The sequence below is a fragment of the Vagococcus sp. WN89Y genome, from assembly GCF_052220145.1.
Taxonomy (GTDB): Bacteria; Pseudomonadota; Gammaproteobacteria; order Enterobacterales; family Enterobacteriaceae; genus Kosakonia.
The window spans coordinates 57,672-172,774 of record NZ_JBQPOM010000011.1; the positions used below are offsets into that span (position 1 = coordinate 57,672).

108 protein-coding genes, 3 tRNA genes, 1 pseudogene, 1 riboswitch and 1 other annotated feature (2 of these 114 cut by a window edge) are annotated in these 115,103 nt (G+C 54.4%); of the genes and pseudogenes, 64 read left to right on the forward strand and 48 right to left on the reverse strand.

The genetic code is table 11. From position 1 onward, the window contains the following. The 8 genes from opgB to ACTU3N_RS02120 form a co-directional block, all read right to left on the reverse strand. A protein-coding gene (gene opgB / locus ACTU3N_RS02085) for a phosphatidylglycerol--membrane-oligosaccharide glycerophosphotransferase (RefSeq protein WP_443084475.1) crosses the window boundary here: on the reverse strand, nt 1-145 show its beginning. It extends 2,147 nt beyond the left edge of the window; the window shows 145 of its 2,292 coding nt (coding positions 1-145); it begins with the start codon at nt 143-145; its stop codon lies off the left edge, out of view. A 207-nt stretch (nt 146-352) separates the two neighbouring features. Continuing rightward, the gene (locus ACTU3N_RS02090; RefSeq protein ID WP_443084476.1) at nt 353-841 is read right to left on the reverse strand and encodes a DUF2501 domain-containing protein; all 489 of its coding nucleotides are present in this window, start codon (nt 839-841) and stop codon (nt 353-355) included. Between the two features lie 73 nt (nt 842-914). Then, on the reverse strand, nt 915-1,652 hold the full coding sequence (gene dnaC, locus ACTU3N_RS02095) for a DNA replication protein DnaC (RefSeq protein ID WP_443084477.1): 738 nt from the start codon (nt 1,650-1,652) through the stop codon (nt 915-917). A 2-nt stretch (nt 1,653-1,654) separates the two neighbouring features. After that, a complete protein-coding gene (dnaT, locus tag ACTU3N_RS02100) occupies nt 1,655-2,194 on the reverse strand; it encodes a primosomal protein DnaT (RefSeq protein ID WP_443084478.1) in 540 nt (179 codons plus the stop codon). Nucleotides 2,195-2,301: 107 nt separating this feature from the next. Further along, nucleotides 2,302-2,730, reverse strand: a complete 429-nt coding sequence (locus ACTU3N_RS02105; protein ID WP_443084479.1) for an organic hydroperoxide resistance protein — start codon at nt 2,728-2,730, stop codon at nt 2,302-2,304. 80 nt (nt 2,731-2,810) lie between these two features. Next, nucleotides 2,811-3,269: a MarR family winged helix-turn-helix transcriptional regulator gene (locus tag ACTU3N_RS02110; protein ID WP_443084480.1), complete on the reverse strand. Its 459-nt coding sequence runs from the start codon at nt 3,267-3,269 to the stop codon at nt 2,811-2,813. Between the two features lie 49 nt (nt 3,270-3,318). After that, complete coding sequence (locus ACTU3N_RS02115) at nt 3,319-3,792, reverse strand: threonine/serine exporter (protein ID WP_443084481.1); 474 nt, start codon at nt 3,790-3,792, stop codon at nt 3,319-3,321. Next, nucleotides 3,783-4,559 (reverse strand): threonine/serine ThrE exporter family protein, encoded by a 777-nt coding sequence (locus ACTU3N_RS02120; protein WP_443084482.1) that lies wholly within the window; start codon nt 4,557-4,559, stop codon nt 3,783-3,785. The genes ACTU3N_RS02115 and ACTU3N_RS02120 overlap by 10 nt, the downstream gene beginning before the upstream one ends. A 543-nt stretch (nt 4,560-5,102) precedes the next feature. On the opposite strand from ACTU3N_RS02120, the gene ACTU3N_RS02125 reads away from it, so the two are divergent. Both ACTU3N_RS02125 and bglJ read left to right on the forward strand, forming a co-directional pair. Then, complete coding sequence (locus ACTU3N_RS02125; protein ID WP_443084483.1) at nt 5,103-5,825, forward strand: helix-turn-helix transcriptional regulator; 723 nt, start codon at nt 5,103-5,105, stop codon at nt 5,823-5,825. A gap of 11 nt (nt 5,826-5,836) precedes the next feature. After that, complete coding sequence (gene bglJ, locus ACTU3N_RS02130; RefSeq protein ID WP_443084614.1) at nt 5,837-6,451, forward strand: DNA-binding transcriptional activator BglJ; 615 nt, start codon at nt 5,837-5,839, stop codon at nt 6,449-6,451. 42 nt (nt 6,452-6,493) lie between these two features. Here bglJ and ACTU3N_RS02135 read toward each other — a convergent pair whose 3' ends face one another. Beyond that, nucleotides 6,494-6,952, reverse strand: a complete 459-nt coding sequence (locus ACTU3N_RS02135) for a YbaK/EbsC family protein (RefSeq protein ID WP_443084484.1) — start codon at nt 6,950-6,952, stop codon at nt 6,494-6,496. 339 nt (nt 6,953-7,291) lie between these two features. On the opposite strand from ACTU3N_RS02135, the gene ACTU3N_RS02140 reads away from it, so the two are divergent. Beyond that, the gene (locus ACTU3N_RS02140; protein WP_443084485.1) at nt 7,292-8,632 is read left to right on the forward strand and encodes a PTS sugar transporter subunit IIC; all 1,341 of its coding nucleotides are present in this window, start codon (nt 7,292-7,294) and stop codon (nt 8,630-8,632) included. Between the two features lie 27 nt (nt 8,633-8,659). Here the strand turns inward: ACTU3N_RS02140 and fhuF are convergent, their stop codons facing one another. Together fhuF and ACTU3N_RS02150 are read right to left on the reverse strand one after the other, a co-directional pair. Then, nucleotides 8,660-9,448 carry a siderophore-iron reductase FhuF gene (gene fhuF, locus ACTU3N_RS02145; RefSeq protein ID WP_443084486.1) on the reverse strand — a complete coding sequence of 263 codons (789 nt, stop codon included), beginning with the start codon at nt 9,446-9,448 and terminating at the stop codon, nt 8,660-8,662. A 74-nt stretch (nt 9,449-9,522) separates the two neighbouring features. Next, entirely contained in the window at nt 9,523-10,569 is a 1,047-nt protein-coding gene (locus ACTU3N_RS02150; protein ID WP_443084487.1) for a GGDEF domain-containing protein, read from the reverse strand. Nucleotides 10,570-10,829: 260 nt separating this feature from the next. Between ACTU3N_RS02150 and ACTU3N_RS02155 the strand changes: the two genes are divergently transcribed. Beyond that, nucleotides 10,830-11,099, forward strand: a complete 270-nt coding sequence (locus ACTU3N_RS02155; protein WP_443084488.1) for a DUF1435 domain-containing protein — start codon at nt 10,830-10,832, stop codon at nt 11,097-11,099. Nucleotides 11,100-11,139: 40 nt separating this feature from the next. On the opposite strand, the gene ACTU3N_RS02160 is transcribed toward ACTU3N_RS02155, so the two are convergent. From ACTU3N_RS02160 to rsmC, 4 genes are all read right to left on the reverse strand, one after another. Continuing rightward, nucleotides 11,140-11,226 (reverse strand) — tRNA-Leu (locus ACTU3N_RS02160). 32 nt (nt 11,227-11,258) lie between these two features. Beyond that, nucleotides 11,259-11,345 (reverse strand) — tRNA-Leu (locus ACTU3N_RS02165). Nucleotides 11,346-11,373: 28 nt separating this feature from the next. After that, a tRNA-Leu gene (locus tag ACTU3N_RS02170) sits at nt 11,374-11,460 on the reverse strand. A gap of 167 nt (nt 11,461-11,627) precedes the next feature. Beyond that, the gene (rsmC, locus tag ACTU3N_RS02175) at nt 11,628-12,656 is read right to left on the reverse strand and encodes a 16S rRNA (guanine(1207)-N(2))-methyltransferase RsmC (RefSeq protein ID WP_443084489.1); all 1,029 of its coding nucleotides are present in this window, start codon (nt 12,654-12,656) and stop codon (nt 11,628-11,630) included. Between the two features lie 335 nt (nt 12,657-12,991). Between rsmC and ACTU3N_RS02180 the strand changes: the two genes are divergently transcribed. From ACTU3N_RS02180 to deoD, 12 genes are all read left to right on the forward strand, one after another. After that, entirely contained in the window at nt 12,992-13,405 is a 414-nt protein-coding gene (locus tag ACTU3N_RS02180) for a DNA polymerase III subunit psi (RefSeq protein WP_443084490.1), read from the forward strand. After that, complete coding sequence (rimI, locus tag ACTU3N_RS02185; protein WP_443084491.1) at nt 13,374-13,814, forward strand: ribosomal protein S18-alanine N-acetyltransferase; 441 nt, start codon at nt 13,374-13,376, stop codon at nt 13,812-13,814. Before ACTU3N_RS02180 ends, rimI begins: the two co-directional genes overlap by 32 nt. A gap of 29 nt (nt 13,815-13,843) precedes the next feature. After that, nucleotides 13,844-14,542, forward strand: coding sequence for a pyrimidine 5'-nucleotidase (gene yjjG, locus ACTU3N_RS02190; RefSeq protein ID WP_443084492.1), 699 nt, complete (start codon nt 13,844-13,846; stop codon nt 14,540-14,542). A 92-nt stretch (nt 14,543-14,634) separates the two neighbouring features. After that, nucleotides 14,635-16,224: a peptide chain release factor 3 gene (gene prfC / locus ACTU3N_RS02195; protein ID WP_443084493.1), complete on the forward strand. Its 1,590-nt coding sequence runs from the start codon at nt 14,635-14,637 to the stop codon at nt 16,222-16,224. A gap of 384 nt (nt 16,225-16,608) precedes the next feature. Then, nucleotides 16,609-17,226 (forward strand): molecular chaperone OsmY, encoded by a 618-nt coding sequence (osmY, locus tag ACTU3N_RS02200; protein ID WP_443084494.1) that lies wholly within the window; start codon nt 16,609-16,611, stop codon nt 17,224-17,226. A 128-nt stretch (nt 17,227-17,354) separates the two neighbouring features. Further along, the gene (locus tag ACTU3N_RS02205) at nt 17,355-17,516 is read left to right on the forward strand and encodes a DUF1328 domain-containing protein (RefSeq protein WP_007373037.1); all 162 of its coding nucleotides are present in this window, start codon (nt 17,355-17,357) and stop codon (nt 17,514-17,516) included. 117 nt (nt 17,517-17,633) lie between these two features. Continuing rightward, on the forward strand, nt 17,634-18,704 hold the full coding sequence (locus tag ACTU3N_RS02210) for a patatin-like phospholipase family protein (protein WP_443084495.1): 1,071 nt from the start codon (nt 17,634-17,636) through the stop codon (nt 18,702-18,704). Continuing rightward, nucleotides 18,701-19,486 carry a metal-dependent hydrolase gene (locus ACTU3N_RS02215; RefSeq protein ID WP_443084496.1) on the forward strand — a complete coding sequence of 262 codons (786 nt, stop codon included), beginning with the start codon at nt 18,701-18,703 and terminating at the stop codon, nt 19,484-19,486. Before ACTU3N_RS02210 ends, ACTU3N_RS02215 begins: the two co-directional genes overlap by 4 nt. A gap of 189 nt (nt 19,487-19,675) precedes the next feature. Further along, on the forward strand, nt 19,676-20,455 hold the full coding sequence (gene deoC / locus ACTU3N_RS02220; protein ID WP_443084497.1) for a deoxyribose-phosphate aldolase: 780 nt from the start codon (nt 19,676-19,678) through the stop codon (nt 20,453-20,455). 71 nt (nt 20,456-20,526) lie between these two features. Continuing rightward, a complete protein-coding gene (gene deoA, locus ACTU3N_RS02225) occupies nt 20,527-21,849 on the forward strand; it encodes a thymidine phosphorylase (RefSeq protein WP_443084498.1) in 1,323 nt (440 codons plus the stop codon). Between the two features lie 53 nt (nt 21,850-21,902). Next, a complete protein-coding gene (gene deoB / locus ACTU3N_RS02230) occupies nt 21,903-23,126 on the forward strand; it encodes a phosphopentomutase (protein ID WP_443084499.1) in 1,224 nt (407 codons plus the stop codon). A 102-nt stretch (nt 23,127-23,228) separates the two neighbouring features. Continuing rightward, the gene (deoD, locus tag ACTU3N_RS02235) at nt 23,229-23,948 is read left to right on the forward strand and encodes a purine-nucleoside phosphorylase (RefSeq protein WP_443084500.1); all 720 of its coding nucleotides are present in this window, start codon (nt 23,229-23,231) and stop codon (nt 23,946-23,948) included. Between the two features lie 89 nt (nt 23,949-24,037). Here the strand turns inward: deoD and lplA are convergent, their stop codons facing one another. Further along, entirely contained in the window at nt 24,038-25,054 is a 1,017-nt protein-coding gene (gene lplA / locus ACTU3N_RS02240) for a lipoate--protein ligase LplA (protein ID WP_443084501.1), read from the reverse strand. Between the two features lie 51 nt (nt 25,055-25,105). Then, nucleotides 25,106-25,750 (reverse strand): YtjB family periplasmic protein, encoded by a 645-nt coding sequence (locus ACTU3N_RS02245; RefSeq protein WP_443084502.1) that lies wholly within the window; start codon nt 25,748-25,750, stop codon nt 25,106-25,108. A 117-nt stretch (nt 25,751-25,867) separates the two neighbouring features. Between ACTU3N_RS02245 and serB the strand changes: the two genes are divergently transcribed. Genes serB through nadR form a run of 3 tightly spaced genes read left to right on the forward strand, consistent with a single transcriptional unit; the run spans nt 25,868 to nt 29,486 of the window. After that, complete coding sequence (gene serB, locus ACTU3N_RS02250) at nt 25,868-26,839, forward strand: phosphoserine phosphatase (RefSeq protein WP_443084503.1); 972 nt, start codon at nt 25,868-25,870, stop codon at nt 26,837-26,839. An 8-nt stretch (nt 26,840-26,847) separates the two neighbouring features. Further along, a complete protein-coding gene (gene radA / locus ACTU3N_RS02255) occupies nt 26,848-28,230 on the forward strand; it encodes a DNA repair protein RadA (RefSeq protein ID WP_443084504.1) in 1,383 nt (460 codons plus the stop codon). A 29-nt stretch (nt 28,231-28,259) separates the two neighbouring features. After that, the gene (gene nadR, locus ACTU3N_RS02260) at nt 28,260-29,486 is read left to right on the forward strand and encodes a multifunctional transcriptional regulator/nicotinamide-nucleotide adenylyltransferase/ribosylnicotinamide kinase NadR (protein ID WP_443084505.1); all 1,227 of its coding nucleotides are present in this window, start codon (nt 28,260-28,262) and stop codon (nt 29,484-29,486) included. A gap of 28 nt (nt 29,487-29,514) precedes the next feature. Here the strand turns inward: nadR and ACTU3N_RS02265 are convergent, their stop codons facing one another. The 3 genes from ACTU3N_RS02265 to ettA all read right to left on the reverse strand — a co-directional run bounded on the left by ACTU3N_RS02265 (nt 29,515) and on the right by ettA (nt 32,892). Further along, nucleotides 29,515-30,009: a hypothetical protein gene (locus tag ACTU3N_RS02265; protein WP_443084506.1), complete on the reverse strand. Its 495-nt coding sequence runs from the start codon at nt 30,007-30,009 to the stop codon at nt 29,515-29,517. Nucleotides 30,010-30,582: 573 nt separating this feature from the next. Further along, nucleotides 30,583-31,041 carry an IS200/IS605 family transposase gene (gene tnpA / locus ACTU3N_RS02270; RefSeq protein ID WP_443084507.1) on the reverse strand — a complete coding sequence of 153 codons (459 nt, stop codon included), beginning with the start codon at nt 31,039-31,041 and terminating at the stop codon, nt 30,583-30,585. Nucleotides 31,042-31,224: 183 nt separating this feature from the next. Further along, a complete protein-coding gene (gene ettA / locus ACTU3N_RS02275; protein WP_443084508.1) occupies nt 31,225-32,892 on the reverse strand; it encodes an energy-dependent translational throttle protein EttA in 1,668 nt (555 codons plus the stop codon). Nucleotides 32,893-33,104: 212 nt separating this feature from the next. Here ettA and sltY point away from each other — a divergent pair, with 212 nt between their 5' ends. Continuing rightward, entirely contained in the window at nt 33,105-35,045 is a 1,941-nt protein-coding gene (gene sltY, locus ACTU3N_RS02280) for a murein transglycosylase (RefSeq protein ID WP_443084509.1), read from the forward strand. Nucleotides 35,046-35,122: 77 nt separating this feature from the next. Beyond that, nucleotides 35,123-35,452 (forward strand): trp operon repressor, encoded by a 330-nt coding sequence (gene trpR, locus ACTU3N_RS02285; protein WP_443084510.1) that lies wholly within the window; start codon nt 35,123-35,125, stop codon nt 35,450-35,452. Here the strand turns inward: trpR and yjjX are convergent. Continuing rightward, nucleotides 35,443-35,958, reverse strand: a complete 516-nt coding sequence (gene yjjX, locus ACTU3N_RS02290) for an inosine/xanthosine triphosphatase (protein WP_443084511.1) — start codon at nt 35,956-35,958, stop codon at nt 35,443-35,445. The genes trpR and yjjX overlap by 10 nt on opposite strands. Nucleotides 35,959-36,057: 99 nt before the next feature. On the opposite strand from yjjX, the gene gpmB reads away from it, so the two are divergent. Beyond that, entirely contained in the window at nt 36,058-36,705 is a 648-nt protein-coding gene (gene gpmB, locus ACTU3N_RS02295; protein WP_443084512.1) for a 2,3-diphosphoglycerate-dependent phosphoglycerate mutase GpmB, read from the forward strand. Here the strand turns inward: gpmB and robA are convergent. Further along, the gene (robA, locus tag ACTU3N_RS02300) at nt 36,702-37,571 is read right to left on the reverse strand and encodes an MDR efflux pump AcrAB transcriptional activator RobA (protein WP_443084513.1); all 870 of its coding nucleotides are present in this window, start codon (nt 37,569-37,571) and stop codon (nt 36,702-36,704) included. The two genes, gpmB and robA, sit on opposite strands and share 4 nt — an antisense overlap. Before the next feature lie 215 nt (nt 37,572-37,786). On the opposite strand from robA, the gene creA reads away from it, so the two are divergent. Further along, the gene (creA, locus tag ACTU3N_RS02305; RefSeq protein WP_443084514.1) at nt 37,787-38,260 is read left to right on the forward strand and encodes a protein CreA; all 474 of its coding nucleotides are present in this window, start codon (nt 37,787-37,789) and stop codon (nt 38,258-38,260) included. Between the two features lie 39 nt (nt 38,261-38,299). Here the strand turns inward: creA and arcA are convergent, their stop codons facing one another. Continuing rightward, entirely contained in the window at nt 38,300-39,016 is a 717-nt protein-coding gene (gene arcA / locus ACTU3N_RS02310; protein ID WP_003856501.1) for a two-component system response regulator ArcA, read from the reverse strand. A 94-nt stretch (nt 39,017-39,110) separates the two neighbouring features. Here arcA and yjjY point away from each other — a divergent pair. The 7 genes and pseudogenes from yjjY (at nt 39,111) to ACTU3N_RS02345 (ending at nt 45,854) form a co-directional block, all read left to right on the forward strand. Beyond that, nucleotides 39,111-39,250: pseudogene (gene yjjY, locus ACTU3N_RS02315) on the forward strand (protein YjjY). Between the two features lie 400 nt (nt 39,251-39,650). Beyond that, nucleotides 39,651-40,337 carry a tRNA/rRNA methyltransferase gene (locus tag ACTU3N_RS02320; protein WP_443084515.1) on the forward strand — a complete coding sequence of 229 codons (687 nt, stop codon included), beginning with the start codon at nt 39,651-39,653 and terminating at the stop codon, nt 40,335-40,337. A gap of 208 nt (nt 40,338-40,545) precedes the next feature. Continuing rightward, nucleotides 40,546-40,614: a thr operon leader peptide gene (thrL, locus tag ACTU3N_RS02325; protein ID WP_443084615.1), complete on the forward strand. Its 69-nt coding sequence runs from the start codon at nt 40,546-40,548 to the stop codon at nt 40,612-40,614. Then, nucleotides 40,553-40,670, forward strand: a sequence feature (Thr leader region). It overlaps the preceding gene by 62 nt. Nucleotides 40,671-40,694: 24 nt before the next feature. After that, nucleotides 40,695-43,157 carry a bifunctional aspartate kinase/homoserine dehydrogenase I gene (gene thrA / locus ACTU3N_RS02330; RefSeq protein WP_443084516.1) on the forward strand — a complete coding sequence of 821 codons (2,463 nt, stop codon included), beginning with the start codon at nt 40,695-40,697 and terminating at the stop codon, nt 43,155-43,157. Between the two features lies 1 nt (nt 43,158). After that, a complete protein-coding gene (gene thrB / locus ACTU3N_RS02335; protein WP_443084517.1) occupies nt 43,159-44,088 on the forward strand; it encodes a homoserine kinase in 930 nt (309 codons plus the stop codon). Between the two features lie 3 nt (nt 44,089-44,091). Beyond that, entirely contained in the window at nt 44,092-45,378 is a 1,287-nt protein-coding gene (gene thrC / locus ACTU3N_RS02340) for a threonine synthase (protein WP_443084518.1), read from the forward strand. A gap of 194 nt (nt 45,379-45,572) precedes the next feature. After that, a complete protein-coding gene (locus tag ACTU3N_RS02345; protein ID WP_443084519.1) occupies nt 45,573-45,854 on the forward strand; it encodes a DUF2502 domain-containing protein in 282 nt (93 codons plus the stop codon). A gap of 29 nt (nt 45,855-45,883) precedes the next feature. Here ACTU3N_RS02345 and yaaA read toward each other — a convergent pair whose 3' ends face one another. Then, nucleotides 45,884-46,657 (reverse strand): peroxide stress protein YaaA, encoded by a 774-nt coding sequence (yaaA, locus tag ACTU3N_RS02350; protein WP_443084520.1) that lies wholly within the window; start codon nt 46,655-46,657, stop codon nt 45,884-45,886. Between the two features lie 80 nt (nt 46,658-46,737). Then, nucleotides 46,738-48,168, reverse strand: coding sequence for an alanine/glycine:cation symporter family protein (locus ACTU3N_RS02355; RefSeq protein ID WP_443084521.1), 1,431 nt, complete (start codon nt 48,166-48,168; stop codon nt 46,738-46,740). A 247-nt stretch (nt 48,169-48,415) separates the two neighbouring features. On the opposite strand from ACTU3N_RS02355, the gene tal reads away from it, so the two are divergent. The 3 genes from tal (at nt 48,416) to ACTU3N_RS02370 (ending at nt 51,489) form a co-directional block, all read left to right on the forward strand. Then, nucleotides 48,416-49,369, forward strand: a complete 954-nt coding sequence (tal, locus tag ACTU3N_RS02360) for a transaldolase (RefSeq protein WP_443084522.1) — start codon at nt 48,416-48,418, stop codon at nt 49,367-49,369. Nucleotides 49,370-49,480: 111 nt separating this feature from the next. Further along, the gene (gene mog / locus ACTU3N_RS02365; protein ID WP_443084523.1) at nt 49,481-50,068 is read left to right on the forward strand and encodes a molybdopterin adenylyltransferase; all 588 of its coding nucleotides are present in this window, start codon (nt 49,481-49,483) and stop codon (nt 50,066-50,068) included. Nucleotides 50,069-50,190: 122 nt separating this feature from the next. Further along, a complete protein-coding gene (locus ACTU3N_RS02370; protein WP_443084524.1) occupies nt 50,191-51,489 on the forward strand; it encodes an MFS transporter in 1,299 nt (432 codons plus the stop codon). A gap of 79 nt (nt 51,490-51,568) precedes the next feature. Here ACTU3N_RS02370 and satP read toward each other — a convergent pair whose 3' ends face one another. Next, the gene (satP, locus tag ACTU3N_RS02375) at nt 51,569-52,135 is read right to left on the reverse strand and encodes an acetate uptake transporter (RefSeq protein ID WP_443084525.1); all 567 of its coding nucleotides are present in this window, start codon (nt 52,133-52,135) and stop codon (nt 51,569-51,571) included. A 293-nt stretch (nt 52,136-52,428) separates the two neighbouring features. On the opposite strand from satP, the gene dnaK reads away from it, so the two are divergent. The 4 genes from dnaK to nhaR all read left to right on the forward strand — a co-directional run bounded on the left by dnaK (nt 52,429) and on the right by nhaR (nt 57,827). Then, entirely contained in the window at nt 52,429-54,342 is a 1,914-nt protein-coding gene (dnaK, locus tag ACTU3N_RS02380; protein WP_443084526.1) for a molecular chaperone DnaK, read from the forward strand. 86 nt (nt 54,343-54,428) lie between these two features. Further along, complete coding sequence (dnaJ, locus tag ACTU3N_RS02385) at nt 54,429-55,574, forward strand: molecular chaperone DnaJ (RefSeq protein WP_443084527.1); 1,146 nt, start codon at nt 54,429-54,431, stop codon at nt 55,572-55,574. A 158-nt stretch (nt 55,575-55,732) separates the two neighbouring features. Beyond that, a complete protein-coding gene (gene nhaA / locus ACTU3N_RS02390) occupies nt 55,733-56,896 on the forward strand; it encodes a Na+/H+ antiporter NhaA (protein ID WP_443084528.1) in 1,164 nt (387 codons plus the stop codon). 31 nt (nt 56,897-56,927) lie between these two features. Next, complete coding sequence (gene nhaR / locus ACTU3N_RS02395; RefSeq protein ID WP_443084529.1) at nt 56,928-57,827, forward strand: transcriptional activator NhaR; 900 nt, start codon at nt 56,928-56,930, stop codon at nt 57,825-57,827. 47 nt (nt 57,828-57,874) lie between these two features. Here the strand turns inward: nhaR and rpsT are convergent, their stop codons facing one another. Continuing rightward, the gene (gene rpsT, locus ACTU3N_RS02400) at nt 57,875-58,138 is read right to left on the reverse strand and encodes a 30S ribosomal protein S20 (protein WP_054192231.1); all 264 of its coding nucleotides are present in this window, start codon (nt 58,136-58,138) and stop codon (nt 57,875-57,877) included. Between the two features lie 326 nt (nt 58,139-58,464). Between rpsT and ribF the strand changes: the two genes are divergently transcribed. The 13 genes from ribF (at nt 58,465) to folA (ending at nt 74,559) form a co-directional block, all read left to right on the forward strand. Continuing rightward, nucleotides 58,465-59,406, forward strand: a complete 942-nt coding sequence (gene ribF / locus ACTU3N_RS02405; RefSeq protein WP_443084530.1) for a bifunctional riboflavin kinase/FAD synthetase — start codon at nt 58,465-58,467, stop codon at nt 59,404-59,406. A 45-nt stretch (nt 59,407-59,451) separates the two neighbouring features. Then, on the forward strand, nt 59,452-62,268 hold the full coding sequence (gene ileS / locus ACTU3N_RS02410; RefSeq protein ID WP_443084531.1) for an isoleucine--tRNA ligase: 2,817 nt from the start codon (nt 59,452-59,454) through the stop codon (nt 62,266-62,268). Beyond that, nucleotides 62,268-62,768, forward strand: coding sequence for a signal peptidase II (gene lspA / locus ACTU3N_RS02415; RefSeq protein WP_443084532.1), 501 nt, complete (start codon nt 62,268-62,270; stop codon nt 62,766-62,768). The genes ileS and lspA overlap by 1 nt, the downstream gene beginning before the upstream one ends. A 77-nt stretch (nt 62,769-62,845) precedes the next feature. Next, entirely contained in the window at nt 62,846-63,316 is a 471-nt protein-coding gene (fkpB, locus tag ACTU3N_RS02420) for an FKBP-type peptidyl-prolyl cis-trans isomerase (RefSeq protein ID WP_443084533.1), read from the forward strand. Further along, nucleotides 63,297-64,247 carry a 4-hydroxy-3-methylbut-2-enyl diphosphate reductase gene (gene ispH / locus ACTU3N_RS02425; RefSeq protein WP_443084534.1) on the forward strand — a complete coding sequence of 317 codons (951 nt, stop codon included), beginning with the start codon at nt 63,297-63,299 and terminating at the stop codon, nt 64,245-64,247. Before fkpB ends, ispH begins: the two co-directional genes overlap by 20 nt. A gap of 65 nt (nt 64,248-64,312) precedes the next feature. Beyond that, nucleotides 64,313-65,314 carry a ribonucleoside hydrolase RihC gene (gene rihC, locus ACTU3N_RS02430; protein WP_443084535.1) on the forward strand — a complete coding sequence of 334 codons (1,002 nt, stop codon included), beginning with the start codon at nt 64,313-64,315 and terminating at the stop codon, nt 65,312-65,314. A 43-nt stretch (nt 65,315-65,357) separates the two neighbouring features. Next, entirely contained in the window at nt 65,358-66,179 is an 822-nt protein-coding gene (gene dapB / locus ACTU3N_RS02435; RefSeq protein WP_443084536.1) for a 4-hydroxy-tetrahydrodipicolinate reductase, read from the forward strand. A 454-nt stretch (nt 66,180-66,633) separates the two neighbouring features. Further along, nucleotides 66,634-67,779: a glutamine-hydrolyzing carbamoyl-phosphate synthase small subunit gene (gene carA, locus ACTU3N_RS02440; RefSeq protein WP_443084537.1), complete on the forward strand. Its 1,146-nt coding sequence runs from the start codon at nt 66,634-66,636 to the stop codon at nt 67,777-67,779. Nucleotides 67,780-67,796: 17 nt separating this feature from the next. After that, the gene (gene carB, locus ACTU3N_RS02445) at nt 67,797-71,021 is read left to right on the forward strand and encodes a carbamoyl-phosphate synthase large subunit (RefSeq protein ID WP_443084538.1); all 3,225 of its coding nucleotides are present in this window, start codon (nt 67,797-67,799) and stop codon (nt 71,019-71,021) included. A gap of 139 nt (nt 71,022-71,160) precedes the next feature. After that, complete coding sequence (locus ACTU3N_RS02450; RefSeq protein ID WP_443084539.1) at nt 71,161-71,394, forward strand: YgdI/YgdR family lipoprotein; 234 nt, start codon at nt 71,161-71,163, stop codon at nt 71,392-71,394. A gap of 142 nt (nt 71,395-71,536) precedes the next feature. Then, nucleotides 71,537-72,067 (forward strand): glutathione-regulated potassium-efflux system oxidoreductase KefF, encoded by a 531-nt coding sequence (gene kefF, locus ACTU3N_RS02455; protein ID WP_443084540.1) that lies wholly within the window; start codon nt 71,537-71,539, stop codon nt 72,065-72,067. Beyond that, complete coding sequence (kefC, locus tag ACTU3N_RS02460) at nt 72,060-73,919, forward strand: glutathione-regulated potassium-efflux system protein KefC (protein WP_443084541.1); 1,860 nt, start codon at nt 72,060-72,062, stop codon at nt 73,917-73,919. Before kefF ends, kefC begins: the two co-directional genes overlap by 8 nt. A 160-nt stretch (nt 73,920-74,079) precedes the next feature. Next, the gene (gene folA, locus ACTU3N_RS02465; protein WP_443084542.1) at nt 74,080-74,559 is read left to right on the forward strand and encodes a type 3 dihydrofolate reductase; all 480 of its coding nucleotides are present in this window, start codon (nt 74,080-74,082) and stop codon (nt 74,557-74,559) included. A gap of 38 nt (nt 74,560-74,597) precedes the next feature. Here the strand turns inward: folA and apaH are convergent, their stop codons facing one another. From apaH to lptD, 6 genes are read right to left on the reverse strand one after another with little or no spacing between them, the layout of a single operon-like run. Then, the gene (apaH, locus tag ACTU3N_RS02470; RefSeq protein ID WP_443084543.1) at nt 74,598-75,443 is read right to left on the reverse strand and encodes a bis(5'-nucleosyl)-tetraphosphatase (symmetrical) ApaH; all 846 of its coding nucleotides are present in this window, start codon (nt 75,441-75,443) and stop codon (nt 74,598-74,600) included. A gap of 3 nt (nt 75,444-75,446) precedes the next feature. Then, nucleotides 75,447-75,824 carry a Co2+/Mg2+ efflux protein ApaG gene (gene apaG, locus ACTU3N_RS02475; RefSeq protein ID WP_443084544.1) on the reverse strand — a complete coding sequence of 126 codons (378 nt, stop codon included), beginning with the start codon at nt 75,822-75,824 and terminating at the stop codon, nt 75,447-75,449. Between the two features lie 3 nt (nt 75,825-75,827). Then, nucleotides 75,828-76,649, reverse strand: coding sequence for a 16S rRNA (adenine(1518)-N(6)/adenine(1519)-N(6))-dimethyltransferase RsmA (rsmA, locus tag ACTU3N_RS02480; RefSeq protein WP_443084545.1), 822 nt, complete (start codon nt 76,647-76,649; stop codon nt 75,828-75,830). Then, complete coding sequence (gene pdxA / locus ACTU3N_RS02485) at nt 76,646-77,632, reverse strand: 4-hydroxythreonine-4-phosphate dehydrogenase PdxA (protein ID WP_443084546.1); 987 nt, start codon at nt 77,630-77,632, stop codon at nt 76,646-76,648. Before pdxA ends, rsmA begins: the two co-directional genes overlap by 4 nt. Further along, nucleotides 77,632-78,918 (reverse strand): peptidylprolyl isomerase SurA, encoded by a 1,287-nt coding sequence (gene surA / locus ACTU3N_RS02490; protein ID WP_443084547.1) that lies wholly within the window; start codon nt 78,916-78,918, stop codon nt 77,632-77,634. Before surA ends, pdxA begins: the two co-directional genes overlap by 1 nt. Before the next feature lie 53 nt (nt 78,919-78,971). Further along, nucleotides 78,972-81,344 carry an LPS assembly protein LptD gene (gene lptD / locus ACTU3N_RS02495; RefSeq protein WP_443084548.1) on the reverse strand — a complete coding sequence of 791 codons (2,373 nt, stop codon included), beginning with the start codon at nt 81,342-81,344 and terminating at the stop codon, nt 78,972-78,974. A 195-nt stretch (nt 81,345-81,539) separates the two neighbouring features. Between lptD and djlA the strand changes: the two genes are divergently transcribed. Continuing rightward, nucleotides 81,540-82,355: a co-chaperone DjlA gene (gene djlA / locus ACTU3N_RS02500; protein WP_443084549.1), complete on the forward strand. Its 816-nt coding sequence runs from the start codon at nt 81,540-81,542 to the stop codon at nt 82,353-82,355. A 37-nt stretch (nt 82,356-82,392) separates the two neighbouring features. Here the strand turns inward: djlA and rluA are convergent, their stop codons facing one another. The 6 genes from rluA to araB form a co-directional block, all read right to left on the reverse strand. Then, nucleotides 82,393-83,049, reverse strand: a complete 657-nt coding sequence (gene rluA, locus ACTU3N_RS02505) for a bifunctional tRNA pseudouridine(32) synthase/23S rRNA pseudouridine(746) synthase RluA (RefSeq protein ID WP_443084550.1) — start codon at nt 83,047-83,049, stop codon at nt 82,393-82,395. A gap of 14 nt (nt 83,050-83,063) precedes the next feature. Then, nucleotides 83,064-85,970 (reverse strand): RNA polymerase-associated protein RapA, encoded by a 2,907-nt coding sequence (gene rapA / locus ACTU3N_RS02510; RefSeq protein ID WP_443084551.1) that lies wholly within the window; start codon nt 85,968-85,970, stop codon nt 83,064-83,066. Nucleotides 85,971-86,264: 294 nt separating this feature from the next. Further along, nucleotides 86,265-88,622, reverse strand: coding sequence for a DNA polymerase II (gene polB / locus ACTU3N_RS02515; RefSeq protein ID WP_443084552.1), 2,358 nt, complete (start codon nt 88,620-88,622; stop codon nt 86,265-86,267). Nucleotides 88,623-88,695: 73 nt separating this feature from the next. Next, nucleotides 88,696-89,391, reverse strand: coding sequence for an L-ribulose-5-phosphate 4-epimerase (gene araD, locus ACTU3N_RS02520; protein WP_443084553.1), 696 nt, complete (start codon nt 89,389-89,391; stop codon nt 88,696-88,698). 48 nt (nt 89,392-89,439) lie between these two features. Beyond that, the gene (araA, locus tag ACTU3N_RS02525) at nt 89,440-90,942 is read right to left on the reverse strand and encodes an L-arabinose isomerase (protein WP_443084554.1); all 1,503 of its coding nucleotides are present in this window, start codon (nt 90,940-90,942) and stop codon (nt 89,440-89,442) included. 10 nt (nt 90,943-90,952) lie between these two features. After that, the gene (araB, locus tag ACTU3N_RS02530) at nt 90,953-92,644 is read right to left on the reverse strand and encodes a ribulokinase (protein WP_443084555.1); all 1,692 of its coding nucleotides are present in this window, start codon (nt 92,642-92,644) and stop codon (nt 90,953-90,955) included. Nucleotides 92,645-92,981: 337 nt separating this feature from the next. Here araB and araC point away from each other — a divergent pair, with 337 nt between their 5' ends. Beyond that, nucleotides 92,982-93,827 carry an arabinose operon transcriptional regulator AraC gene (araC, locus tag ACTU3N_RS02535; RefSeq protein ID WP_443084556.1) on the forward strand — a complete coding sequence of 282 codons (846 nt, stop codon included), beginning with the start codon at nt 92,982-92,984 and terminating at the stop codon, nt 93,825-93,827. A 144-nt stretch (nt 93,828-93,971) separates the two neighbouring features. Continuing rightward, nucleotides 93,972-94,745, forward strand: a complete 774-nt coding sequence (locus tag ACTU3N_RS02540; protein ID WP_443084557.1) for a DedA family protein — start codon at nt 93,972-93,974, stop codon at nt 94,743-94,745. On the opposite strand, the gene thiQ is transcribed toward ACTU3N_RS02540, so the two are convergent. The 4 genes from thiQ to sgrR all read right to left on the reverse strand — a co-directional run bounded on the left by thiQ (nt 94,739) and on the right by sgrR (nt 99,816). Next, nucleotides 94,739-95,440 (reverse strand): thiamine ABC transporter ATP-binding protein ThiQ, encoded by a 702-nt coding sequence (gene thiQ, locus ACTU3N_RS02545; protein WP_443084558.1) that lies wholly within the window; start codon nt 95,438-95,440, stop codon nt 94,739-94,741. The genes ACTU3N_RS02540 and thiQ overlap by 7 nt on opposite strands. Then, entirely contained in the window at nt 95,424-97,034 is a 1,611-nt protein-coding gene (gene thiP, locus ACTU3N_RS02550) for a thiamine/thiamine pyrophosphate ABC transporter permease ThiP (protein WP_443084559.1), read from the reverse strand. Before thiP ends, thiQ begins: the two co-directional genes overlap by 17 nt. Then, nucleotides 97,010-97,993 (reverse strand): thiamine ABC transporter substrate binding subunit, encoded by a 984-nt coding sequence (thiB, locus tag ACTU3N_RS02555; protein WP_443084560.1) that lies wholly within the window; start codon nt 97,991-97,993, stop codon nt 97,010-97,012. The genes thiP and thiB overlap by 25 nt, the downstream gene beginning before the upstream one ends. Nucleotides 97,994-98,022: 29 nt before the next feature. Next, nucleotides 98,023-98,125: riboswitch (TPP riboswitch) on the reverse strand. A 35-nt stretch (nt 98,126-98,160) separates the two neighbouring features. Next, nucleotides 98,161-99,816, reverse strand: coding sequence for an HTH-type transcriptional regulator SgrR (gene sgrR / locus ACTU3N_RS02560; RefSeq protein ID WP_443084561.1), 1,656 nt, complete (start codon nt 99,814-99,816; stop codon nt 98,161-98,163). Between the two features lie 87 nt (nt 99,817-99,903). Here sgrR and sgrT point away from each other — a divergent pair, with 87 nt between their 5' ends. Both sgrT and ACTU3N_RS02570 read left to right on the forward strand, forming a co-directional pair. After that, nucleotides 99,904-100,059: a glucose uptake inhibitor SgrT gene (gene sgrT / locus ACTU3N_RS02565; RefSeq protein WP_443084562.1), complete on the forward strand. Its 156-nt coding sequence runs from the start codon at nt 99,904-99,906 to the stop codon at nt 100,057-100,059. A gap of 122 nt (nt 100,060-100,181) precedes the next feature. Continuing rightward, a complete protein-coding gene (locus ACTU3N_RS02570) occupies nt 100,182-101,360 on the forward strand; it encodes a sugar efflux transporter (RefSeq protein ID WP_443084563.1) in 1,179 nt (392 codons plus the stop codon). Between the two features lie 32 nt (nt 101,361-101,392). Here ACTU3N_RS02570 and leuD read toward each other — a convergent pair whose 3' ends face one another. The 5 genes from leuD to leuL all read right to left on the reverse strand — a co-directional run bounded on the left by leuD (nt 101,393) and on the right by leuL (nt 106,251). Next, complete coding sequence (leuD, locus tag ACTU3N_RS02575; RefSeq protein WP_443084564.1) at nt 101,393-101,998, reverse strand: 3-isopropylmalate dehydratase small subunit; 606 nt, start codon at nt 101,996-101,998, stop codon at nt 101,393-101,395. 10 nt (nt 101,999-102,008) lie between these two features. Continuing rightward, complete coding sequence (gene leuC, locus ACTU3N_RS02580; protein WP_443084565.1) at nt 102,009-103,409, reverse strand: 3-isopropylmalate dehydratase large subunit; 1,401 nt, start codon at nt 103,407-103,409, stop codon at nt 102,009-102,011. A gap of 2 nt (nt 103,410-103,411) precedes the next feature. Continuing rightward, entirely contained in the window at nt 103,412-104,503 is a 1,092-nt protein-coding gene (gene leuB / locus ACTU3N_RS02585) for a 3-isopropylmalate dehydrogenase (protein ID WP_443084566.1), read from the reverse strand. After that, nucleotides 104,503-106,074 carry a 2-isopropylmalate synthase gene (gene leuA / locus ACTU3N_RS02590; protein WP_443084567.1) on the reverse strand — a complete coding sequence of 524 codons (1,572 nt, stop codon included), beginning with the start codon at nt 106,072-106,074 and terminating at the stop codon, nt 104,503-104,505. Before leuA ends, leuB begins: the two co-directional genes overlap by 1 nt. A gap of 90 nt (nt 106,075-106,164) precedes the next feature. Then, the gene (leuL, locus tag ACTU3N_RS02595) at nt 106,165-106,251 is read right to left on the reverse strand and encodes a leu operon leader peptide (protein WP_443084616.1); all 87 of its coding nucleotides are present in this window, start codon (nt 106,249-106,251) and stop codon (nt 106,165-106,167) included. 545 nt (nt 106,252-106,796) lie between these two features. Here leuL and leuO point away from each other — a divergent pair. The 9 genes from leuO to ACTU3N_RS02640 form a co-directional block, all read left to right on the forward strand. After that, a complete protein-coding gene (leuO, locus tag ACTU3N_RS02600; protein WP_443084568.1) occupies nt 106,797-107,759 on the forward strand; it encodes a transcriptional regulator LeuO in 963 nt (320 codons plus the stop codon). A 113-nt stretch (nt 107,760-107,872) separates the two neighbouring features. Beyond that, nucleotides 107,873-108,019, forward strand: coding sequence for a hypothetical protein (locus tag ACTU3N_RS02605; protein WP_443084569.1), 147 nt, complete (start codon nt 107,873-107,875; stop codon nt 108,017-108,019). Between the two features lie 79 nt (nt 108,020-108,098). Next, nucleotides 108,099-109,823: an acetolactate synthase 3 large subunit gene (ilvI, locus tag ACTU3N_RS02610; RefSeq protein ID WP_443084570.1), complete on the forward strand. Its 1,725-nt coding sequence runs from the start codon at nt 108,099-108,101 to the stop codon at nt 109,821-109,823. Nucleotides 109,824-109,825: 2 nt separating this feature from the next. Continuing rightward, nucleotides 109,826-110,317: an acetolactate synthase small subunit gene (gene ilvN / locus ACTU3N_RS02615; protein WP_443084571.1), complete on the forward strand. Its 492-nt coding sequence runs from the start codon at nt 109,826-109,828 to the stop codon at nt 110,315-110,317. 178 nt (nt 110,318-110,495) lie between these two features. Next, nucleotides 110,496-111,500 carry a catabolite repressor/activator gene (cra, locus tag ACTU3N_RS02620; RefSeq protein WP_443084572.1) on the forward strand — a complete coding sequence of 335 codons (1,005 nt, stop codon included), beginning with the start codon at nt 110,496-110,498 and terminating at the stop codon, nt 111,498-111,500. A 631-nt stretch (nt 111,501-112,131) separates the two neighbouring features. Then, nucleotides 112,132-112,590, forward strand: a complete 459-nt coding sequence (gene mraZ / locus ACTU3N_RS02625) for a division/cell wall cluster transcriptional repressor MraZ (RefSeq protein ID WP_443084573.1) — start codon at nt 112,132-112,134, stop codon at nt 112,588-112,590. 2 nt (nt 112,591-112,592) lie between these two features. Beyond that, a complete protein-coding gene (gene rsmH / locus ACTU3N_RS02630; RefSeq protein ID WP_443084574.1) occupies nt 112,593-113,534 on the forward strand; it encodes a 16S rRNA (cytosine(1402)-N(4))-methyltransferase RsmH in 942 nt (313 codons plus the stop codon). After that, nucleotides 113,531-113,896 carry a cell division protein FtsL gene (gene ftsL, locus ACTU3N_RS02635; RefSeq protein WP_443084575.1) on the forward strand — a complete coding sequence of 122 codons (366 nt, stop codon included), beginning with the start codon at nt 113,531-113,533 and terminating at the stop codon, nt 113,894-113,896. Before rsmH ends, ftsL begins: the two co-directional genes overlap by 4 nt. Before the next feature lie 23 nt (nt 113,897-113,919). After that, a protein-coding gene (locus ACTU3N_RS02640) for a peptidoglycan glycosyltransferase FtsI (RefSeq protein ID WP_443084576.1) crosses the window boundary here: on the forward strand, nt 113,920-115,103 show its 5' portion. It continues 583 nt past the right edge of the window; 1,184 of the gene's 1,767 nt are visible here — the first part of the coding sequence; it begins with the start codon at nt 113,920-113,922; the stop codon falls past the right edge of the window.

Sequence of the window (115,103 nt, forward strand, 5' to 3'; positions counted from 1 at the left end):
TGCTGGCGTAAAGCGTGATGTTTAAAACAATAAACAGGCCAAGAACGACCAGGATAGCGGTAAACCACCAGGTATTTCGCCCCGCTTTCCAGGCATAAATGACCACGGAGGCGAGAAACAGTGCGACAGAAAGCAACTCGGACAACCGTTAATCCTCAGCAATGCCAGGGATATGACTGGCGATAGAAATAGGTAATCGGGGATATAATTTAAAGGCAATGTCACATAGCTGCAATTGTAGTGTCACTTTGTTGTGAGTTTATTCAGAATTGGTTTAGAAAAGGATAATAGTGATCGCTGTCGCATAGGGCCATGCGCAGGAAAACGCCGCGCGAAACGCGGCGCCAGGGCATCAGGAGAGGAAATTAACGCCTTGCTTGAGCACAATATCACAGGCTTTAGATTTCACTTTTTCCGCCAGCGGCGTGCTGCCGATATTACTGAGGTTGAGCTGCTCGCCGTTTTTGGTATTCAGCAAGCCCTGTAGGCCCTGCAGATAATTGGTATCCTGCGTCTGTTCTTTGGTACTGAGTCCCAGCTTATCCATCACCTGGCTTTTTATATTTTCAGTACTGGTTAACGAGGAGAGTTTATTTTTAGCGCACCAACTCATCACGCCCGCCGCGTTATTCATGGTGTCCGCGCTAAGCGCCTGGTTGCCGCCGTTTAACAAACCGGTCAGGGAAGAGAGCGACAAACCGCCCTGTTGCGCGGTGTTGTTCTGGCTAAGTTGCCCGGCAGCGCTGGAGAGCTGATCCTGCCATGAGGCAGCATGAGCGGCCGGGGTAAGCATGACGCTGCCAAAAACAGCGACGCAAAGCAAGCGTGTGGTGATTTTCATGGCGTGATCCTGATAGTCAATGAACGCGCCCAGTATATACCCGGGCGCAGGGGCGCGATGGAGGGGAAAATTCTCAATACTCTTTGCCGGTCACGCGGCTGCGATAGCTTTCCCAGTTGAAGATCACCCACAGACTATTACCGAGGCGCATCCTGTCCATCACCCTCTCGCCGAGCAACTTATTCATTTCATCCAGATTACTGTTGGTCAGCATGCCGGTCGGGCGTTTGGATGACGAGCGGCGATCCACTATCTGGTTGATGATCACTTTTTCATAGCGCGATTCGGTCTGCATACCGATCTCATCGATCACCAGCAGATCAACGGTGCTGAGATCGTTAAGCAACTGCTCCTCGCTGCTTTCCCGGTTACCAAATGTCTCCTTCATGGCAGACATAATGTCGGCAACGGTAATGATAAGTACCGATTTCCCGCGCAGGAGCAGCTCATTACAGATGGCCGCCGCGAGGTGATTTTTGCCGGTTCCAGGCTTACCCGAGAAGATAAAACTGGCGATATTGCCATCGAACTCTTCGACATATTGCCGCGCCTGGCTCAGGGCGCGCATCTGGCCTTCGGTTTCGACCCGGTAATTATCAAAGGAGCAGTTCTGATGCAACGGACGAATGCCGGAGCGGTTAAACGTGCGCTGCATTTTCATGGCGCGGTTTTCACGCTCCAGCGCCGCCGAACGGATTTCGCCCTGTTCCTTCTGCCAGGCCATTAGCTCTTCACCTGTTTTAAAGGCAGGTTGCGTGTTGGCAGGCATCATTTTTTGCAGACGCTTCATCAATTCGCCGACGTTTTTCATCTTTATCCTCTAAAGCCTGGTGGGATTTGATTGTCAGGTTCTGAAAGCGCGTTGATATCGCGCTTCGCTATGCTGTTCTGGCTGGCGCGCCCGATTTGCAGGCTGCGCGCCAGTTTTTGCTGCCACTGAACATGGTGAAAAACTTTACCTTCTGCCTGCCAGTAAGCCACAAAAGAGGCCAGCTCTTCGGGGGTGACGGGCTGCGACAAGGCGATGCCCCAAAGTGCAGCCAGGCGCTGGAAATCCGTATCCGGTTGCCAGCCTGGGTACATGGCGAATTTACCCATCGGTACATTCACCGGCGCGGCGGTCGGTTCTTCATAAAATTGCGCATCAAGCGCGATATCGCTCGCCGGACGTGCCAGTTGCGCTTCAAGCGCCAGTAACTGCTCAAGACGCTCAGGCGTAATAGCGTAAAAAGCAGGCGTATTGTTAGCAAAAACGGCCACGGCGCCGCCTTCCGTACGCGCCAGTACGTTGGCGTGATCGCGCATAAATTCATCAATGCCGATAACATTCGACGTCAGGATTCTGGAAGACATAACGCATTCTCAAACAGGATAACTACGAAGGTACAGTGGCATATAGTACCACAGGCAAAGAAGGGGGCAGTAGAGGATGAAAAAGCCGGGTTTCCCCGGCTTGAGTGTTACGCGATGATATTCAGCGTTACGTCAATGTTGCCGCGCGTAGCGTTGGAGTAAGGGCAGACGATATGCGCCGCGTCGACCAGCTTTTTCGCTTCTTCTGCGTCCATCCCCGGCAGGTGAATGTTCAGTTTGGCTTCAATACCAAAACCGGTCGGTAGGGGGCCGATGCCAATTTCGCCTTCAATAAATGCATCTTTCGGCATGGTGAACTTGTCACGACCGGCGACAAACTTCATCGCGCCGAGGAAGCAGGCAGAATATCCTGCGGCGAACAGCTGCTCCGGGTTGGTGACTTCACCACCTGCGCCGCCCATCTCTTTCGGCACGCCGAGTTTGACGTCCAGCACGCCATCGGAAGAGGTTGCACGGCCATCACGGCCACCGGTGGCTTTCGCTTTTGCGGTATAGACTACTTTTTCTAATGACATGACAGGTTCCTTATTATCTTAGGTGTTTGCTATAAAATAGCGTGCGATTTAATTGTCGGCAAAAACGCCTGATAACGCGTTTAAGCCTGCTGAAACTGGTTGCGAAGCTGCTCAAGCTGCTGCTTGATCTCGCGTATGGCGTCATTATCACAGGACATTGCGCAACTGATGGCCTCAGGTATTTTGGTGGCCTGCAGCTGTAACGCCCGCCCGCTTTCAGTTAGCGTAATCACCACCTGGCGTTCATCCTGGCGGGAGCGCTGGCGAGAGATCATACCGGCACTTTCCAGCCGCTTTAACAGTGGTGTCAGCGTGGCGGAATCCAGAAACAGACGCTCGCCAATGTCGGAAACGGTGATATCGTCTTTTTCCCACAGCACAAGCATTACCAGGTACTGCGGATAGGTCAAATTCATCGGCGCCAGTAACTGCCGGTAAAGTTTGTGCAGCGCCAGGTTTGTTGAATACAGCGCAAAACAAAACTGGTTGTCTAATGCGAGCTGCGTATTCGCCGCTGGGTTCGATTTCGTATTCATCATTAAAATATAGATAGTGCACGATTTAATTGCAAGTTATTTTTTGCGCGTTTTATACCCGGGGGCGTTTGCGATAAATCCACAATCCTGGAATCGACAAGCCGATAGAGAGCGCGCCAACAATTGACGAGGCTTTAAGAAAGTTGGTCAGGAGCAAAATCATCAGCGATTCGCTATAGCCGAAGTGCCCTATCTTTACGGCGGAAATCATCGCTGTATAGGCGGAAATGCCGGGAAACATGGGGATTACTGCTGCCACGGTGAACACTTTTGGGTGCGCCAGATACCAGCGTGACCAGTGAATACCAATACTGCCTACCAGCATTGATGCTGCGAATGTAGACCATTCAATATTAAAGCCCCAGTGCATCATGACAAAACGAAAACCATGACCTATCGCACCGAGTAATGCACACCAGCGCAGGGCGCGATGAGGGACGTTAAACACCAGCGCAAAGCCCACGGCAGGGATGGCGGCCAGCACCATATCCTGCACCAGCGCCAGCATAAAATAAATTATATCCATCCGCGCAGCCCCCATAGTGTCATCGCCATCACCACGCCAATGCAGGTGGCAAGGGTTAATAAGCTGGCGATCGCCCAGCGCGCCAGCCCGGTATTAATGTGCCCTTTAAACATATCAGCGACAGCATTGATCAGCGGAAATCCCGGTACCAGCAGCAACACGCTGGCAGCCATCGCGACCGTTGATGAGTGCACAAATGCAGGCAGCGTTAACATCAACCCTGAAACGGTCGTGGCCACAAAAGCGGTAATGCAGAAATTAATTTGCGGGTGCATGTGTCGACTCGCCAGAACTAAACGCACATACATCGCGACGCTGCTGGCGCAAAAAGCAACAAACGCACCGTCCCAGCCGCCCTGGTTTAGTTTGCAGAAGCAGGCGCAGGATAGCCCGACCATGAATGTGACCAGCCAGCGCGGGTAGCGCAGAGGTTTTATCTGAGCAAAACGCTTTTCAACATCTTTGAAGTCCAGCAGCTTATGTTCAGTGAGGATCACGATATGCTGCACTTCCGTTACTACATGCATGTTAATGCCACGGTCCTGGTTTTTCCGGGTGGACGTCAGGCATTGTCCCTCTTTAATCGTGGTTAAAACGATAGCATTGGAAGAGATGGAGCTTTCAACGCTATCCATGCCCAGCGCCAAACCCAGGCGCGTTGAAAGCTCTTCTACCAGCGCGCTCTCAGCGCCGTGCTGGAGTAAAAAAAGGCCACATTGAATGCACAGACGTGTAATTGCTCGCTGTGTTGTCTGGTCTGTTTGCATATTTATCCTGACCGTGCTGCAACGATTCTTGTAAAGAATGAGACGCAAAAGTTACTTGTAGCACAACCAGGCTACAAAGTGACGCTGAAGCAGATCAAAAACTGTGCAAAACGGCAAAGATAAACTTTTTCTGCGCGATCTTATCGATATTTAAGGTGACATTTCAAATTTTATAACGGTGATAAAAGCAGCGCCCGGAATGAAGAGCAGTGAAGGATAATGATTAAGTTAACCGCTTTTTAATCTTAATTATTTATTAAACAAATTGATTTAATCTTAAATATACACGGGTTGATTATTTTTAATTTCTTATTTTATTTTCAATAATGCATTGAGAATTTGAAAGGTCGTTGTGTTATGTTGACACGAGTCCCGGCAATACTATAATTTTCGCAGGTTATATTTGCTTTTTTTAATCATACATATTACCAATTTTTCGACGGTTTATTTGGGCACGGCGTAGCGATTTTTACGTTACCTGCTTTATCGGGTAAATAGTCTTACCGAGAATTGATAGAACTCGCAAAAGGGAGCGGAGGTTTCATGCTATCACGTGGAAGTAAACATGGGATTATTATAAGTAAAACACCTGTGCTGAGGGCCGGGATCGGCGGAATAGTTGAACGTCATTTTCCCGAGTATGAATTATCCTTTTATTCAAGTATAGAGGAGATAACGCTTCATCAATTAAAGTGTGCGAAGCTGATTATCACCGATTTATCTGGAGATCAGCGTTATGCGCGCAGATGCTGTCAGCAATATTATTCGCTGCTTTCACAGTGCGAAAACACGCATTGGATCTTCTTTGTCTCACGCCACCTTTACCCGGTTGCCGTGGAGCTTCTGATGCGCCCACAAACGTCGCTGCTGTCTGATGTGGAACCGGTCGAAGGTGTCATTAATGCCATTCGTGGCGGGCAGGAAGATGCAGACAGAATTAGCCAGACGCTTTTGACGGCGGGAAGCTATGAAGCCGATAAAAATCTGATTGATAGTGAAAAACTAACACTCTCTGAAAGGAAAGTGTTACGGCTTCTTGGGAAAGGGTGGGGAATAAACCAAATTGCTATGTTGCTTAAAAAAAGCAACAAAACAATAAGTGCGCAAAAAAATAGTGCTATGCGGCGTTTAGCTCTGCGCACCAATGCAGATTTGTACTTATGGATTAATAGTGCGCAGGGGCTGAACGAGCTGAATTTAGGCTCAGCATTTGGGGAGCAGAGCGAATGGAAAATAATGGCAAGAAAAGAAATGTTGCCATCATAGTAAAATGTATGATGAGTGAGGTTGGATTACGACACTTATTTAATGAATCCACTATAAGCCAATATTCTTTTCATTTTTTTAAAGAATACTCAGCTTTTCGGATGGCTCTAAAACAAACACCATTTTTTTCAGTTATTTATTCACTTTCCGGGCAACGGGATGAGAGGCGTGAATGCCTGAAGTGTATGTATCTGCTTTCTTTATCTCATCCTGGCGTTCAGCGTATCGTATTGGTGGAAGATGATCGGGAGGCGCGGCTGGTGGGGCTGCTTTCCCCCTCGCGCCCTCATGGCATCCTGAGCAAAACGTCGTCCTTGTCCGTGCTGCTGGAGCAGCTTGTGGCGCAGTTTGGCGATACCCGTCGTCTGCATGAGAATATGTTAAACCACTGGTATGTAAGCCAGTGCCGTATGCTCAGCCCAACGGAGCGGCAGATTCTCAGTTTTATGACGCGCGGTTTTTCGGTGGCTGAAATCGCTTCGCAGCTGGATCGTAATGTCAAAACAATTCGCGCGCATAAATTTAACGTGATGGCAAAACTTGGCGTGACATCAGATGTCGGTTTGCTGGATGCTGCGGATATTTTGACCTGGATCCCTCCGGAGTGTGGGTTACGTGCAAATTAAAAGCAGTTTAACGGCGCCAGAGAAGCTGTCTGGCGCAGGTCATTACAGGCAGACATCCACCCATTTCGCATGGGTGAGCTGTGCCATTCTCTCTGGTGAAATACGCACGGCGCTATGGGTTGCTCCCGCTGCTGGTAACACTTCCTGATATTGTTTCAGCGACACATCACAATAAACAGCCAGCGGGTTTTCCAGCCCAAACGGGCACACGCCGCCCACCGGATGACCGGTAATCGTTACGACTTCATCACTGCTCAGCATGCGCGCTTTTGCGCCAAAGGTATTTTTGAGCTTTTTATTATCCAGGCGCGCATCGCCTTTCGCCACGACCAGGATAATGTCATTTTTCACTTTCAGTGACAGCGTTTTGGCAATTTGCCCAGGTTCTACGTTATGCGCGGCGGCAGCCAGCGCGACGGTGGCGGTACTTTGGTTCAGTTCAATAATATCGATGTCGGGGGCATTGTCGGCAAAAAATTGCCGCACGGACTGCAAACTCATGATGTTCTCCTGCTTAAGGCCGACATTAATCTGTCACAAGCCTGTCATCCCTGTAAATATCCCGACATAACAAAGCCCTTACTATCAGAATCTGGATCGCCTTCACAATCACGGAAACCGGTTACCGTAACCGGTTGCAGGGATAACTGCGCGGGTTAATACTGAACTCGTCACTTCCTTCTGACCCGATAACTAAAAAAGAGCCGTCTATGAAACGTTCCCTACAAAGCAGTAATGCAGGTGCAAACACCCGCATGGTTTTATCGTTAAAAAACGGATTGCCGCACGGCAGAACATTCGCTGTTGCGCTGACTTTGCTTGCCTGACAGGAGAGCCGCTATGTCTGCTAACCATGCTGCGTTTAACCTGATCTTTCGGTTTATCGAAAACTATGTCAGCCCGATAGCCGGGCGTATCTCATCCCAGCGTCATGTGATGGCCATCCGCGATGGTTTTATTTCAGCGATGCCATTTATGATAGTTGGGTCTTTCTTACTGGTTTTTGCTTATCCCCCCTTTTCGCCGGATACCACCTGGGGCTTCGCGCGGGCCTGGCTGGATCTTGCAAAGGAATATGAAGGGCGCATTCTCACGCCTTTTGATATGACGATGGGCATCATGTCTATCTATATCTGTGCGGCTATTGCTTACAATCTCGGCAAGCACTACATGAAGTCGCATCAGCTGGATCCGTTTATGTGTGCAATGCTGGCGCTGATGGCTTTTTTCCTTGTAGCGGCACCGAAAACTAACGGTACGCTTCCAGTGGACAGCCTCGGCGGTACCGGGATTTTTACGGCAATTATCGTCGCGATTTATTGTGTGGAAATGATGCGTTTTTTGAAAACGCACAATATCGGTATTCGCCTGCCCGATCAGGTGCCGCCGATGATCAAGAACTCGTTTGATTTATTGATCCCGGTGCTGGTGGTCGTGCTGACGCTTTATCCATTGAGCCTGCTGATTCAGTCGCAGTTCGGCATGCTGATCCCGCAGGCGATTATGGCGCTGTTCAAACCACTGGTGGCGGCGGCGGATTCATTGCCGGCAATTTTGCTGGCGGTGATTATCGGTCATTTGCTGTGGTTTGCCGGTATTCATGGCGCGGCCATTGTCTCCGGTATGTTGCAAATGTTCTGGCTAACCAACCTCGGCGTCAATCAGGGCGCTTTGGCTCAGGGCGCTCCGCTGCCGCATATCTTTATGGAAGCGTTCTGGACGTTCTTTATCGTGGTAGGCGGTTCCGGCGCGACGATGGGGCTGGTGTTTTGCTACTTGCGTAGCCGTTCGGTACATCTGCGATCGATTGGGCGGCTAAGCGTGGTGCCGAGCATTTTTAACATCAATGAGCCGGTGATTTTTGGCACGCCCATCGTTATGAACCCGGTGTTCTTTATCCCGTTCCTGCTGGCTCCCACTATCAACGCAATTATCGCCTGGGCAGCAATGAAAATGGATTTGATTGGCCGGGTCATCTCTGTTGTGCCCTGGACAGCTCCCGCACCGATTGGTGGCGCATGGGCGCTTGGCTGGGATTTCCGGGCTGCTATCCTGGTAGTATTGCTTGCGTGTATATCTGCAGTTATCTATTACCCGTTCTTTAAGGTGTATGAAAAACAGCTACTGGAACAGGAAGCCGATGAACTTCAGCGCGCGGAAGAAGAGAAACAGATAGCCTGAACAGAAAAAGGGCGCGCTTTTCGCCCTTTATTTCAGCGTGCAGTCACCGCACTGCTGCACGTCCGGCAGGCGATAACGCTGGCAGCAGGTGCGCCGTACCAGCGCGCCGTCACGCAATACGACGGTGCGCCATAATGGATTATCGCTACCATCAGGCAGCTGTTTTTCAAAAAAGCAGCTCTGACGCAGCGCAGCAACGCGCGCTTCACCCAGCAAGGGCAGCATTTCTCCCAAATACCAGTTGATTAAATAACCGGTATTGCTCCAGATTAGCTTGCCGTTGATATCGCCCGTGGCTTCCAGCGCCTGCACAACGGGGAGCATAGCCTGCGTGGTGAGCGCCGCCATGCGCGAAGCATCGTTTTGCCTGCTTAACTGCTCATCCTCATGAACATCCAGCCAAAAACAGGCGGCGCGGCCCGTTTCATGAAACTCGACGTGGAAATGCTCAGGAGAAAGGTCGATGGCTCTTTTTTGGCTAAGCAGCGCCAACATCAGCGGGGGCACCAGCAAACCGAGATACCACTGCGCCCATAACGATAACAGCGGCTTGTTCTCGCGCGGTTGTGTCGGCTGATTGCGGTAAATATGATCAGAGTAGATTGCAAGCAAGGACTGCAGCGATGCCGGTTGTGACCATTGCGCCAGCGGTAAAGCCTGCCAGGGCGCGGGTTCGTTCAGACGTATAAAATCAAGCAGATGTTCACGGGTGCTGGCAATGGTTTCGCGCACGGTATTAGCCAGCGAGTCGCTCTCATTGATGAGGCTGCTCCGCCAGATAATTTTCTCAGCGATTGACGCGGTACGGTATGCCATAGGCTCAGCGAATTAGAAATCTAAATGATAATGATTGCCAATCCTAGCCAGAGGTAAAAACGATAGCAAGATTTTTATCGTAAAGTTAGTGCGCAGGGAGTTGTTGCAGGTCGTTCTTCTTCACTTACGAGGATGTTATTGCGCCCCAAATGTTTGGCTTCATACAACGCTTTGTCGGCCCGGGCGAGTGCGCTATCAATATCGCCTTCTACCAGTTGGGCAATACCAATGCTGACCGTCACATTAGTGGCGACGCGTTCATTAAACATATGCGGGATCTTCAGGTTATAAACCTGCTGGCGGATGTGCTCAGCGGCAAGGCGGGCATATTCCTTATCACTATTATTTATCAGGATCATAAATTCTTCGCCGCCAAAACGCGCGACAATATCCCGTGAGTGCACCGCATCGCGCAGCGCTGCTGAAACACGGATCAGCGCCTGATCGCCCATCATATGCCCGTAGTGATCGTTATAAGCTTTGAAATGATCGATATCGAGCAGCAATATATATCGCGGGCAACCATCCAGCGCCAGCACAGTATCCAGCTTATTCTGCATCCCGCGGCGGTTATACAATCCGGTAAGGGGATCGAGCATACTCAGATCATTGAGCGCCTTTTGCTCCTGCATCAGCTGGTGCATGAGATCGCGGGCAAAATTGTCGTTACGCTTTTGGATAGCATGTTGGATGGCGATCCCTAATACGGGCAGGGCGAAGGTATAAACCAGTCTCAAGGCGTGCTCAGCGCCATTCAACCACAGGCAAATGATGAATACCGGCAGAGCGTGAAACAGAAAGGCGAGGATATTATTCGAAAAGGCGATCGCGCCGATAAACAGCACCGTCAACAGCGCAACTAACAGATAAACAGAGATATTGTCGTGTATTGCTCTGGCTTTTAGCAGCACATGCCACGCCCACAGGCAGCCAAAGAGCAGTGAGATCAGCGTGAGTTTAAGTTTTTTATGTGGATACCGCCGGTGCCATATCGGTAGCAGTACGCCCATCGCAAAAATAATAGAGATGGGAAGCGTGAAAGCAAGTTGGGTGTATAAGGGAAATGCCAGGGTAAACAGAGCCGAAATTGCGTTGAGCAGGAGAAATAGTCGCAACGACAAACGATATTTCTTGTCACATAGGGATTGCCATGTTTGTAGTGTCATAACGAAAAATGGTTATTTATCCATATGAAATCAATGCATTAACTGCAAAAAATAAAAGTAACGCGAGAAAATTACTTACTACATAATTTAGCGTTTTTTGATTGTTATTTAAGTGTCGCTTAATTTATCACCTTAATGAATTCATGTCATCAGAAGATGAGTTATCTCAATAGCTAACTGTTTTACCTGTGCTGACAAATGATAATCAATGTCATATGATATTGGTTATCATTATCGATATGAGAGACAAAATCATGTTGCAGCGGGCGCTGGGAAGTGTATGGGGGATGGTTTTACCAGGCATTATCGGTGTGATGCTAGTGCTGGCAGGGCTGTCTGAAAATGCTTTGCGAACCGTTATCGTGCTCGGATTACTGCTAACGCCAGCAATGCTTTACCATAAACGTTTACGGCACTTTATTTTATTGCCGTCAGGCGTCGCGCTGATTGGTGGAATGCTTTTGCTGTTGCTGAATTTAAAATAATGATGTGACAGGGAAGTTTTGAAGAAGTGGTTAAGATATCTGGTGCGAGGGGGGGGACTTGAACCCCCACGTCCGTAAGGACACTAACACCTGAAGCTAGCGCGTCTACCAATTCCGCCACCTTCGCACAGTCATCTTACTTTTTTGATATCGCCTCGTTGGTGCGAGGGGGGGGACTTGAACCCCCACGTCCGTAAGAACACTAACACCTGAAGCTAGCGCGTCTACCAATTCCGCCACCTTCGCCCAGTGCGAGCAATATCAACGTGGATTATGGTGCGAGGGGGGGGACTTGAACCCCCACGTCCGTAAGGACACTAACACCTGAAGCTAGCGCGTCTACCAATTCCGCCACCTTCGCATACCATCGATACTATGAAGTATCGTTACCACGGAGGCGCATTCTAGATGTTTTCAGCTGTTCGTCAATAGTTAATTGCGCAGGCTTTAGCTAATTGCTGTAAAAATGGGCGCTGTGCCACGAGAGAAATAACGTCCCGGCGGGCAGGGGTTGCCGGGACGGGAAAATTATTTCAGCGCCTGGCGGGTCATCACCGTACGATAGACTTTAAACCGGCCGGTTTGCGCAATGACTTCGTGAAAACCGAAGGTTTGATCCAGCACGTCAGGGTAGGGCAGGAAGGCGTTAGCAACAATACGCAGCTCTCCACCGCTGTTGAGGTGCCGCACCGCGCCACGAATCAGCGTCTGGGCTGCTTCAAGACTGGTTTGCATACCGTCATGAAACGGCGGGTTGGAGATTATCATATCGAAGCGCCCGGTTACTTCCGAGAAGACATTGCTGGCAAAAACGTCGCCTTCGAAGCCATTGGCGGCGAGCGTCGCACGACTGGCCTCTACCGCTGGCGCGGAGACATCACACAGCGTCAGGCGTACTTTCGGCGAGTGGCTTGCCAGTACCGCAGCCAGCACGCCCGCACCGCAGCCAACATCCAGCACTTTACCTTTCGTATGGGGTGTCAGGGTTGAAAGCAACAGCTGACTCCCCACATCCAGACCGTCGCGGCTGAACACGCCAGGCAGGGTTTTTATCGTTAATGCATCCAGCTTGTATTCGCCCCAGAAGTTTTCGGCGTCGAATGCCGGTATTTTTTCCAGGCGGCCATGATACAAACCGCAGCGACGCGCGCTATCTACTTTATTTAAAGGGCAATACTCAGCCAGCATCTGTTCTGCGCTACGTACGCCGCTACGGTTCTCGCCAACGACAAAAACATCGCAGCCGACAGGCAGCAAAGAGAGTAAATTAAGCAGCTGGAACTGCGCTTCCGGTTTATTTTTTGGCCAGTAATAGACAAGCGTATCGCAATCGCCCACGGTGGCGCTGTCCGCCACGAGGCTATAATGCGCACGTTCACCCATCAGGGAATTTAAGGTCTGCCACTGGTGAAACTGCTGCGTCCAGGCACGGCTCTCGGCGGTGTCCAGACGCGCGGGTAAATCATCTTGCAAATCACCGGCGAACAGAATGCGGCTCGGTTCGAAATCGTCACTGTGGCGCAGCAAGACTTCACTTGCCGGGGTAAAAGCAGACATGGTGTGGTTCCTTATTTTACTCAGGCGGCGATTATACACATTATCCTTCGCGCTGCCTCTTTGTTGGCGTCGTCTTCGCACCCCGGTCACTTACTGATGTAAGCTCCCGGGGATACTCATCCTTGCCGCCGCGATGCAACGCAAATGATTTCGTGTATTGGCGCATTATCCTCCGCGCTGCCTCTTTGTTGGCATCGTCTTCTACTGATGTAACTCCCGGAGATATCCATCCTTGCCAGCACCTGAAAGGGCGCGGCGTTCGCTTGTTGCTTCCAATGGCGCATAATCGCTGAGTTTGTTATATTTGCCCGCTTGACTCACAGGAGTGTTTCGCTATGACTTCCCGACGCGACTGGCAACTACAGCAACTGGGCATTACCCAGTGGACTCTGCGCCGCCCGGCGGCGTTGCAGGGCGAAATCGCCATTTCGTTACCCGCGCATATCCGCCTGGTCATGGTCTCCTCCACGCTGCCTGCGCTGAACGACCCGCTGGTTAGCGATGTGCTGCGAGCGCTAACTGTCCCACCAGAGCAGGTGCTGCAACTGACGCCGGATCGCGTTGCAATGCTGCCTGCAGGGAGTCGCTGCAATAGCTGGTGGCTCGGCGTCAAGGAACCGCAACCGCTGGCCGGCGCGCAGGTGATGACGCCGGACTGTGATGAACTGCGCACTAATCCTGCGGCCCGCGCCGCGTTATGGCAACAGATCTGCGAACATGAACACGATTTCTATCCTCGAAGCGACTGATTTACCCCGCGCATGGCAAATCGAAACACGCGCCCACGCTTTTCCGTGGAGCGAAAAAACCTTTGCCAGCAACCAGGGCGATCGCTACCTCAATTACCGCCTGTCGGTTGATGATGAAATGGTGGCCTTTGCCATTACGCAAGTGGTACTGGATGAAGCCACGCTGTTCAACATCGCGGTCGATCCCGCCTGTCAGCGTCGCGGCTTTGGCCGCCAGTTACTGGAGCATTTGATTCGCGAGCTGGAAACGCGCGGCGTACTGACGCTCTGGCTGGAAGTGCGGGCATCCAACAAAGGGGCTATCGCGCTGTATGAAAGCTTAGGTTTTAATGAGGCAACCATCCGGCGCAATTATTACCCCACAGCTGAGGGGCGCGAAGACGCCATCATTATGGCCCTGCCGCTGTAGCATGGCGTCGTAAAAGGCCAGACGAAAATATGAATAAAGAAGGTGATGTAATGAAATGGGACTGGATATTCTTTGATGCTGACGAAACGCTGTTTACTTTTGACGCTTTCGGCGGCTTACAACGGATGTTTCTCGACTATAGCGTGACATTCACCGATCAGGATTTTGTTGAGTATCAGGCGGTGAATAAACCCTTATGGGTGGATTACCAGAACGGGGCAATCACCGCGTTGCAATTGCAACACCAGCGCTTTCAAAGCTGGGCGGAGCGCTTAAACGTGCATGCTGGTTCTCTTAACGACGCCTTTCTTAACGCAATGGCCGAAATCTGTGCGCCGCTGCCAGGCGCTGCATCATTACTGGAAAGCCTGAAAGGGAAGGTGAAACTGGGCATTATCACCAACGGGTTTACCGCATTGCAGCAAATTCGCCTGGAGCGCACGGGCTTTCGCGACTATTTCGATTTGCTGGTTATCTCCGAAGAGGTTGGCGTAGCAAAACCCGACCCGAAAATTTTCGATTATGCTTTAGCGCAAGCCGGTAACCCGGAACGCTCTCGTGTATTAATGGTGGGGGATACGGCTGAGTCCGATATTCTGGGCGGCATCAACGCGGGGCTGTCGACCTGCTGGCTAAACGCACACCATCGCCCGCAGCCGGACGGCATCAACCCGACCTGGACCGTGGCGTCCCTGAACGAACTGGAGCAACTCCTGTGTAAACATTGATTGTCTGCATTCAGCCGTTGAGTACAATAGCCGCATTTTTCGTATTCCATCGCGAGGCCTGAGGCCGCGCATTTACACAGAAGACTATCATTATGACGTTGTCTCCTTATTTACAAGAGGTCGCGAAGCGCCGTACGTTCGCTATCATCTCGCACCCCGATGCCGGTAAAACCACCATCACTGAAAAAGTGTTGCTGTTCGGACAGGCTATCCAGACCGCCGGTACGGTTAAAGGCCGCGGCTCCAGCCAGCATGCCAAATCTGACTGGATGGAGATGGAAAAGCAGCGTGGCATCTCCATTACTACCTCCGTAATGCAGTTCCCGTACCAGAATTGCCTGGTAAACCTGCTGGACACCCCGGGGCACGAAGACTTCTCCGAAGATACTTACCGTACCCTGACGGCCGTTGACTGCTGCCTGATGGTGATTGATGCGGCAAAAGGTGTCGAAGACCGGACCCGTAAGCTGATGGAAGTCACCCGTCTGCGCGACACGCCGATTTTGACTTTTATGAACAAACTCGACCGTGATATCCGCGATCCGATGGAACTGCTGGATGAGGTGGAAAACGAGTTAAAAATCGCCTGTGCGCCCATCACCTGGCCGATTGGCTGCGGTAAATTGTTCAAGGGTGTTTATCACCTTTATAAAGACGAAACCTATCTTTACCAGACCGGCCAGGGCCACACCATTCAGGAAGTGCGCATCGTGAAGGGGCTGGATAACCCGGAGCTGGACAGCGCCGTGGGTGAAGACCTGGCGCAGCAGCTGCGCGATGAGCTGGAGCTAGTGCAGGGCGCGTCTAACGAGTTTGATAAAGAGCTGTTTCTGAGCGGCGAAATCACGCCCGTCTTCTTTGGTACTGCGCTGGGTAACTTTGGCGTCGACCATATGCTTGACGGCCTGGTTGAGTGGGCGCCTGCGCCGATGCCGCGCAAAACCGATACCCGCGAAGTGAAGGCCGAAGAGGAGAAATTCACCGGTTTCGTCTTTAAGATTCAGGCCAATATGGACCCGAAACACCGCGACCGCGTTGCGTTTATGCGTGTGGTTTCCGGGCGTTATGAGAAAGGGATGAAGCTGCGCCAGGTGCGTACCGGGAAAGACGTGGTTATCTCCGACGCGCTGACCTTTATGGCGGGCGACCGTTCGCACGTTGAGGAAGCCTACCCTGGCGATATCATCGGCCTGCACAACCACGGCACGATTCAGATTGGTGATACTTTCACGCAGGGTGAAATGATGAAGTTCACCGGTATCCCGAACTTTGCGCCGGAACTGTTCCGTCGTATTCGTCTGCGCGATCCGCTCAAGCAGAAGCAATTGCTTAAAGGCCTGGTGCAGCTTTCCGAAGAGGGCGCCGTGCAGGTGTTCCGCCCGATTTCCAATAACGATCTGATCGTTGGTGCGGTCGGTGTGCTGCAGTTTGATGTGGTGGTTGCACGCCTGAAGAGTGAATACAACGTGGAAGCGGTGTATGAATCGGTCAACGTCGCGACTGCGCGCTGGGTAGAAAGTACGGATGTGAAGAAGTTCGAAGAGTTCAAGCGTAAGAACGAAGTCCAGCTGGCGCTTGATGGTGGTGATAATTTGACCTATATCGCCCCAACCATGGTAAACCTGAATCTGACGCAGGAACGTTATCCGGAAATCAGTTTCCATAAAACCCGCGAGCATTAATCCCCGCCAGGAACACGGCAGACGCCGTGTTCCGCCACTTTTCCTGTCTTATTAACTCCTTGCGGAAAGTTCTTAAATCCCGCCCTTTTCTGCTTTGTTGGTCGCTTTTTATCCTTCCGGCCAGGATTTTTGTCGATAGTGATCTATATTTAACAAAGTGATGACAAATTGCGTGGATAAAAGTCCTGTTCAATGCGTGTTCAGTGGTCGTTTATTCACGAATGTCATCACAAGTTGAAATTAATAACTGCACCAGAGCGATGAATCACAGGTTTGTAACCCGGCGTATCGCGACTGGATTCGGTGATTTTCACCACGGCAGTTCAGCAGTCCCCAGGACTGCAAATGGCTCAAATAGTGAGCAAACTAACAGGAATGACATCGATGACTACGACAAGACTGAAGATTTCTAAAACTCTGATGGCTGTAATGCTCGGTTCGGTGCTGGCAAGTGGTTCCGCATTCGCGGCAGAAACCACTACCGATAAAGCACATAACACCGCATCCAGCGCAGGGGATAAAATCGATAGCTCTATGAATAAAGTCGGTGGTTTCATGGACGACAGCACCATCACAGCAAAAGTGAAAGCGGCGCTGGTTGACGATGAGAGCATCAAGAGCACCGATATTTCCGTCAAAACAGACAACAAAGTGGTGACGCTGAGTGGCTTTGTGGAAAGCCAGGCGCAGGCTGAGAAAGCCGTTTCCATTGCCAAAGGCGTGGAAGGTGTCTCCTCTGTAAGCGACAAGCTGCATGTCCGTGACGGGAAATCCCAGTCAGTGAAAGGTTATGCAGGCGATGCCGCGACAACCAGTGAAATCAAAGCCAAGTTGCTGGCCGATGACATCGTTCCTTCCCGTATGGTGAAAGTTGAAACCACCGACGGTGTTGTGCAGTTGTCGGGCACTGTAGATTCACAGGCTCAAAGTGAACGCGCTGAAAGTATTGCCAAAGCAGTTGATGGCGTGAAAAGCGTGAAAAATGATCTTAAAACGAAGTAACAATTCCTGAAAACGTCAGCATCCGGCATTGTCGGGCGTGACAAACACGTACCAGGAAAACATCGCAGGTGAGTGACCTGAGCGCTCACCTCATGCGGTCGACATTAACTATGGTAAAGGAGAGTTTTATGTTTCGTTGGGGCATTATATTTCTGGTTATCGCGTTAATTGCCGCCGCTCTGGGTTTTGGTGGTCTGGCAGGTACGGCAGCGGGTGCAGCTAAAATCGTCTTTATCGTCGGTATTATCCTGTTCCTGGTCAGCCTGTTTATGGGCCGTCGGCGCCCATAGCGCAATAGATTTAAACACCGGTTACATTAAAGCCAGTCCTTGTGACTGGCTTTGCTGTTTATGGATCGGGAAAATTGCGCTACCTTGTCATGCATACGACAACGTAAAGGAAAGCAGGTGGGGCAATATATTCCCGTCACGCTCGGCAATATCACGCCGCTGGCGTTAAAACCATTTCAACCGGGTCGCCTTGCACTGGTATGCGAGGGGGGAGGGCAGCGCGGTATTTTCACCGCTGGCGTGCTTGATGAGTTTATGCGGGCCGAATTCGACCCGTTCGATCTCTACTTTGGCACCTCCGCCGGTGCGCAAAATCTCTCTGCTTATGTGTGTAACCAGCCAGAATATGCCCGAAAAGTGATAATGCGTTACACCACCCGGCGTGAATTCTTTGATCCGGTGCGCTTTGTGCGCGGCGGAAATCTTATCGATCTTGACTGGCTGGTCGACGCCACGGCAAGCCAGATGCCGCTGGCGATGGATTTCGCGGCGCGCTCCTTTGATGCGGGCAAAGCGTTTTATATGTGCGCCTGCCGTCAGGATGATTACACCGCCGAGTATTTCGCGCCTACGGATCAGACGTGGCTCGATTTGATCCGCGCGTCGAGCGCGATTCCTGGTTTTTACCGCACCGGCGTTTCGCTCAACGGCGTGAACTATCTTGATGGCGGCGTCAGTGATGCGATACCGGTACGGGAAGCGGCAAAACGCGGCGCAAGAACGATTGTGGTGATCCGTACTGTCCCCTCGCAGATGTACTACACGCCGCAGTGGTTTAAGCGTATGGAACGCTGGCTGGGCGAGAGCAGCTTACGGCCATTAATCAATCTGGTGCAGCATCACGAAAAAAGCTATTCAGAAATCCAGAAATTCATCGAAGCACCGCCGGGCAAGTTGCGCATTTTTGAGATTTACCCGCCGAAATTGCTAAGCAGCATGGCGCTGGGCAGCCGGATACCGGCGCTTCGCGACGATTACAAGCTTGGCCGGTTGTGCGGGCGTTATTTCCTGGCAACGGTAGGGAAACTGCTGGCGCACACGCCGCCGCTCGTTCGCCACAATCCGCTTATTACGCCAGCGACTGTGGTGGTGCCGCCTGCCGCAGTGGCAAACGACGCGCTGGATACGCCTCTTATCGACGCGCCACAGGCCAACGATCCGCCCGTTAATAGCGAGGGGACGGCGTGAGCTACCGTTTTGTTGATACGCACTGCCATTTTGATTTTCCGCCCTTTTCAGGTGACGAGCAGGCCAGCATCGAGCGCGCCGCTGGCGCAGGCGTGGAGCGCATTATTGTTCCGGCGATTGGCGCGCGCTATTTTGACCGCGTCTGCGATTTAGCTCACCAGTACCCGGCGCTCTATGCTGCGCTCGGCCTGCACCCGATAGTGATTGAGGAGCACAGCGAAGAGAGCCTGGCGATGCTTGAGCAGCGGCTGGCCGCGAAACCAGAAAAGGTGGTGGCGGTGGGCGAAATCGGCCTTGATCTCTACCGTGACGATCCGCAGTTTGACAAGCAACAGCAGTTTCTCGACGCCCAGCTTCGCCTGGCGAAACGCTTTGATTTACCGGTTATTCTGCACTCGCGCCGCACCCACGATAAACTGGCGATGCATTTAAAAAAGCATGATTTGCCGCGTACAGGCGTGGTGCATGGTTTTGCCGGCAGCCTGCAACAGGCACAGCGGTTTATCAGCCTGGGTTATTATATCGGCGTCGGTGGAACCATTACTTATCCGCGCGCCAGTAAAACCCGCGATGTCATGGCGCGCTTACCGCTCTCTGCGTTATTACTGGAAACCGATGCCCCGGACATGCCGCTGAACGGTTACCAGGGGCAACCCAACCGGCCAGAGCAGGCTGCGCGAGTGTTCTCTACGCTTTGCGAGCTGCGCGACGAATCGCCTGACACTCTCGCTGACGCATTATTGCGCAATACCCGCACGCTCTTCTCCACTATACTGTGTTAGAATTCTAACATCTGATTGCACCCGGCAATCGGCTGGCTCGACGCTCAAACTTGATCTATATCTCATTTCATCAATGTAAGCGTGTATTTCGTTTTCATTAATTGTGATGGGCGTCGAAGAGTAATCGCAGAGGAATGTTAGAATACTAACAGACCCGTACAGAGACCGGCATCTGCCGTCGGAGAAATTATGACTGATTTAACTGCAAGCAGCCTGCGTGCGCTGAAACTGATGGATCTGACCACCCTCAACGACGATGACACTAACGAGAAAGTCATTGCGCTGTGCCATCAGGCGAAAACGCCGGTGGGCAACACCGCCGCGGTGTGCATCTACCCACGCTTTATTCCGATTGCGCGTAAAACGCTGAATGAGCAAGGCACGCCAGATGTGAGAATCGCAACAGTAACTAACTTCCCGCACGGTAACGACGATATCGACATCGCGCTGGCTGAAACCCGCGCAGCGATTGCCTACGGTGCTGACGAAGTGGACGTGGTTTTCCCGTATCGCGCGCTGATGGCCGGTAACGAGCAGGTGGGGTTTGACCTGGTCAAAGCCTGTAAAGAAGCCTGCGCGGCGGCCAACGTACTGCTGAAAGTGATCATCGAAACCGGTGAGCTGAAAGAAGAAGCGCTGATCCGTAAAGCGTCTGAAATTGCTATCAAAGCCGGTGCTGATTTTATCAAAACCTCCACCGGTAAAGTGCCGGTGAATGCGACGCCGGAAAGCGCGCGCATCATGCTCGAAGTGATCCGCGATATGGGCGTTGAGAAAACCGTAGGATTTAAACCTGCTGGCGGCGTGCGCAGTGCAGAAGATGCGCAGCAATACCTGGCGATCGCTGACGAGTTATTCGGTGCTGACTGGGCCGATGCCCGCCACTATCGTTTTGGCGCATCCAGCCTGCTGGCAAGCCTGCTTAAAGCGCTCGGTCATGGCGACGGCAAGAGCGCCAGCAGCTACTAACGGCTTTGCCGGGTCAGCACGCGTTGGCCCGGCAACAACGGTTTTTCGACTTTATTCCTCAGGGGGTGACCTTGTTTCTCGCACAAGAAATTATTCGTAAAAAACGTGATGGCCTCGCGCTGAGTGATGAAGAGATCCGTTTCTTTATCAATGGCATTCGCGATAACACTGTTTCCGAAGGGCAGATTGCCGCACTGGCGATGACCATTTTCTTCCATGATATGACGATGCCGGAACGCGTTTCGCTGACCATGGCGATGCGTGACTCAGGCACTGTTCTGGACTGGAAACAACTCGCACTCAACGGCCCGGTTGTGGATAAGCACTCTACCGGCGGCGTGGGCGATGTGACCTCGCTGATGCTTGGCCCTATGGTGGCGGCCTGCGGGGGCTATATCCCGATGATTTCCGGGCGCGGCCTGGGTCATACCGGCGGCACGCTCGATAAGCTGGAAGCCATTCCCGGGTTTGATATTTTCCCGGATGACGCACGCTTTCGCGAAATAATTAAAGATGTGGGTGTCGCGATAATTGGCCAGACCAACTCGCTCGCACCGGCAGATAAACGTTTTTATGCCACCCGCGATATCACCGCGACGGTGGATTCTATCCCGCTGATTACCGGGTCTATTCTTGCAAAAAAACTGGCGGAAGGGCTGGATGCGCTGGTGATGGACGTGAAAGTCGGCAGCGGGGCATTTATGCCAACGTATGCGCTTTCTGAAGAGCTGGCGGAGGCCATTGTTGGCGTTGCCAACGGCGCGGGCGTGCGCACCACCGCGCTACTGACCGATATGAACCAGGTGCTGGCCTCCAGTGCTGGTAATGCGGTAGAAGTGCGCGAAGCGGTACAGTTCCTGACCGGTGAATACCGCAACCCGCGTCTGTTCGAGGTGACGATGGCGCTGTGCGTGGAAATGCTCCGCTCCGGCAATCTTGCCAAAACCGACGCCGAGGCGCGTGAGAAATTACAGGCGGTACTGGATAACGGCAAAGCGGCAGACGTGTTTGGCCGCATGGTTGCCGCGCAAAAAGGCCCCAGTGATTTTGTTGAAAATTATGCGAAATACCTGCCAACTGCAACACTGAGTAAAGCGGTGTATGCAGATGATGAAGGTTTTATCACCGCTATGGATACCCGCGCGCTGGGGATGGCGGTGGTGTCGATGGGCGGCGGTCGTCGCCAGGCAACAGACAGCATCGACTACAGCGTTGGCTTTACCGATATGGCGCGTCTTGGCGAGCGCATAGACGGTCAGCGCCCGCTGGCGGTTATCCACGCGAAAGATGAAGCAAGCTGGCAGGATGCGGCGCAAGCGGTAAAAGCCGCCATTACTATTGGCGACAGCGCGCCAAAAGAGACACCAACGGTCTATCGCCGCATCAGTGAATAGCGATATACTGTTCTGATCGCTCATTTTTACAGAGCACAAGGTACGGAGAATATATGAAACGTGCATTTATTATGGTGCTTGACTCTTTCGGCATCGGCGCGACTGAAGACGCAGAGCGCTTCGGCGACGCGGGTTCCGACACCCTGGGCCATATCGCGCAAGCCTGTGCGAAAGGGGAAGCGGATACCGGGCGTAAAGGCCCGCTGCATTTACCAAACCTGACCCGCCTAGGGCTGGCGAAAGCGCACGAAGGCGCAACAGGTTCGATCCCGGCGGGTATGGATGCTAACGCAGAAATCACCGGCGCTTATGCGTGGGCGCACGAACTCTCTTCGGGTAAAGATACCCCGTCGGGTCACTGGGAAATCGCCGGTGTGCCGGTGCTGTTTGACTGGGGCTATTTTACCGATACGGAGAACAGTTTCCCGCAGGAACTGCTGGATAAACTGGTTAAACGCGCTAATCTGCCGGGCTATCTTGGCAACTGCCACTCTTCCGGCACCGTTATTCTCGACAAGCTTGGCGAAGAGCATATGAAAACCGGCAAGCCGATTTTTTATACCTCGGCAGATTCCGTGTTTCAGATTGCCTGCCACGAAGAGACGTTCGGTCTTGATAAGCTGTACGAGCTGTGCGAAATCGCGCGCGAAGAGCTTACCGAAGGCGGTTACAACATTGGCCGCGTGATTGCGCGCCCGTTTGTTGGCGATAAAGCTGGCCATTTCGAGCGTACCGGTAACCGTCACGACCTCGCGGTTGAGCCGCCGTCAGCGACGGTTTTGCAAAAGCTGGTGGACGAAAAAGGTGGCCATGTGGTGTCTGTCGGGAAAATCGCCGACATCTACGCCAACTGTGGTATCACCAAAAAAGTGAAAGCAACCGGTCTGGATGCGCTGTTTGACGCGACCGTCAAAGAGATGAAAGAAGCGGGCGATAAGACCATTGTTTTCACGAACTTCGTCGATTTCGACTCCTCCTGGGGCCATCGCCGTGATGTAGCGGGTTATGCAGCAGGTCTGGAACTGTTTGACCGCCGTCTGCCGGAGCTGATGGAACTGGTGGGCGAAGATGATATCCTGATCCTTACCGCTGACCACGGTTGCGACCCGACCTGGAAAGGGACCGACCACACCCGCGAGCATATTCCGGTGCTGATTTACGGCCCGAAAGTGAAGCCGGGTTCGCTGGGCCATCGCGAGACGTTTGCCGACATTGGCCAGACGCTGGCAACGTATTTCGCGACCTCTCCGATGGAATACGGCAAAAATATGCTGTGATGTGTTTGCCCGACGGCTTAGGTTCGCCGGGCTTTTTACTTTGAGCGCCGGGTAAGCGCAGCAACTCCCGGCACAGGCAACGAATATAAAAGGGAACAGAAGATGGCTACCCCACATATTAATGCAGAAATGGGTGATTTCGCAGATGTCGTGCTGATGCCGGGCGATCCGCTGCGTGCAAAACACATTGCTGAGACTTTCCTTGAAGATTACCGCGAAGTGAACAACGTGCGCGGCATGCTTGGTTATACCGGCACCTATAAAGGCCGTAAAATCTCCGTGATGGGTCACGGCATGGGCATCCCGTCCTGCTCGATTTACACTAAAGAGCTGATCACGGATTTCGGCGTGAAAAAAATCATTCGCGTCGGCTCGTGCGGCGCTGTACGCATGGACGTCAAGCTGCGCGATATCGTTATCGGTATGGGCGCGTGCACGGACTCAAAAGTGAACCGCATTCGCTTCAAAGATCATGATTTTGCAGCCATTGCTGACTTCGATATGGTGCGTAACGCCGTCGATGCCGCAAAAACGCTGGGCGTAGAGGCTCGCGTGGGTAACCTCTTCTCTGCCGATCTGTTCTACTCCCCGGACGGCGAAATGTTCGATGTGATGGAGAAGTACGGCATCCTCGGCGTGGAAATGGAAGCGGCCGGTATTTACGGCGTGGCGGCGGAGTTCGGCGCAAAAGCCCTGACCATCTGCACCGTTTCTGACCATATTCGCACCCACGAGCAGACCACTTCTGCTGAACGTCAGACAACGTTCAACGATATGATCAAAATCGCGCTGGAATCTGTCCTGCTGGGCGATAAAGCGTAATTGCCCGTCAAAAAGGGCAGGTTCTCTGCCCTTTTATCTATTCACCTTTCACACCCTTTTCACGCTCCAGGCCACCGGAGGCGAAGGCGTCAACGCACCGCGTGCGCAATCCACGCGGAAAGCTCGTGCAGCTCATTCTCCTGGTCGGGAAACTCACCCAGTAACGCATCGCATGCCTGCGCCAGCATATCGGCCCGGTACAGGCACCCCTGCAAACGCGCGGCTAACGCTTCCAGCGGGGCCGGGTTCAGGCTATCGGTAAACACCTGGGTGCGCGTGATGTGGCCTTTTTCCACGTCAAAATGCAGCTCCACGCCGCCCCAGGTAAAACGCTCATCCAGCAAATGGCTGAACGCCGGAGCCTGACCAAAGTTCCATTCCCAGCTACTCTGGCGGGCAAAGGTTTCGGCAAAATTCGGCAAATCTGGCGTCTTATCCGGCGAAATAACTTCCGCTTCGACACGCTCGCCATAATGGGCAAAAAAGGACTCCGTCATGGCTGCGCAGATTTGTTCATGGGTAATACCCGGCAGCAGTTCCACCAGATTCGCCACCCGCCCGCGCACCGACGTAATCCCTTTGGCCTGTAGCTTTTTCTTGTCCGGGTTCAGGTAATTCGCCAGGCGGCTGAGGTCTGCATTGAGCAATAACGTGCCGTGATGGAACCCGCGATCTTTTGTTTCACGGTAGGCCGAACCCGATACTTTGCGATCGCCCTGCGGCGTTTTCACCACCAGATCATTACGCCCCGATGCCTCGGCCGTGACGCCCAGTGAGTTCAGTGCATTGAGCACAATCGCGGTGGAGATGGTTTTATCATATTCCGGTTTACCGGCCATAAAGGTAAAACAGGTATTGCCGAGGTCGTGGAACACCGCGCCGCCGCCGCTGCTGCGCCTGGCGAGCCGCACGTTATCCTCCTCCATGCGCCGGGTATTGCACTCTTTCCACGGATTTTGCGCACGGCCAATCACCACCGTGTCGGCATTGCGCCATAAAAACAGCACGCGCTGCGTTGCGGGCATCTGGCGAAAGATGCACTCTTCCACCGCCAGGTTAAACCAGGGATCGTAAGAATCAGAGATAAGCAGACGAAGCGATTGCATTGCAGATTTCCTTTCCGGGATTTTTCATTATCTTACCGTTTGCGCCAGGGGCTACTCTTTCTTTTCGTGCTCTTCTTCTTCCGGCACGGACTTGTTAGCGGTCAGTAAAAATGGCGACTGCTGCCAGCGGGTGCGTTTGCCCTGCAACAAGGTACGTGTCAGTACCACACCGATAGCGAGCGAAAGCAACAGCATCAGGCGCAGAATATTGGTTGTGTTATCGACTTGCCGGGCTTCTGTCGCCAGCGTGTGCGTATCCAGCGTCAGGCGCAGGTAGCCCAGCGGGCCGCTTTTTCCCTGGATGGGTTCAACAATCTGCTGACTAAAATAGCCGCCGGCTTTTTTGCCATCCAGCGCCAGCCTGTCGCGAACATCCACCTGTTCGCCGGAGCGAACAATCAAATCGCCCTGCGCGTCGTACACGCCCGCGTCAAGAATGCGGCTCTGGTCGGTAAGCTGTTGCAGCACGCTACTGATACGTTTCTCGTCCGGCGTTTCCGTGCGCATCAGCGGCGCGAGATTGAGCGTTACCTGGCGCGCCAGCGTTCTTGCCAGCTCTTCAAGCTGCGGATTGCGCTGGCGTTGATGGTTCTGGCTAAACCAGGACGCGCCCTGCATAAGCGCAACGAGCAGGGCCAGACATATGAGGACGATCACAGCGCGATGCAGCCGAAATTTAAGTTTTGCGCGAGCCATATTCCACCTGTTGAAAATTTAAGGCTTAATGTTGCCAGAAGCGCTGGTTACAAGGTAGCCTCATGCGTTATTTTCCCTTCAAGCTTTCTGGCGCGGATGTTTTTTACAGGAGCCTCAATGCCTAACAGTCTGACCTGGTGCGATTTGCCCGATGATGTTTCTCAGTGGCCGGGATTGCCGCTTTCTTTAAGTGGCGATGAGGTTATGCCTCTTGACTACCATGCCGGTCGCAGCGGCTGGCTGCTGTACGGGCGTAAACTTGATAAGCAACGCCTGACGGATTATCAACGAAAACTGGGCGCGGCGATGGTGATTGTCGCGGCCTGGTGCGTTGAAGATTATCAGGTTATTCGCCTTGCCGGGTCGTTAACACCCCGGGCGACACGCCTTGCGCACGATAATGGCATGGACGTTGCGCCGCTGGGTAAAATTCCTCATCTGCGCTCGCCTGGCCTGCTGGTGATGGATATGGACTCGACGGCTATCCAGATCGAGTGTATCGACGAAATAGCCAAACTTGCCGGCACTGGCGAAATGGTGGCAGAAGTGACCGAGCGCGCCATGCGCGGCGAGCTGGATTTTACCGCCAGCCTGCGTAGCCGCGTGGCGACGCTTAAAGGCGCTGACGCTAGCATTCTCGCCCAGGTGCGTGAAAAGCTGCCGTTAATGCCAGGGCTGGTGCAACTGGTGCTGAAGCTGGAGACGTTAGGCTGGAAAGTGGCTATCGCCTCCGGCGGGTTCACCTTTTTTGCCGATTATTTACGTGAAAAGCTGCACCTGACGGCGGCGGTGGCGAACCAGCTGGAAATCGTGGACGGCAAATTCACCGGCCTTGTATTTGGCGATATCGTCGATGCGCAATATAAAGCCCGCACCCTGAAACAGCTGGCGCAGCAGTATGAGATCCCGGCAGCGCAGACGGTAGCCATTGGCGATGGCGCAAACGATCTGCCGATGCTGAAAGCGGCGGCGCTGGGCATCGCGTATCATGCAAAACCGAAGGTGAATGAGAAAGCCGAAGTCACCATTCGTCACGCGGATTTAATGGGCGTGTTCTGTATTCTTTCTGGCAGTATCAATAAGAAGTAGAGGTCATTGTGGCGAAAGCTCCAAAACGTGCGTTTGTCTGTAATGAATGCGGCGCGGATTATCCGCGCTGGCAGGGGCAGTGCAGCGCCTGTCATGCATGGAACACCATTACTGAAGTGCGCGTCGCCGCATCGCCCACCGTGGCGCGTAATGAACGTCTGTCGGGTTATGCGGGCAGCGCCGGGGTGTCGAAAGTACAAAAACTTTCCGATATCAGTCTGGAAGCGCTGCCGCGTTTCTCCACCGGTTTTAAAGAGTTCGACCGCGTGCTCGGCGGTGGTGTGGTGCCGGGGAGCGCTATCCTGATTGGCGGAAACCCTGGTGCGGGCAAATCGACGCTGCTGCTGCAAACGTTGTGTAAGCTCGCCGAGCAGATGAAAACACTGTATGTCACCGGGGAAGAGTCGTTGCAGCAAGTTGCCATGCGCGCGCACCGGCTTGGCTTGCCGACGGCGAATCTGAATATGTTGTCGGAAACCAGCATCGAGCAGATTTGCCTGATAGCCGAAGAAGAGCAGCCGAAGCTGATGGTCATCGACTCTATTCAGGTGATGCATATGGCGGATATCCAGTCATCTCCCGGTAGTGTGGCGCAGGTACGCGAAACGGCGGCGTATTTGACGCGCTTTGCCAAAACGCGCGGCGTGGCTATTGTGATGGTCGGCCACGTAACAAAAGATGGCTCGCTGGCCGGGCCGAAAGTGCTGGAACACTGTATCGACTGCTCGGTGCTGCTCGATGGCGATGCCGACTCGCGTTTTCGCACGTTACGTAGCCATAAAAACCGTTTCGGCGCGGTGAATGAGCTGGGCGTCTTCGCCATGACCGAGCAGGGGCTGCGTGAAGTCAGCAACCCGTCGGCGATTTTTCTGAGCCGTGGTGATGAAGTCACCTCCGGCAGTTCGGTGATGGTAGTGTGGGAAGGGACGCGCCCGCTGCTGGTTGAAATTCAGGCGCTGGTCGATCACTCAATGATGGCCAATCCTCGCCGGGTTGCCGTTGGGCTGGAGCAAAACCGTCTGGCGATTTTGCTGGCGGTGCTGCATCGCCACGGCGGCTTGCAGATGGCGGATCAGGATGTTTTTGTTAACGTGGTCGGCGGAGTAAAGGTCACGGAAACCAGCGCGGATCTGGCATTACTGCTGGCGATGGTCTCCAGCCTGCGCGACAGACCGCTGCCGCAGGATTTGGTGGTGTTCGGCGAGGTCGGGCTGGCAGGCGAGATCCGCCCGGTACCGAGTGGGCAGGAGCGTATTTCGGAAGCGGCCAAGCACGGTTTTCGTCGCGCTATCGTCCCGGCGGCGAATGTGCCGAAGAAAGTACCGGAAGGGATGCAGATTTTTGGCGTTAAAAAGCTCTCAGATGCGCTAAACGTCTTTGACGACTTATAATTGGGTAATGTTTTTTGCAGGAGGCAGTAATGTCGTCATTTGACTATTTAAAAACCGCTATTCGTCAGAAAGGTTGTACGCTGCAACAAATCGCTGACGCCAGCGGTATGACTAAAGGTTATTTAAGCCAACTGCTGAATGCCAAGATTAAAAGCCCGAGCGCGCAAAAGCTGGAGGCTTTACACCGCTTCCTTGATCTGGAGTTTCCGCGTCGGGAGAAGAATATTGGCGTAGTATTCGGTAAGTTTTACCCGCTGCATACCGGGCATATTTACCTTATTCAGCGCGCCTGTAGCCAGGTCGATGAGCTGCATATCATTCTTGGGTTTGATGAGACGCGCGATCGCGAGCTGTTTGAAAAGAGCGCCATGTCGCAACAGCCGACGGTAAGCGATCGTCTGCGTTGGTTGTTGCAGACCTTTAAATACCAGAAAAACATCCGTATCCATGCTTTCAACGAGGAAGGGATGGAGCCTTATCCGTATGGCTGGGATGTGTGGAGTGAAGGCATCAAAGCCTTTATGACGGAAAAAGGCATCACGCCTAACTGGATCTACACCTCTGAAGCAGCAGATGCGCCGCAATATCGTGAGCATTTAGGTATTGAAGCGGTGCTGGTCGATCCGCAGCGTACGTTTATGAACATCAGCGGTTCGCAAATTCGTGAAAATCCGTTCCGCTACTGGGAATATATTCCCACCGAAGTAAAACCTTTTTTTGTGCGTACGGTCGCAATACTTGGCGGCGAGTCGAGCGGTAAATCGACGCTGGTCAATAAACTTGCCAATATTTTTAATACCACCAGCGCCTGGGAATATGGTCGTGATTATGTCTTCTCACATTTGGGGGGAGACGAAATGGCATTGCAATATTCCGATTATGATAAAATCGCGCTCGGGCATGCGCAGTATATTGATTTCGCGGTCAAGTATGCGAATAAAATAGCGTTTATTGATACTGATTTTGTAACTACCCAGGCATTTTGCAAAAAATATGAGGGGCGTGAGCATCCGTTTGTTCAGGCGCTGATTCAGGAATATCGCTTCGATCTGGTCATACTGCTGGAAAATAACACACCGTGGATAAATGACGGTTTGCGAAGCCTCGGCAGTTCAGTAGACAGAAAAGAGTTTCAGGATTTATTAGTATCGATGCTACAGGAAAACAATATTGATTTCGTACGCGTCGAAGAAGCGGACTATGATGCCCGCTTTTTGCACTGCGTCGAACTGGTAAAAAAATTGATGGGGCCTTAAGCACGGCTGGCAGCGTGCGGTGCAAAGCTCAGTGCATAAGCCGTTTAAGGTAACTTTCCCAGCGGTTATGCACCTGGGCCAGCATGGCGATAGAGGGAATATTCATTTTCCGCAGAATATTATATTTATGTGTTCTGAAAGTATTACTGTCACAGACTCCGTTAGAAAACATATCTGAGTGCCTGCCTGCATTGAGTATACAGGCAAAAATAGCGCGCTCTTTGCGCGTCAGCGGTGATTTAAACTCTTCCGGATAACGCGTATTCCACGATTTATAGTTTAATTTCTTACTTAATTCCTTTAATGACAGATTCTTTTTTATTTTCAGACATGGGTGTAACAAAAAACGCTCAAAAGAGTGTTCGCTCTTTTTTATTTCACTCAGCGTAAGCGAGTTGGTGAGAATAATAAAGTTGTGATCAAAGTCAAATATAACCTCGTTGTCATTAAGAGCGATTTTTTTCTGCTGAACGAGAAAGCGCAGGCCATATTGAAGAAAAAGGTCTTCCGTAATGATATTCATTATATATATCCATATTTCGTCAGGATAACCCTGGAACATATTTATACTGCTGTGTCGATAAGGTTGGCTGATGAATATTCCTTAGCTGGCCAGGTTCATGTAATTAAATGTAAGAATATCTTTTAAATTCTGCCGTTTGACACTGGCAAATAGCTATACTCATTCTTTACGCATTCGAGGGGGAATATTAACTTCTCAGTGTGGTGTTAAGCAATATGTAACGCGGCAAGCAAACAATAAAAACAATAATCTTGAAAACAATATTTTGGCAGCTTTAATAGCTATATATAATATATTTTATAGATCGTTGTTTTTTTATTTTGTTAATTAATAATTTCCGCAACGGCAATGAACGCAAAAAATACTATGCAAGAAAATACGCTTTTTTAGGCCGCGTATAAAGAATATTTGACTGTGAATGCGGGTTTTAAACTGAGAAATGATAAGAGCGGAAGGGGAGAGGAAATAAATATCCTCCGGCATAGCCGGAGGTTTTTCAGATGCGCCTATAAGGCTCTATTACCAGCCGCGCCCTAACAGGCGCATACGATCTGACATTTGCATCAAACTTCGTTACTTACGGCCCGTAAACGGGCTACCCGGATAAGGGATCGACAACTGCTCACCCATTTTATCCTCTTCAAGCTGGTGCTTTATGTATTCCTGTATCTTCGCTGTGTTCTTCCCTACCGTATCTACGTAATATCCCCGGCACCAGAACTCCCTGTTCCTGTATTTGAATTTCAGATCTCCAAACTGCTCATAAAGCATCAGACTGCTTTTCCCTTTCAGATACCCCATAAAGCCGGATACGCTCATTTTAGGCGGGATTTCCACAAGCATATGGATATGATCTGCGCAGCATTCAGCTTCCACGATCCGTACGTTTTTCCACTCACACAGCTTTCTTAAAATGCTGCCTGTCGCCAGGCGTTTCTCTCCATAGAACGCCTGTCTTCGGTATTTTGGCGCAAAAACTATGTGATATTTACAGTTCCATCGGGTGTGCGCTAAGCTCTTTTCGTCCCCCATTGGGACCCCCTTTTGATTTCTTGTTGAACTTTTGCAGTTGCCAGACCGCAAGGTGTTTTAACAAATCAAAAGGGGTTTTAATAACTGGCTTAAAGCTGAAAGCTTTCCGGAACCCCCAGCCTAGCTGGGGGTTTTCTATAGACAAATAAAGCGAATGGGTTTCCCCACTCGCTTTTGGTCAGGTTACTTAGCGATACGCTTGTACTTCATACGTTTCGGCTCCAGCGCATCTGCGCCCAGCGTACGTTTCTTGTACTCTTCGTATTCCGTAAAGTTACCTTCGAAGAACTCCACTTTTCCTTCATCCTGGTAGTCCAGAATATGGGTCGCAATACGGTCAAGGAACCAGCGGTCATGCGAGATAACCATGGCGCAGCCGGGGAATTCCAGCAGGGCGTTTTCCAGCGCGCGCAGGGTTTCGATATCCAGGTCGTTCGTCGGTTCATCGAGCAGCAGCATGTTGCCGCCAACCTGTAGCAGCTTCGCCAGATGCAAGCGACCGCGCTCACCCCCGGACAACTCGCCAACGCGTTTGCCCTGATCGGTGCCTTTAAAGTTAAAGCGGCCAACATAGGCGCGGCTCGGCATCTCGGTATTTCCGATACGCATAATATCCAGCCCGCCTGACACCTCTTCCCACACCGTTTTGTTGTTATCCATCGCATCACGGAACTGATCAACAGAGGCCAGTTTTACCGTTTCGCCAAGGGTAATGGTGCCACTATCTGGCTGTTCCTGCCCGGACAGCATACGGAACAGCGTCGATTTACCCGCGCCGTTCGGCCCGATAATACCAACGATAGCCCCTTTCGGCACAGAGAAGGACAGACCTTCAATCAGCTGGCGATCGCCATAGGACTTGCTGAGGTTGTTCACCTCCACCACTTTGTCGCCCAGGCGAGGTCCCGGTGGAATAAACAGCTCGTTGGTTTCGTTACGTTTCTGGTATTCAGTGCTGTTAAGCTCTTCAAAACGTGCCAGACGTGCTTTGCCTTTGGACTGACGGCCTTTCGCTCCCTGGCGCACCCATTCCAGTTCTTTCTCAATGGATTTGCGGCGAGCAGCCTCCTGTGAGGCCTCCTGCGCCAGGCGCTGATCTTTCTGCTCCAGCCAGGAAGAGTAGTTACCTTCCCACGGAATGCCTTCGCCACGGTCAAGCTCCAGAATCCAGCCCGCAACGTTGTCGAGGAAGTAACGGTCGTGGGTAATGGCCACAACAGTGCCTTCGAAGTCGTGCAGGAAGCGTTCCAGCCAGGCCACGGACTCTGCATCCAGGTGGTTGGTCGGTTCGTCGAGCAGCAGCATGTCTGGCTTTTCCAGCAACAGGCGGCACAGCGCAACGCGGCGGCGTTCACCCCCGGAGAGATTGGCGATTTTCGCATCCCAGTCCGGCAGGCGCAGGGCGTCGGCGGCGCGTTCAAGCTGCATATTCAGGTTATGACCATCATGTGCCTGAATGATTTCTTCCAGCTTGCCCTGTTCTGCGGCCAGCTTGTCAAAATCGGCTTCCGGATCGGCGTACAGGGCGTACACTTCATCCAGACGCTTCAGAGCGTTAACCACTTCTGAAACCGCTTCTTCAACCGATTCGCGTACCGTTTGCTCCGGATTCAGCTGGGGTTCCTGCGGCAGGTAACCTATCTTGATGCCTGGCTGCGCGCGGGCTTCACCTTCGATGTCTGTATCGATGCCGGCCATGATGCGCAGCAGGGTAGACTTACCGGCACCGTTAAGACCCAGCACACCGATTTTTGCGCCAGGGAAGAAACTTAGCGAAATATTTTTCAATATATGTCGTTTCGGCGGAACAACTTTGCCGACACGATGCATGGTATATACGAATTGAGCCACGGGGACGTCGCCTCTTTTTAATGAGAGAAATATTCAACAGCGGAGTGTAGCCGTTTTCGACGCTTAATCCCAGCAAGCCGCATTCACGGTGTTAAATCACACGAGAAAAGTAAAAAAGTGTTCTGAACGTGGCGAGTTGCCGCCTGCCCGGTTAGCATTAAGTCATTACGCGGCATGATGCTGTAAATTGAGACATAAAAGAGGAAAGAGCAGTGCAGAAAGCTAAAAATGTCGCCTGGCGCTTTGCGGCGGCCTGCGTGTGTTTGTTGTCCTTAAACCAGGTGGCGCAAGCAGATTCACTGGAAGATCAACGCAGTCGCTATGCGCAAATCAAAACCGCCTGGGATAACAGACAGATGGATGTCGTCCAGCAACTGATGCCCACTTTGCAAGATTATCCACTGTATCCTTACCTGCAATACCGACAAATCACTGATGATTTGATGAATCAACCGGCGCTTACGGTAAGCAACTTTGTACGGGAAAACCCGACGCTGCCGCCTGCGCGTACGCTGCAATCACGCTTTGTTAATGAGCTGGCGCGGCGCGAAGACTGGCGCGGCCTGCTGGCGTTTAGCCCGGACAAACCGGCCACTACCGAAGCGCAATGTAACTATTACTATGCCAAATGGAACACCGGGCAGGCGGATGAAGCCTGGGCAGGCGCAAAAGCGCTGTGGCTGAGTGGGAAAAGCCAGCCAAACGCCTGCGATCGTCTGTTTGGCGTCTGGCGCTCTTCCGGCAAGCAGGATCCGCTGGCATTTCTTGAACGCATTCGCCTGGCGATGAAAGCCAGTAATACCAAACTGGTCACGCTGCTGGCCGGGCAGATGCCGTCTGAATATCAAACCATTTCTGAAGCAATCATCACTCTTGCCAATAATCCGGACAGCGTGTTGACCTTTGCCCGAACCACCGGCGCGACAGATTTTACCCGACAAATGGCGGCGGAAGCGTTTGAGAGCGTGGCGCGCAAAGATGTGGAAAACGCCCGGCTGATGATCCCGTCGCTGGTGCAGGCGCAGCAGCTTAATGAAGAACAGACGCAAACCCTGCGCGATATCGTGGCCTGGCGCCTGATGGGCAACGATGTCACCAGCGAGCAGGCGCGCTGGCGTGATGACGCGATAATGCGTAGCGGCTCGACTTTTCTGCTGGAGCGGCGCGTACGTATGGCTATCGGCAACGGCGATCGTCGCGGCCTTAACACCTGGCTTGCCCGTTTGCCGATGGAGGCGAAAGCGAAGGATGAGTGGCGCTACTGGCAGGCTGACCTGCTGCTGGAGCGAGGGCGTGAAAACGAAGCGAAAGAGATTTTGCATGCATTAATGCAACAGCGCGGCTTTTACCCGATGGCGGCGGCCCAGCGGCTTGGCGAGGATTATCAGCTCAGAATCGACAAGGCCGAAGGGAATGTCGCACCGGCACTGACGCAGAGCGCGGAAATGGCGCGTGTGCGCGAGCTGATGTACTGGGGGCTTGATAACACGGCCCGCAGCGAATGGGCCAACCTGGTGACCAGCCGCAGCAAAGCGGAGCAGGCGCAGCTGGCGCGTTATGCGTTCAACCAACGCTGGTGGGATCTCAGCGTGCAGGCGACCATTGCCGGGAAGCTCTGGGATCATCTGGAGGAGCGTTTCCCGCTGGCCTACAACGATTTGTACGCGCGTTATACCAACGGCAAGGCGATTTCACAAAGCTACGCGATGGCCATCTCCCGGCAGGAGAGCGCCTGGAACCCGAAAGCGCGTTCTCCGGTCGGCGCCAGCGGGCTGATGCAAATCATGCCTGCGACCGCCAGCCATACGGTGAAGATGTTCAGTATTCCAGGTTACAGCAGCGCCGGGCAACTGTTTGATCCTGAAACAAATATCAATATCGGCACCAGCTACCTGCAATATGTTTTCAACCAGTTTGGGAATAACCGAATCTTTTCTTCGGCGGCCTATAACGCCGGGCCGGGCAGGGTGCGTACCTGGCAGAGAAACAGCGGCGGGCGGCTGGATGCGGTCGCGTTTATTGAGAGCATCCCGTTCTCCGAAACGCGCGGTTATGTGAAAAACGTTCTCGCCTACGATGCCTACTACCGTTACTTTATGGGGGAAAACAAACCCACCATACTGAGTGACGATGAATGGCAACGCCGTTACTGATTGTGCTGGTTTATGCTATGCTGCGTACTCGTAAAAGAGTACGCAGTATCAGTACACCACGAGAACGGCGGTAAATTATGACTCAGCAATCACCTTATTCCGCAGCAATGGCCGAACAGCGCAACCAGGAATGGCTGCGTTTTGTTGAACTGGTCCGGCAGTCTTACGAGAAGGATTTGCATATTCCGTTGCTCAACCTGATGCTCACGCCGGATGAACGTGAAGCACTGGGGACACGCGTGCGTATTATTGAAGAGCTATTGCGCGGCGAAATGAGCCAGCGCGAGCTGAAAAGCGAACTCGGCGCGGGCATTGCGACCATCACCCGCGGTTCAAATAGCCTTAAATCCGCGCCCGTTGATTTACGCATGTGGCTTGAGGAGTCGCTGCTTAACACTCAGCGGTAAATCGCGTTGTGAAAAGGGCTGAGGGCCAGCAGTACCGCCTGCTGATAAACGCTGGTACGTGTAAGCTTACCGGCGGTGAACACGCCAATTGCGCCCTCTTTTCGCCCCACCTCATCAACCCCGGTGTAGCGCGAGATCACCGGGCCAAGCGCTTCACCAGCGCGCACCTCTTGCAAAATACTCTCCGGCAGCGGTAGCGTTGCTGAACGCGCCTCACCGCGCTGCTGATGGCTATCGATAACCACCCAACTAAATGTGCTGCCGTCGTCGATTCCCGCTTCGATAGCGACCCAAAAGTCGGCGTCAGGGCGGATTTTCCGTGCATTAGCCACTCGATTACGTGCGCCAGCCCGCGTTTCTTGACAACCAAAGGGCTGTTCCGGCACGCCGCTCTCGACGGATATAGCGTCAATATGGCAGGATCCTTCGCCGAAAATCTCGCTAAATGCATGCAGAATAGCCTTAATTTTCGCGGGATTTGTGGTAGCTGAGACAACATGGTACATAATCAATAACAGGCATGTTCGAAAAAAGATGTGTTCTTTATCCCGGACAGCGGCCTTCCTCAGAAAATAAATACATCGTAGTATAATGGATAAAAAAGCATGTTACAGGTATACCTTGTTCGCCACGGTGAAACGCAGTGGAACGCCGAGCGTCGTATTCAAGGGCAGTCAGACAGTCCGTTGACCGAAAAAGGGGAGAAGCAGGCATGGCAGGTGGCCGCGCGCGCAAAAGCGCTGGGCATTACCCATCTCATCGCCAGCGACCTGGGGCGTACGCGCCGGACGGCGGAAATCATCGCCGGGGTATGTGGTTGTGACATCATCCTTGAGCCGCGTCTGCGCGAGCTGGATATGGGGGTACTTGAACGCCGCCATATCGACTCCCTGAGCGCAGAAGAAGAGGCGTGGCGTCGTCAGCTGGTAAATGGTACCGCTGATGGACGCATCCCTGACGGTGAATCGATGCAGGAGCTTGCCGGGCGTATGCATGAGGCGCTGGCAACCTGCCTGACCCTGCCGGAGGGCAGCCGGCCAATGCTGGTCAGCCACGGCATGGCGCTGGGTTGCCTGGTCAGCACCATTCTTGGGCTTCCGGCCTGGGCCGAGCGCCGCCTGCGTTTGCGTAACTGTTCCATTTCCCGTATCGATTATCAGCAAAGCCCGTGGCTTGCATCGGGTTGGGTGGTGGAAACGGCAGGCGACGTCTCGCATCTGGACGCCCCTGCGCTGGATGAGCTGCAGCGTTAACGGCGGATCGGCACCATATATTCGCAGCGCAACTGAAACGGTTGTTCGGGGTTGTCTGACTCCTGCTGCGGGTAAAAGTGCTCAATATCCTGGCCTTTGCGGCGCGTAAGATTGAGCATTGGCATACAGGTTCCGTAAACCGTCAGGATAAAGTCCTGTAGCTCGTGGCCCGGCCCGTCATACGAGAAGACGACATAATCACCGCCTTCCAGCAGCACCGGCTGCGCGTTATTCAGATAACCGTTAGCCATTTCCGGGCGCAGGGCGGTGGTATAAAACACTTCCTGCTCATCGTCTTTCTCCAGACTCGGACGCGGCTCGTGCAGGCCGTACATTTCCGCAGGTATTGCCGGTGCGTTGCTGAGAAACTCCCGCCAGAACTGAACCCGCATTTGATTACGAAAATCCGAGATCTCCTCCAGCGCACAGGTATAGCTCTGTGTGCAGCCTATCAGGTGCATCGGCGGGAGCGTAACAAACTCATGCTTCGGCATGGTAAAATCACTCAGACGCAGCGGCGGGCGAATGCCAAAAGAACTCCAGTCCGGTGAGCGTCGATAAAGCGCCGGCGTGACGGCAAACTGCTTTTTGAAAGCACGCGTGAAGGTTTGCTGCGAGTCAAAACGATATTGCAGGGCGATATCCAGAATGGGGCGGGCGGTGAGACGCAGTGCGACAGCCGATTTCGACAAACGGCGGGCGCGGATATAAGCACCGATAGCATGACCAGTCACGTCCTTGAACATCCTTTGCAGATGCCACTTGGAATAGCCCGCTTTCGCTGCCACATTATCCAAAGACAAGGGCTGATCCAGGTGGCTTTCCAGCCAGGCAAGTAAGTCGCGAATGATCCCAGCCTGATCCATATACTATCCTCTCCCTAAAAACAGCAGTTAACGCCTGATATCAGGAGACGGATAATAGCGGGTTTTTAGTGCTTTAGCATTCGGTGTTTTTTTTGTGCAGTAATCAGCATTGTGACTGATTTTCATCACAAATTTCGTAAATTAGTGATCTGCAAACGTTTTCTTATCTTAAACATGAATAGTTACTTACCGTAATATTCAAAAATGGTAACAATATGAAATACACAAAGTTTATGATTCCCGCACTCATTTTCACGTCGCTGGGGAGCGCGCACGCGGAGCAAATCGGCTCGGTCGATACGGTGTTTAAAATGTTTGGCCCCGATCACAAAATTGTCGTGGAAGCATTTGATGACCCGGACGTGAAAAACGTCACTTGCTATATCAGCCGGGCGAAAACGGGCGGCATCAAAGGTGGGCTGGGGCTGGCTGAAGATACTTCTGATGCGGCGATTTCCTGCCAGCAGGTCGGGCCGGTTGAACTTAGCGATAAAATTAAGAACGGCAAAGCGCAGGGAGAAGTAGTGTTTCAAAAACGCACATCGCTGGTCTTCAAGAAATTACAGGTTGTGCGGTTTTACGATGCGAAACGTAACACGCTGGCGTATCTGGCCTATTCCGACAAAGTGGTAGAGGGATCGCCGAAAAATGCCCTGAGCGCGGTGCCGATCATGCCCTGGAGCAAATAAAAAAGCGGCGCATCGCGCCGCTTTTTAGTGTGCGTTCGCTTATTCCTGCAAATCACCGCAGAAGCGGTAACCTTCGCCGTGGATGGTGGCGATGATTTCCGGCGTATCCGGCGTAGATTCGAAATGTTTGCGAATGCGACGAATGGTCACGTCCACGGTACGGTCATGCGGCTTGAGCTCACGACCGGTCATTTTCTTCAGCAGTTCAGCACGAGACTGAATTTTGCCCGGATTCTCGCAGAAGTGCAGCATCGCGCGAAATTCACTGCGCGGCAGCTTATACTGCTCACCGTTAGGGCTAATCAGCGAGCGGCTATTGATATCCAGTTCCCAGCCATTGAACTTGTAACTGTCGACGCTGCGGCGTTCTTCGCTAACCGTGCCAAGATTCATGGTACGGGACAGCAGATTACGCGCGCGGATGGTCAGTTCACGTGGGTTAAACGGCTTGGTGATATAGTCATCCGCGCCAATTTCGAGGCCCAGAATTTTATCGACTTCGTTGTCGCGACCTGTCAGAAACATCAGCGCTACATTCGCCTGTTCGCGTAATTCACGCGCCAGCAAAAGGCCGTTTTTACCGGGCAGGTTGATATCCATAATCACCAGATTGATATCATTTTCAGAGAGAATCTGATGCATCTCAGCGCCATCGGTCGCTTCGAAAACATCGTAGCCTTCTGCTTCGAAAATGCTTTTTAACGTGTTGCGTGTTACCAACTCGTCTTCAACAATAAGAATGTGCGGGGTCTGCATGTTTGCTACCTAAATTGCCAACTAAATCGAAACAGGAAGTACAAAAGTCCCTGACCAGCCCTTGTACATGTTGAAAATTAACATGACGGCATACATGACTAAAGTACGTATTGCGTTCTTGATGCACTTTCCATCAACGTCAACAACATTACTAGCTTGGCCGTGGGTACTTTCCCTCTAAACCCGACAGTGTCAAAAACGGCTGTCATCCTACCCATTTTAACAGCAACATAACAGGCAAAGGCGTAAAAGGTACCCAATAAAACTACGCTTCGTTGACATATATCAAGTTCAATTGTAGCACGTTAACAGTTTGGAGAAATTTTGATAGCGAACTGCTAGCGTTTCTTACAATTTATCAATAAACCAACGTTTTGCGGATATTAATTGATAAAGATATTGAATCCAATACATCCGCTGAAAATTGCATTAGAATGCCATGAAGAAACATAAGGATAAGTCTCTTCTGTTAACATCTTAGCAGGTAATATCGCTGATAAATAGTTTAGTATCTTTTAAGCGTTATCAGGGCTTATTTCAGTGATAAGTGTTGCAAAATTGTAAATTCGTGTCGCGTAATATGATTGCTCTGAGCATATTTTCTACGCGGTATCAGTGACATTAGAGAAAAAAGATGCATCTGTCTGTCGTACTTGTTTCCCCCGCCCGACCGGAAAATGTCGGCGCTGCCGCCCGGGCAATGAAAACCATGGGCTTTCGCGATTTGCGTATTGTGGATAGCGAGGCACACCTGCAAGAGGGCGCGCGCCGTGTGGCGCATGGCTCCGTTGAGATACTTGATAACGCCAAAACGTTTCCGACGCTTGCCGATGCGCTGGCCGACATTCCCTTTACCATTGCAACAACGGCGCGCAGCCGGGCGAAATTTCACTATTACGCCACGCCTGCCGAACTGGTGCCTTTGTTAGAAGAAAAAAGTGCGTGGCTGGGCAGTGCCGCGCTGGTGTTTGGCCGCGAGGATTCCGGGCTGACCAATGAGGAGCTGGCGCTGGCAGATATTTTATCCGGCGTACCGATGGTGGCCGATTACCCGTCGCTCAATCTGGGCCAGGCGGTCATGGTGTTTTGTTATCAATTAGCATCGCTAATACAAGGTGATCCAAAAGAGGTAGCTGGCGCGGATGACAACCCCTTGCAGGCGTTACGCCTGCGTGCGCATGGGCTGCTGGATAAGCTTGGTGTGGCGGATGACGTCAAAATGGCGGACTGGCTGGATCAGCGTCTCGGTCTGCTGGAACAACGCGATACGGCAATGCTGCATCGTTTGCTGCACGATATTGAAAAAAAGCTGGCAGAGTAAGTTGCTGTCATAAGTTTATTTTATGGTCTGATTGACTGCGAATTGCGTGAGTTTTGAACTTTACAGCAGGCGTGTGAGTGAAGTTTTAGCGTAACGGCAAACTCCAGGAAAAGCGCATAAAAGAAAAATAAATTGACTTAAGCAGGCAGATACTTTAACCAATATAGGCATACAGCACAGACAGAAAATGACAGAGCACACAACATCCATGACACGCATCAGCACGATTATCACCATTACAACCACCACCATTACCACAGGTAACGGTGCGGGCTGACGCGTACAGGAAACACAGAAAAAAGCCCGCACCTGAACAGTGCGGGCTTTTTTTTCGACTAAGGATCAAGGGGTCACACCATGCGAGTCTTGAAGTTCGGCGGTACATCAGTGGCAAATGCAGAGCGTTTTCTGCGTGTTGCCGATATCCTGGAAAGCAATGCCAGGCAGGGGCAGGTCGCCACGGTGCTCTCTGCCCCGGCGAAAATCACCAATCACCTGGTTGCGATGATCGAAAAAACCATTGGTGGTCAGGACGCTCTGCCCAATATCAACGATGCCGAACGTATTTTTGCAGAACTTCTGCAAGGGCTGGCAGAAGCGCAGCCAGGTTTCCCCTATGCGCAGTTAAAAAGCGTTGTCGAACAAGAATTCGCGCAGATTAAACATGTCCTGCATGGTATCAGCCTGCTGGGCCAGTGCCCGGACAGCATCAACGCCGCGCTGATTTGCCGGGGTGAAAAATTATCCATAGCGATTATGGCCGGGCTGCTGGAAGCGCGCGGTCATAAGGTTACCGTTATCGATCCGGTAGAAAAACTGCTCGCCGTGGGCCATTACCTGGAATCAACGGTGGATATCGCCGAATCTACCCGCCGTATCGAGGCCAGCCGAATCCCTGATGATCATATGGTGCTGATGGCGGGTTTTACCGCCGGTAACGACAAGGGCGAGCTGGTGGTGCTGGGGCGTAACGGCTCTGATTATTCCGCAGCGGTGCTCGCGGCGTGTTTGCGCGCAGATTGTTGCGAAATCTGGACGGACGTGGACGGCGTCTATACCTGTGACCCGCGTCAGGTGCCCGATGCGCGCCTGCTGAAGTCGATGTCCTATCAGGAGGCAATGGAGCTTTCCTATTTCGGCGCAAAAGTTCTTCACCCCCGCACTATCACCCCCATCGCCCAGTTCCAAATCCCTTGCCTGATTAAAAATACCGGTAATCCTCAGGCGCCAGGCACGCTGATTGGCGCGACGTCTGACGAAGACGGCCTGCCGGTTAAAGGTATTTCTAACCTGAATAATATGGCGATGTTTAGCGTCTCCGGGCCGGGCATGAAAGGCATGGTCGGTATGGCGGCGCGCGTGTTTGCCGTGATGTCCCGCGCCGGGATTTCGGTGGTGCTGATTACCCAGTCGTCATCGGAATACAGCATCAGTTTTTGCGTGCCGCAGTCCGATTGCGCACGGGCGCAGCGGGCGCTGAACGACGAGTTCTATCTTGAGTTAAAAGAGGGGCTGCTGGAGCCGCTGTCGGTGACGGAGCGGCTGGCGATTATCTCTGTCGTTGGCGATGGCATGCGTACGCTGCGCGGTATTTCCGCTAAATTCTTCGCGGCGCTGGCGCGCGCCAATATCAATATCGTGGCGATTGCTCAGGGCTCCTCCGAACGCTCGATTTCGGTCGTGGTCAATAATGACGACGCGACGACGGGCGTGCGTGTGACGCACCAGATGCTGTTCAACACCGACCAGGTGATTGAGGTGTTTATTATTGGCGTCGGCGGCGTTGGCGGTGCATTGCTGGAGCAGCTCAAACGCCAGCAGGCGTGGCTGAAAAACAAGCATATCGATCTGCGCGTTTGCGGGGTAGCGAACTCTAAAGCGCTGCTCACCAACGTGCATGGGCTAAATCTGGACAACTGGCAAGCTGAACTGGCTGAAGCAAAGGAGCCGTTTAACCTCGGGCGTTTGATTCGTCTGGTCAAAGAGTACCACCTGCTCAATCCAGTGATTGTTGATTGCACCTCCAGCCAGGCGGTGGCCGAACAGTACGCGGATTTTCTGCGTGAGGGCTTCCACGTGGTGACGCCGAACAAAAAAGCCAACACTTCGTCGATGGATTACTATCACCAGTTGCGTCGTGCGGCAGAGAAATCACGGCGCAAGTTCCTCTATGATACAAACGTGGGGGCGGGGCTGCCGGTGATTGAGAACCTGCAAAACCTGCTCAGTGCCGGGGACGAGTTGCAGCGTTTCTCCGGTATTCTTTCCGGATCGCTCTCTTTTATTTTTGGCAAGCTGGACGAAGGCATGAGCCTGTCAGAAGCGACCCGCACGGCGCGTGAGCTGGGCTACACCGAGCCGGACCCGCGTGACGATCTCTCCGGCATGGATGTTGCGCGTAAGCTCCTGATCCTCGCGCGCGAAACCGGGCGCGAACTGGAGCTTTCGGATATCGTTATCGAGCCGGTGCTGCCGGCAAGTTTTGATGATTCTGGCGATGTTGAAAGCTTTATGGCGCGCCTGCCCGCGCTGGACAGCGAGTTTGCAGACCGGGTGGCGAAAGCCCGCGACAATGGCAAAGTGCTGCGTTTTGTCGGCAACATCGACGAAGATGGCACCTGCCGGGTGAAAATTGATGAAGTAGACGGTAACGATCCGCTGTATAAAGTGAAAAACGGCGAAAATGCGCTGGCGTTCTACAGCCACTATTACCAGCCGCTGCCGCTGGTGTTGCGCGGCTATGGCGCGGGCAATGATGTGACGGCGGCAGGGGTGTTTGCCGACCTGCTGCGTACGCTTTCCTGGAAACTGGGAGTCTGACATGGTGAAGGTGTATGCACCGGCTTCCAGCGCCAATATGAGCGTTGGGTTCGATGTCCTCGGCGCGGCGGTGACGCCCGTTGACGGTACGCTGCTTGGCGATAATGTCTCGGTAGAGGCTGCCAGCCAGTTTAGCCTGAAAAACCTCGGTCGGTTTGCCAGCAAACTGCCAGCCGAACCACGGGAGAACATTGTTTACCAGTGCTGGGAGCTGTTCTGCCAGGAGATTGGCAAGCAGGTGCCGGTCGCGATGACGCTGGAGAAAAACATGCCGATCGGCTCCGGGCTTGGCTCCAGCGCCTGTTCTGTGGTCGCGGCGCTGGTGGCGATGAACGAGTTTTGCGGTAAGCCGCTCGATAATGCACGTATGCTGGCGCTAATGGGGGAGCTGGAAGGGCGCATTTCCGGCAGCGTCCATTACGATAATGTCGCGCCCTGTTTTCTCGGCGGCATGCAGCTGATGATTGAAGAGGGCGGCATAATCAGCCAGCAGGTGCCAGGCTTTGATGAATGGCTGTGGGTGCTTGCCTATCCAGGCATTAAGGTCTCCACCGCCGAAGCGCGGGCTATCTTGCCTGCGCAGTATCGCCGCCAGGATTGTATCGCTCACGGGCGGCATCTGGCGGGCTTTATTCATGCTTGCTATACCCGCCAGCCTGCGTTGGCGGCGAAATTAATGAAAGACGTGATTGCCGAACCGTACCGCGTCAAGCTGCTGCCAGGCTTTGCCGCTGCGCGGCAGGCGGTGGCAGATATTGGCGCACTGGCTTGCGGCATTTCAGGCTCCGGCCCGACGCTGTTTGCCCTGTGCGATAAGCCGGATACCGCGCAGCGGGTAGCCGACTGGCTGGGTCAACATTATCTGCAAAATCAGGAAGGCTTCGTTCATATTTGCCGGCTGGACACGGCGGGCGCACGCGTAGTGGGATAACTAATGAAACTCTACAACTTAAAAGATCACAATGAGCAGGTCAGCTTTGCGCAGGCCGTGACGCAGGGGCTGGGCAAAAATCAGGGGCTGTTCTTCCCGCACGATCTGCCGGAATTTAGCCTGACAGAAATCGACGAGATGCTAAACCAGGATTTCGTCAGCCGCAGCGCGAAGATCCTCGCGGCCTTTATTGGCGACGAGATCCCGCAGGATGTCCTTAAAGAGCGCGTGCGCGAAGCGTTCGCTTTCCCTGCACCGGTGGCGCCGGTTGAGAGCGATATCGGTTGCCTGGAGCTTTTCCACGGGCCTACGCTTGCGTTTAAAGACTTCGGCGGGCGCTTTATGGCGCAAATGCTGAGCACCGTCAGCGGCGACAAGCCGGTGACGATTCTGACGGCGACCTCCGGCGATACCGGCGCGGCGGTCGCCCATGCGTTTTACGGCATGGAAAACGTGCGCGTCGTGATCCTCTATCCGCAGGGTAAAATCAGCCCGTTGCAGGAAAAATTGTTCTGCACGCTGGGAGGGAATATCGAAACCGTGGCGATTGATGCGGATTTCGATGCGTGCCAGGCGCTGGTGAAACATGCTTTCGATGATGAAGAATTGAAAGCCGCGCTGGGGCTGAACTCGGCGAACTCTATCAATATCAGCCGATTGCTGGCGCAAATCTGTTACTACTTCGAAGCCGTCGCCCAGTTGCCGCAAGAGGCGCGTAATCAGCTGGTGGTGTCGGTACCGAGCGGTAATTTTGGCGATCTGACCGCCGGGCTGCTGGCGAAATCACTGGGGCTGCCGGTGAAGCGCTTTATCGCCGCCACCAATGCCAACGATACGGTGCCACGCTTTTTGAAAGAGGGTGAGTGGCAGCCGAAAGCCACGCAGGCAACGCTATCGAATGCGATGGATGTTAGCCAGCCGAATAACTGGCCGCGCGTGGAGGAGATTTTCCGCCGTAAAATCTGGCGTCTGAACGAGCTGGGCTATGCGGCGGTGGATGATGAAACCACCAAAGAAACGCTGCATGAGTTAAAAGGCAAAGGGTATGTGTCGGAGCCGCATGCGGCGGTGGCATACCGTGCGCTGCGCGACAGGTTGCACCCTGGTGAATATGGGCTGTTTCTTGGCACCGCGCATCCGGCAAAATTTAAAGAGAGCGTGGAAGCGATTCTTGGCGAGACGCTGGTATTGCCGAAAGCGCTGGCAGATCGCGCCGATTTACCGCTGCTGTCCCATCAGCTACCGGCTGATTTCGCCGCGTTGCGTGAGCTTCTCATGCGCAAAGCGTAATTTCTCTGTTTCCCCTGCTAAAAGGCGGGGGAAATAGGGAGAAATTATGCAGAAAAATGGCAGGAAAAAAGCAGTAATTCCCAATAAATGCGGGCGGTTAGCGAATCGGATTGCGGAGGCTAACAACCCGTGGCGACTTTTTGTATGCTCCTGATATCAGCCCGCTGTGGGCACGATGATGTAAGGAGTAACCTATGTTAAAACCTGTAATGTTAGCCCTTTCTTTAATGTTGGTGGCTCCCCTGGCGGCCCAGGCCGCAGAAATTACCCTTTTCCCTTCGGTGACGCTGCATATAGGGGATCGTGACAAACATGGCAATTACTGGGATGGCGGCCACTGGCGCGACCACGGCTGGTGGAAAAAACACTACCAGTGGCGCGATAACCGCTGGCAACCGCATGGCCCCTCGATTAAGCACCATGATAACAGCCGGGTAAGTCACGACCGCCCGCGCCAGGCATGGCACCATCGCTAACGTTTGCATCCTCTTTTATAGAGGATGTGTTACTGCTCGTGGCGCTTAAACACCAGCTCGCGCGCATCAGATGCCTCTTCATCAAAGAAATAGCCTTCGCTATTAAATGCTTTCAGTTGCTCCGGCTTCGTCAGGCGATTTTCAATGATGTAACGGCTCATCAGCCCGCGGGCTTTTTTGGCGTAGAAACTGATGACCTTAAACTTGCCGTTTTTCTCATCAAGGAACACAGGCTTGATGATTTGCGCGGCGAGTTTCTGCACCTTCACCGATCTGAAGTACTCATCTGACGCCAGGTTCACCACATAGTCATCGCCCTGAGCGGCGATGGCTTCATTCAGCTTATTGGTTATTACATCGCCCCAGAACTGATACAGGTCTTTGCCTTTGGCATTCTCCAGGCGAATACCCATCTCCAGGCGATACGGCTGCATCAGATCCAGCGGGCGCAGCACGCCGTACAAACCAGACAACATACGTAAATGCTGTTGCGCAAAATCGAAATCCGTCTCGCTAAAGGTTTCTGCCTGCAAACCGGTGTACACATCCCCTTTGAAGGCCAGAATCGCCTGGCGTGCGTTGTCCGGGGTGAAATCAGGCTGCCAGTCATGAAAGCGCGTAGCATTTAATGAGGCAAGCTTGTCGCTGATGCCCATTAGTTTGCTGATTTGCGGCGCAGAGAGGCGACGTGCGGTGTCAATCAACTGTTGCGAATGGTCCAGCAGTTCCGGCTGGGTGTAACGCGTGGTCGCCAGCGGGCTTTGATAATCGAGAGTTTTAGCAGGTGAAATCAGAATCAGCATACTCAGTCCTTGCTGTGCGAGAAAATTGCGCTGACTTTAGCAAAAAAAACAACAGGCCGGATCGATAGTTGCGATTAGCGTTACGAACGGGGGATTTTATTCCAGCTCCCCGGCGCCAGCTGGCGGTTGATTTCCGGGTAGCGCTGCGGGTCAAACACAGGCATCACGCCAAGCTTACGCTGGCGCAGGTAATCTTTAGCCAGCAGGCTGACAATCGGAGAAAGCAGCAGGATTGCTGTCAGATTAATCAGCGCCATCAGCGCCATCGTCACATCCGCCACATACCAAATCAGCGGTACGCTGATCACCGAACCGAGCAGTACCATCGCCAGCGTACCGGTGCGCAATAACCAGAGATTGCGCCGACTGTTACAGCGTAAAAAGACCAGGTTGTTCTCGGCGTAGGTGTAGTTCGCAACGATGGAGGTGAAGGCAAACAGCACAACGATGATGGCGACAAAGCCTGCGCCCCAGTCGCCGGTTAACGACACCATGGCTTTTTGTATCGACTGGATGCCGCCAAAAACGCCCTCAACCGGCGAAACTCCCGCCAGCAACAGCACCAGTGCGCTGGCTGTGCAGACGAAAAAGGTGTCCGTGACCACGCCAATCATCTGCACGATACCTTGCGCAACAGGATGCGGCGGCCAGGAAGCGGCGGCGGCTGCGGCATTGGGTGTTGAGCCCATACCTGCTTCGTTAGCGAACATACTGCGCTGAAAACCGCTGGTCACCGCCTGGCCAAGCGTCCAGGCCATCGTCCCTGTTGCGGCTTCATGCCAGCCGAAGGCGCTTTTAAAAATGGTGGCCAACACACCCGGTAGCAAGTCGGCGTGCCACACACTCACCCCCATGCTGATAAGCACCCAGGCACATGCCATCAGCGGCACTATCCACTGCATCAGGCGCGCAATGCTGCTTATCCCTTTAAGTACAAAGAACAGCGAAACCACCACCAGTAGCAGGCCGGTCACTATGCCGGGTATTTCCCAGGCGTCTTCCATGGCGCGCGATACTGCGCTGGACTGAATAGTGTTAAACACCAGCCCATAGGTGAACAGCAGCAATACGGAGAACAGCACCCCCATCCAGCGCATACCGAGGCCACGCTCCATATACCACGCGGGGCCGCCGCGCAGTTGGTTATCCTCATCACGCGTTTTGTAGAGTTGCGCCAGCGAACACTCCGCAAAGCTGATTGCCATAGCGAGCAGGGCGGATACCCACATCCAGAAAATCGCGCCGGGGCCGCCGGTGGTGAGTGCAAATGCGACACCCGCCAGGTTTCCGCTCCCCAGGCGTGTGGCAAGACTCAGGCATAACGCCTGCCAGGATGAAAGCGCTCCGCGTTGCGCAACACGGCTGCTTTTAAGACTCTTACCGAAGTCGGTAATATAGCGAAAGGGGACGAGCAGGCTGCGAAATGCAAACCAGATCCCTGCTGCTGCCAGCAGGTAAACCATTAACGATCCCCAGAGTATTTCACTGATAAATGAGAAGAATTGTGGCATTAACATTCCTCTTGTTGATGCCGGTTGCCCGCCAGGAGTGCGTTGCGCATCTCGTGCCGGTAATTATCTGAAAATGAGTTTACCACACAATTTTCGCAGCATTGTCTGCGGTTGCGCTGCCAGTGCGTCGTGTTATCATCTTGGCAGACCGGTTACATCCCCCTAACAGGATACTCGTGTTTTTTGCGTTCAGCGGCTTGCGCTGAGCGTGATTGATTCAAGGTATCGTTTAAAGAGAAACACTATCATGACGGATAAATTGACCTCCCTGCGTCAGTACACAACAGTCGTGGCTGATACCGGAGACATCGCGGCAATGAAGCTGTACCAGCCGCAGGATGCCACCACCAACCCTTCTTTGATCCTGAACGCTGCGCAAATCCCGGAATACCGCAAACTGATCGATGATGCCGTGGCATGGGCGCGCGCGCAAAGCAGCGATCGTGCTCAGCAAGTGGTTGATGCGACGGATAAACTGGCGGTGAATATCGGTCTGGAAATCCTGAAACTGATCCCTGGTCGTATCTCTACTGAAGTTGACGCGCGTCTTTCTTATGACACCGAAGCCTCGATTGCGAAAGCAAAACGCCTGATCAAACTCTATAACGATGCGGGCATCAGCAACGATCGTATCCTGATCAAGCTGGCTTCTACCTGGCAGGGCATCCGTGCCGCTGAACAGCTGGAAAAAGAAGGCATCAACTGTAACCTGACGCTGCTGTTCTCCTTTGCGCAGGCGCGTGCTTGTGCGGAAGCGGGCGTGTTCCTTATCTCCCCGTTCGTCGGGCGTATCCTTGACTGGTACAAAGCCAACACCGATAAGAAAGAGTACGCACCGGCTGAAGATCCGGGCGTGGTGTCGGTAAGCGAAATCTACCAGTACTACAAACAGCACGGCTATGAAACCGTGGTGATGGGCGCAAGCTTCCGTAACACCGGCGAAATCATTGAACTGGCAGGGTGCGACCGTCTGACGATTGCCCCGGCGCTGCTCAAAGAGCTGTCTGAGAGTGAAGGTGCCGTTGAGCGCAAACTGGCGTACACCGGCGAAGTGAAAGCGCGCCCGGAACGCATCACCGAAGCAGAGTTCCTCTGGCAGCACAACCAGGATCCAATGGCGGTCGACAAACTGGCGGACGGTATCCGTAAGTTTGCTGTCGACCAGGAAAAACTGGAAAAAATGATTGGCGATCTGCTGTAATCCTCAGGCGTGGCCGGGCTCCCGGTCACGCTGACTTCTTTGCACTCTGTCTGACTTCCCCCGCAACGTGTATCATTTCATCTAAGTACCTTTTTATGAATGGAATGAATAATGGATACACTACGCATTGGTTTGGTTTCTGTTTCCGATCGCGCGTCCAGCGGCGTTTACCAGGACAAAGGCATCCCGGCTCTCGAAGAGTGGCTGGCCAGCGCACTGACCACGCCTTTTCATATCGAAACCCGGCTAATCCCTGACGAACAAAGCATCATCGAACAAACCCTGTGCGAGCTGGTGGATGAGATGAGCTGCCATCTGGTGCTGACGACCGGCGGTACCGGGCCTGCGCGCCGGGACGTGACGCCAGACGCGACGCTTGCCGTGGCCGATCGTGAAATGCCCGGCTTTGGCGAACAGATGCGCCAGATAAGCCTCAATTTCGTGCCCACCGCGATCCTTTCCCGCCAGGTTGGCGTCATTCGAAAACAGGCGCTAATTCTTAATCTTCCGGGGCAGCCGAAGTCGATCAAAGAGACGCTGGAAGGGCTAAAAGAGGCGAACGGCGAGGTAAAGGTCGCCGGTATCTTCGCCAGCGTACCATATTGTGTACAGCTCCTTGATGGGCCTTACGTGGAAACCAATCCGCAAGTGGTAGCATCTTTCCGACCTAAGAGCGCACGGCGCGAGAGTTTATCCTGAAAAGAGATGTTTTATGACATAAGCGTCGTCGGATATGGCGTGTTGATTTATTTACGTTATAGTAATTTTTACTTTACAGGTGATGTTCTTAAACCGGCACTTCATAAATACAACGGCACGCTATGGAAAATTACACAAGACCTCTGAACAGACAAGACTATAAAACGCTGACGCTTGCTGCCCTCGGCGGCGCGCTGGAGTTTTACGACTTTATTATTTTTGTCTTTTTCGCTGCCGTCGTCGGCGAACTTTTCTTTCCAGCGGATATCCCTGAATGGCTGCGCCAGGTGCAGACCTTCGGCATTTTTGCCGCAGGTTACCTGGCGCGTCCGCTGGGCGGCATCGTGATGGCGCATTTCGGCGACCTGGTTGGCCGCAAGAAAATGTTCACGCTGAGTATCTTATTGATGGCCGTACCGACGCTGGCCATCGGTTTGCTGCCGACCTATGCCTCGATGGGCATCGTTGCGCCGCTGCTTTTATTGCTGATGCGCGTGCTGCAAGGTGCGGCTATTGGCGGGGAAGTGCCCGGCGCGTGGGTGTTCGTCGCCGAGCATGTTCCGGCGCGGCGTATCGGTATTGCGTGCGGCACGCTGACCGCCGGGTTAACGGTCGGGATTCTGTTGGGGTCGGTTGTTGCCACGCTGGTAAACACCAGCATGAGCCAGCAGAGTATTCACGACGGCGGCTGGCGTATTCCTTTCTTGCTGGGCGGCGCATTTGGCCTGGTCGCCATGTATCTGCGCCGCTGGTTGCAGGAGACGCCCATCTTTCTGGAGATGCAACAGCGTAAAGCGCTGGCCCAGGAGTTACCGGTTAAATCCGTGGTGCTCAGGCATAAAAAAGCGGTGGTGATTTCGATGTTGCTGACCTGGCTGCTCTCCGCCGGGATTGTGGTGGTGATTTTAATGTCGCCGGTCTGGCTGCAAAAACAGTACGGCCTGGCCCCTGCGTTGACGCTCCAGGCAAACAGTATCGCCACCATTATGCTGTGCTTCGGCTGCCTGGCCGCCGGGCTGCTGGTCGACAGAATCGGCGCCAGCCGTACCTTTATCTTCGGCAGCCTGTTGCTTGCCTGTTCCAGCTGGCTCTTTTACCACCGGGTAGGTACGCATCCTGAGCAGCTTTTTATGCTGTATGGCCTGGTTGGTTTATGTGTCGGTGTGGTGGGCGCGGTGCCTTATGTCATGGTGCGGGCGTTTCCGGCGGAGGTGCGTTTTACCGGGATCTCGTTCTCGTATAACGTTTCCTATGCGATTTTCGGCGGGCTGACGCCGATAGCCGTCACCATGCTGATGGGCGTTTCACCGATGGCACCGGCCTGGTATGTGCTGGCGCTGTCGCTGATTGGCCTGGCGCTGGGCATCTGGTTGCGCCAGGATATCTGGCATCAGGACGCGGTAGCGGAACACCCGGCCTGATACACTTTTGTTATCAGCGGGTAAGTCACAGGCAAAAAAATGCGAAGCCAGGCTTCGCATTTTCTATATTGAACAGAGATTAATGCCGCTCGCCGATTGGCAGCACGGTGCGTGCGAACTGCTCGTTCAGCACCTCGCCCATCGCCAGGTAGATAGCGCTGGCACCGCACACCAGGCCAATCCAGCCCGCCACTTCGACAATCTCTTCGTTGTCAGCAAGGTGACCTACCGCCAGCAGCGCAAACAGCACGGTCAGGCTCAGGAAAACGAATTGCAGGACGCGCGCGCTTTTCAGCGTGCCGAAGAACATAAACAGTGTGAATACACCCCAGATACCTAAATAAACGCCCAGGAAGTGCCCATTGCTGCCTTCTGTAAGCCCCATTTTTGGCAACAGCAGAATCGCAACCAGCGTCAACCAGAAAGCGCCGTACGAGGTGAATGCGGTCAAACCAAAGGTGTTGCCTTTTTTGTACTCAAGCAGGCCGGCAAAAATTTGCGCAATACCACCATAAAAAATACCCATCGCCAGGATAATGCCATCCATCGGGAACAGACCAATATTGTGCAGGTTAAGCAGAATGGTGGTCATGCCGAAGCCCATTAAGCCCAGCGGAGCCGGGTTAGCCAACTTAGTGTTGCCCATAATTCCCCAAAAAAATCAACAATGAATAATGAAATAAAGGTTCCCGTATCACTTTTAAGCAAACGGGCGCGGCATCATAATGAGCGCTATAACACCTGTCTATGATCTGAACAGGTGTAAATTTGAAATTTTTTTGGCCTTCCCCCTTGATGAGACGCGCGGCGACCCCATCTTGTAGACAACCGCAGTGGTGAACCTGAAAAAAAAAGAGTACGGGCAGTTGAAACGGCACGTTTCGCCCTTATTACAGGTTCACAACCACATGATGACGAATTTTTAGTGGAGACGTTTAGATGGGTAAAATAATTGGTATCGACCTGGGTACAACCAACTCTTGTGTAGCAATCATGGATGGCGCTCAGGCTCGCGTGCTGGAAAACGCAGAAGGTGATCGCACAACTCCTTCAATCATTGCTTATACACAGGATGGTGAAACTCTGGTAGGTCAGCCGGCTAAACGTCAGGCAGTGACGAACCCGCAAAACACCCTGTTTGCGATCAAACGCCTGATTGGCCGTCGCTTCCAGGACGAAGAAGTCCAGCGTGATGTGGCTATTATGCCGTACAAAATTATCGCGGCAGATAACGGCGACGCATGGCTTGATGTAAAAGGCAACAAAATGGCGCCGCCGCAGATCTCCGCGGAAGTGCTGAAAAAAATGAAGAAAACCGCGGAAGATTACCTGGGCGAACCGGTAACTGAAGCTGTTATCACCGTACCTGCGTACTTTAACGATGCGCAGCGTCAGGCAACCAAAGACGCCGGTCGTATCGCAGGTCTGGAAGTAAAACGTATCATTAACGAACCGACAGCGGCTGCGCTGGCATACGGCCTGGATAAAGAAACCGGTAACCGCACTATCGCGGTATACGACCTGGGCGGCGGTACGTTCGATATTTCCATCATCGAAATCGATGAAGTTGAAGGCGAAAAAACCTTCGAAGTACTGGCAACCAACGGTGATACTCACCTCGGTGGTGAAGACTTCGACAGCCGTCTGATCAACTATCTGGTAGAAGAGTTCAAGAAAGATCAGGGCATCGACCTGCGTAACGATCCGCTGGCGATGCAGCGTCTGAAAGAAGCGGCAGAAAAAGCGAAAATCGAGCTTTCCTCTGCACAGCAGACCGACGTTAACCTGCCGTACATCACAGCAGATGCGACCGGTCCGAAACACATGAACATTAAAGTGACTCGCGCGAAACTGGAAAGCCTGGTTGAAGACCTGGTGAACCGTTCCATCGAGCCGCTGAAAGTTGCGCTGCAGGATGCTGGCCTGTCCGTTTCTGACATCAACGACGTTATCCTGGTCGGTGGCCAGACGCGTATGCCGATGGTGCAGAAAAAAGTGGCTGAGTTCTTCGGCAAAGATCCGCGTAAAGACGTCAACCCGGACGAAGCAGTGGCTATCGGTGCTGCGGTTCAGGGCGGTGTTTTGACGGGCGAAGTGAAAGACGTTCTGCTGCTGGACGTTACCCCGCTGTCGCTGGGTATCGAAACCATGGGCGGCGTAATGACTCCGCTTATCAACAAAAACACCACTATCCCGACCAAGCACAGCCAGGTGTTCTCGACGGCGGAAGACAACCAGTCTGCGGTAACTATCCATGTGCTGCAGGGTGAACGTAAACGTGCGGCGGATAACAAATCGCTGGGCCAGTTCAACCTGGATGGCATCAACCCGTCTCCGCGCGGTATGCCGCAGATTGAGGTGACCTTCGATATCGACGCCGATGGTATTCTGCATGTCTCTGCAAAAGACAAGAATACCAACCGTGAGCAGAAGATTACTATCAAAGCATCTTCTGGTCTGAACGAAGAAGAAATCCAGAAAATGGTACGTGACGCGGAAGCGAACGCTGAAGCTGACCGTAAGTTCGAAGAGCTGGTGCAAACCCGTAACCAGGGCGACCATCTGCTGCACAGCACCCGTAAGCAGGTTGAAGAAGCAGGCGACAAGCTGCCGGCAGAAGACAAAACTGCTATCGAGTCTGCGCTGACCGAGCTGGAAACTTCACTGAAAGGCGAAGACAAAGCGGATATCGAAGCGAAAATGCAGGCGCTGGCGCAGGTTTCCCAGAAACTGCTGGAAATCGCACAGCAGCAGCATGCGCAGCAGCAGGCAGGCGCTGACGCTTCTGCGAACAACGCGAAAGATGACGATGTTGTTGACGCTGAGTTCGAAGAAGTGAAAGACAAAAAATAATCGCCCTAATGCAGGGTAGATAACCAGCACGGGCGTCGGAGTTCTCTCCACGCCCGTGCTCGTGTGTTAAGGGGCAGATAAAAACAATGGCGAAGCAAGATTATTACGAGATTTTAGGCGTTCCGAAAACAGCGGAAGAGCGTGAAATCAAAAAGGCGTATAAGCGCCTGGCCATGAAATATCACCCGGATCGCAACCAGGGCGATAAAGAGGCCGAAGCAAAATTTAAAGAAATCAAAGAAGCCTACGAAGTGCTGACCGATGCGCAGAAACGCGCAGCCTACGACCAGTATGGTCACGCCGCGTTTGAGCAAGGCGGTATGGGCGGCGGCGGATTTGGCGGCGGCGGCTTTGGTGGCGGTGCTGACTTCAGCGATATTTTCGGCGATGTGTTTGGCGATATCTTCGGCGGCGGCCGTGGTCGTCAGCGCGCGGCTCGTGGCGCAGATTTGCGTTACAACATGGAGCTGACGCTGGAAGAAGCGGTTCGCGGCGTGACCAAAGAGATCCGCATTCCGACGCTGGAAGAGTGCGACGTTTGCCACGGCAGCGGCGCCAAACCGGGCACGCAACCGCAGACCTGCCCGACCTGTCATGGTTCTGGTCAGGTACAGATGCGCCAGGGCTTCTTTGCTGTGCAGCAGACCTGTCCACACTGTCAGGGGCGCGGCACGCTGATTAAAGATCCGTGCAACAAATGCCACGGTCACGGGCGTGTGGAAAAATCCAAAACCCTGTCCGTTAAAATCCCGGCAGGCGTGGATACCGGCGATCGTATCCGTCTGAGCGGCGAAGGTGAAGCCGGTGAACACGGCGCGCCAGCAGGCGATCTGTACGTTCAGGTGCAGGTTAAACAGCACCCGATCTTCGAGCGTGAGGGCAACAACCTCTACTGCGAAGTGCCGATCAACTTTGCGATGGCGGCGCTGGGCGGTGAAATCGAAGTGCCGACGCTGGATGGTCGCGTGAAGCTGAAAGTGCCAAGCGAAACCCAAACCGGCAAACTGTTCCGTATGCGGGGTAAGGGCGTGAAGTCCGTACGCGGCGGCGCGCAGGGCGATTTACTGTGCCGTGTCGTGGTGGAAACACCAGTTGGCCTGAACGAGAAGCAGAAACAGCTGCTTCAGGATTTGCAGGACAGCTTTGGCGGCCCGACGGGCGAGAAAAACAGCCCGCGTTCCAAGAGCTTCTTCGACGGCGTGAAGAAATTTTTCGACGATCTCACGCGTTAAGCATCACGCACCTCAGCCCGGCAAATGCCGGGCTTTTTTTTATGCTGCGCCCATTACTCGTAAAATCAGAGTTTATACCCAACAATAATCTGATTTTATCGAAGTTTTGCGCAGAGTAAGATATCCGGTACGAAGGAATAATAAACGAGTGGATAAAAATGAAGTTTCTACAACGTTTTTTTAGCAGTGATGTCTCTGGGGGCATCGTACTTATCATTGCAGCGGCACTGGCCATGTTGTGCGCCAACCTTGATGCGACGCAAGGGTTTTACCATGGCTTTCTGAATATGCCTGTCCAGCTAAAATTCGGCGAGCTGGAAATCAATAAAAACATGCTGCTGTGGATCAACGATGCGTTGATGGCGGTGTTTTTTCTGATGGTCGGTCTGGAAGTGAAATATGAGCTGGTGCAGGGCGCGCTTGCCAGTCGCCAGCAGGCCGTGTTTCCGGTTATCGCGGCGCTTGGCGGCATGGTTGCGCCAGCGCTTATTTTCCTGGCGTTTAATTTCCACGATCCGCTGGCGCGTCATGGCTGGGCGATTCCTACCGCAACCGATATCGCTTTTGCGCTTGGCGTGCTCGCGTTACTGGGCAACCGCGTACCGGTCGTCTTAAAAGTGTTTTTGATGGCGCTGGCTATCATTGACGATTTGGGCGCGATCATCATCATCGCCTTTTTCTATACCAGCGATCTGTCCACAACGTCGCTGGCTATCGCGGCGGGAGCCATTGCGGTACTGGCCATTCTTAACGCCTGCAATGTACGGCGTATCGGTGTATATATGCTGGTGGGCGTCATATTGTGGACGGCGGTGCTGAAGTCCGGCGTGCATGCAACGCTTGCAGGGGTTATCGTAGGGTTCTTTGTTCCGCTGCGCGAGAAAGAGGGCGTTTCCCCCTCGCGTCAGCTGATCCATGCGATTCATCCGTGGGTAGGATGGCTGATTCTGCCGCTGTTTGCCTTTGCCAACGCAGGCGTGTCGCTGGATGGCATGTCGCTTACCGGACTTACAGATGTGCTGCCGCTGGGGATTATTGCCGGGCTGTTTATCGGTAAACCTGTCGGAATTACGATATTCTGTTGGCTGGCGCTTCGTCTTGGTCTGGCGCAACTGCCGAAAGGCGCGGTATTCAGGCAAATTATGGCGGTGGGCGTGTTGTGCGGCATTGGCTTTACCATGTCGATATTTATCTCCTCGCTGGCCTTTGGCGATGCGCATGCTGATATGATTGCCTGGAGCAAGCTGGGGATTCTGACCGGTTCCATCGCATCAGCGGTGGTCGGCTATTGTCTGTTACGCACGCGTATCGTACGCACTTAACCGATATGATGAGCAGGGAGGCGAATCATCTATGTCTTACATTAATTACAACCACCTCTACTATTTCTGGCACGTTTATCGGGAAGGCTCCGTCGTTGGCGCGGCGGAGGCGCTCTATCTGACGCCGCAAACCATCACCGGGCAGATCAAAGCGCTTGAGGAGCGGTTGCAGGGCAAGCTTTTTAAGCGTAAGGGCCGGGGGCTGGAGCCCACGGAGCTAGGGGAGCTGGTGTTTCGCTATGCGGACAAGATGTTCACCCTAAGTCAGGAGATGCTCGATACCATCAATTACCGCAAAGAGTCTAACCTGCTGTTTGACGTCGGCATTGCCGATGCGCTCTCCAAGCGCCTGGTCAGCGGTATTCTGGATGCGGCGGTGCAAAATGGCGAGCAAATCCACCTGCGTTGTTTTGAGTCCACCCATGAGATGCTGCTGGAGCAGTTAAGCCAGCACAAGCTCGATATGATAATTTCCGACTGTCCGATTGATTCTACCCAGCAAGAAGGGCTGTTTTCAGTCAAAATCGGCGAGTGCAGCGTGAGTTTCTGGTGCTGCGGGCCGCTGCCGCAAAAACCATTTCCCGCGTGCCTCGAAGAGTGCCGTTTGTTGGTGCCCGGCCGCCGCTCCATGCTTGGGCGCAAGCTGTTGAACTGGTTTACCGCTCAGGGGTTGCAGGTGGAGATTCTCGGCGAGTTTGACGACGCGGCATTGATGAAGGCGTTTGGCGTGGCGCACCATGCGGTGTTTGTTGCTCCAACGCTTTACGCCCACGACTTTTTCCCCGACGAGCGGGTTGTCGAGATTGGGCGAGTGGATAACGTGATGGAGGAGTATCACGCGATTTTTGCCGAGCGGATGATTCAGCACCCGGCGGTGCAGCGCATCTGTAACCGCGATTATTCGCAGCTGTTCGCCACGCCTCAGGCATAAAAAAACCCGCCTTAGCGGGTTTTTTCACAAAGCCAACAAACGGGAGATTAAGCCAGTTTGTTGATCTGCGCGGTCAGGTTAGCCTTATGACGCGCTGCTTTGTTTTTGTGGATCAGACCTTTAGCGGCCTGACGATCCACGAGTGGTTGCATTTCGTTAAATGCTTTCTGCGCAGCTGCTTTGTCGCCAGCTTCAATGGCTGCGTATACTTTCTTGATGAAAGTACGCATCATAGAGCGACGGCTAGCGTTGTGCTTGCGAGCCTTTTCAGACTGAATGGCGCGCTTCTTAGCTGATTTGATATTAGCCAAGGTCCAACTCCCAAATATGATCTATATGGACAATTCAAAGGCCGGGGAATATGCCCTTTTAGCCTTCTTTTGTCAATGGATTTGTGCAAATAAGCGCCGTTAATATACGACGCTCGTTACGTAGTGATGGCGCAGGATTCTAACAGCTTGCGTGTCGCGAATACAGCTTTTCCACCAGAAAAATCGCTCTTCCGGGCAGTTTTTCATACACGCAGGCGGCAGTATGATGAAATCCTTCCCCTTTCTGGCGGGTTAAGTCAATCGTCGGTTAACGTTGCCCGCTGTACAAGGTATAATCCGTCGATTTTCACTGTTTTGAGCCAGACATGAAGCTGATACGCGGCATACATAATCTCAGCCAGGCCCCTTATGGGTGTGTGCTGACTATTGGTAACTTTGATGGTGTTCATCGGGGGCATCAGGCGCTGCTGCAGGGGCTTCGCGAAGAAGGCCGTGCGCTTGGGCTGCCGGTGGTGGTCATGATTTTCGAACCGCAGCCGCTTGAGCTTTTTGCCGGTGAAAAATCCCCGGCGCGCCTGACGCGTCTGCGTGAAAAGCTGCGCTGGCTGGCCAGTTGCGGGGTCGACTACGTGGTGTGCGTGCGCTTTGACCGCCGTTTTGCGGCGCTGACCGCACAAAATTTTGTCAGCGACCTGCTGGTTGATCGTCTCGGTGTGAAATTTCTCGCAGTTGGTGACGATTTCCGCTTTGGTGCTGGTCGCCAGGGCGATTTCTTGTTATTACAGAAGGCCGGAGAAGAGTACGGCTTTGCCGTCGCCAGCACCCGAACCTTTTATGATTGCGGTGCGCGCGTTAGCAGCACGGCGGTGCGTCAGGCACTGGCCGACGATAATCTGGCGCTGGCTGAAACGTTACTCGGCCATCCGTTCAGTATCTCCGGGCGCGTGGTGCACGGCGATGAGCTGGGGCGCACGATAGGTTTTCCGACGGCGAATGTACCGCTTCGTCGTCTGGTTTCCCCGGTAAAAGGGGTCTATGCGGTAGAAGTGGCGGGGTTGGGCGATACTCTGATACCCGGCGTCGCCAATATTGGCACTCGCCCAACGGTCGCAGGCGTACGCCAGCAGCTGGAAGTTCATCTGCTGGACGTTGTAATGGACCTTTACGGACGCCATATAGATGTAATTCTGCGTAAAAAGTTGCGCAACGAGCAGCGCTTTGCCTCCCTTGATGAGCTGAAAGCGCAAATCGCCCGAGATGAGGTGGCGGCCCGGGAATTTTTTGGGCTATCTAAACCGGCTTCTTAAGGCCTGGTAGTATTAATCAAACCGAAATACGGAACCGAGAATCTGATGAGTGACTATAAATCAACCCTGAATTTGCCGGAAACAGGGTTCCCGATGCGTGGCGATCTCGCCAAACGTGAACCGGGGATGCTGGCGCGTTGGACTGATGATGACCTGTACGGCATCATCCGTGCGGCGAAAAAAGGCAAAAAAACCTTCATTCTGCATGATGGCCCTCCCTATGCGAATGGCAGCATTCATATTGGTCACTCGGTTAACAAGATTCTGAAAGACATTATTGTGAAGTCCAAAGGGCTCACCGGTTATGACTCGCCCTATGTGCCGGGTTGGGACTGCCACGGCTTGCCTATCGAGCTGAAAGTTGAACAGCTTATCGGTAAACCGGGCGAAAAAGTGTCTGCCGCCGAGTTTCGCGCCGCCTGCCGTAAATACGCGGCGGAGCAGGTTGACGGCCAGCGTGCCGACTTTATCCGCCTGGGCGTGCTGGGCGACTGGTCGCACCCGTATCTGACCATGGACTTCAAAACCGAAGCCAATATCATCCGCGCGCTGGGCAAAATCATCGGCAACGGTCACCTGCATAAAGGCGCCAAGCCGGTGCACTGGTGCGTTGACTGCCGTTCAGCCCTGGCTGAAGCAGAAGTTGAGTATTACGACAAAACGTCTCCTTCTATCGACGTGGCTTTTACCGGCGTTGATCAGGATGCGCTGAAAGCGAAATTTGGCGTAACCCACGTCAACGGCTCCATTTCGCTGGTTATCTGGACCACCACGCCCTGGACGCTGCCGGCTAACCGCGCTATCTCCCTGTCGCCGGAGTTTGAATACGCGCTGGTGCAGTTAGATGGCAAGGCGCTGATCCTGGCAAAAGATCTGGTCGAGAGCGTGATGAAGCGCATTGGCGTTACCGATTACAGCGTGCTGGGTACGGTCAAAGGTACGGAGCTTGAGCTGCTGCGCTTTGAGCATCCGTTCCTCGGCTTCGACGTACCGGCCATCCTTGGCGATCACGTCACGCTGGATGCGGGTACCGGTGCGGTGCATACCGCGCCTGGCCACGGCCCGGATGACTATGTCATCGGCCAGAAATATGGTCTGGAAACCGCTAACCCGGTAGGCCCGGACGGCACCTATTTGCCGGGTACCTATCCGACGCTTGATGGTGTTAACGTCTTCAAAGCGAACTATATTGTTGTTGAATTGCTGCGTGAAAAAGGCGCGTTGCTGCACGTGGAAAAACTGCTGCACAGCTATCCGTGCTGCTGGCGTCACAAGACACCTATCATTTTCCGCGCGACGCCGCAGTGGTTTATCAGCATGGATCAGAAAGGCCTGCGCGCGCAGTCGTTGCAGGAAATCAAAGGCGTGCAGTGGATCCCGGACTGGGGCCAGGCGCGTATCGAATCTATGGTCGCTAACCGTCCGGACTGGTGTATCTCGCGCCAGCGTACCTGGGGCGTACCGATGTCGCTCTTTGTCCACAAAGAGACTGAAGCGCTGCACCCGCGTACTCAGGAACTGATCGAAGAAGTGGCCAAACGCGTAGAAATGGATGGTATCCAGGCGTGGTGGGATCTCGATCCGCGCGACATCATGGGCGACGACGCCGACAACTATGTCAAGGTGCCGGATACGCTGGACGTCTGGTTCGACTCCGGCTCTACCCATGCGTCCGTCGTGGATGTGCGCCCGGAATTCGCCGGTCACGCTGCGGATATGTATCTGGAAGGCTCGGATCAGCATCGCGGCTGGTTTATGTCTTCGCTGATGATCTCCACGGCGATGAAAGGCAAAGCGCCGTACCGCCAGGTACTGACTCACGGTTTTACCGTTGATGGCCAGGGCCGCAAAATGTCTAAATCCATCGGCAACACCGTGTCGCCGCAGGATGTGATGAACAAACTGGGCGCGGATATCCTGCGTCTGTGGGTCGCTTCTACCGATTACACCGGCGAGATGGCGGTCTCCGACGAGATCCTCAAGCGCGCTGCCGACAGCTACCGTCGTATCCGTAACACCGCGCGCTTTTTGCTGGCAAACCTCAATGGTTTCGATCCGGCAAAAGACATGGTGAAGCCGGAAGATATGGTGGTGCTGGACAGGTGGGCGGTAGGCTGCGCGAAAGCGGCACAGGACGATATCCTGAAAGCCTATGAGTCGTATGATTTCCACGAAGTGGTGCAGCGCCTGATGCGTTTCTGCTCCATCGAGATGGGGTCGTTCTACCTTGATATCATCAAAGACCGCCAGTACACCGCAAAAGCGGATAGCGTCGCGCGTCGCAGCTGCCAGACCGCGCTGTATCACATCGCAGAAGCGCTGGTGCGCTGGATGGCGCCGATTATGTCTTTCACGGCTGATGAAATCTGGGGCTACCTGCCTGGCGAGCGCGAGAAATACGTCTTTACCGGCGAGTGGTACGATGGTCTGTTCGGCCTTGCCGAAACGGAAGCGATGAATGACGCTTTCTGGAGCGAGCTGCTGAAAGTGCGTGGTGAAGTGAACAAGGTCATCGAACAGGCGCGCGCCGACAAGAAAGTGGGCAGTTCGCTGGAAGCTGCGGTAACCCTGTATGCAGAACCTGAGCTGTCGGCGAAGCTGATTGCGCTGGGTGATGAATTGCGATTTGTCCTGTTGACCTCAAGCGCGAAAGTTGACGATTATGCCAACGCAAGCGCACAGGCCCAGCAGAGCGAACTGCTCAAAGGGCTGAAAATCGCTCTGGACAAGGCTGAAGGCGAGAAGTGCCCGCGCTGCTGGCATTACACGACCGATATTGGCCAGGTGGCGGAACACGCAGACATTTGCGGACGCTGTGTAAGCAATGTCGCCGGTGACGGCGAAAAACGTAAGTTTGCCTGATGAGTAAACCGATCTTTTCAACAGGACTGCGCTGGCTGTGGCTGGTGGTGGCCGTGCTGATTATCGATTTGGGCAGTAAATACCTGATCCTCCGGAACTTTGCTCTGGGGGATACGGTGTCGCTGTTCCCGTCGCTCAATCTGCACTATGCGCGTAATTATGGTGCCGCGTTCAGTTTTCTGGCTGACAGCGGCGGCTGGCAGCGCTGGTTCTTCGCCGGTATCGCTATAGGTATCTGCGTGGTGCTGGCGGTGCTGATGTATCGCGCCAAAGCGTCACAAAAACTGAATAATATTGCCTATGCGCTGATTATCGGCGGCGCGCTTGGCAACCTGTTTGACCGTTTATGGCATGGCTTCGTTGTCGATATGATCGATTTTTATGTCGGCAACTGGCATTTTGCTACCTTTAACCTTGCCGATTCCGCAATCTGTGTCGGCGCGGCGCTAATAGTGCTGGAAGGCTTTCTTCCTTCTGGTGCTGCGAAGAAGCAAGCGTAAGCGACTAAAGCGTTGTTGGCCCGGCAGGTGTTTGCGCCGCCGGGCACACTATTCGCGAAAACATAAGAGCAACCTGCATGTCTAAATCCGTACAAAGCGACAGCGCAGTGCTGGTGCACTTCACGCTCAAGCTCGAAGATGGCTCTCTGGCCGAGTCAACCCGCAACAACGGCAAACCTGCGCTGTTTCGCCTCGGCGACGGGTCACTTTCAGAAGGGCTGGAACAACATCTGCTTGGCCTGCAAGCCGGAGAGAAAAAAGTCTTTTCTCTCGAACCGGACGCCGCGTTCGGCACGCCAAGCCCGGACCTGATTCAGTACTTCTCGCGCCGCGAATTTATCGACGCAGGCGAACCCGAGATCGGTGCGATCATGCTGTTTACCGCAATGGACGGCAGCGAAATGCCTGGCGTTATCCGCGAGATCAGCGGCGATTCCATTACCGTGGATTTTAATCACCCGCTGGCAGGCAGAACCGTCCATTTTGATATCGATGTGCTGGAAGTTGATCCGGTACTGGAGGAGCCTGATGCAGATCCTGCTGGCTAACCCGCGCGGTTTTTGCGCCGGAGTCGACCGCGCTATCAGCATTGTTGAAAACGCGCTGGCGATTTACGGCGCGCCAATTTATGTGCGCCATGAAGTGGTGCATAACCGTTATGTCGTCGATAGTCTGCGTGAGCGCGGCGCTATCTTTATTGAGCAAATCAGCGAAGTCCCGGACGGGGCTATCCTGATTTTCTCCGCGCATGGCGTATCGCAGGCGGTGCGTAACGAAGCGAAAAGCCGCGATCTCACCGTATTTGATGCGACCTGCCCGCTGGTCACCAAAGTGCATATGGAAGTCGCGCGAGCCAGCCGCCGCGGGGAAGAGGCGATTCTGATTGGTCACGCCGGGCATCCGGAAGTGGAAGGCACCATGGGCCAGTACAGCAACCCCAAAGGGGGAATGTACCTGGTGGAATCGCCGGAAGATGTTCAGACCCTGAATATTAAAAACGTCGGCAAGCTCTCCTTTATGACGCAAACCACGCTTTCGGTTGATGATACCTCGGATGTGATCGACGCGCTGCGCGCACGTTTTCCGGAGATTGTTGGCCCGCGTAAAGACGATATCTGCTATGCCACCACCAACCGCCAGGAAGCTGTGCGGGCGTTGGCGGAGCAGGCAGAAGTGGTGCTGGTGGTCGGTTCGAAAAACTCCTCCAACTCTAACCGGCTGGCGGAGCTGGCGCAGCGGATGGGTAAATCAGCTTACCTGATTGATGACGCTTCTGATATTCAGCCGCAGTGGGTTAACGGTATCGCCTGCGTCGGCGTGACCGCCGGGGCTTCCGCACCGGATATCCTCGTGCAGAATGTGATTACCCGGCTGCAAGAGCTGGGCGGCGGCGAGGCTATCCCGCTTGAAGGGCGCGAAGAGAACATCGTGTTTGAAGTGCCGAAAGAGCTGCGGGTTGATGTTCGCGAAGTCGAATAGCTTTTTTAATCCACAGATATGCGAAGATGCCAGACTCAGTCTGGCATTTTTTTTATGGAGGAGTTATGCGTCTGCCAATCTTTCTCGACACCGATCCGGGTATCGATGATGCTGTCGCCCTCGCCGCAGCCCTGTTTTCCCCCGAGTTAGAATTGCGGTTGGTCACTACCGTTGCCGGGAATGTCTCGCTGGAGAAAACCACCCGCAACGCGCTGCAACTGCTTCACTTCTGGCAGGCTGCAACGCCGCTGGCGCAGGGCGCAGCCGCACCCTTAGTGCGCCAGCTGCATGATGCGGCGGATGTGCATGGTGAATCGGGGCTTGGCGGCTATGACTTCATTGCGCATCAGCGCCAGCCGTTAGCCATCCCTGCATTTCAGGCGATCCGCGACGCGCTGCTGGCTTCGCCAGAACCGGTCACGCTGGTGACTATTGGCCCGTTGACGAATATCGCGCTGCTGCTGACGCACTATCCCGAATGCCACTTCAATATTCGCCGCCTGGTGATGATGGGCGGCTCCGCCGGGCGCGGCAACTTTACGCCCAATGCCGAGTTTAATATTGCCATCGATCCGGAAGCCGCCGCGCGCGTGTTCACAAGCGGGCTGGAGATAGTGATGTGCGGTCTGGATGTCACCAACCGGGCGACTCTGACGCCTGATTTTTTGGCAACGCTTCCCGAACTGAATAAAACCGGGAAAATGTTGCATGCGCTTTTCAGCCATTATCGCAGCGGCAGCATGGCAACGGGCCTGCGTATGCACGATCTCTGCGCGATCGCCTGGCTGGTTCGCCCAGAGTTGTTCACGCTCAAATCCTGTTTTGTCGCCGTGGAGACTCAGGGGCTTTACACCGCGGGCACCACGGTTGTGGCGACGGCAAGCTCGGCCTGGCGGCGAATGCGCAGGTGGCGCTGGATATTGATATCGACGGGTTTCGCCAGTGGGTCGCGCAAGTACTGGCGCGCGCACCTTAGCGTCATGCCTTTTACTGATATTTCCGGCTGTATATCATTAAATTCTAATTATCGGTGTTTTCGGCTGGTGGCTCCGGCGCGGGCTGGTTAATCTGGAAACGATTCTTACGTATTTTTAACAAAAGAGCACAACTATGCATGATGCACCAATCCGCGTAGCCATCGCGGGCGCGGGCGGTCGTATGGGCCGTCAGCTGATTCAGGCCGCGGTAGAAATGGATGGCGTGGCGCTTGGCGCTGCGCTGGAACGTGAAGGCTCCTCCCTGCTTGGCAGCGATGCGGGCGAACTGGCTGGCGTGGCAAAAACAGGCGTGACGGTACAGAGCAGCCTTGAGGCGGTGAAAGAGGATTTCGACGTATTTATCGATTTCACGCGCCCGGAAGGCACGCTGAATCACCTGGCATTTTGCCAACAGCACCAAAAAGGCATGGTTATCGGCACCACCGGTTTTGATGAGGCGGGCAAGCAGGCTATCGCCCGTGCTGCACAGGATATCGCCATCGTTTTTGCCGCAAATTTTAGCGTCGGCGTGAATGTGATGCTTAAGCTTTTGGAAAAAGCAGCAAAAGTAATGGGTGATTATACGGATATCGAAATCATCGAAGCCCATCATCGCCACAAAGTGGATGCGCCGTCAGGCACGGCGCTGGCAATGGGTGAAGCCATCGCGGCCTCACTGAATAAAGATTTAAGCACCTGCGCGGTTTATGCACGTGAAGGGCATACCGGCGAGCGCGTTCCGGGCACCATTGGTTTTGCTACGGTACGTGCCGGGGATATCGTCGGCGAGCATACCGCACTGTTTGCGGATATTGGCGAGCGCATTGAGATCTCGCACAAGGCTTCAAGCCGTATGACCTTTGCGAAAGGTGCAGTACGATCGGCTTTATGGCTTAAAGCGCATAAAACAGGTCTTTTTGATATGCGTGATGTGCTTGAACTCAACAATTTGTAATATTTATTACCCAGAGTGATGTGGTTGTTGCAGTCTTAATGCATTGATTGCAAAGGGCAATATTTTATTGCCCTTTTATTTTTCTTCTTTTTGTCTTTTTATCCTCTCTGGCTCTTATTTTTCTAATTTATCTCTATTTTTAATGTGTTTGAAATGAAAATTTTGACCATCTGGTCCACTTTTTTCTGCAAAACGGCAAAATAGAGGGCCTTTTTGATGACGCAAGCGGTTTCCTCGGTGAGTTATTTTGTCTTTTTATCTGTTAAAACGCTTCTACGCGAGAAATGGCGCAAAATAGAAAGAAAAATAGGTGCCAGACGTTGACTTTTGACCGACATATCTCCAGAATGCCGCCGTTTGCCAAAAATCCACGGCCAGCAAATTTGCATTGATTCATGCGCTACAATTGAATTAATATGCAAATAAAGTGAGTGAATATTCTCTGGAGGATGTTTTGATTAAGTCAGCGCTATTGGTTCTGGAAGACGGAACCCAGTTTTACGGTCGGGCCATAGGGGCAACGGGCACGGCGGTTGGGGAAGTCGTTTTCAATACTTCAATGACCGGTTATCAAGAAATCCTCACTGATCCTTCCTATTCCCGCCAAATCGTCACTCTTACTTATCCTCATATCGGCAATGTCGGCACCAACTCCGCTGACGAAGAGTCTTCTCAGGTACACGCACAAGGGCTGGTGATTCGCGACCTGCCGTTGATTGCCAGCAACTTTCGCAGTACCGAAGACCTCTCCTCTTACCTCAAGCGCCATAACATCGTGGCCATTGCTGACATTGATACCCGTAAGCTGACGCGTTTGCTGCGTGAGAAGGGCGCCCAAAACGGCTGCATTATCGCAGGTGATACTGTGGATGCCGCGCTGGCGCTGGAAAAAGCCAAAGCCTTTCCGGGCTTAAACGGTATGGATCTCGCAAAAGAAGTAACCACGGCTCAGCCCTATAGCTGGACGCAAGGCAGCTGGACGCTTTCGGGCGACCTGCCGGAAGCGAAGCCAGAAAGCGAGCTACCGTACCATGTTGTCGCCTACGATTACGGCGCAAAACGCAATATCCTGCGCATGCTGGTGGATCGCGGCTGCCGCCTGACGGTGGTTCCGGCGAAAACTCCGGCGGCGGACGTGCTGAAACTCAACCCGGACGGCATCTTCCTGTCAAACGGTCCAGGCGACCCGGCGCCTTGTGATTATGCCATCGACGCTATTACCGCTTTTCTTGAAACCGATATCCCGGTGTTCGGTATCTGCCTTGGCCATCAGCTGCTGGCGCTGGCCAGCGGCGCGAAGACCGTGAAGATGAAGTTCGGTCACCACGGCGGCAACCACCCGGTGAAAGATATCGATAACAACACCGTAATGATTACCGCCCAGAACCACGGTTTTGCTGTCGATGAGTCCACGCTGCCTGCGAATTTACGTGTTACGCACAAATCGCTGTTCGATGGCACTTTGCAGGGCATTCATCGTACTGATAAACCGGCGTTCAGCTTCCAGGGACACCCGGAAGCCAGCCCCGGCCCGCACGATGCCGCGCCGCTGTTTGACCATTTCATCGCGTTAATTGAGCAATATCGCACTGCCAAATAATCAGGAGAACGAAAGCCATGCCAAAACGTACTGATATAAAAAGCATCCTGATCCTTGGCGCTGGCCCGATTGTTATCGGCCAGGCTTGTGAATTCGACTACTCTGGCGCGCAGGCTTGTAAAGCGCTGCGTGAAGAGGGCTACCGCGTCATCCTGGTGAACTCTAACCCGGCGACGATTATGACCGACCCGGAAATGGCGGACGCGACCTATATTGAGCCGATCCACTGGGAAGTGGTGCGTAAAATCATCGAAAAAGAGCGCCCGGATGCGGTGCTGCCGACCATGGGCGGCCAGACGGCGCTCAACTGTGCGTTAGAGCTGGAGCGCCAGGGCGTGCTGGAAGAGTTTGGCGTCACCATGATTGGCGCCACGGCGGATGCTATCGACAAAGCCGAAGACCGTCGCCGTTTTGATATCGCGATGAAGAAAATCGGCCTGGAAACCGCGCGTTCCGGCATCGCACACACCATGGAAGAAGCGCTGGCCGTCGCGGCTGACGTTGGCTACCCGTGCATTATTCGCCCTTCCTTTACGATGGGCGGCACCGGCGGCGGTATCGCCTATAACCGCGAAGAATTTGAAGAGATTTGCGCCCGCGGGCTGGATCTCTCGCCGACCAATGAGCTGCTGATCGATGAGTCGCTGATTGGCTGGAAAGAGTACGAGATGGAGGTGGTGCGTGATAAAAACGACAACTGCATCATCGTCTGCTCCATTGAGAACTTCGATGCCATGGGCATCCATACCGGCGACTCCATCACCGTTGCGCCAGCACAAACGCTGACCGATAAAGAGTATCAAATCATGCGTAACGCTTCGATGGCGGTGCTGCGTGAGATTGGTGTGGAAACCGGCGGTTCGAACGTGCAGTTTGCGGTGAACCCGAAAAACGGTCGCCTGATTGTAATTGAAATGAACCCGCGCGTGTCGCGCTCCTCGGCGCTGGCATCGAAAGCCACCGGTTTCCCGATTGCGAAAGTCGCGGCGAAACTGGCGGTAGGGTACACGCTGGATGAGCTGATGAACGATATCACCGGCGGGCGTACCCCGGCCTCGTTCGAGCCGTCTATCGACTACGTTGTGACGAAAATCCCGCGCTTTAACTTCGAGAAATTTGCCGGTGCTAACGACCGTCTGACCACGCAAATGAAATCCGTTGGCGAGGTGATGGCGATTGGCCGTACCCAGCAAGAGTCCTTGCAAAAAGCGCTGCGCGGCCTTGAAGTAGGCGCCACTGGCTTTGACCCGAAAGTCAGCCTTGACGACCCGGAGGCGCTGACCAAAATTCGCCGCGAGCTGAAAGACGCTGGCGCTGAGCGTATCTGGTATATCGCTGATGCTTTCCGTGCGGGCCTCTCCGTTGACGGCGTCTTTAACCTGACCAATATCGACCGCTGGTTCCTCGTGCAAATCGAAGAGCTGGTGCGCCTGGAAGAGAAAGTGGCGGAAACCGGCATCAACGGTCTTGATGCTGATTTCCTGCGCAGCCTTAAGCGTAAAGGCTTTGCCGATGCGCGGCTGGCAACGCTTGCTGGCGTGCGTGAAGTGGAAATTCGTAAGCTGCGCGAAAAATATAACCTGCATCCGGTCTACAAACGCGTGGATACCTGCGCGGCTGAGTTTGCCACCGACACCGCTTATATGTACTCCACTTATGAAGAGGAGTGCGAAGCGAACCCGAGCCAGGATCGCGAGAAAATCATGGTGCTTGGCGGCGGGCCAAACCGTATCGGGCAGGGTATCGAGTTTGATTACTGCTGCGTTCACGCCTCGCTGGCGCTGCGCGAAGACGGCTACGAAACCATCATGGTGAACTGTAACCCGGAAACCGTATCGACGGATTACGACACCTCTGACCGCCTCTATTTTGAGCCGGTCACCTTCGAAGATGTGCTGGAAATCGTGCGCATTGAGAAGCCAAAAGGCGTGATTGTGCAGTATGGCGGCCAGACGCCGCTGAAACTGGCGCGTGCGCTGGAGGCCGCGGGCGTGCCGGTTATCGGTACCAGCCCGGACGCGATTGACCGTGCCGAAGATCGCGAGCGCTTCCAGCAGGCGGTAGAACGTCTGAAGCTGAAACAGCCCGCGAACGCGACGGTAACTGCGCTGGAACAGGCCATCGATAAAGCCAAAGAGATTACCTATCCGCTGGTGGTTCGCCCCTCTTATGTGCTGGGCGGGCGCGCGATGGAGATTGTTTACGACGAAGTTGACCTGCGTCGTTACTTTAATACGGCGGTGAGCGTGTCTAACGATGCGCCAGTCCTGCTGGATAAATTCCTTGATGACGCGGTGGAAGTAGATGTGGACGCCATCTGCGACGGCGAAATGGTGCTAATTGGCGGCATTATGGAGCACATCGAACAGGCTGGCGTGCACTCCGGTGACTCCGCCTGTTCGCTGCCGGCCTATACGCTGAGCCAGGAAATTCAGGATGTGATGCGCCAGCAGGTGCAGAAGCTGGCGTTTGAGCTGCAGGTGCGCGGTCTGATGAACGTGCAGTTTGCGGTGAAAGATAACGAAGTCTACCTGATTGAGGTCAACCCACGCGCGGCGCGTACCGTACCGTTTGTCTCTAAAGCCACGGGTGTTGCGCTGGCGAAAGTGGCCGCGCGCGTGATGACCGGCAAAACGCTGGCCCAACAGGGTTATACCAAAGAGGTCATTCCGCCTTATTATTCAGTGAAAGAAGTGGTGCTGCCGTTTAATAAATTCCCCGGCGTTGACCCGCTGCTGGGGCCAGAAATGCGCTCGACCGGTGAAGTGATGGGCGTGGGCCGTACCTTTGCCGAAGCGTTCGCCAAAGCCCAGCTTGGCAGCAACTCGACCATGAAGAAAAAGGGCCGCGCGCTGCTTTCAGTACGTGAAGGCGATAAAGAGCGCGTGGTGGACCTGGCCGCAAAACTGCTTAAACAGGGCTTTGAACTGGATGCGACCCACGGCACGGCAGTGGTACTGGGCGAAGCCGGGATCAACCCACGGCTGGTCAATAAGGTGCATGAAGGGCGTCCGCACATTCAGGACCGTATTAAGAATGGCGAATATACCTATATCATCAATACCACCGCAGGCCGCCAGGCGATTGAAGACTCGAAGCTGATTCGCCGCAGCGCTTTGCAATATAAAGTGCACTACGATACCACCCTGAACGGCGGCTTCGCGACAGCCATGGCGCTGAATGCCGACGCAACCGAGAAAGTGATTTCGGTGCAGGAAATGCACGCGCAAATTAACAAGTAAGTTGTGCCTCCTCGCCCGGTAAGTGCTTGCTTACCGGGTGCTTCTCTCAGAGTGTTCTGCTTTTTCCCCTGACGCCTGCCTGTTCATCTAAAGTTAATTACCAGATGCACAAATACACTGAAAAAGCAGGGAGAAAACCATGCGAAACAAGCTTCTGATGACCTCGATTTTTACTGCTGCAGCACTGTTTACCGTCGCCGGTTGTTCATCGAACCAGGCCGTACATACCACCGATGGACGTACCATTGTGACCGACGGCAAACCGCAGGTCGATGATGATACCGGAATGGTTTCTTATAAAAATGCGGCAACCGGTAAAACCGAGCAGATCAATCGCGATCAGCTGAAAGATATGAACGAGCTGGATAACTAATCAGCCCGTCACGCGGTGGCGCTCGCCACCGCCTCTCTTCAGTCCTCTTTTACAGAATTTCCTTCGCAGATAGTCGTTGTTAGCCATGCCACTAAATGTCTACACTCTGATGAAAAATATCGCAGTGAAAACAGGCTAATCAATGATTCTGATTATTTATGCACATCCTTATCCGCACCATTCGCATGCCAATAAGCGCATGATCGAACACGCCGCAACGCTGGAAGGGGTGGAGATCCGCTCTCTCTATGAACGCTATCCTGACTTTAATATCGACGTTGCCGCCGAGCAGGAAGCGTTATCCCGCGCGGATTTGATCATCTGGCAGCATCCGATGCAGTGGTACAGCGTTCCGCCGCTATTTAAATTATGGCTCGACAAAGTCCTCTCTCACGGCTGGGCTTACGGGCACGGCGGAACGGCGCTGCGCAATAAAAGCGTGATGTGGGCCGTGACCACCGGCGGCGATGAGCGCCACTTTGCGATTGGCGAGCATCCGGGTTTTGATATCCTCGCGCAGCCATTGCAGGCGACGGCGCTCTATTGCGGGCTGAAATGGCTGGCGCCTTTCGTCGTGCATTCGACCTTTGTTTGTGATGACGAAACCTTGCAGGCGACGGCGCGTCATTACAAACAACATTTGCAGTCATTGCTGGAGGTGGCGAATGGATAGCCATTCTTTAATTCAGGCGCTTATCTACCTTGGTTCGGCGGCGCTGATCGTACCGATTGCCGTCCGGCTGGGTTTGGGTTCGGTGCTCGGTTATTTAATCGCCGGAGCGGTGATTGGCCCCTGGGGTTTGCGGCTGGTGACGGACGCCGAATCCATCCTGCATTTTGCTGAAATCGGCGTGGTACTGATGCTGTTTGTCATCGGCCTGGAGCTGGACCCGCAGCGGTTATGGAAACTGCGCACCTCAGTGTTTGGCGGCGGCACCTTGCAAATGGCGAGCTGCGGCCTGTTGCTTGGCCTGTTTTGCGCGCTGCTTGGGTTACCCTGGGCAGTATCGTTACTGATTGGTTTGACGCTGGCGCTCTCCTCGACGGCAATTGCTATGCAAGCGATGAATGAGCGCAATCTGACCACAACGCAGCTGGGGCGCAGCGCATTTTCCGTGCTGCTGTTTCAGGATATCGCCGCAATCCCGCTGGTGGCGATGATCCCTCTGCTGGCATCCAGCGGCGCAACCACCACGCCTGGCGTATTTATGTTGTCGGCACTGAAAGTCGTTGGTGCGCTGGCGCTGGTCGTTCTGCTGGGGCGTTTCGTTGCGCGCCCGGCTTTGCACTTTGTTGCCCGCTCCGGCCTGCGGGAAGTTTTCTGTGCCGTTGCGCTGTTTTTGGTGTTTGGCTTTGGTCTGTTACTGGAAGAAGCCGGGCTATCAATGGCAATGGGCGCGTTTCTTGCCGGGGTGCTGCTCGCCAGCTCCGAATACCGTCATGCGCTGGAGAGCGATATCGAACCCTTTAAAGGGTTGCTGCTGGGGCTATTTTTTATCGGCGTGGGGATGTCGATAGACTTCGGGACGCTGGTTACGCATCCGCTGCGCATTCTGACTATGTTGGTTGGATTCCTGGTAATAAAAAGCCTGGTGTTGTGGGTGATTGCCCGGCCTCTCGCCGTTCCTCGCAAGCAGGGTTTATGGCTTGCGGCGTTGCTGGGGCAGGGGAGCGAATTTGCTTTTGTTGTCTTTGGCGCAGCGCAAACGGCACAAGTGCTGGACGGTGAATGGGCGAAGGCGCTAACGCTGACGGTGGCGCTGTCGATGGCGGCCACGCCGCTGCTGCTGGTGCTGCTGACCCGCCTTGAGCGCAGCGATAAGCAGGAGCGTGAAGCCGATACGATCGATGAAGAAGAAGCCCGCGTCATTATTGCGGGGTTCGGGCGTTTTGGTCAGATAGCCGGGCGTCTTCTGCTCTCAAGCGGCGTCAAAATGGTCGTACTCGATCATGATCCTGACCATATCGAAACGCTGCGTAAGTTTGGTATGAAGGTGTTCTATGGCGACGCCACGCGCGTGGATTTACTCGAATCGGCAGGGGCTAAGCGTGCGGAAATACTGATTAATGCTATCGACGATCCTGAGACGAGCCTGCAACTGACAGAGATGGCACAGCACGCCTATCCACATCTGCGTATTATTGCCCGCGCCCGCGATGTCGATCACTACATCCGCTTGCGCCAGGCCGGTATTGAGAAACCCGAGCGTGAAACCTTCGAGGCGGCGCTGCGCCTGGGGCGGCAGGCGCTGGAAGGGCTGGGGCTTGGCGCCTATGAAGCGCGGGAGCGGGCCGATCATTTCCGCCGTTTTAATATGCGCATGGTCGAAGAGATGGCCGAGGTGGAGAACAGTACCCAGGCGCGTGCTGCGGTGTACAAACGCACCAGTACGATGCTGACGGAAATCATCGCAGAAGACCGTGCGCATCTGTCGCTGACTCAGCAGCATGGCTGGCAAGGGACGGAAGAAGGAAAGCACACCGGCAGTCCGGCCGATGAACCCGAGGTAAAACCGCAGGCGTGAGTGAGTAACTGGCTGATTCGCACAGGCTTCCTCAGCGGGAGATACGGAGCATCGCCCGCTTTGCGAAAAATTTTCCTGGTATTTAGTGTGCCCCTTGTCGACGAAGGATTACGCTTTACGTATAGTGGCGACAATTTTTTATGCTTCCGGGAATGAAAAAATGATCAGTCTGATTGCGGCGTTAGCGGTAGATCGCGTGATCGGTATGGAAAACGCCATGCCGTGGAACTTACCTGCCGATCTCGCCTGGTTTAAACGCAATACGCTTAACAAGCCTGTTGTGATGGGGCGCCTGACGTGGGAGTCCATTGGCCGCCCGCTGCCGGGGCGCAAAAATATTGTCTTAAGCAGCCAGCCGGGTAGTGACGATCGCGTAACATGGGTGAAATCCGTGGATGAAGCGATTGCGCAATGCGGTGACGCCCAGGAGATTATGGTGATTGGCGGCGGTCGCGTTTATGAGCAGTTCCTGCCGAAGGCGAAACGGCTTTATCTGACGCATATTGACGCGGAAGTGGAAGGCGATACCCATTTCCCGGATTACGATCCGGACGAATGGGAATCCGTGTTCAGCGAGTTCCACGATGCGGATGCGCAGAACTCGCACAGCTACTGCTTTGAAATCCTCGATCGCAGGTAATCAATCATTCCCCGGCGTTGTTGCGCCGGGGAGATGATTTAAGAGGCGATCGCCTCGTCATCAACATCCATCTGGCGGTTTGACGGCTGCACAAAGACAGCTTTATCTTCCCAGCGCAGGCAGGTCAGCACGCCTCCCCAGCAGCAGCCGGTGTCCAGCGCGTAAATACCTTCCGGCGTACCGGTTCCTTCCAGCGACGCCCAGTGACCAAAAGCGATGCTGTACTCTTGCGCCACCGGCCCCGGCAGTAAAAACCAGGGTTTCAGCGGCGCAGGGGCGTTTGCCGGTACATCTTTGCAGTACATATCAAGCTGCCCGTTCGGGAAGCAATAACGCATGCGGGTCAGAGCATTGGTGATAAAACGCAGGCGCGCAAGCCCGCTCAGCTCCGTTGACCAGTGGTTCGGCAGGTCGCCATACATGGCATCAAGGAACAGCGGATAGGAAGCGCTCGCCAGTACGGCTTCGACATCGTGGGCGCATTTTTTCGCGGTTTCCAGATCCCACTGCGGTGTAATACCGGCGTGTGCCATCACCAGCTTTTTCTCTTCATCCACCTGCAGCAGCGGCTGGCGGCGCAGCCAGTTGATGAGCTCGTCGGCATCGGGCGCTTCGAGCAGCAAATTTAGCCTGTCTTTTGGCTTATTGCGGCTGATCCCGGCAAAGACGGCCAGCAAATGCAAATCGTGATTACCCAGCACGATGCGTGCGCTGTCGCCCAGCGATTTGACAAAACGCAGCACATCCAGCGAGCCAGGCCCACGGGCGACCAAATCGCCGGTTAACCACAGCGTATCTTTCTCAGGTGAAAACGACACCTGTTTTAGTAATGCGAGCAGTTCATCATAACAACCATGAATGTCGCCAATCAGATATGTAGACATGTATTAATGGATCGATGTTGGAACGGCGAGACGAAAGACCGGAATAGCGATGCGAAACGCTGTACCCTGCGCATCGATCATTTCGTAATGGCCTTGCATGGTGCCCAGCGGCGTTTCGATAACTGCGCCGCTGGTGTATTGGTATTCGCCGCCCGGCTCGATGTGCGGCTGGACGCCGACCACCCCTTCGCCCTGAACTTCCGTTTCGCGGCCATTTCCATTAGTGATAAGCCAGTAGCGGCTGAGGAGCTGAACAGGCGATCGCCCCAGGTTGCGGATGGTGATGGTGTAAGCAAAAACATAGCGCTCGTTATCCGGAGCGGATTGCGACTCAATGTAAATGCTTTGCACTTGTACACAAACGCGGGGCGAATTGATCATGGCTTAATTCTCCTTCGGAGGCGCATTATCAGTCAGGTAGTTCGCTAACTGACAATATTGCGCTACAGAAATATTTTCCGCACGCATCGAAGGGCTGATACCCAACGACGTTAACACCTCAACGGTAAACACGTTGCCAAGGCTGTTACGAATGGTTTTACGCCGCTGGTTGAACGCTTCGGTGGTGATACGGCTCAACACGCGAATATCTTTAACCGGATGTGGCATGGTTGCGTGCGGTACCAGACGAACCACGGCTGAATCTACTTTCGGCGGCGGCGCAAAGGCGGTTGGCGGCACTTCGAGCACCGGGATAACCTGGCAGTAATATTGCGCCATCACGCTTAATCGACCATACGCTTTACTGTCTGGCCCTGCAACCAGACGATTTACCACCTCTTTTTGCAGCATAAAATGCATGTCTGCGATGGCATCAGTATAGCTAAAGAGATGAAACATTAATGGCGTGGAGATGTTATAGGGCAGGTTGCCAAACACACGCAGCGGCTGGCCGAGCGTTTTCGCCAGCTCGCCAAAGTTCATGGTCATTGCGTCCTGCTGATAGATAGTCAGTTTCGGCGCAAGGAACGGATGCGTTTGCAGGCGTGCGGCCAGATCGCGGTCAAGCTCGATAACCGTCATCTTATCTAAGCGCTCGCCAACCGGCTCGGTCAGCGCGCCGAGGCCGGGGCCGATTTCGACCATTGCCTGGCCTTTTTGCGGATTGATAGCCGAAACGATGCTGTCTATCACGAACTGATCGTGGAGGAAGTTCTGTCCGAAACGTTTGCGGGCTAAATGGCCCTGATGGACTCGATTATTCATTGAATATTAACAATCATTTTGATGGCGAGATTAAGCGCCGTAATAAAACTGCCGACATCCGCGCTTCCCTGGCCCGCGAGACTGAGCGCGGTACCATGGTCAACGGATGTTCGAATAAAGGGTAAACCGAGGGTGATATTCACGCCGCGGCCAAAGCCCTGGTATTTTAGCACGGGCAGGCCCTGATCGTGGTACATCGCCAGCACCGCATCGGCATTATCGAGATATTTCGCCTGAAATAACGTGTCGGCAGGGAGCGGCCCGCTCAGATTCATCCCGCGCGCGCGCATTTCATCAAGCACAGGAATGATAGTATCGATCTCTTCTGTGCCCATGTGCCCGTTTTCACCGGCGTGCGGGTTTAAACCGCAGACGAGAATATGCGGCTGGCTAATACCAAACTTACGTTGTAAATCCCCGTGCAGGATGGTGATAACGTCGCGCAGCAAAGCGGGGGTGATGGCATCGGCCACTGCTCTGAGCGGCAGATGGGTGGTGGCCAGCGCCACGCGCATTGCTTCGGTGGCAAGCATCATCACGACTTTCGGCGCGCCAGAACGCGCTTCAAAAAACTCGGTATGGCCGGTAAACGGCATCCCCGCATCGTTAATCACCCCTTTGTGCACCGGGCCTGTGACCAGCGCGGCGAACTCATGGTTCAGGCAGCCATCGCAGGCGCGGGCAAGGGTATCAACCACGTAAGGGCCGTTGAGCGGAGTCAGGGTGCCGGGGATAACGGGCGCGCGCAAAGAGACGGGCAGCACGGTAAGCGTACCGGCCTGTTGCGCCTGCGGGGCAAGAGAAGGGGTGTACTCGCGCAGTTGCAGCGGCAGACCGAGCAGCTTCGCCCGGTCTGTGAGTAGCGTTGCATCGGCACAGACCACCAGTTCAACCGGCCAGTCGCGCTGGGCGAGCTGAACCACCAGATCCGGACCAATCCCGGCGGGTTCGCCGGGCGTGATCGCGATACGCTGCGTTTTCATTAGTTGCTCAGAATTTTCACGTAAGCGCTGGCGCGTTGCTCCTGCATCCAGGTTGCTGCTTCTTCTGAGAACTTACGGTTCATCAACATACGATAAGCGCGGTCTTTTTGCGCTGCATCGGTTTTATCTACCCGGCGAGTATCCAGCAGTTCAATCAGATGCCAGCCGAAAGAGGAGTGTACCGGCGCGCTAACCTGGCCACGGTTGAGCTTCATCAACGCATCGCGGAAGGCCGGATCGTAGATATCTACCGCAGCCCAGCCCAGATCGCCGCCCTGGTTCGCAGAGCCTGGATCCTGAGAGAACTGTTTCGCGGCGTCAGCAAAAGTCATTTTGCCGCTTTTGATATCTGCGGCGATCTGCTCGATCTTCACGCGAGCCTGCTCGTCGCTCATGATCGGTGACGGTTTCAGCAGGATATGACGCGCGTGAACTTCAGTCACAGAGATGTTCTGGCTCTGACCACGCAAATCATTCACTTTCAGAATGTGGAACCCAACGCCGGAGCGGATCGGGCCAAGTACGTCGCCTTTTTTCGCCGTGCTCAGCGCCTGCGCGAAGATGCTCGGCAGTTCCTGAATGCGGCCCCAGCCCATCTGGCCGCCCTTCAGCGCCTGCTGGTCAGCGGAATAGGTGATCGCCAGCTTGCCGAAATCGCCGCCGTTACGGGCCTGTTCAACAATGGAGCGCGCCTGAGTTTCTGCATCGTTGACTTGCGCAGACGTTGGGTTTTCCGGCAGCGGGATGAGGATATGGCTCAGGTTCAGCTCGGTATTCGCATCGTTTTGATTACCGACCTGCTGCGCGAGGGTTTCGACTTCCTGCGGCAGAACGGTGACGCGACGGCGCACTTCGTTATTACGCACTTCAGAGATGATCATCTCTTTGCGGATCTGGTTACGGTAGGTGCTGAAATTCACCCCGTCGTAGGCCAGACGGCTGCGCATCTGATCCATCGTCATGTTGTTTTGTTTGGCGATGTCGGCAATGGCGGCATCAAGCTGCTCGTCCGTCACCGTAACGCCCATTTTGCTGCCCATTTGCAAAATGATTTGATCCATGATCAGTCGCTCAAGGATCTGATGGCGCAGCGTGGCATCATCGGGTAACTGTTGACCCGCCTGGCCAGCCTGAGCTTTTACCGATTGCATCAAACCATCAACGTCACTTTGCAGGACTACGCCGTTATTGACGACCGCAGCGACTTTATCGACAACCTGAGGCGCGGCGAAACTGGTATTCGCAACCATAGCGATACCGAGAAGCAGCGTTTTCCAGTTCTTCATACCTTTTCCATTTCAATTAACCGCAATGCGGATTACGTTGCAAATCAAGCAGATCACATTGTGCTACTGTACGGCAGAATATTCGAACGCAGCATTTGTTGCGTTCCTAAACCGTAGTTGGAGCTCAGACCGCGTAACTCAATGTTGAAACCAATGACTTTGTCATACTTGCTTTGGTCATCTTCCCAACCGTTAATTTTGCGCTCATAACCCACGCGAATCGCATAACAGCAGGAGTTATATTGCAAACCGACCATCTGATCGGCGGGTTTGCGGGTGTTAGTGTCGAAATAGTAAGCGCCCACCACCGACCAGCGATCGGCAATCGGCCAGCTTGCTACTGTGCCCACCTGCGAAATCCCTTCTTTATACCGCTCCGATGTAGCGAAGTTCGGCAGCGTCGCCTGAATATACTGCGGGCTGGCATAACGGTAGTTCAACTGCACCAGACGGTCTTCATCACGGCGATACTCCAGCGATGAACTGCTGTTGGCGATGTTGTTTAAGCGGGTGTCATACTGCACCCCGCCGCGCAGACCCCAGCGATCGGAGATGCGCCAGTACGTATCGCCCGCCCACACCAGCGAACCTGTTTTGTTGTCTTTCTCCCATTGAATATTGTCATCACCGGTCCGCGACTCGGTGAAATAGTAGATTTGACCAACAGAAACATTAAAACGTTCAACTGCCGCATCATCATATATGCGGGTGCTCACACCGGTGGTGACCTGGTTTGCTGACGCGATGCGGTCAAGACCGCCGTAGGTGCGGTCGCGGAACAGGCCGCTGTAGTCCGATTGCAGCAGGGCAGAGTCATAGTTATTGATGCTGCTCTGGTCGCGATACGGAACATACAGGTACTGTACGCGCGGCTCCAGCGTCTGGGTATAGCCCGACGCCCAGTCCATATTGCGCTCGAACACCATCTTGCCGTCAACCTTAAACTGCGGCATCACGCGGTTTACGGAGTCTTTTAACTGGTTAGCTGATTCCAGTAAGTTTGCGTTTTGACGCGCAGCATATTCACGATAGTTATTCAGGTTAGTTTGCTGATAGTGCGTCGCCAGCATTTTCACTTCGGTGTTCAGGCTGGCCCAGTCATTGGAGACCGGCAAACTCAGCGTCGGTTCCAGATGCACACGCGTGGCTTCCGGATAGTTCGAACTGGTATTGGTAAAGTGCACCGCCTGACCATACACATGCATGTCAAACGGCCCCAAATCGTTCTGATACCAGTTCACATCCAGCTGCGGTTCTGCGGCATAGGAGTTGCTGTTCTCACGGTTAAACACCTGGAACTGCTTGGTGGAGACCGTGGCGTTAAAGTTTTGCAACGCATAGCCAACGCTAAATTTCTGCGTTGCGTAGCCATCGGTACTGGAACCGTATTTGGAATCAAAGTCGTTGAAGTAATACGGGTCGCTGACTTTGGTGTAGTCAACGTTAAAGCGCCACACCTGATCCATCACGCCCGCATGTTGCCAGTAGAACAGCCAGCGATGACGATCGCCTTCGGAAGGATACTCGTTGCTGTAGACCTTATCAGAAGGCAGATAATCAAACTCTACCAGGCCCTGGCCTGCCTGCGTCAGGTAGCGGAACTCGTTCTGCCACTGCACGTTACCGCGCTTATGCATATAGTGCGGCGTAATGGTGGCATCGAAGTTCGGCGCGATGTTCCAGTAATAGGGCAGATAGAACTCAAAATAGTTTTTCGAGCTGTATTTTGCATTTGGGATCAGGAAACCTGAGCGGCGCTTGTCGCCGACCGGCAGCTGCAAATAGGGGCTGTAAAATACCGGCACCGGGCCAAGCTTAAAACGCGCGTTCCAGATTTCGGCAACCTGCTCTTCGCGATCGTGGATAACTTCGCTACCGACCACGCTCCAGGTATCAGAACCCGGCAAACAGGAGGTGAACGAGCCGTTTTCCAGGATGGTGTAGCGGTTTTCGCCGCGCTGTTTCATCAGGTCTGCTTTACCGCGCCCCTGACGGCCCACCATCTGATAATCTCCTTCCCAGACGTTGGTGTCTTTGGTGTTGAGATTCGACCAGCCTTTCGGACCTTTCAGGATGACCTGATTATCGTCATAGTGCACATTACCCAACGCATCCACTGTGCGTACCGGTTCCGTCTGACCTTCGGCCAGCTGCTGATGGAGCTGCACCTCGTCAGCCTGCAAGCGACTATTTGCCTGATTGATATCGACATTGCCAGTAAAGACGGCGTTGTCGGGATAGTCGCCCTGTGCGTGATCGGCGGTAATGGTCACCGGCAAATCATTGGTATCGCCCTGCACCAGCGGGCGATTGTAGCTGGGAACGCCAAGCATACATTGCGAGGCAAGATCGGCTGCCATCCCTTGCTGACTGTAGAGAGCAGAGCCAATCATGGTGGCCAGGAGGGTGGGGATACGTTTTTTCATACGTTGTATTTGTTGTTCCGTCATCTGTGGCTTTACGCTGGCAAACGGTCTGAGACTAACTTACTCACCATTGCAACGCTAGTGTTAATGCTGCCCTCACGCGCCAGGCATGCGAAGACTGCGCCTGTGCACGGCATTGAATGACGGGTATGATAAAGCAAATTTTAGCCGACGGCATGACGATTTGGGGAGTATATGCAGTATTGGGGAAAAGTGGTTTGTGTGGTGCTTGCGCTTTTCATGGGCGGCGGCTTTTGGGGCGCGGTTCTCGGGCTGATTATCGGGCATATGTTTGATAAGGCTCGCAGCCAAAAAATGGCGTGGTTTGCGAACCAGCGCGAACGCCAGACGCTCTTTTTTGCCACCACGTTTGAGGTGATGGGGCATCTGACCAAAGCAAAGGGGCGCGTCACCGAAGCAGACATCCAGGTCGCCAGTCTGTTTATGGACAGGTTGAACCTGCATGGCGAGTCGCGCACGGCGGCGCAGCAGGCGTTTCGCGTCGGCAAGGCGGATAACTACCCGCTACGCGATAAGATGCGCCAGTTTCGCAGCGTCTGCTTCGGGCGCTTTGATTTGATTAGGATGTTTCTGGAAATTCAAATCCAGGCGGCGTTTGCCGACGGTTCGCTGCATCCCAGCGAGCGCGCCGTGCTGTACGTTATCGCTGAAGAGTTAGGCATCTCTCGCGTGCAGTTCGATCAGTTCCTGCGCATGATGCAGGGCGGCGCGCAGTTTGGTGGGGGGTATCAGCAGCAGCAGGCTGGTGGCGGCTGGCAGCAGGCGCAGCGCGGGCCAACGCTGGAGGATGCCTGCAACGTGCTGGGTGTGAAAGCCTCTGACGATGCGACGACCATCAAGCGCGCTTACCGTAAACTTATGAGCGAGCATCACCCTGATAAACTGGTGGCGAAAGGACTGCCGCCGCAGATGATGGAGATGGCAAAACAAAAAGCGCAGGAAATTCAAAAAGCCTACGAGCTGATTCGTGAGCAGAAGGGTTTTCGTTAAAGCGTAAATCCCCCGACCGCGAGGGCGGGGGAGAGCGTCAGAAATCCACCGGCGCTTTAAACGTCATGCTGTTACCGAACGCCGGATGGGTGATGGTCAGCGTCTGGGCATGCAGCAGCAAACGCGGGGCCAGCGCCAGCACCTCCGGCGGCGCATAAAACCGGTCGCCAAGGATTGGGTGCCCCAGTGCCAGCATATGCACGCGCAGCTGGTGCGAGCGCCCGGTGATAGGCTTGAGAAGCACGCGGGATGTGCCATCGTCATCACGCGACAGCACCTGGTACTCGGTTTGCGCCGCTTTGCCGGTTTCATAACACACTTTCTGCTTCGGGCGGTTTGGCCAGTCGCAGATGAGCGGTAAATCCACCAGCCCTTCGTCTTTTTCCACATGCCCCCAGACCCGCGCCAGGTACTGCTTTTTCGGCTCGCGCTCGCGAAACTGGCGCTTCAGTTCACGCTCGGCGGCTTTGGTGAGGGCAACCACAATCACGCCGCTGGTCGCCATATCCAGACGGTGCACCGACTCGGCCTCGGGAAAGCCGCGCTGGATGCGCGACATGATGCTGTCTTTATGCTCTTCAAGACGCCCCGCTACGGACAACAAACCGCCAGGCTTGTTGACCACCATAATGTGCGCATCCTGATAGAGGATCACCAGCCACGGCTCCTGCGGCGGATTGTATGTTTCCATCATCCTGGGCGGCTCCGTTATTGATGCGTCACGACGATAAGACGCAGCGCATCCAGTCGCCAGCTTGCCTGGGCCAGGCTTTCCATCACCTGCTGGCGATTGCTTTCAATGGCCTCCAGCTCGTCGTCACGGATGTTCGGGTTCACCGCCTTTAATGCTTCCAGGCGCGACAGCTCGCCGGAGAGCTTGTCATCCGCTTCCTGACGCGCCGCCTCAATCAGCGCCTGTGCCGCATCGCCAACCAGTTGCTCGCCTTTTTGCAGGATACTGTGGACTTCCTGCTGCACCGCATTGACCAGTTTGCTGCCGGTATGGCGGTTGACGGCGCTGAGCTGGCGGTTAAAGGTTTCGAACTCGACCTGGCCTGCCAGGTTGTTGCCGTTTTTATCCAGCAGCAGGCGGATAGGCGTCGGCGGCAGGAAACGGTTCAACTGTAGCTGTTTCGGCGCCTGCGCTTCCACAACGTAGATAAGCTCCAGCAGCAGCGTGCCGACGGGCAGCGCTTTATTTTTCAATAAAGAGATAGTGCTGCTGCCGGTGTCGCCGGAGAGGATCAGATCCAGACCGTTGCGGATGAGCGGGTGCTCCCAGGTGATAAACTGCGCGTCCTCGCGGGACAGCGCCACGTCGCGATCGAAGGTGATGGTGCAGCCATCTTCCGGCAGGCCGGGGAAGTCCGGCACCAGCATATGATCCGATGGCGTCAGCACAATCATATTCTCGCCGCGATCGTCCTGGTTGATACCGACGATATCAAACAGGTTCATGGCGAAACTGATAAGCGCAGTGTCATCATCCTGCTCGGCAATGCTGTCCGCCAGCGCCTGGGCTTTTTCGCCACCGTTGGAGTGGATCTCCAGCAGGCGGTCGCGCCCCTGCTCCAGCTGTGCTTTCAGCGCATCGTGCTGCTCACGGCAGGACTTAATCATCTCCTCAAAGCCGTCGGTATTTTCCGGCGCGGCCAGGTAGTTAATCAGCGTATCGTGCACGCTGTCATAAATGGCGCGCCCGGCCGGGCAGGTGTGCTCGAACGCATCCAGCCCTTCGTGATACCAGCGCACCAGCACGGATTGCGCGGTTTTTTCCAGGTAAGGCACGTGGATCTGGATATCGTGCGCCTGACCGATTCGGTCCAGACGCCCGATGCGCTGCTCCAGCAGGTCCGGGTTAAACGGCAGGTCAAACATCACCAGATGGCTGGCAAACTGGAAGTTGCGGCCCTCAGAACCGATTTCCGAACACAGCAGCACCTGCGCGCCGCTGTCTTCTTCGCTAAACCAGGCGGCAGCGCGGTCACGTTCAATAATTGACATCCCTTCGTGGAACACCGCCGCACGGATGCCTTCACGCTCGCGCAGCACCTGCTCCAGTTGCAGCGCCGTGGCGGCTTTCGAGCAGATGACCAGCACTTTTTGCGAGCGATGGCTGGTCAAATAGCCCATCAGCCACTCGACGCGCGGATCAAAGTTCCACCAGGTGCCGCTGTCGCCTTCAAACTCCTGGTAAATCTGCTCAGGGTAGAGCATATCGCGGGCGCGCTCTTCCATGCTTTTGCGCGCGCCCATAATGCCGGAGACTTTAATCGCGGTCTGGTACTGGGTCGGCAGCGGCAGCTTAATGGTGTGCAGCTCGCGTTTCGGGAATCCTTTGACGCCATTACGCGTGTTTCGGAACAGCACGCGGCTGGTACCGTGACGGTCCATCAGCATGGCTATCAGCTCCTGGCGCGCCTCTTCTGCGCTGTCGTGGTTGCTGTTAGCCGCCTGCAACAGCGGTTCGACATCCTGCTCGCCAATCAAATCGCTGAGGGTATTGAGCTCGTCATTGCTCAGATGCTTGCCTGCCAGCAACATCGCTACCGCATCAGCGACGGGACGGTAATTTTTCTGCTCCTCGACAAACTGATCGAAATCATGAAATCGGTTCGGATCGAGCAGGCGCAGGCGGGCAAAGTGGCTCTCCATACCGAGCTGCTCCGGCGTTGCGGTCAGCAGCAAAATGCCCGGCACGCGCTCGGCCAGCTGCTCGATAGCCAGGTATTCGCGCCCCGGCTGGTTTTCGCTCCACACCAGGTGATGGGCTTCGTCGACCACCAGCAGATCCCACTCGGCATCGCACAGATGCTCCAGGCGCTGCTTGCTGCGACGCACAAAATCGAGCGAACAAATCACCAGCTGTTCCGTCTCGAAAGGGTTGTCCGTATCGTGCTGCGCTTCGGCGTAACGCTCGTCATCAAACAGAGCAAAACGCAGGTTGAAGCGACGCAGCATTTCAACCAGCCACTGGTGTTGCAGGGTTTCCGGCACGACGATCAGCACGCGCTGCGCTGCGCCTGAGAGCAGCTGCTGATGCAGAATCATCCCGGCTTCAATGGTTTTACCAAGACCGACTTCGTCAGCCAGCAGTACGCGCGGCGCATGGCGGCGGCCCACGTCGTGGGCGATATGCAGCTGATGGGGAATCAGGTTAGTACGCTGGCCGCGCAGGCCGCTCCAGGGCATACGGTACTGCTCGCTCTGATATTTGCGGGCGCGAAAACGCAGGGAAAAACGATCCATACGGTCGATTTGCCCGGCGAACAGGCGATCCTGCGGTTTGCTGAACACCAGTTTGCTGTCGAGCAGCACTTCGCGCAGCATGACGCCGCTTTCCTGTGTGTCCTGACGGGTGCCGATGTAAGCAAGCAGACCGTTTTCCTCTTTTACTTCTTCTACGGTTAACTGCCAGCCTTCATGGCTGGTGATTGTGTCGCCAGGATTAAACATCACGCGTGTAACCGGCGAATCGCTGCGGGCATATAAACGATTCTCACCGGTGGCAGGAAAAAGCAAGGTGACCGTGCGCGCGTCGATTGCGACGACCGTTCCTAGTCCAAGCTCGCTTTCCGTATCGCTTATCCAGCGTTGACCAAGTGTAAAAGGCATAAATGAACTCTATATCTCAGATTGCAGGCAATAGTTCGTCTCCGCCAGAGGAGAGGCGGGCGTAAAAAATTTGGGTCAGGAAAAAGGAGGGCGCTATGGTACTGGATGACATTCCATTCGTCACTATCCGCGCTACCCATTGTGTTTTATGCGGCAAAATTATTGGCTCAAACACTCTGTTCATCCGTGAACCCGTCTCTGTAGAGCCGCAGCATCAGTACTTACGGCCCGGGCATCGTTCGCCGGTGCACGACAACGCAAAACCTTACGTGCAATCCGCTTTGTGCTGCAGTATCAAAACAAACCTAGCTGCCCGGTAAGTAGTGTAGCAAAATCGTCGTCCATGAAAGGGAGAATTCCATCGGCCACCGGCTGAAGCTGTTTTGTCAGATAGTGATCGTAATCCAGCGGCGAGCGCTGGTAATCCACCGGTTCCGGGCCGCTGGTGGTCCAGACGTATTTAATCGTGCCGCGATTTTGATACTGCGCCGGGCGGCCTCGCTTGCGGTTTTCTTCATCGGCAAGCCTTGCTGCGCGCACATGCGGCGGCACATTGCGCTCGTACTCCGCCAGCGCCCGGCGCAGGCGCTTGCGGTATATGAGCTGTTCGTCCAGCTCGCCTGCCATCAGGCTGGCGATGGTTTCCCGCACATAGTCCTGATAAGGCTCGTTACGAAAGATGCGCAGGTAGAGCGCCTGCTGAAACTGCTGCGCCAGCGGCGTCCAGTCGGTGCGCACCGTTTCCAGCCCTTTAAAGACCATGCGCTGATTATCCCCTTCCTGAATCAGCCCGGCGTAGCGTTTCTTGCTACCGAGCTCGGTGCCGCGAATGGTTGGCATCAAAAAGCGGCAAAAATGGGTTTCAAACTCCAGCTCCAGCGCGCTTTTCAGCCCCTGTTCCTGTAAATGCGCCGCCCACCAGCCGTTCACATGCTCAACCAGCGACCTGCCGATGCGTGCGGCCTCTTCTTCGCTGTGCGCCTTTTTTAACCAGACAAATGTTGAGTCGGTATCGCCGTAAATCACGTCATAGCCCTGCGCTTCAATCAGCGCTTTGGTCTGGCGCATGATCTCATGACCGCGCATGGTTATCGATGAGGCGAGACGCGGATCGAAAAAGCGGCAGGCGCTGGTGCCGAGCACGCCGTAAAAGGCGTTCATAATAATCTTTAGCGCCTGCGACAGCGGTTTATTGCCCTGACGTTTCGCCTCATCGCGCCCGTGCCAGATCTGGCTGACGATTTGTGGCAGGCAATGCGTGCTGCGGGAAAACCAGGCGCCGAGAAACCCTTCGGTACTGTGCTGCGTGTCCGGCTGCGCCATGCCTTCTACCAGCCCTACCGGGTCGATAAGAAAGGTGCGAATAATCGACGGGTAGAGGCTTTTGTAATCCAGCACCAGCACCGAATCATACAACCCGGGGCGCGAGTCCATCACATAACCGCCGGGGCTGGCCTGCGGCGGGACGTCTCCCAGGTTTGGCGCGACATACCCTGCCCGGTGCATACGCGGGAAATAGAGGTGGCTGAATGCGGCAACCGAGCCGCCGTGGCGGTCTACCGGCAGGCCGTTCACCGTGGCGCGCTCCAGCAGAAATGGCATGATCTCGGTTTTATGAAAAATGCGCGTCACCAGTTCGCAATCTTTCAGGTTATAGGTGGCGAGCGCCGGTTTATCTTCTGCGAAGCGTCTGTCGATTTCATCCATCCGATCCCACGGATTATCAATCGCTTTTCCTTCGCCAAGCAGCTCTCTGGAGACCGCTTCCAGCGAGAAAGAGGAGAAATTCCAGAACGCGGATTTCAGCGCTTCGATACCGTCAATAATCAGCCTGCCGGTAGCCTGCGCAAAAAAGACGCCGTTTTTAAAACCGTGCTCGCGCCACTCCAGCTCGCTGCCCTGGCGGCCTAATGTCAGCGGCACGCGGTAGCGCTCGGCGCTTTTTTGCAATACGCGCAGATCGAACTGCACCAGATTCCAGCCGATGATGACGTCCGGGTCGTGGCGGGCGAACCAGGCGTTGAGCTTCTCAAGCAATTGCGGGCGGCTCGCCACATATTCCAGCTCGAAGTCCAGCACCTGCGTGCTGGCGGTTTCCGGCCCCAGCATATACACCGTGCGCTGGCCGCAGCCTTCCAGCCCGATGCAATACAGCTCGCCGTGGCGGCTGGTTTCAATATCCAGCGAGACCCATTTCAGCGGCGGGCGATAGTGCGGATTGGGTTTCAGGCGCGCGTTGATAAGCGCATTGCCCTGCGCCTCGCCATCGACCCACACCGGCGCGGTAATAAAGCGCTCCATCAGAAAACGCTCCGGCGGGCGGACGTCGGCTTCATAAACCGTCACGCCGCCATCACGCAGCATTTTCTCCAGGCGCATCAGCTGGCGATGCGCGCGGCAATAGAGGCCGCACACCGGCTGGCGATGAAAATCTTTTAGCTCAAGCGGCTTCAGCTGCCAGTTGTTTTCGCGGCTTAAAAGCTGCTTCGCCACCCCAGCCTGCGCGGCAGGGATAAACGCCACCGACTCCTGCGGCGGCAGCACGACGCGCAACGGCCCGTCGTCCGTTGCCAGCCAAAACTCCACCTCGGTGCCGTTTGGCGTATCCCGCCAGTGCCGGGTCAGTAAAAAGCCTTCTCGCGCCTGCGCCACAGCGTTCTCTCATAAAATAAAACCAGGCGATATTATAGCCTGGTTTATCGGTTAATGCTGTGGTTTTATACAGCTATTGGCCGTAGTACGCTTTCGCGCCGTGCTTGCGCAGATAGTGTTTATCAAGCAGCGTTTTCTGCATCGCGGGAAGATGCGGGTTGAGCTGGCGGCTAAAGATGCCCATATAGGCCACCTCTTCGAGCACGATAGCGTTATGCACCGCGTCGCTGGCGTTTTTCCCCCAGGCAAACGGCCCGTGAGAATGCACCAGTACGCCGGGCATTTGTGCCGGTTCAATCCCCTGTTTCTCAAAGGTTTCAACGATCACATTGCCGGTTTCCCACTCGTATTCACCGTTGATCTCCGCATCGCTCATCATGCGGGTGCAGGGGATCTCGCCATAAAAGTAGTCGGCGTGCGTGGTGCCGGTCGCCGGAATCGCTTGCCCGGCCTGCGCCCAGATGGTGGCGTGGCGAGAGTGGGTGTGCACGATGCCGCCGATGGTGGGGAAAGCCTGATACAACAAGCGGTGGGTTGGCGTATCCGATGAGGGCTTCTTGCTGCCTTCCACCACTTCGCCGGTGGTGAGATTCACCACCACCATATCGTCTTCGGTCATCAGTGCGTAATCGACGCCGGAGGGTTTAATCACCAGCACATTTTTTTCGCGATCGACCGCGCTGACGTTGCCCCAGGTCAGGGTGACCAGGTTGTGCGCAGGCAGGGCCAGATTGGCTTCGAGCACCTGACGTTTCAATTCACTTAACATGTGTACCTCCAGGAATGGACGGCCTGCCAGCGCAGGCCGGGTTCCCTGTTAACGTTTTGAACCGTAGTAGACTTCGTTCCAGCGCAGCGCGTCTTTAAACGCGGGCAGACGGGTGTCGTTATCAATCACCGTCAGTTCGATACCGTGCAGCTCGCTGAACTGGCGCATATCATCAAGGTTCAGCGCGTGGCTAAAGACGGTATGGTGCGCGCCGCCCGCGAGGATCCAGGCTTCAGACGCGGTTGCCAGGTCCGGCTGAGCTTTCCACAGCGCGTTCGCCACCGGCAGTTTCGGTAAATCGTGCGGCGCTTTGACAGCATCAACACAGTTGACCAGCAGGCGGAAGCGATCGCCCAGATCGATAAGGCTGGCGTTAATGGCCGGGCCGGTTTGGGTGGAGAAAATCAGGCGCGCCGGATCGGCTTTGCCGCCGATACCGAGGAACTGCACATCCAGAATCGGTTTTTCGTCGGTGGCGATGGTCGGGCAGACCTCCAGCATATGCGAGCCGAGCACCAGGTCGTTGCCGTTGTCGAAGTGATAGGTGTAGTCCTCCATAAAGGAGGTGCCGCCCGCAAGCCCTGAGGACATCACTTTCATGATGCGCAGCAGCGCGGCAGTTTTCCAGTCGCCTTCACCGGCAAAACCGTAGCCTTGCTGCATCAGGCGCTGCACCGCCAGCCCTGGCAACTGTTTCAGACCATGCAAGTCTTCAAACGTGGTGGTGAACGCGTGGAAGCCGCCCTGTTCCAGAAAGCGCTTCATACCCAGCTCAATGCGCGCCGCGTCGAGCACATTCTGGCGTTTGTCGCCATTAATTTGCGCCGCGGGCGTCAGGCGGTAGCTGCTTTCGTACTCATCGACCAGCGCATTCACATCGCCGTCGCTGATGCTGTTTACCACTTCAACCAGATCGCCCACCGCCCAGGTGTTAACCGAGAAGCCAAATTTGATCTGCGCGGCCACTTTGTCGCCGTCGGTGACGGCAACTTCGCGCATATTATCGCCAAAGCGCACCACTTTAAGCTGGCGGGTATCCTGTTTGGATACCGCCTGGCGCATCCACGACCCGATGCGGCGGTGGGCGTTTTTATCCTGCCAGTGGCCGGTAACAACGCTGTGCTGCTGGCGCATACGCGCGCCGATAAAGCCGAATTCGCGCCCGCCGTGCGCCGTCTGGTTCAGGTTCATAAAGTCCATATCGATGCTGTCCCACGGCAGGGCCGCGTTGAACTGGGTATGGAACTGCAACAGCGGTTTATTGAGGATGGTCAGGCCGTTGATCCACATCTTGGCGGGCGAAAAGGTATGCAGCCACACCATCATCCCGGCACATTTGTCGTCGTAATTCGCCTCGCGGCAAATTGCGCTTATCTCGTCCGGCGTGGTGCCGAGCGGTTTCAGCACCAGTTTGCAGGGTAATTTCGCGTCCGCATTAAGGGCATTGACCACCTGCTCGGCATGCTGCGTCACCTGCTTGAGCGCCTGTGGCCCATACAGATGCTGGCTGCCGATGACGAACCACACTTCATAATTGTCGAAAATAGTCATAATCGTGTCCTTAATGAGTTAACGCGGCCGGCGAGTCTGTCGCGGCTGAGGGGAGGTAGTGCTGCTCGGCGCTGCTTGCCCATTGCTGGTAGCGGCGATAGAGCCGTTCAAACTGTTGCGCCTGCGCGGTCGGTTGCAGGGTCTTTTCGATGGCGCTGGCCATCTTTTGTTGCGCCGCCGGAATGTTCGGGTGCACCTCTGCGGCAACGGCGGCAAAAATCGCCGCGCCCAGCGCACAGCACTGTTCCGAGGCGACTACCTGTAGCGGGCGATTAAGCACGTCGCAGCAGGCTTGCATGACGCCGATGTTTTTGCGGGCGATGCCGCCAAGCGCCATCACGTTATCCACCGCGATACCTTGTTCGGTGAAGCACTCCATAATGGCGCGCGCGCCAAATGCGGTGGCAGCGATAAGCCCGCCAAACAGTGCCGGTGCATCGGTGGCCAGGTTCAGATCGGTGATAACGCCTTTCAGGCGCTGGTTGGCGTTCGGCGTGCGGCGGCCGTTAAACCAGTCGAGCACCACCGGTAAATGTTCGAGCGAAGGGTTTTTCATCCACGCGTCGGTGAGCGCAGGGAGAAGCTGTTTCTGGCTGGCTTTGATTTGTGCTTGAAGCTCAGGGTGCTGCTGCGCCAGTTGCTCCAGCGGCCAGCCGAGAATACGACCAAACCAGGCATAGATATCACCAAAGGCAGATTGCCCGGCTTCGAGACCGATAAAGTCCGGCACGACGCTGCCGTCAACCTGGCCGCAGATACCTTTGACCGCGCGTGCGCCGACGCTCTGTTTGTCGGCAATCAGAATGTCGCAGGTCGACGTACCAATCACTTTGACCAGCGTGTTGGGCTGTGCGCCTGCGCCAACCGCACCCATGTGGCAGTCGAATGCGCCGCCGGAAATCACCACGGATTCCGCTAAGCCGAGGCGCTGCGCCCATTCAGCGCTCAGCGTGCCAACCGGCAGATCGGCAGTCCAGGTTTCGGTAAATAACGGCCAGCCGAGATGCTTATTGAGCAGCGGGTCAAGCTCGTCAAAAAATTGTGCGGGAGGCAGGCCGCCCCAGCTTTCATGCCATAAGGATTTATGCCCGGCGCTGCAACGCCCCCGGCGGATATCCTGCGGGCGCGTGGTGCCGGAAAGCAGGGCAGGCACCCAGTCGCACAGCTCCACCCATGAGGCGGCAGCCTGCGCCACGGCGCTGTCGGCACGGGTGACATGTAAAATTTTCGCCCAGAACCACTCGCTGGAGTAAATACCGCCAATGTAGCGCGAGTAGTCAGTTTTCCCGGGGGTGTGGCACAGGTTGGTGATTGCTTCTGCTTCGTCGACGGCGGTGTGATCTTTCCACAGCACAAACATGGCGTTCGGGTTGTCGGCAAACTCAGGGCGCAGCGCCAGTACGCGCCCTTGTGCATCGATTGGCGCAGGGGTGGAACCGGTGCTGTCGACGCCAATGCCTTTTATCTCAGCGCGCTGTTCGCTGCTCAGTTCAGCCAGCACATTTTTCAGCGCGGCCTCCATCGATTCGATGTAATCGCGCGGGTGATGGCGAAATTGGTTATGCGGCGCGTCGCAGTAGCGCCCCTCCTGCCAGCGTGGATACCACTCGACGCTGGTGGCTATCTCTTCCCCGGTTGTGCAGTCCACCGCCAGGGCGCGTACTGAGTCGCTACCGAAATCGAGGCCAATTGTGATTGCCATTGCGTTGCTCCATAAGAATAACCGTTAGTTAAAAACCATAGTGAGCAACGCCGAATATCGTCAGGCCGTATTCGCTAATCTTATGGATAAAAATGCTATGGGATCGCAAAGTGTGACGCCGTGCAAAATTTCGATGTGGACATTTCTGCCACCTTTATAGACACTTTTGTTATGCTTTTTCACCCCGTCAGGTGGTGTCAAAAACGCGTAATCGCTTTTGTCTGGCGGGATTAAACAATGCCAGTGTTTACGCCGCTTGCCCGCAGCCAGTTATTCAGTGACGGGTCTGACAATATGGACAATTGGTTTCCTTGCCCTGCTCTGGAGTATTGCGTTTATGGCTGAATCACAAAATGATCCGCTGCTGCCTGGCTACTCGTTTAATGCCCACCTGGTCGCAGGACTGACGCCCATTGAGGCGGGCGGCTATCTCGACTTTTTTATTGACCGGCCGCTGGGGATGAAGGGGTATATTCTGAACCTGACCGTGCGCGGCGAGGGGATCGTGAAAAACCAGGGGCAGCAGTTTGTCTGCCATCCCGGCGATATTCTGCTCTTTCCGCCGGGGGAAATTCACCACTACGGGCGTCACCCGGATGCCAAAGAGTGGTATCACCAGTGGGTATACTTCCGCCCGCGCGCTTACTGGCAGGAGTGGCTAAGCTGGCCCACGCTGTTTGCCCACACCGGGTTTTACCGCCCGGATGAGGCCAATCTGCAGCGTTTTCGTGAACTTTTTGCGCAAATTATTGATGCGGGACAGAGCGCCGGGCGCTATGCGGAACACCTGGCCATCAACCTGCTGGAGCAACTGTTGCTGCGGCGCATGGAGGCGATTAATGCCTCGCTGCATCCGCCGCTGGATAACCGCGTGCGCGATGCCTGCCAGTACATTAGCGATCACCTGTCGGACAGCCATTTTGATATTGCCAGCGTCGCGCAGCACGTTTGCCTCTCTCCCTCACGGCTCTCGCATCTGTTTCGCCAGCAGCTGGGGGTGAGCGTGTTGAGCTGGCGCGAAGACCAGCGCATCAGCCAGGCAAAGCTTTTGCTCAGCACCACGCGGATGCCGATTGCCAGCGTAGGGCGCAACGTCGGCTTCGACGATCAGCTCTATTTCTCCAGAGTGTTTAAAAAATGCACCGGCGCCAGCCCGAGCGAATTTCGCGCCGGATGTGAATAAAACGTAAAGAAGGGCAATGAACTGTTCAGCAAAGTGATACAACAGGTAAAATGTTGCGCTTATCGATTTGCCCTGATGCTTCAGGGTGCTTGACGAGCGAAGAGAGCCTTTGCGGTCTCGCGTTTACTCTGAACAGGACATCTGATGGAAGCCTTGCTGGAACACTTTATTACCCAATCCGTTGCCTGGTCGCTTTTTGCTATTGTACTGGTGGCGTTTTTGGAGTCGCTGGCGCTGGTTGGGCTAATCCTGCCGGGTACGGTACTGATGGCGGGCCTGGGCGCATTAATTGGCAGCGGGGAGGTCAATTTCTGGTATGCCTGGCTTGCGGGGATCGTCGGTTGCCTGCTGGGCGACTGGATTTCGTTTTGGCTGGGCTGGCGCTTTAAAGTGCCTCTGCACCGCTGGTCGTTTATGAAAAAGAACAAAGCGCTGCTGGATAAAACCGAGCACGCGCTGCATCAGCACAGCCTGTTTACAATTCTTGTCGGGCGCTTTATCGGGCCAACCCGTCCGCTGGTGCCGATGGTTGCCGGGATGCTTGATCTGCCGGTGAAGAAGTTTCTGCCGCCCAATATCATTGGCTGCCTGCTGTGGCCGCCGTTCTATTTTTTACCGGGCATTCTGGCCGGTGCGGCGATTGATATTCCCTCTGATATGCAAAGCGGGCACTTTAAATGGTTGCTGTTAGTCACCGCGCTGCTGTTGTGGGTGGCAGGCTGGCTGTGCTGGCGACTTTGGCGCGCCGGGAAGGCGGGAGTTGACCGCCTGACCCGCTATCTGCCGCGCCGTCGTTTGCTGTGGCTGGGGCCAGGCATGCTGGTGGCGGGGCTGGCGGCGGCGTTCATGCTGGTGACGCATCCGCTGATGCCCGTGTATTTGAATATTCTCGGCAACGTGGTGCGCGGCGGCTACTGAGCGCGAATGCCCAGCAGGGCAGACGCGGGCGAGTTACCGCGCAATAATTCCTCCGTCGCGCCATCCCAGGCGATGCGCCCGTCGGCAATCACCAGCGAACGCGCGGCGATTTGCGCGGCGTCTTCCACGCTATGAGAAACCATCAGCAGCGTGAGTTGCTGGCGGCGGCACACGCTTTGCACCAGCGCGAGCATCTCCTGGCGCAGCGCCGGATCGAGCGCCGAGAATGGTTCATCCAGCAACAAAACCGGTTGTTCTCGCACCAGACAGCGGGCGAGCGCAACGCGCTGACGCTGGCCGCCGGAGAGCTGCGCGGGCAGTCTGTCGAGCAGGCTCTCAAGCCCCATCGTCTGCGCAATGGTGCTGAGTTTGTTGCGCTGGGCAGCGCTCAGCCTCAGTGCCGGGTTCAAACCGAGGCCAATGTTCTGGCGTACCGTCAGGTGCGTAAAGAGGTTGTTTTCCTGAAACAACATCGAGACCGGGCGTTGCGACGGCGGCGTGGCGCTATGATCCACGCCTTCAATCATAATTCGCCCGCTCGCCGGGGTGAGAAACCCGGCAATCAGGCTCAGTAACGTGCTTTTCCCCGCACCGCTAGGCCCGAGAATGGCTATCTGCTCACCCTGTTTTACCGACAGGGTGAAGCGCATCGGCAGATGCTGATAAAGCCAGGTGACATCAATCAGTCTTAGCATGGCGACCCGGAAGTTTTTCAATCACGGTGAATAATACAAAACAGAGCAGCAATAAGATAAGCGCCGTCACCGCACCGTCCTGGCTGCGATACGCGCCAATTTGTTGGTAGAGATAAAACGGCAGCGTGCGAAACGAGTCATTACCAAACAGCGCCACCACGCCAAAATCACCAATCGACAGCACGCAGGCAAACGCCAGCGCTTGTGCCAGCGGGCGTTTGAGCGCACGCAGCTCGATAATGCGCAGGCGGCTAAACCCGCTCATCCCCAGCGACTGGCACAGCATACTGTAGCGCGCGGTCAGGTCGCGCATCGGGTTTTCCAGCACTTTTAGCGTGTACGGAATCGCCATCAGGGCATTGGTGAAAATCACGATACCATCGGCAGAGGAGGGCAGGCCGACCGTGTTGTTAAGCAGCAAAAAGAAGCCGGTCGCCAGCACGATACCCGGCATCGCCAGAATCAACATCCCGCTTAGCTCCAGCGCTTGCCCCGCAACCAGTTGCTGGCGCGCACGCAGCTCCCGGCTACTCCACAGCAGCATCATGGTCAGCGCAACGCACAGCACCCCGGCGGCCAGCGCAATGCGCAGCGACGTCCACACCGCCTGCCAGAGCACCGGCTCACGCAGCACATTTACCAGGCTCAGATTGAGGCCATCGACCACTACCGCCAGCAGCGGTGGTAACAGTAGTAGCAGCGCCAGCACGATAAGCACGGTGTCCGCCAGCAGGCTAAACAGGCGATCTTCGGGGTTGCGCCAGCCCTGAATCTGATGGCTGCCGATAGCAATCGCTTTGCTTAGTTTCTGGCTGAGCAGCACCAGGCCGAGGCAACACACCATCTGCAGCAGCGCCAGCATGGCAGCTCTGGCCGGATCGAAGTCGAAACTCAGCGCCTGGTAAATAGCCAGCTCGATGGTCGTCGCCTGCGGCCCGCCGCCGAGCGATAACACGGTGGCGAAACTGGCAAAACAGAGCATAAAAATCAGCGCGGCGACCGCCGGGATCTGACGGCGCAGCCACGGCCACTCAACAAAGCGAAAAAACGCCCAGCCGCGCATACCTAGCTGCGCGGCAAGCTGGCGCTGCTCGCCGGGAATTTGCTCCAGCGATTGCAGCAACAAACGCGACGCCATCGGCAGGTTAAAAAAGATATGCGCCAGTAAAATGCCCTGTAAGCCGTAAGGTGAAAACGTCCATTCAACGCCGAGCGTCTGGCAAAGCGTCGCCAGCCAGCCCTGGCGACCATAGACGCTGAGAATGCCAAACACCGCCACCAGCACGGGCAGGATGAGGGTCATCGCGCACAGACGCAGTAGTGCAAGGCGTCCGGGAAAGCGGCGTCGGTAAAGCGCGCGGGCAAGAAAGATAGCCGGTACCACCGACAGCACAGCAGAAAGAAACGCCTGCCAGAAAGAGAAACGCACCACATGCCACAGGTAGCTATCCTGCCAGAACGCCGACAGCTCGCCGTCCGGGGCGTTTTGCCACAGCGCGAAGAATGCGGACAGCGCCACCGCCACCATTATAGTCGCGGCGGTCAGTCCTGGCAGGAGCCAGCCGGGGATCAGCGGCTGACGGCGCGAAGCCATGCCGAGATCCATGCGCCGCGCTGGGTTGCGACTTCCTGCGGGGTAAATTCAAGCGTGGTTTGTGGTTTCACCAGTTGCTCAAAGCCCGCGGGCAGGGGGACATCGCTCACCGGATACATCCAGTTGCCGGTGGCAAGGGTATTTTGAAAGCCAGGGGAGAGCATAAATTTCAGGAACGCCTCCGCCAGCTCCGGCTGTTTGCTGGCCGCCGTGCGTGCGGCGACTTCCACCTGCAAATAGTGCCCTTCGCTGAAATTTGCTGCCGCGATGTTCTCTTTTTTCTCTTCGAGAATATGGTAAGCCGGAGAGGTGGTGTAGCTGAGCACCATGTCGCTTTCGCCTTTGAGGAACAGGCCGTAGGCTTCGCTCCAGCCTTTGGTCACGGTGACGGTTTTCGCCGCGAGTTTCTGCCAGGCTTGCGGCGCGCTATCGCCATAGACTTTTTGCATCCACAAAAGCAGACCTAGCCCCGGCGTGCTGGTGCGCGGGTCCTGGTAGATCACGCGCCACTTCTCATCGCTCTCAACCAGCTCTTTTAAGCTTTTGGGCGGGTTTTTCACTCGGTTTTTGTCATACACGAAAGCGAACCAGCCGTAATCGTAGGGGACGAAGGTGTCATTGTTCCAGCCACCGGGCACCTTGACGGCCTCTGCCGGGATGCCGCTTTTGGCAAACAGCTTCGTTTGCGTGGCCGCCGCCAGCAGGTTGTTATCCAGCCCCAGCACCACGTCGGCTTTGCTGTTTTTCCCTTCCATACGCAGGCGATTGAGCAGCGAGACGCCATCTTCCAGCGCCACCAGTTTTAGCTCACAGTCGCACTGTGCTTCGAACGCTTTTTTTACCGCAGGACCCGGCCCCCAGTCGGCGGTGAAGGAGTCGTAGGTGTAGACCGTCAGCACTGGTTTTGCAAAAGCGGGCGCTGCGAGCAGGAGTAATAAACAGAGCGATTTTTTTAACACTTTGCACCTCAAATGAGTGGCAAAGGATTTTGAGAAGGAGCCTCAAATCCCTTCGCCGGCGTTATCCGGATCAGGTTCGACGGGTATTTTCTCAGCACACGCGCACGGCACGCAGCACCCCGTTGAGAACATCGCTATTGTAATGAATTGGTAAAAATTCGAAAGCCTTACGGATCCGGCGGTGCAAACCAGGCGGATTTAAAATCAAACCAGCCCAGCGTATTCATGCGCAGGTCACGCATGGAGCGCTGACCCTGAAGCCTTAGCCAGTGATGGATAAGCGGCACTATCGCTTTGTCCGCCAGCAACTGCTGCGACCAGGCGGCAAGCTGCATTTCTCCGGTGCGCCAGCGCGCTACATCCGCCTCCCAGTCGACAGGAACACAGTGCTGTATCAGCGGCACTTCATACAGATGAGCAAAGACAGAAAAATCCAGCGGCAGGGTAAAGTTAGCACTGTTCAGCCAGATATCGCTGTTCGCCTCACCCGCGTGCCACTGCTCATAATCCACTTGCTGAATAATCAGTTTCACATTGTGCGCCGCCAGCATTTTGCTCATGGTCTGCGCAATTGCCAGATGCTCACTATGCTCGCAGTAGAAGGTCAGGGTCAGACTTTCCAGGCCCACAGGCTTTTCGCCGCTACTTGGGCGGGCATGGTGCCAGCGTGGCAGCAGGCCATAAGCGGGAGACCAGTATTGCTGATATTGCTCCTCCGCGTGCCACATCAGGTTGACGGGAGAGAGGGTCTGGCTGACCCACTTTCTGACCGCCAGATTCGCCCCCCGGCTGGAGCGGGCGTCAAACAGCAGGTAGTAGCAGCCTTCTTCAAGGCGGCTCTCTTCTGCCGTTTCCTCTTCAGTTGGGCCTTCCAGCGTCAGGGCGCAGGTCGGTTCGTCGCTAATTTCAGGCAGCACCCAAACATTGACCTCATCAATCAGCGCGCGGTAGCCAAAGTAGTCATCAAAGGCGCGGATTTTCAGCTGGCTGTTATTGTTACGCACCACAGAGTAAGGGCCGGTGCCGATCGGCTGGCTGGCGAAATGAGGAAGGGTGGGCCACTCGCGTGGTAAAATCATCGCCGGAATATGGCCCATCAGCCATGGCAGCCAGTTGTCGGGCTGCGAGAGATAAATATCCAGTGTCCAGGGCGTGGGAGAAGTCACTTCGCAGATATGCGAATAGAGCGGCAACGCACTGGCGCGCTGGATGGAGGTGATGACATCGCTCATCTCCAGCTCGCGGCCATGGTGAAAATGAATGCCGGGACGTAAATAGAAGCGCCAGTGTAAAGGGGAAATGGATTTCCATTGATGGGCGATATCTGTTTCCAGTTCCCCATTTTCCTCATTTATACGTGTCAACGCGCTGAAGATTTGCCGCGCCATATGCGTCTCGGAGCGCCGCAGCGCCGTACCGGGAAGAAGGTTGCGCAAAGGGCGGTAATAGAGCACGCGCATAATGTGCCTCCCCTGGCGAAACAACCTGCCCAGACGGGAGACGAGCATCTGGCGCACGGCGTTTTTATCTCCCACCAGCTGCACCACTTGGTCGATACGATCCTGCTCCAGCAGGTCTTCGGCACGCTGCTGCTGGAGCGCAAGCCCGGTGTAGAGGAAGGTCAGCCGCGAGCGCTTGCCGCGGCCTGCTTCCGCGTCCCACATTAGCCATCCGTGCGCTTGCATGGTATTCAGAAGTGTGCGCATATGTCGACGGGAGCAGCTGAGTAACTCTGCCAGCTCGCTAAGCGTAGTTTCCTGAGATTTACCGTCGCAGCATTGCCAGAGACGGATGAATTGTTGTTGCAGGCGGCCTGTAGACATAAAAGGGGAACTCCCGACAAAAACTCAGCAATTTATTTTTCCCTATATTAAGCCAATAATTCTCTTCGATGAAAGCAAGGAGGTGCTATGAAGAGAGCATCTGTACGGAAGTTCTGGCTGGATTATTTTCACGCAACGCATGACGTTTGCTGGCTCTCCCGGCTGATGTCAGGGGCAGAGCGGGTGAAAATGCTGCAAGAACTGATGCAGTGGGAAGTGACAAGGCCGTGCTCAAAGGAGTGACTTGCCTACATCATGTGTGACTGAGTATTCGGCGTATCGCCGCCACGCCAGCAAAATGTTTTTGCTGGCTTTTTTTGTTTATGATTTTCGTGAAATTTCTCGCCTTTAACAAGGAAGCGCACATGCTGTGGTTAATGACGATGGGACGCCGCCTCAACGGTGTATACGTGGCGTTTATGATTGTCGCCTTTATGATGGGCGTGGCGGGTGCCGTGCAGGCGCCAACGCTGAGTCTGTTTCTCAGCCGTGAAGTTGGTGCGCAGCCGTTCTGGATTGGCCTGTTTTATACGGTCAATGCTATCGCCGGGATCCTGGTGAGTTTGTGGCTGGCGAAACGCTCGGACAGCCAGGGCGACAGGCGCAAGCTGATCCTCTTTTGCTGCCTGATGGCGGTGGGTAATGCGCTGCTGTTTGCCTTTAACCGCCACTATCTGACGTTAATCACCTGCGGCGTACTGCTCGCTTCGCTTGCCAACACCGCGATGCCGCAGCTGTTCGCGCTCGCCCGCGAGTATGCCGACAGCTCGGCGCGCGAAGTGGTGATGTTCAGCTCCGTGATGCGCGCGCAGTTGTCGCTGGCCTGGGTGATTGGCCCGCCGCTGGCGTTTATGCTGGCGCTCAATTATGGCTTTATCACCATGTTTTCTCTTGCCGCCGGGATCTTTGTCATAAGCCTGGTGTTGATTGCCTTCTGGCTGCCTTCGGTGGCGCGGGTTGAGCAGCCTGCCGACGTGGCGGTGACGCAGGTGAGCGGCTGGGGGGATAAAAACGTGCGTATGCTGTTTATTGCCTCGACGCTGATGTGGACCTGCAACACCATGTATATCATTGATATGCCGCTGTGGATAAGCTCCACCCTCGGGCTGCCGGATAAGCTCGCGGGCGTGTTGATGGGCACGGCTGCCGGGCTTGAGATCCCGGCGATGATCCTCGCGGGCTATTTTGTGAAACGTTTAGGCAAGCGGCGCATGATGATGACCGCCGTTGCCGCAGGCGTGCTGTTTTATGTGGGGCTGCTTTTATTCCACAGCCAGAGTGGGCTACTGGCGCTGCAGTTTTTCAATGCAATCTTTATCGGTATCGTTGCCGGGATCGGGATGCTCTGGTTTCAGGATTTGATGCCGGGGCGCGCCGGTTCCGCGACGACGCTTTTTACCAACAGCATTTCTACCGGGGTGATTCTGGCGGGGATTATTCAGGGCGCGCTGGCGCAGGCTTTTGGTCATTCATCCGTTTACCTGGCAATTGTGGTGATTTCAGCCATTACGCTTCTGCTCACCAGCCGGGTGAAAGACGTTTAAATAATATGGCCCGGCGAACCGGGCCAGTAAAATTAGCGCATAAACGCCGGTTGTTGCTGCTCAAAGGCGGAAATCGCCGCTTCGTGTTGCAAGGTCAAGCCGATGCTGTCCAGGCCATTTAACATGCAGTGGCGGCGAAATGCATCCAGCGTAAAGGGGTAAGACTTCCCGCCCGCTTTCACCACTTGTTCCTGCAAATCCACGTCAAAGGTGATGCCTGGCGTGTTCTGCACCAGCGTAAACAGCTCATCGACCTCGGCGTCGCTCAGGGTGACCGGCAGCAACTGGTTATTGAAACTGTTACCGTAAAAAATATCGGCAAAACTTGGGGCGATCACCACTTTGAAGCCGTAATCGGTCAGCGCCCAGGGGGCGTGCTCACGCGAGGAGCCGCAGCCAAAGTTTTCCCGCGCCAGCAAGATAGACGCACCCTGATACTGCGGGAAGTTCAGCACAAACTCAGGGTTCGGCTGCTGGCCTTTGTCGTCGAGAAAACGCCAGTCGTTAAACAGATGCGCGCCAAAACCGGTGCGCGTGACTTTTTGCAAAAACTGTTTTGGAATGATGGCGTCGGTGTCAACGTTGGCGGCATCCAGCGGCACAACCAGGCCGGTATGTTGGGTAAATTTCTCTGCCATGATGTGCTCCTTAGCGCAGGCTGCGAATATCAGCGAAATGACCCGTGACCGCCGCAGCGGCTGCCATCGCCGGGCTGACCAGATGCGTGCGACCACCGCGGCCCTGGCGGCCTTCAAAGTTACGGTTGCTGGTCGAAGCGCAGCGCTCGCCAGGGTTCAGGCGGTCGTTATTCATCGCCAGGCACATGGAACAGCCCGGTAAGCGCCACTCAAAACCGGCCTCAATAAAGATTTTATCCAGACCTTCGGCTTCCGCCTGAGCTTTGACCGGGCCGGAACCGGGCACCACCAGCGCCTGTACGCCAGGCGCGACTTTGCGGCCTTTGGCGATTTCTGCCGCCGCGCGCAAATCCTCAATGCGTGAGTTGGTGCAGGAGCCGATAAACACTTTGTCGATAGCGACTTCGGTCAGCGGCACGCCCGCTTGCAGGCCCATATACGCCAGTGCTTTTTCTGCCGACGCGCGCTCCACCGGGTCGGTGAAAGATGCCGGGTCAGGGATGTTATCGTTCACGGCGATCACCTGGCCTGGGTTGGTGCCCCAGGTCACTTGCGGGGCGATATCTTCCGCCTGCAACGTGACGACGGTATCGAAAACCGCGCCTTCATCCGTTTGCAGTGTCTTCCAGTAAGCGACCGCTTCGTCAAAATCTTTGCCTTTGGGGGCATGCAGGCGGCCTTTAACATAGTCGAAGGTGGTTTCATCGGGCGCCACCAGGCCTGCTTTCGCGCCCATCTCAATGGCCATATTGCACAGGGTCATGCGGCCTTCCATGCTCAGCGTGCGGATGGCATCGCCGCAGAACTCCACCACATGGCCGGTGCCGCCCGCGCTGCCAGTTTTACCGATGATGGCGAGCACGATATCTTTGGCGGTGATCCCCGGCGCTGCCGTGCCGTTGACCTCAATTTTCATGGTTTTGGCGCGCCCTTGTTTCAGGGTTTGCGTTGCCAGCACGTGCTCGACTTCAGAGGTGCCGATACCGAACGCCAGCGCGCCAAATGCGCCGTGGGTGGCGGTGTGGGAGTCGCCACAAACGATGGTCATCCCCGGCAGGGTAATACCTTGTTCCGGCCCCATCACGTGCACGATGCCCTGATAAGGGTGGTTCAGGTCATACAGCTCCACGCCGAATTCTTTGCAGTTTTTGATCAGTTCCTGCATCTGAATACGTGCCATCTCGCCGGAGGCGTTGATGTCTTTCGTCTGCGTTGAGACGTTGTGATCCATCGTGGCGAAGGTTTTGCCAGGCTGGCGCACCGGGCGATGGTGCGCGCGCAGGCCATCGAACGCCTGCGGCGAGGTGACTTCGTGCACCAGATGGCGGTCGATATACAGCAGCGGGGTTTCGTTCGGCGCTTCATACACCACATGGGCGTCAAACAATTTTTCGTACAAGCTCTTAGCCATGATTACACCCCTTGCGCCACATAACGGGCGATAATGTCACCCATCTCATCAGTGCTTACCGCCGCACCGCCGCGGGCTAAATCCCCGGTACGCACGCCTTCTTCTAATGCTTTGTTGATGGCCGCTTCGATAGCGCACGCTGCGTCGTCAGCCTCCAGGCTATAGCGCAGCAGCAGCGCCAGCGACAGAATTTGCGCAATCGGGTTGGCGATATTTTTCCCGGCGATATCCGGCGCGGAGCCACCGGCTGGTTCATACAGGCCAAAGCCTTGTTCATTGAGGCTTGCTGAGGGCAGCATCCCCATGGAACCGGTAATCATCGCGCACTCGTCAGACAAAATATCGCCAAACAAGTTGGAGCACAGCAGCACATCAAACTGCGACGGATCTTTAATCAGCTGCATGGTGGCGTTGTCGATATACATATGTGAAAGCGCAACGTCCGGGTATTCCTGCGCGATCTCATTGACGATTTCACGCCACAGCAGCGAGGTTTGCAGCACGTTGGCTTTATCAATCGAGTGCACTTTTTTGCGGCGCTTGCGTGCGGATTCAAACGCGATACGCGCAATGCGCTCGATTTCAAAGCGATGATAGACCTCGGTATCGAAGGCTTTCTCATGCTGGCCGCTGCCCTCGCGCCCCTTTGGCTGGCCGAAATAAATACCCCCGGTTAATTCGCGCACGCACAGAATGTCGAAACCGTTAGCGGCAATGTCTTCGCGCAGCGGGCAGAACGCTTCCAGCCCCTGGTACAGTCTTGCCGGGCGCAGGTTGCTGAACAGCTTAAAGTGCTTACGCAGCGGCAGCAGCGCGCCACGCTCTGGCTGCTGCGCTGGCGGCAAGTTTTCCCACTTCGGGCCGCCGACGGAACCAAACAGAATCGCATCCGCCTGCTCGCAGCCGTCAACCGTAGCCTGCGGCAATGGGGTACCCTGCTTGTCGATAGCGATTCCGCCCACATCATAGTGGCTGGTGGTGATGCGCATCGCAAAGCGGCTGCGCACGGCTTCCAGGACTTTCAGGGCTTGCGCCATCACTTCCGGCCCAATGCCATCACCTGGCAATACGGCAATATGGTAATTCTTCGACATCACACGGTTTCCTTGTTGTTTTCTTTGTTCTGCGCTTTGCGTTGCAACTCTTTTTCGACTTCGGCGGCGCGCCAGATATTATTCAGCACATGCACCATGGCTTTGGCGGAGGATTCGACGATATCCGTTGCCAGGCCGACGCCGTGGAAGCGCCGCCCGTTGTAATTGACCACAATATCCACCTGGCCCAGCGCATCTTTGCCGTGGCCTTTGGCGCTCAGGGTGTATGTCACCAGCTCGATATCGTATTCGGTGACGCGGTTAATGGCCTGATAGATAGCGTCCACTGGCCCGTTACCGTTGGCCGCTTCCGCTTTCACTTCATCGCCGCAGGCCAGCTTGACTGAAGCGGTGGCGATATCGCTGGAGCCGGACTGGACAGAGAAGTAATCCAGGCGGAAATGCTCCGGCTCTTCTTGCTGCTTGTTGATAAACGCCAGCGCTTCCAGGTCGTAATCGAACACCTGGCCTTTTTTGTCCGCCAGTTTCAGGAACGCGTCGTACAGGTTGTCCAGGCTGTAATCTGCCTCTTTGTAGCCCATCTCTTCCATCCGGTGTTTCACCGCCGCGCGGCCAGAACGGGAGGTCAGGTTCAGCTGTACCTGATTCAGGCCAATGGATTCCGGCGTCATGATTTCGTAGTTTTCACGGTTTTTCAGCACTCCATCCTGGTGAATACCGGAGGAGTGGGCGAAGGCGCCGGTGCCGACAATCGCTTTGTTCGCCGGAATCGGCATGTTGCAGATTTGGCTGACGGTCTGGCTGGTACGCCAGATTTCGTGGTGATTAATGCGCGTGTGCACGTTCATAATATCTTTGCGCACTTTGATAGCCATGATCACTTCTTCCAGCGAGCAGTTACCGGCGCGCTCACCGATACCGTTCATTGCGCCTTCAACCTGGCGAGCGCCAGCGTGCACGGCGGCGATAGCGTTGCCTACCGCTAAACCTAAGTCGTCATGGGTGTGGACAGAGATAATCGCCTGGTCAATATTCGGGACGCGCTCATACAGGCCGGTAATGATATTTCCGAATTCAAACGGCATGGTGTAGCCAACGGTGTCGGGGATATTGATCGTTTTCGCGCCGGCATTGATGGCGGCTTCAACCACTCGCGCCAGATCGTCAATTGGCGTACGACCGGCATCTTCACAGGAGAACTCCACATCGTCGGTATAATTGCGCGCGCGTTTGACCATATACACGGCGCGCTCGATGACTTCATCCAGCGTGCTGCGCAGCTTGGTGGCGATATGCATCGGCGAGGTTGCGATAAAGGTGTGAATACGGAAAGCTTCCGCCACTTTTAACGACTCGGCGGCGACGTCGATATCTTTTTCCACGCAACGGGCGAGGGCGCAGACTCGGCTGTTTTTCACCTGACGCGCGATGGTCTGCACGGATTCGAAATCGCCCGGTGAAGAGACCGGAAAGCCCACTTCCATCACGTCGACGCCCATACGTTCCAGCGCCAGGGCGATTTGCAGCTTCTCTTTAACGCTCAGACTTGCCTGTAATGCCTGTTCACCATCTCGTAAAGTGGTATCGAAAATCACGACTTGTTGGCTCATGGTGCTGATCCTTTTATTTGAGGTCGCCCCGCGACGAGCATAAAAAAACCCGCGCCAGGGCGCGGGTTCTTAGTCTTACCAGGAGTCGATTCAGTGCTGAATTTCGCCCACCGGCCTACCGCGCAAAAGAGATGCGTTTAGTAGTAGTAGGCCTGCGAAGCGAACGTTGCGAATCATGAATCATGCTCCAAATGAATGCGATATGCTTTTAGTGGTACTGGATAGCAAAACTAAAGTCAACCCCTGGCTATAAAAAGCATCTCGCGAAAGAGGCGATTATCCTCCGGCGCTTTAGTTGATTGTTCTGCTTGCGCGATAAAACTCAAAATTAATTATAACCTGTAGGATCTCGTTGCGCTGGCGCGCCGAAACAGGATAAAAAAGCGTGGAAATGTTACTTTTTCTTGCAACAGATTTTTGCTTCGAATAATTTGTTTGTATATTTTATTGCTGCTTAACAAAATAATTATTGGTGGTTATATATCAAAAAACATTACAGAATTAGCGCATTTTTTTCAGTTGTGCGCAGGTTGTTAAATTAATTGAGATTATATAAAGAAAAATCCCAGAATATTGCCTCTGCCTGACTTTTTAATATTGTATACAATACGGAAACGAGCTTTATATATTCCTAATTTATCACCCTGAGCTTCAAATAATGCTATATGCATGATAAATCATCTTCCTGAATATTATTATTATACCGGTAAAGGGAGTTTATCATGACGTCGGCGTGCAATGTTCCTGGGGAAGTCGTTGCTGATCAGCAGGTTAAGGATAGTGTAAAGCCGCAACTGCGTTCTGTGGACCTTAATTTGTTAACAGTATTTGATGCGGTTATGCAAGAACAAAACATTACTCGCGCTGCGCATACGCTTGGTATGTCTCAGCCAGCAGTGAGTAATGCAGTGGCGCGTCTTAAACTAATGTTTAATGACGAGCTTTTTGTTCGCTATGGGCGAGGCATTCAGCCTACTGCACGTGCATATCAGCTATTTGGTTCAATCCGTCAGGCTCTGCAGCTTGTGCAAAATGAGCTGCCGGGGTCGGGGTTTGAGCCTGTCAGCAGCGAACGAATATTTAATCTGTGTGTATGTAGCCCACTTGATAATTTTTTAACGTCGGTTATTTACAACAATGTGGAGAAAATAGCACCGAATATACATTTGGTTTTTAAATCTGCACTGAACCACAATACTGAACATCAGCTACGCTATCAGGAAATTGAGTTTGTTATTGGCTACGAAGAGTTCCGTCGTCCGGAATTTTCCAGCGTGCCGTTATTTAAAGATGAAATGGTGCTGGTCGTCAGCAAAAAACATCCCCGAATAAATGCGCTGGCTACGGAGGTTGATTTCTATAAAGAGCAGCATGCGGTGGTATCGCTGGAGCGTTACGCCTCCTTTAGCCAACCCTGGTACGACACGCCGGATAAGCAAAGCGCTATTGCTTATCAGGGAATGGCGCTGATCAGTGTGTTGAACGTGGTATCGCAAACACAGCTGGTAACCATTGCGCCACGCTGGCTGGCGGAAGAGTTCGCTGCCTCACTGGACTTGCAGGCGTTACCGCTGCCGTTGCATCTCAACACGCGCATCTGTTACCTCTCCTGGCATGAGGCGGCAGGCCGCGATAAGGGCCATCAGTGGATGGAAGAGCTGCTGGTCTCAGTGTGTAGCCGTTAGACTAAGTGCAGGATAGGCCGGGCGGATTTCGTCCGGTTTATTCTGCCTTGATTTTACCTTGCAGTATTTTCGTCTGATTTTGCGTGGCGCTGTTCACCCGCAGGGCATTAAAAATGGATGAATTACTGAACTCTCGCCCGTTCTGGCGATCATTGGTCATCATATTTGCTTATGCCAGTGGTTTCTTCCGCTTCTGGCAATCTGGTCTCACTTTTCCTCTTTTTCTGCTCCCGCACCGCCTGTGTTTGCTCATTGCCTGACAGATTTTGAGCGGCTATGGTAACAGTCAATCATAATAACAGTGCAGGACGTCCTGTTCTGTATGCCTGGAGGCAAACCATGGAGATGTTGTCTGGAGCCGAGATGGTCGTCCGGTCGCTTATCGATCAGGGCGTCAAGAAGGTGTTCGGCTATCCCGGAGGTGCGGTGCTGGATATCTACGATGCGCTGCATACGGTAGGGGGGATTGAGCACGTATTGGTGCGCCATGAGCAGGCGGCGGTGCATATGGCCGACGGGCTGGCGCGGGCAACAGGTGAAGTCGGTGTTGTACTGGTCACCTCTGGGCCTGGTGCGACCAATGCCATCACCGGCATTGCCACCGCGTATATGGACTCCATTCCTCTGGTGGTGCTATCCGGGCAGGTCGCGACATCGCTGATTGGTTACGACGCCTTTCAGGAGTGCGACATGGTCGGGATCTCCCGCCCGGTGGTAAAACACAGCTTCCTGGTCAAGCAGGCGGAAGATATTCCTGGCGTGCTGAAAAAAGCCTTCTGGCTCGCATCGACAGGTCGTCCTGGCCCGGTGGTGGTCGATCTGCCAAAAGATATTATGAACCCGGCCAATAAGCTGCCGTACGTCTGGCCGGAATCGGTCAGTATGCGCTCCTATAACCCGACAACGCAGGGGCACAAAGGGCAAATTAAGCGCGCGCTGCAAACGCTGGCCGACGCGAAAAAACCGGTGGTGTATGTCGGCGGCGGCGCCATTAACGCTGCCTGTGAAAAGCAGTTATTAACACTGGCTGAGGCGCTCAACCTGCCGGTGGTTTCTTCCCTGATGGGGCTGGGGGCTTTCCCGGCCTCGCACCGTCAGGCATTAGGTATGCTCGGGATGCATGGCACTTACGAAGCGAATATGACCATGCACCACTCTGACGTGATCTTCGCCGTCGGCGTGCGCTTTGACGATCGCACCACCAATAACCTGGCTAAATATTGCCCACAGGCGACCGTGCTGCATATTGATATCGATCCCACCTCCATTTCAAAAACTGTGCAGGCCGATGTGCCTATCGTGGGCGATGCGGGTCTGGTGCTGGATCAGATGCTGGATCTGCTGAATCAGGAAGCTTACCCGCAGCCGCTTGATGATATTCGTGACTGGTGGCTGCGTATCGATCAGTGGCGTGCACGCCAGTGCCTGAAATATGACACCCAAAGTGAAAGCATTAAACCGCAGGCGGTGATCGAAACGATTTGGCGTCTGACTCACGGTGATGCTTACGTCACCTCTGATGTTGGGCAGCATCAGATGTTTGCCGCGCTCTACTACCGCTTTGATAAACCGCGCCGCTGGATAAACTCCGGCGGCCTGGGCACGATGGGTTTTGGCTTGCCCGCCGCGCTTGGGGTAAAAATGGCGCTGCCGGAAGAGACGGTGATTTGCGTCACCGGTGACGGCAGCATCCAGATGAACATTCAGGAGCTTTCTACGGCGCTGCAATATGAGTTGCCGGTGCTGGTGCTCAACCTGAACAACCGTTATCTGGGGATGGTAAAACAGTGGCAGGATATGATTTATTCAGGTCGCCATTCCCAGTCGTATATGCAATCGTTGCCGGATTTTGCCCGCCTGGCCGAAGCTTACGGTCACGTTGGTATACGCATTACCCAGCCGGGCGAGCTGGAGGCAAAGCTTAGTGAAGCGCTGGAACAGGTGAAAAATAATCGTCTGGTGTTTGTTGATGTAACGGTTGACGGCAGTGAACACGTTTATCCAATGCAGATCCGCGGCGGCGGCATGGATGAGATGTGGCTTAGCAAAACGGAGAGGACCTGATTATGCGCCGGATATTATCTGTATTACTGGAAAATGAGTCGGGTGCATTGTCGCGCGTAATTGGTCTGTTTTCACAGCGTGGATACAATATCGAAAGCCTGACGGTGGCACCGACTGACGATCCGACGCTGTCGCGTATGACGATTCAGACCGTCGGCGATCAGAAAGTACTCGAGCAAATTGAAAAGCAGCTGCATAAACTGGTCGACGTTTTGCGCGTTAACGAGCTGGGGCAGGGCGCGTATGTTGAGCGCGAAATCATGCTGGTGAAAATCCAGGCCAGCGGCTACGGGCGCGAAGAGGTTAAACGCAACACGGAGATCTTCCGTGGGCAGATTATTGATGTCACTCCTTCTATTTATACGGTTCAACTGGCCGGAACCAGCGATAAGCTGGACGCCTTCCTGGCAACGATCCGCGATGTCGCTAAAATCACAGAAGTGGCACGTTCCGGTGTCGTGGGGCTATCCCGTGGCGATAAAATTATGCGCTGAGTACCAGGCGCTTCAGCCTTTAAAGACCCGGCGACTCATGCCGGGCTTTTTTTTACGTCAAATCAGGCAATCGGAAGCAAAAGCTGTTGCCGCAGTGACTATTCTGCGCTTAGATGTTATGGAAATTAACTAATATCCCTAAAAAGGTTATGGAGTTCATTATTTTTAAGGGGCAATTGTGAAACTGGATGAAATCGCCCGGCTTGCCGGCGTCTCACGAACCACGGCCAGCTATGTTATCAATGGGAAGGCGAAGCAATATCGTGTCAGCGATAAAACCGTTGAGAAAGTCATGGCGGTCGTGCGCGAGCATAACTACCACCCGAATGCGGTAGCGGCCGGGTTGCGAGCCGGGCGTACGCGCTCGATTGGCCTGGTTATTCCCGACCTGGAAAACACGAGCTATACACGGATTGCTAACTATCTTGAACGGCAGGCGCGCCAGCGTGGGTATCAGCTGTTAATTGCCTGCTCGGAAGATCAGCCGGATAACGAAATGCGCTGTATTGAACATTTGTTACAGCGCCAGGTGGATGCCATCATCGTCTCTACCTCGCTTCCCCCGGAGCATCCGTTCTACCAGCGTTGGGCTAACGATCCTTTCCCGATCGTTGCGCTGGACAGGGCCTTAGATCGCGAACACTTCACCAGTGTCGTTGGTGCCGATCAGGACGATGCGGAAATGCTGGCCCTGGAGCTGCGTAAGTTCCCGGCAGAGCGCGTGCTTTACCTGGGCGCGTTACCGGAACTGTCGGTGAGTTTCCTGCGTGAGCAGGGTTTTCGCACCGCATGGAAAGACGATCCGCGCGAGGTGCAGTTTCTTTACGCCAATAGCTATGAGCGGGAAACGGCAGGGCAGCTATTTGAAAAATGGCTGGAAACAAACCCGATGCCACAGGCGATGTTTATCACCTCGTTTGCTTTGTTACAGGGTGTGCTGGATGTTACATTGCGCCGCGATGGTAAGCTTCCTGCCGACCTGGCGATTGCAACGTTTGGCGATCACGAGCTGCTCGATTTTCTGCAATGCCCGGTGTTAGCGGTGGCGCAGCGTCATCGCGACGTTGCCGAACGGGTGCTGGAAATCGTGCTGGCAAGCCTTGATGAACCCCGCAAGCCAAAACCTGGCCTTAGCCGTATCCGGCGAAATCTTTATCGCCGTGGCATATTAAGCCGCGTTTAAAAGGAACCACTAAGGCAGCGTTCGCTGCCTTTTTAGTTTTACCTGATATCGGGCATAATTATGGATACCGGTTACTTAAGATAAATCCTTATTTTATATATCGGCGGAAATTTTTATTAATTCGACTGAATTCTTAAATCGAATTTTTTATGAAATTTCGGCGTAATGAAAAGCGGGCGATAAAGCTTTTTTGTATTGAATTGTTACATCTAAAAAATGACCGCTTTGTTGAATAAATAACCGTTTTGTTGAAACCAATTTTATCTAAGGCGAAAAGCCGCCAGCGCTAAACGTGGCTGGCATTAACTGGTGCTGTTAAGTCGCTTCAATATGTCTTAAAATGCCGCCCGCGTCGCAAACTGACATTTTTATATTTTGCGCGTAGAAATTGAATGGTTTTAAACGCCGGTGCGTATTCTCTATTTATTTTCTTGCAAATATTCATGACGTTAATTTGCCACGCAAGTTGAGCAGTAATTCACCAGCACAGATATTCACTGCAAATAAGGGATCTTTTGCTCAAGTTAGCGTTTGCGCTAGCTTGACAAGCTTTTCCTCCGCTCCGTAAACTCCCATTGTGGGGATTTGTGGGATAAAGTGGTAAAAAAGGTCACCTGGGGGTGAATCGGATATGTTCCGCGGAGCGACATTAGTGAATCTCGACAGCAAGGGGCGCTTAGCCGTTCCTACCCGTTATCGGGAAACGCTGCAGGAGAATGCCTCCGGTCAAATGGTTTGCACCATTGACATCCATCACTCATGCCTGCTGCTTTACCCCTTGCCCGAATGGGAAATAATCGAGCAAAAGTTGTCGCGGCTATCAAGCATGAATCCGCTTGAACGGCGCGTACAACGTTTATTGCTGGGTCATGCCAGCGAATGCCAGATGGATAGCGCCGGGCGCCTTTTGATAGCGCCTGTTTTAAGACAGCACGCCGGGCTGACCAAAGAAGTGATGCTGGTCGGGCAGTTCAATAAGTTTGAACTGTGGGACGAAACGACCTGGTATCAACAGGTCAGGGAAGATATCGACGCTGAGCAGTCTGGTTCTGAAGCGCTTTCAGACAGATTGCAGGATTTGTCTCTATAAAGATGATGGAAAATTTTAAACACACGACGGTACTGCTGGATGAGGCCGTTAATGGCCTGAACATTCGTCCGGACGGTATTTACATTGATGGCACTTTTGGTCGCGGTGGACACTCGCGCCTGATCCTCTCCCAACTGGGAGCGGAAGGACGCTTGTTGGCTATCGATCGCGATCCGCAGGCGATTGCCGTTGCGAAGACCATTGATGACCCCCGCTTCTCCATCATTCATGGACCCTTTTCCGCGCTTGCTGATTATGTCAGCGAGCGCGAACTTGTTGGCAAGATTGACGGTATTTTGCTCGATCTTGGCGTCTCTTCACCGCAGCTTGACGACCCGGAGCGCGGCTTTTCGTTTATGCGTGACGGTCCGCTGGATATGCGTATGGATCCAACGCGCGGCCAGTCGGCTGCCGAGTGGCTTCAGACCGCAGACGAAGCCGATATTGCCTGGGTGCTGAAAACGTTTGGCGAAGAACGTTTCGCCAGGCGCATCGCCCGCGCCATCGTTGAACGTAACCGTGTCGATCCGATGACCCGCACCAAAGAGCTGGCAGAAGTGGTGGCGGCGGCAACGCCGGTGAAGGACAAATTCAAACATCCCGCGACCCGTACCTTCCAGGCGGTGCGCATCTGGGTGAACAGTGAACTGGAGGAAATAGAGCTGGCGCTAAAAAACTCGCTCGGCGTGCTTGCCCCCGGAGGGCGGCTTTCTGTCATCAGCTTCCACTCACTGGAAGACCGCATTGTGAAACGCTTTATGCGTGAGCAAAGCCGTGGCCCGCAGGTTCCTGCCGGGTTACCGATGACCGAAGCGCAACTCAGTAAACTGGGCGGTCGTCAGTTGCGAGCCTTAGGAAAGTTAATGCCGGGTGAAGAAGAAGTGGCCGAAAATCCACGCGCCCGGAGTTCAGTTCTGCGCATTGCAGAGAGGACGAACGCATGATCAGCAGAGTGACAGAGACCCTGAGCAAAGTGAAGGGATCGTTAGGAAGCAACGAGCGCCATGCTTTGCCTGGCGTGATCGGCGACGATCTTTTGCGTTTCGGGAAACTGCCACTCTGCTTGTTCATTTGCATCATCATGACGGCGGTGACGGTGGTAACCACCTCGCACCATACTCGCTTATTGACCGCGCAGCGCGAGCAGTTAGTGCTTGAGCGCGATGCGCTGGATATCGAATGGCGCAACCTGATTCTTGAAGAGAACGCCCTTGGCGATCACAGCCGGGTCGAACGGATCGCAACCGAAAAGCTGCAAATGCAGCATGTTGATCCCTCTCAGGAAAATATCGTAGTGCAGAAATAGATGATGAAGGAATTACGCAACGCATGAAAGCCGCGGCGAAGACGCTTAAACCGAAACGCCATGACGACCAGGCCAGCTTTATCAGCTGGCGTTTTGCGTTGCTTTGCGGTTGCATTCTGCTGGCGCTCGGGTTTTTGCTCGGGCGCGTTGCGTATTTACAGATAATCAACCCGGATATGCTGGTGCGCGAAGGCGACATGCGTTCCCTGCGCGTGCAGGAAGTCGCCACCTCGCGCGGGATGATTACCGACCGCTCCGGCCGCCCGCTGGCGGTGAGCGTGCCGGTAAAAGCCATCTGGGCCGATCCGAAAGAGCTGCATGACGCGGGCGGCGTGTCGCTGGATAACCGCTGGAAAGCGCTCTCGGATGCGCTGAATATGCCTCTCGACCAGCTGGCGGCGCGCATCAACGCCAACCCGAAAGGGCGCTTTATCTATCTGGCGCGCCAGGTGAACCCGGACCTGGGCGATTACATTAAAAAGCTTAAGCTGCCGGGCATCCATCTGCGCGAGGAGTCTCGCCGTTACTACCCGTCCGGGGAAGTGACCGCTCACCTCATCGGTTTTACCAACGTTGACAGCCAGGGCATTGAAGGGGTTGAAAAGAGCTTTGATAAATGGCTCACCGGCCAGCCTGGCGAGCGCGTGGTGCGTAAAGACCGCTATGGCCGGGTGATAGAAGATATCTCTTCGACCGACAGCCAGGCCGCGCATAACCTTGCGCTGAGCATTGATGAGCGCCTGCAAGCGCTGGTCTATCGCGAACTGAACAACGCCGTGGCTTTTAACAAGGCGGAATCCGGCAGCGCCGTGCTGGTAGATGTGAACACCGGCGAAGTGTTAGCGATGGCTAACAGCCCGTCCTATAACCCGAACAACTTCTCCGGCACGGCAAAAGATGCCATGCGTAACCGTGCGATTACCGACGTTTTCGAACCGGGTTCCACCGTGAAACCAATGGTGGTGATGACCGCCTTGCAGCGCGGCGTCGTCACGCCAAACACGGTGCTCAACACCGTGCCTTACCGGGTTAACGGCCACGAAATCAAAGACGTGGCGCGATACAGCGAACTGACCCTGACCGGGGTTCTACAGAAGTCGAGTAACGTTGGTGTTTCCAAGCTGGCGTTAGCGATGCCGTCCTCAGCGTTAGTAGATACTTACTCACGTTTTGGACTGGGAAAGGCGACCAATTTGGGGTTGGTCGG

Bases quoted from the DNA above. Each gene is read 5' to 3' on its own strand.
- lspA (WP_443084532.1), top strand. From the start codon at position 62,268: ATGAGTAAACCGATCTTTTCAACAGGACTGCGCTGGCTGTGGCTGGTG.
- rapA (WP_443084551.1), bottom strand. From the start codon at position 85,970: ATGCCTTTTACACTTGGTCAACGCTGGATAAGCGATACGGAAAGCGAG.
- leuA (WP_443084567.1), bottom strand. From the start codon at position 106,074: ATGAGCCAACAAGTCGTGATTTTCGATACCACTTTACGAGATGGTGAA.
- leuL (WP_443084616.1), bottom strand. From the start codon at position 106,251: ATGATTCGCAACGTTCGCTTCGCAGGCCTACTACTACTAAACGCATCT.
- leuC (WP_443084565.1), bottom strand. From the start codon at position 103,409: ATGGCTAAGAGCTTGTACGAAAAATTGTTTGACGCCCATGTGGTGTAT.
- rihC (WP_443084535.1), top strand. From the start codon at position 64,313: ATGCGTCTGCCAATCTTTCTCGACACCGATCCGGGTATCGATGATGCT.
- deoB (WP_443084499.1), top strand. From the start codon at position 21,903: ATGAAACGTGCATTTATTATGGTGCTTGACTCTTTCGGCATCGGCGCG.
- folA (WP_443084542.1), top strand. From the start codon at position 74,080: ATGATCAGTCTGATTGCGGCGTTAGCGGTAGATCGCGTGATCGGTATG.
- araB (WP_443084555.1), bottom strand. From the start codon at position 92,644: ATGGCAATCACAATTGGCCTCGATTTCGGTAGCGACTCAGTACGCGCC.
- prfC (WP_443084493.1), top strand. From the start codon at position 14,635: ATGACGTTGTCTCCTTATTTACAAGAGGTCGCGAAGCGCCGTACGTTC.
- ACTU3N_RS02115 (WP_443084481.1), bottom strand. From the start codon at position 3,792: ATGGATATAATTTATTTTATGCTGGCGCTGGTGCAGGATATGGTGCTG.
- ACTU3N_RS02605 (WP_443084569.1), top strand. From the start codon at position 107,873: ATGGATGAATTACTGAACTCTCGCCCGTTCTGGCGATCATTGGTCATC.
- ACTU3N_RS02570 (WP_443084563.1), top strand. From the start codon at position 100,182: ATGCTGTGGTTAATGACGATGGGACGCCGCCTCAACGGTGTATACGTG.
- thrB (WP_443084517.1), top strand. From the start codon at position 43,159: ATGGTGAAGGTGTATGCACCGGCTTCCAGCGCCAATATGAGCGTTGGG.
- kefF (WP_443084540.1), top strand. From the start codon at position 71,537: ATGATTCTGATTATTTATGCACATCCTTATCCGCACCATTCGCATGCC.
- ACTU3N_RS02265 (WP_443084506.1), bottom strand. From the start codon at position 30,009: ATGAATATCATTACGGAAGACCTTTTTCTTCAATATGGCCTGCGCTTT.
- fhuF (WP_443084486.1), bottom strand. From the start codon at position 9,448: ATGGCATACCGTACCGCGTCAATCGCTGAGAAAATTATCTGGCGGAGC.
- mog (WP_443084523.1), top strand. From the start codon at position 49,481: ATGGATACACTACGCATTGGTTTGGTTTCTGTTTCCGATCGCGCGTCC.
- ACTU3N_RS02205 (WP_007373037.1), top strand. From the start codon at position 17,355: ATGTTTCGTTGGGGCATTATATTTCTGGTTATCGCGTTAATTGCCGCC.
- dnaT (WP_443084478.1), bottom strand. From the start codon at position 2,194: ATGTCTTCCAGAATCCTGACGTCGAATGTTATCGGCATTGATGAATTT.
- sgrT (WP_443084562.1), top strand. From the start codon at position 99,904: ATGAAGAGAGCATCTGTACGGAAGTTCTGGCTGGATTATTTTCACGCA.
- bglJ (WP_443084614.1), top strand. From the start codon at position 5,837: ATGAGTGAGGTTGGATTACGACACTTATTTAATGAATCCACTATAAGC.
- arcA (WP_003856501.1), bottom strand. From the start codon at position 39,016: ATGCAGACCCCGCACATTCTTATTGTTGAAGACGAGTTGGTAACACGC.
- thrC (WP_443084518.1), top strand. From the start codon at position 44,092: ATGAAACTCTACAACTTAAAAGATCACAATGAGCAGGTCAGCTTTGCG.
- leuB (WP_443084566.1), bottom strand. From the start codon at position 104,503: ATGTCGAAGAATTACCATATTGCCGTATTGCCAGGTGATGGCATTGGG.
- ACTU3N_RS02135 (WP_443084484.1), bottom strand. From the start codon at position 6,952: ATGAGTTTGCAGTCCGTGCGGCAATTTTTTGCCGACAATGCCCCCGAC.
- ilvN (WP_443084571.1), top strand. From the start codon at position 109,826: ATGCGCCGGATATTATCTGTATTACTGGAAAATGAGTCGGGTGCATTG.
- ACTU3N_RS02110 (WP_443084480.1), bottom strand. From the start codon at position 3,269: ATGATGAATACGAAATCGAACCCAGCGGCGAATACGCAGCTCGCATTA.
- nhaA (WP_443084528.1), top strand. From the start codon at position 55,733: ATGAAGTTTCTACAACGTTTTTTTAGCAGTGATGTCTCTGGGGGCATC.
- ispH (WP_443084534.1), top strand. From the start codon at position 63,297: ATGCAGATCCTGCTGGCTAACCCGCGCGGTTTTTGCGCCGGAGTCGAC.
- deoD (WP_443084500.1), top strand. From the start codon at position 23,229: ATGGCTACCCCACATATTAATGCAGAAATGGGTGATTTCGCAGATGTC.
- ACTU3N_RS02345 (WP_443084519.1), top strand. From the start codon at position 45,573: ATGTTAAAACCTGTAATGTTAGCCCTTTCTTTAATGTTGGTGGCTCCC.
- ACTU3N_RS02140 (WP_443084485.1), top strand. From the start codon at position 7,292: ATGTCTGCTAACCATGCTGCGTTTAACCTGATCTTTCGGTTTATCGAA.
- ACTU3N_RS02090 (WP_443084476.1), bottom strand. From the start codon at position 841: ATGAAAATCACCACACGCTTGCTTTGCGTCGCTGTTTTTGGCAGCGTC.
- surA (WP_443084547.1), bottom strand. From the start codon at position 78,918: ATGAAGAACTGGAAAACGCTGCTTCTCGGTATCGCTATGGTTGCGAAT.
- pdxA (WP_443084546.1), bottom strand. From the start codon at position 77,632: ATGAAAACGCAGCGTATCGCGATCACGCCCGGCGAACCCGCCGGGATT.
- rimI (WP_443084491.1), top strand. From the start codon at position 13,374: ATGAACACGATTTCTATCCTCGAAGCGACTGATTTACCCCGCGCATGG.
- ACTU3N_RS02125 (WP_443084483.1), top strand. From the start codon at position 5,103: ATGCTATCACGTGGAAGTAAACATGGGATTATTATAAGTAAAACACCT.
- ftsL (WP_443084575.1), top strand. From the start codon at position 113,531: ATGATCAGCAGAGTGACAGAGACCCTGAGCAAAGTGAAGGGATCGTTA.
- osmY (WP_443084494.1), top strand. From the start codon at position 16,609: ATGACTACGACAAGACTGAAGATTTCTAAAACTCTGATGGCTGTAATG.
- tnpA (WP_443084507.1), bottom strand. From the start codon at position 31,041: ATGGGGGACGAAAAGAGCTTAGCGCACACCCGATGGAACTGTAAATAT.
- trpR (WP_443084510.1), top strand. From the start codon at position 35,123: ATGACTCAGCAATCACCTTATTCCGCAGCAATGGCCGAACAGCGCAAC.
- apaH (WP_443084543.1), bottom strand. From the start codon at position 75,443: ATGTCTACATATCTGATTGGCGACATTCATGGTTGTTATGATGAACTG.
- ACTU3N_RS02320 (WP_443084515.1), top strand. From the start codon at position 39,651: ATGCATCTGTCTGTCGTACTTGTTTCCCCCGCCCGACCGGAAAATGTC.
- ACTU3N_RS02540 (WP_443084557.1), top strand. From the start codon at position 93,972: ATGGAAGCCTTGCTGGAACACTTTATTACCCAATCCGTTGCCTGGTCG.
- nadR (WP_443084505.1), top strand. From the start codon at position 28,260: ATGTCGTCATTTGACTATTTAAAAACCGCTATTCGTCAGAAAGGTTGT.
- ACTU3N_RS02105 (WP_443084479.1), bottom strand. From the start codon at position 2,730: ATGTCATTAGAAAAAGTAGTCTATACCGCAAAAGCGAAAGCCACCGGT.
- fkpB (WP_443084533.1), top strand. From the start codon at position 62,846: ATGTCTAAATCCGTACAAAGCGACAGCGCAGTGCTGGTGCACTTCACG.
- thrA (WP_443084516.1), top strand. From the start codon at position 40,695: ATGCGAGTCTTGAAGTTCGGCGGTACATCAGTGGCAAATGCAGAGCGT.
- ACTU3N_RS02155 (WP_443084488.1), top strand. From the start codon at position 10,830: ATGATATTGGTTATCATTATCGATATGAGAGACAAAATCATGTTGCAG.
- ACTU3N_RS02370 (WP_443084524.1), top strand. From the start codon at position 50,191: ATGGAAAATTACACAAGACCTCTGAACAGACAAGACTATAAAACGCTG.
- carB (WP_443084538.1), top strand. From the start codon at position 67,797: ATGCCAAAACGTACTGATATAAAAAGCATCCTGATCCTTGGCGCTGGC.
- rluA (WP_443084550.1), bottom strand. From the start codon at position 83,049: ATGATGGAAACATACAATCCGCCGCAGGAGCCGTGGCTGGTGATCCTC.
- sgrR (WP_443084561.1), bottom strand. From the start codon at position 99,816: ATGTCTACAGGCCGCCTGCAACAACAATTCATCCGTCTCTGGCAATGC.
- araD (WP_443084553.1), bottom strand. From the start codon at position 89,391: ATGTTAAGTGAATTGAAACGTCAGGTGCTCGAAGCCAATCTGGCCCTG.
- yjjX (WP_443084511.1), bottom strand. From the start codon at position 35,958: ATGTACCATGTTGTCTCAGCTACCACAAATCCCGCGAAAATTAAGGCT.
- araC (WP_443084556.1), top strand. From the start codon at position 92,982: ATGGCTGAATCACAAAATGATCCGCTGCTGCCTGGCTACTCGTTTAAT.
- ACTU3N_RS02450 (WP_443084539.1), top strand. From the start codon at position 71,161: ATGCGAAACAAGCTTCTGATGACCTCGATTTTTACTGCTGCAGCACTG.
- lplA (WP_443084501.1), bottom strand. From the start codon at position 25,054: ATGCAATCGCTTCGTCTGCTTATCTCTGATTCTTACGATCCCTGGTTT.
- dnaC (WP_443084477.1), bottom strand. From the start codon at position 1,652: ATGAAAAACGTCGGCGAATTGATGAAGCGTCTGCAAAAAATGATGCCT.
- ACTU3N_RS02355 (WP_443084521.1), bottom strand. From the start codon at position 48,168: ATGCCACAATTCTTCTCATTTATCAGTGAAATACTCTGGGGATCGTTA.
- thiQ (WP_443084558.1), bottom strand. From the start codon at position 95,440: ATGCTAAGACTGATTGATGTCACCTGGCTTTATCAGCATCTGCCGATG.
- satP (WP_443084525.1), bottom strand. From the start codon at position 52,135: ATGGGCAACACTAAGTTGGCTAACCCGGCTCCGCTGGGCTTAATGGGC.
- creA (WP_443084514.1), top strand. From the start codon at position 37,787: ATGAAATACACAAAGTTTATGATTCCCGCACTCATTTTCACGTCGCTG.
- serB (WP_443084503.1), top strand. From the start codon at position 25,868: ATGCCTAACAGTCTGACCTGGTGCGATTTGCCCGATGATGTTTCTCAG.
- ACTU3N_RS02120 (WP_443084482.1), bottom strand. From the start codon at position 4,559: ATGCAAACAGACCAGACAACACAGCGAGCAATTACACGTCTGTGCATT.
- ACTU3N_RS02180 (WP_443084490.1), top strand. From the start codon at position 12,992: ATGACTTCCCGACGCGACTGGCAACTACAGCAACTGGGCATTACCCAG.
- araA (WP_443084554.1), bottom strand. From the start codon at position 90,942: ATGACTATTTTCGACAATTATGAAGTGTGGTTCGTCATCGGCAGCCAG.
- rsmH (WP_443084574.1), top strand. From the start codon at position 112,593: ATGATGGAAAATTTTAAACACACGACGGTACTGCTGGATGAGGCCGTT.
- lptD (WP_443084548.1), bottom strand. From the start codon at position 81,344: ATGAAAAAACGTATCCCCACCCTCCTGGCCACCATGATTGGCTCTGCT.
- robA (WP_443084513.1), bottom strand. From the start codon at position 37,571: ATGGATCAGGCTGGGATCATTCGCGACTTACTTGCCTGGCTGGAAAGC.
- kefC (WP_443084541.1), top strand. From the start codon at position 72,060: ATGGATAGCCATTCTTTAATTCAGGCGCTTATCTACCTTGGTTCGGCG.
- nhaR (WP_443084529.1), top strand. From the start codon at position 56,928: ATGTCTTACATTAATTACAACCACCTCTACTATTTCTGGCACGTTTAT.
- ileS (WP_443084531.1), top strand. From the start codon at position 59,452: ATGAGTGACTATAAATCAACCCTGAATTTGCCGGAAACAGGGTTCCCG.
- ilvI (WP_443084570.1), top strand. From the start codon at position 108,099: ATGGAGATGTTGTCTGGAGCCGAGATGGTCGTCCGGTCGCTTATCGAT.
- gpmB (WP_443084512.1), top strand. From the start codon at position 36,058: ATGTTACAGGTATACCTTGTTCGCCACGGTGAAACGCAGTGGAACGCC.
- ribF (WP_443084530.1), top strand. From the start codon at position 58,465: ATGAAGCTGATACGCGGCATACATAATCTCAGCCAGGCCCCTTATGGG.
- yjjG (WP_443084492.1), top strand. From the start codon at position 13,844: ATGAATAAAGAAGGTGATGTAATGAAATGGGACTGGATATTCTTTGAT.
- mraZ (WP_443084573.1), top strand. From the start codon at position 112,132: ATGTTCCGCGGAGCGACATTAGTGAATCTCGACAGCAAGGGGCGCTTA.
- rsmC (WP_443084489.1), bottom strand. From the start codon at position 12,656: ATGTCTGCTTTTACCCCGGCAAGTGAAGTCTTGCTGCGCCACAGTGAC.
- dapB (WP_443084536.1), top strand. From the start codon at position 65,358: ATGCATGATGCACCAATCCGCGTAGCCATCGCGGGCGCGGGCGGTCGT.
- djlA (WP_443084549.1), top strand. From the start codon at position 81,540: ATGCAGTATTGGGGAAAAGTGGTTTGTGTGGTGCTTGCGCTTTTCATG.
- ACTU3N_RS02245 (WP_443084502.1), bottom strand. From the start codon at position 25,750: ATGGCTCGCGCAAAACTTAAATTTCGGCTGCATCGCGCTGTGATCGTC.
- rsmA (WP_443084545.1), bottom strand. From the start codon at position 76,649: ATGAATAATCGAGTCCATCAGGGCCATTTAGCCCGCAAACGTTTCGGA.
- dnaJ (WP_443084527.1), top strand. From the start codon at position 54,429: ATGGCGAAGCAAGATTATTACGAGATTTTAGGCGTTCCGAAAACAGCG.
- leuO (WP_443084568.1), top strand. From the start codon at position 106,797: ATGACGTCGGCGTGCAATGTTCCTGGGGAAGTCGTTGCTGATCAGCAG.
- leuD (WP_443084564.1), bottom strand. From the start codon at position 101,998: ATGGCAGAGAAATTTACCCAACATACCGGCCTGGTTGTGCCGCTGGAT.
- dnaK (WP_443084526.1), top strand. From the start codon at position 52,429: ATGGGTAAAATAATTGGTATCGACCTGGGTACAACCAACTCTTGTGTA.
- thiP (WP_443084559.1), bottom strand. From the start codon at position 97,034: ATGGCTTCGCGCCGTCAGCCGCTGATCCCCGGCTGGCTCCTGCCAGGA.
- tal (WP_443084522.1), top strand. From the start codon at position 48,416: ATGACGGATAAATTGACCTCCCTGCGTCAGTACACAACAGTCGTGGCT.
- deoC (WP_443084497.1), top strand. From the start codon at position 19,676: ATGACTGATTTAACTGCAAGCAGCCTGCGTGCGCTGAAACTGATGGAT.
- apaG (WP_443084544.1), bottom strand. From the start codon at position 75,824: ATGATCAATTCGCCCCGCGTTTGTGTACAAGTGCAAAGCATTTACATT.
- yaaA (WP_443084520.1), bottom strand. From the start codon at position 46,657: ATGCTGATTCTGATTTCACCTGCTAAAACTCTCGATTATCAAAGCCCG.